This is a genomic window from Halomonas sp. AOP27-A1-41, from assembly GCF_052378605.1.
Classification (GTDB): Bacteria; Pseudomonadota; Gammaproteobacteria; order Pseudomonadales; family Halomonadaceae; genus Vreelandella; species Vreelandella citrativorans.
The window spans coordinates 1-98,606 of record NZ_JBQSXT010000014.1 but is presented as its reverse complement, the minus strand read 5'-3'; the positions used below and the strand labels follow the sequence as shown (position 1 = coordinate 98,606).

The window sequence follows — 98,606 nt, the reverse complement described above, 5'->3', positions numbered from 1 at the left end:
GATGAGTTTCCTAATGTGACTTCCTATTTAACGCGCTGTCACGACCGGCCAGCGTGGCATAAATGCCTTGATGCCTACAATCGGCGCTTGGCAGCGTGAGTGATCAGCATCCCGTACGCTAGCACTTCGGCGAAGTTTATCAGTGTTGGGGCGGATCGACGGAACACACCGGAGAGAAAAACCATGACTACAACTAAACAACCATTGCCGAGTGTCGTATCTTTAGAAGAGTGGAAATTAGCGCTGGATCAGTTTCTCGTAAAAGAGAAAGCGCTAACCCGCGCGCGTGACGCACTGAGTGCTGAGCGTAGGAAATTACCTGTAGTGAAGGTGGCTAAGCATTATACGTTTCAGGGCGAAAACGGCCCGGTGTCTCTGCTCGATCTGTTTGAAGGGCGCCGCCAACTCATTGTGTATCATTTTATGTACGCACCTGACTGGAAAGCGGGCTGTGAAGGGTGCTCGTGGGTCGCTGATGCCATGACTCACCCGGCTCATCTGCATGCTCGCGATACCTCGCTAGTGATGGTGTCACGCGCCCCCTTGGAAAAACTTAATCAGTATAGGTCCCGTATGGGATGGGCTTATCCTATTCCATGGTACTCGTCTTATGAGAGCGACTTTAACCATGATATTGGCGTAACGACTGCGGAAGGTGAGAGACACGGCGTCAGTGTATTTATTCGTGATGGCAACGCCATATATCGCAGCTATTTTACAGGGGCGCGAGGCGTCGAATATCTTGGCAGTCTCTGGACCTATTTAGACTTGACCCCGTTTGGCCGTCAGGAAACCTGGGAAGATTCTCCAGAAGGCTGGCCACAAACTGAGCCGTATGGCTGGAATCGTCGCCACGACGAGTATGACGTATAAGACTCGTCTGAACTGGGGGTGAAAAAAAGGCATACACTCAGGGAGGTCATAGACGTTATTCTTGAAAACTTTCCTGACGTGGGTTGAGTGATGACGCATTTGACGTATCGGCGCTAAAAAGCCACCTCACGGCAATCCTTTGCCACTCCTGCTTCCTTGCCTGTTTGCATTGCCACTATTCAGCGATTAATTACTACGTTACACCAGTCCCCGCTTATCACGCCGCGCCGCAAGAATGTCTTTTAGTGTGGCCAGGCCGATGACGCCCAGTACGGAGAGTGAGATTAGCGGCCAGATCAATACATATAACGCCAATATAAAAGTTTGCATGTGCTTTCCTAATGTTTGGCTGGTGCGCTATGGCGCACCAGCGGATGAAGTGATTTCAACGTCTTACACAGGGCTTATTGCCCAGCCCTTATCAGCCAGCCCTTATCACAGAGCGCTTAGGCCCGAGTAGCAGGCTTAGCCGGGTCATAGTTGATGACGTCCTGATTAATCTGCGCGAAGTCGAACTTGCTGGTGCTCATCAGGCTGACACTGATGCACACAATCGTGCTGACGCCGTAGGCCATTAATGAGGCCATTAGCACCGTGTAGTCCCGCAGGAAGCCAACACAGAAGTAGGCCAAAACAAGAGTGCTGAGTGCGCCGACAATCAAACCGGCACGGCGACCGCAGAATCCAAAGGCCATCAGGCCAAGCACTACACCTCCGCCTACGGAGGCCAGCAACTCAAATAGCCCTGCGGTTAGGCCGACCATAGGCAGCAGTTCAAATCGTGCGATGCAGAACATCACCAGGCCTGCGATTACCGCCGAGGTAAACGCCGTGTTGGTGACCCGGCTCCAGAAACAGCTGGCGATCACCGGGAAGACAATTGCGCCCCAGAGTGCGCCAACGAAAATCAGCATGATAAGAATGTCCATGGAGAAGCTGGCGAGAATCACCCCAATCAGCGTCGCCACAATCATGGTCAACCTGCCAATAAACAGCATCCTGGTCGGGTCGGGCTTGTTTTTCGCAATGTTCTTGCCATAGATATCGGCCATGACAATCGCCGACATGGCAGAAAGGTCTGAGTCAGCGGTTGAGGAGAGCGAGCCGATCACCAGAATAAAGAACAGTCCAATAAATACCGGCGAGAGGTACATCGAGACCATCTGCGGGATCAGGTTGTTCATGTCGCCATTCATGGGCTCCATGCCGGTCATCAGCGCCATCAAGCCAATCATGCCCAAGCCGATAACAATCGCACCGTAGCCAATGGTCGCGGTGATAAAGGTCGGTTTGATATGGTCTTCACGTACGGCGAACAGGCGTTGGGAGATAGTCTGGTTACCAATCGCGTAGGCCAGCACCGCTACAAAGAAAGGGGCGCCCTGATTGAGGATGGCATCCACCGAGAACAGACTTGCCTGTTCTGGTGTGAGCAGACTCATGCCGTTCGATAGCGTTTCCGGCCCGCCGATTGCGAACATCACTGCGGGGATGATTAGAATGGCGATGGCCATCATCGCCATCAGTTGGGCAAAGTCAGTAAGGACCGAAGCGCGGAACCCCGACCATAGCGTGTAAGACAGCACCCCAACGCCTGCGATCACCACCCCGGCTTGAAAGGAGAGGGGTGAGAGCACTGAGACCAGTGCGCCGGACGCCGTAAAGTTGACCATCAGGCTGATGATACTGCCGAGTATGTTGGAAGAGGCAAGAATCAACTGGCTGGAGGCGCCATGCCGGGCGTGGATCAGCTCACCCAGAGTGTGCGCATTGGGCGCCAGCTTGCGAAAGCGACGGCCAAAGGGGTAGATGAACAGGATCATCAACGCGCCCCACAACCCGTAATGCAGGGGGCCTGAGATGCCATAGGTATAACCCGAGGTTGCAGCGGCGTAAAAGGAGGCAGCCCAGATCCAAGTGGCGGTCATGCTGGCGGCGCCGAGGCCAAAGCCGATCTGATGGTTAGACACCATGAAGGCGTCGGTATTTTCCTTTTTCTCCTTGATCAGTAGGGTCAGCAGATAAGTGCCGCCGTAAAAGAACACCAGTAAAGCGAGGACCGTCAGGGTCGAGAATTGATAGAAATTTTCGTTGTACATGGAATACCCATAGGTTTTGCAGCCCAGCATCCTAAATAGCAACCAGCGTTCCGTTGTCGGAAAGGTCGCCACAGGACGTGAGCAAAAAAACAGAACATCTTTCCAGGTATGTCTGTAGCGAGATAAGACTGCGATTGGCAGTCTGGCCGTGCAAGCGTCAGGTGCTGAAAACACCTTAAGCCCTAAATAGGGGGGCCAGGTCAACGCTTGCCATGATGCGTAATAGCGAACGCAATAAAGCGGTGGCAAGGTCGAACCGAAGAGGTACCTTACGCCTTTACGCTCGAACAGTACAGGTTGACGCCCGCGCCGCCATGTGCTAGATGAAGTGAGGCGCGAACATATCCGCCCCAGGTTGGCTCACTAAAAACAGAAGGCTTGGGACGGGCCGCTAATTAACGCGAGGTGTCGAGAAAACACCGGAGGAAGATGCTAAATCCCGTTATTCAGGAAGAACCGACCGGCTGCGGGATTGCTTCTGTAGCGACTATTCTGGGTAAAACCTACCCAGAGATGAAGGCCATTGCGAATGCGGTGGGCATTGCCGCAGATGATGAATCGCTGTGGTCTGATACCCAGTATGTGCGCCAGATGCTGGCCCAAGCGGGTGTGGCTACCTCGCCGGATGAAACGCCGTTTACCACATGGCAGGCGCTACCGGCGCTGGCGCTGCTGGCGATTACACCCCATCAAAAAGAGGGCAAACACTTTTGGCACTGGGTGGTATTTCAGCGCATCAATGGTCAGCCTGTGGTGCTGGATTCCGCCAGCTATCTGCCCACTAATATCCGCACAGATTTTGATGCTATGCATCCTGCCTGGTGGATTGAGGTCCTTAACCCATGACTCAAGTGACGATAAATAACGCCACTCGCGCTGACTATTCTGCGCTTCTAGAGGTTTGGGAGGCTTTGGTTCGTGCCACCCACCCTTTTCTGGAAGAGAGCGATTTGCTATTACTAGCTTGTGAGCGCATATAAAAAACGGCCCGTGGGCCGTTTTTTATGCCGTGGCTAGCTGCTTGGCTAACCCTTATGCGCTATAGCTTATCCTGGGTTTTATGCTCAAAGTCGCTGGCATCGTGGCGTTCATGCAGCTGTTCGCTGGGCTCGCCAAATGTGCGGTTAACCATACGGCCACGCTGTACGGCGGGGCGTGCATCAAGTTCTTCTGCCCAGCGGAGCACATGTGTATACGTGTGCGCTTCCAAAAACTCAGCCGCTTCGTAAACGCGGTTTTTCACCAGGGCGCCATACCAGGGGTAAATCGCCATATCCGCAATAGTGTACTCATCACCGGCCATGTAGCGGTTATTGGCCAAATGGCGGTCAAGTACATCGAGCTGGCGCTTTATTTCCATCGTGTAACGGTCGATAGGGTACTGGTACTTTTCAGGCGCGTAAGCGTAGAAGTGACCAAAGCCACCGCCGAGTATCGGGCCGCTGCCCATCTGCCAGAATAACCAGGAAAGGCACTCGGTACGCTTGGCTGGGTCGGTTGGTAGGAAGGCGGAGAATTTTTCAGCCAAGTAGAGAAGAATAGCGCCTGACTCAAAAACGCGCTGAGGCGGGTTAGTGCTGTGGTCCATCAACGCCGGGATTTTGGAGTTGGGATTAACGTCTACAAATCCGCTGCCGAACTGGTCGCCTTCACCGATTTGGATCAAGTAAGCGTCATACTCAGCGGCTTCGATGCCTTTTGCTAATAGCTCCTCAAGCATGATGGTCACTTTAACGCCATTGGGGGTGGCCAATGAGTAGAGCTGAAGCGGGTGTTTACCAACGGGCAGCGCTTTATCGTGAGTAGGCCCCGCGATAGGGCGGTTAATGTTGGCGAATTTACCGCCATTGCCCGGTTCCCATTTCCAAACGCGCGGTGGGGTGTAAGACGTATCGCTCATCATGGCCTCGCTGTGTCGTGTCGCGGGCAGCGCCCGGTGGTAAAAATAATCAATTCAAACGCAATAGGTACTCTATGAGGGTAGTAAAACGCAGGTACAAGGGGCGAGAATAATTAGCCGTATAATAAAATGACGGATAAGTCACCAGGGAGGCAATCATGCAAACCATTGGGGTGTTGGGCGGAATGAGCTGGGAGTCCACGCAAAGCTATTATCGCGCCTTGAACGAGGGCGTAAAGCGCGCGCTGGGCGGTCTCCACTCGGCCAAAATTGCCATGGTGAGTGTCGATTTTGCTGAGATAGAGGCGCTGCAAAAACAGGGCGATTGGGAAACCGCTGGAAAAATCCTTGCTGAGGCGGCGCACAATATTGAGCGGGCCGGCGCTGACTTTTTACTGCTGGCCACCAATACCATGCATAAAGTGGCACCCGCGATTGAGCACGCTATCAGCATCCCGCTGTTACACATCGCTGATGCGACCGCTGAGCAGCTGCGAAAGGACGGTATAACGCGTGTTGGCTTGTTGGGTACGCGCTTTACGATGGAACAGGATTTCTACAAGGCGCGTTTGCGGGACGCATTTGGCATTGAGGTCGTGGTGCCAGAGGAGGAGCAACGCGAGACGGTTCATCGCATTATTTTCGATGAGCTATGCCAAGGGAAGATCAACGATGACTCCCGTGAGCACTATCTGAAGGTGATCGCCAGCCTGCATCAACAGGGCGCTCAGGCGGTCATTCTAGGCTGTACAGAAATTGCCTTACTGGTAGAGCAAGCACATACCGCTGTGCCGCTTTACGATACCACTGCCCTGCATGCAAGCGGAGCAGTGGAGCGTGCGCTTAATAACTAACGGGTGATTAACGCTAAAACGTTAAGCAAGCGTTAGGGTAACGTCGATATTGCCACGGGTAGCGTTGGAGTAAGGGCATACGATATGGGCCTTGTCGACCAGATCCTGAGCGATGCTCTTGTCAATGCCGGGAAGGCTGATTGTTAGCTCGACTTCGATACCAAAACCGGTAGGAATGGCACCAATCCCTACACTGCCTTCAATGGCGGTATCCTGGGGAAGCGTTACTTTTTCCTGGCTGGCAACATGTTTTAGAGCGCCTAAAAAGCAAGCAGAGTAACCCGCCGCAAACAGCTGTTCCGGGTTGGTACCCTCACCGCCTGCTCCGCCCAGCTCCTTGGGGGTGCTGAGTTTGACGTCCAGCGCGCCGTCAGACGACTTGGCGCTGCCTTCACGACCACCGGTCGCGTGGGCATGGGCGCGGTAAGCAATTTTTTCGATAGACATAGCAGTTTCCTTTTTGGGACGAGTAATAGGGACGTCTTTTAATGATGATCAAGTTCCAGCTCACTGCACGGCTCTAGCCTACAAGGTTCTAACGCGGGCATGTCGGCTCCCTACTTGATGCAATGGGTTAATGTAGCGTGCCATACGTTCGCTTGCTAGCGCTAGACGTTGGTTGTAGAAGGGCGGTTTTGCTTTGACACGTCTGTGTTGGGTCTTTTAATCTTCAAGCGATTGTTACCGGTAACAGCTGGTATTCAAGCTGTAGATATCCAGTCAATCCGCTACCTGCCAGGCACCCTGACAGCGATGGTTTTGTGCCCTCGTAAATCAGCCCTTTTCGGAGAAATTATCTAATGAGCCCTACTTCTTATCGTATTTTGGTGATGGGTGCCTCCGGCTGCGGAAAATCCCACATTGGCCAGCAGCTGGCAGCCGCCATGAATGCCACGTTTATCGACGGTGACGATTATCACCCGCCTGCTAACGTAGCCAAAATGGCGGGCGGGACGCCGCTTAATGATGATGATCGTCAGGAGTGGCTTGAGAAGCTGTCGTCACTGTTTGCCCACTACCAGGCTCGAGATGAAACCGCTGTGATTGCGTGTTCGGGCTTAAAGCGGCGTTATCGGGACTGTTTGCGCAAGGGCGATTCAGCACTGCAAATTCTGTACCTGGAAGGGAGCGCGGAGCTATTACGCGAGCGCCTAGCCACCAGGGAAGGGCACTTCTTTAAAGGAGATAACATGCTGGCCAGCCAGCTTGCTGATTTACAACCGCCGGGTGATGATGAGGCCGTTAGCCTGTCCATTGCGCTCTCTCCAGAGGAGATTGTGAGCCGATTTACTGGCACACTCGATGCGCGGCTACCTTCGCCATCCAGCTAATTGTTGTTATAGAGGCAGTATCCCGTTTGAAGAAAAAACGCCCAACGCTACAAACTATTGCTGACCAGGTCGGGGCAACCAAAATGACGGTGAGTCGTTGCCTAAGAGACCCGGAAACTGTTTCAGAAGGCTTGCGCGAGCGTATTCTTAGCGTGGCCGAGCAGGTCGGCTATATTCCCAACCGAGCGCCGGATCTACTTTCGCGTGCTACCAGCCACTCTATTGGTGTACTGGTTCCTTCGCTGACGAACCAGGTCTTTGCTGATGTCATCGTGGGGATTGAGAAACGTACCGAGCCTGCCGGTTATCATCTTATGCTGTCTCACTATGGGTATAGCCCGGCCGTTGAAGAGCGAAGCTTGGCATCGGTGCTGTCTTACAACGTGGATGGGGTGATTCTTTCGGACCATCATCACACTCCCCGCACGCTGCGAATGCTGGAAACCGCCGGTATTCCTGTGGTGGAAATCATGGACACCCATCATAAGCCGCTGCAGCAGGCGGTAGGCTACGATAACGTCGCCGCAGCGTTTGATATGGTGAGTGAAATGATTCGCCATGGTCGGCAGCAGATTATTTATCTGGCTGTGCGGCTGGATGAGCGCACGCTGCAACGTGAGCAGGGCTACCGTCAGGCAATGGAACAGCACGGTCTAACACCAGTAACGCTGCATAGCAGTCAACGCTCCTCTTACAGCGTAGGCGCAGCGCTTCTAGAGCAAATTTTAAACGACTACCCTCATACGGATGGCGTATTCTGCACTAACGATGACGTGGCCGTGGGGGCGTATTTTGAGTGTCAGCGCCGCGGTATTAACGTGCCTGGGCAGATGGCGATTGCGGGTTTCCACGGCCACGACGTGGGGCAGGCAATGACGCCAAAGCTTGCGAGTGTCATCACACCACGCCAAGCCATTGGCGAGGCTGCCGCGCAAGCACTGCTGGCCAGGATTCAGGGCGAAGCGGTGGCTGATCATACGGTCGACTTGGGCTATCGCATCGAAACAGGCGCCACGCTATAGCCGGTTTTCGGGCTATTACCAAGAGCAGCCGCACTGGTGATAAGCGCGCTGGCTGGTTAGAGTAACCATTTTCGTTTGTATCGAGGCTACCGTGCATATCTCCGAGCTCAATATTTATCCGGTCAAATCCTTAAAGGGTATCAGTCTTACCCACAGTGAACTGCTGCCCACCGGCCTTGCGTGGGACCGCCGCTGGATGCTGGTTGATACACAGCAGCGCTTTGTGACTCAACGCCAGCGGCCTGCGCTAGCCACGGTAGAAGTAGCCTTAACCACTGATGCCTTGGTACTTTCACACCCCCATGTTGAGCCACTTTCGATACCGCTTGCAGAACCGAATGGCAACCTGCGTATCGTTCAGGTCTGGAATGATCACTGTAAGGCGTGGCCTGAAAGCAGCGACGTTTCAAGCTGGCTGGAAGCTGCTTTAGGTGAACAGGGCAGTGGCCTAAGCCTGGTCCGCTTCGCCACGCAGTTTAAACGTCCGGTAGAAACGGCGTTTTTAAACGGGGATGACGCCGACACGCTTTTTGCGGATGGCTACCCTTTTTTGATTGCTTCAACCGGCTCTCTCAACGCGCTCAACCGTGCCCTTGAGGAGAGTGGTTGTCAGGCTATTCCCATGAACCGTTTTCGGCCCAGTATTGTGGTCGAAACCGACAAGCCATGGGCTGAAGATGGTTGGCAAGCGCTACAGGCTAGTAATGGCGCATTTGAACTTATTCTGCGAAAACCGTGCAAACGCTGCAAAATTACCACGGTAGACCAGCAAACGGCCCAGATACCTGAGCCTGCCGAGCCGCTTAAAACGTTAATAGGCCTGAATACTCAGCCTGAATTAAAAGGCGCTTATTTTGGGCAGAACGCGACACTGCATACTGGTGCAGGAAGCATTATTCGCGTGGGGGATACGCTGGTGGCTGAGGCGCGTGGCGCTTGAGACGCAGCAGCCGGGTGGCCACCGCCGTGCCAAGTAGAGTGATTATCATGCCTATAGCGACCTGCAGGCTAAGTGTCTCACCCAGTAGTAAATAACCCCACAACAGGGCGCTCACGGGTACCAGGAACGTAACGGTGGAGGCGGCCGTGGCGCCTGCGCTGGCTAACAAACCAAAATAGAGTAAAAAAGCCAGCGTAGTGCTGAATACAGCAAGTGCTATGGCATTGCCCCAGGCAAGTGGGCTAATCGGCTCGCTGGGCCAAAGTAAAATGCCGGGGATAAGAAGCACCAGGGCTGACATTGCGCAGCTGCCTGCCGCAAGTACCCGAGGCGGCAAATGGCCCAAGCGTGTTTTGGAGTAATTGCCCGCCATGCCGTAGCAAAAGGTTGCCCCTAATACGGCAATGATAAACCAGCCATCACCGCCCAAGGCAAAGTCCAGCCTATTGGCAGAAAGCACATAGACTCCCGCCAAGGCAAGCGCCAGCCCTAAATACTGCTGGCGCTGTATAGGCGTGGCAAAGAACAACGCGCCTAATAGAGCCGTAAAAATGGGCGTGGTGGCGTTAATCAACGAGGTAAAACCGGCCTCCAGTCGTGTTGTTGCCAGCGCCAGCAGCGAAAATGGCAGCACATGGTTCATGATGCCCAGTAATAGCAACGGCCCTTTATGCTGCCAAATAAGCCGCAAATAGCGAACGCTGAGCAGCAGCGGGATAAGCAACAGCGCCCCAACGCCCATGCGCACTAAAACAAGCGGGATAGCGCCAAACTCCGGCGATGCAACGCGCATGAAAATAAACGACAGGCCCCAAAGTGAGGAAAGTATTACCAGGCGCAGCGCATCCGCTGATGACATGACGTGTCCTTGACGTTGGCGTACAGAGTGCTTTCCGTTTGCTGATTTCACCCTGCTGGATAGCATAAAAGGGTTAGCGCGGCCTGGGAAGCGCCCATCATCTGAGTTCGGCACTGTGCTAAAAATCAGCTACGCTGAACGGGGTGGTCAGTTGCTCTATACGAGTGGCCATTCAACCTTTTTTGACCATATCAGTATCCACTGATCAATCAGGTCTTTCGCTATCACTGATAAGGAGTTTTTCATGGATCGTAAAGCTAGCGCACGTTGGGAAGGTGGACTGAAGGATGGAAAAGGCACCGTTTCAACCGAAAGTGGCGTTCTCAGTGCTAATTACTCCTTCAAACAGCGTTTTGAAGACGAAAAGGGCACCAATCCGGAAGAGCTGATTGGCGCTGCGCATGCCAGCTGCTTTTCAATGGCGCTTTCCAATATTTTAGGCGAGGCCGGTTATACCGCTGATGCTATTGATACCACTGCCAGCGTTACGCTGAAGCAGGATTCAGCAGGCTTTAGCATTTCCAACATTCACCTGGATGTCACCGCTGAAGTAAGTGGTGCCGATGAAGAGAGCTTCAAAGAGGCCGCCCAAAAAGCAAAGGAAAATTGTCCCGTATCAAAAGTGCTCAATGCAGAGATAAGCATGACGGCCCAGTTAAAAGGCTAGTGCTTTAGTGATAGGCGCTACGTTTAAAACACGTAGCGCTTTTTTAATGGCCAATGTTTTATGATGAGGGGTAAGGCGCAACAACTATAAGTCACTACAGTTTTAGGCTTGCCGTTTAGTGTGTAGGTTGCTATAGCGAATAGATAAAGAGAGTGCGATTTTTAAGGTGTCTGAAAAATAAAGAAAGCTTGATGTTGTTGGTTTGAGTCTAGTGCTTGGTATGCATGTGTAAAGGGGAAGAGTTGTAGGAAGTGCGGGTGTTAAATGCATACTATGCTTTAATTTGTATATAAAAAGCCTTAGCAGAAGCTAAGGCTTTTAGAGCTAGTGTGTTTAGAGCTAGTATACGAAGGCTGCTTTACGCTTCTGCTTCGTCACGCTCAAATTCAGCGGCTTCTTTAAGCGCTTCTTTTGAAGCGTTAACGCGAACATCATACTTATTACCTTCCGCATCCCAGATCAGTTCGAGTGAATCCCACTCAATGGCGACATCTTTTTCACCCATGCCAAGGAAGCCGCCAACACCGATGATCACAGCGGTCACTTGACCACTCTCATCAATAATCAGGTCGTGGATAGTACCGATGTTCTCGTCATCTTCGACGGTGCTTTTAACATGATGGCCCTTAAGGGAGTCTGAGTAGAAAACGTTTTCTGGCACACTGGTCAGGTAGGTTGCTTCAACTTCAACGGTCGTTGATGTTGTTTCTTCGGCGCTTACATTACCTGCTGCTAGCATGAAAGCAGGAACCATTAGTGTACCAATGACGGCTGATTTGATCATTTTCATTCCTCTTGCTCCTTGATAAGGCTCAGTATCTTACGTTGGTGTCTAAATCAAACAGTTGAAGCTAACGATTCAGGACGATCCAGTTTATGAACCAGGCAGTGATACTTGAATCGCTGCCTTTCCTTAAAATGTAGAATATACATTAGGTGCCAAAGGCTTGTAGATTAGTTGCAAAGTAGGATTTAAGCGTTGTTTGCAATTAAAAAGCCTTGTTACGGTTGTGTGAAGCTCCGTATTTGACACAATATCAATGTAGTCGTTGTACTCTGTTTTTCAATAGTATTCTTAATATATTTTTTAAATAGCGGATTTTTAAGGACAGTTGGCAAGACTTTACAATCAATGGCAGGTTCGTTGTGCTAGTTAACGGAAGCTGTGTCAGGGGGCATGGAAGCCTGCCTCTTTCGAGAAGACTTCTCTGGGGTATGTATGCCGCTTTGATAGTAGGGGTTAAGTAGCAGTTTTCGTACAAAGCAAAGCCTAGCGGGCAGGGTCCAGTACGCCGCCTAGCGAAGCATTACGCCTAAACCAGCCAGCAATGCTGGAGCGAGGTTGGTGGGTGGGAAGCACCTCGTGAGGAACGGTTTCTGACAAAAAGCAGGCAAACGTTCCGGCTTCCGGTACAACACGGGCGACTTCCTGGCTGGCATCATCAGGATGATAGATCACCATTTCGCCGCCGCCATCACTTGGCCATTGAGGATTTAAATAACCGACGGTAGAAATTACCCGGTTGGCGCGGCCGCGAAAGCTGTCCAAATGGCGCTGGTAAAAAGCGCCCGCCGGATAATGGGCAAAATGCGCTTCATACTCAAAAAGGCCTAAAAACAGCGCCTGGTTAAGCGACTGCTGTAGCTCGCCCATTGCATCAAGGTAGTGGCGTTGGGCTTCACTTTGACGATCCAGCCAGTGAATAGCATCGCCGCGAATATCCTTGCGCAAATGATGCTGCTGACCTCGGCCAATCCCGGCTTCTTCAAGCGCATCATGCTCGGCCATGTGCGAAAGCTCACGGTGTAAGGCGTGGCAAAGATCAAGATTGATCGCCGCGCGCCCCACATACCAGCCTTGCTCCACCAGCGCATCAACAATCGCTACTTGTGCAGCGGGCGTTAACACGGGCGACGTGGTGAAGTTTGAAAGCATCATTTGCGTATACTCTTGGGCATCGCCGGATGGTGGTCAGCGGACAGTTGGCTGGTACGTTCAGGGCTAGTACGTTCAGGATAGTGCCGTAGTATACCCGGGGGTTGTTGATATAAGTCGATGGGCATGCCAAATCCTTCGGCTAACAACTCGACCAGCATCATCGCTGAAAGCCCCCAAATCACATGGCCATCCACGTGGTAACTAGGTACGTAGTGAGGCACGCCATCGACAGGAATGACATCCGTATGGGTACGCTGGTCCTCTAAAAAGTGGCTAAGAGGGACTTCAAAGATGGCGTCTAATTCACCGAGGTCTGCGACCAAAGGCAGGTCCGGTGGAATAATGCCCACCCACGGTGTTACCCGGAGGCCATGCAGCGAAATCACATCTGAAAGTCGGCCTAGCGGCTCGACCACCGCTGGATCAAGAGCGATCTCTTCCTGAGCTTCGCGCAGCGCCGTGGCGTAAAGATCTGTATCTTCCGGCTCGCGTTTGCCGCCGGGAAACGCAACCTGACCGCTATGGGTAGTTAAGTGGCTTGCCCTGCGTGTAAACAGCAAGGTGGGCGATGCGCGATCCACCACAGGAATCAGCACAGCGGCTTCGCGCATCTGGCATTGATCTAGCCTTTGTGGGTTGAGCTGTTGCAGCCGTTTGCGTAGATTCTCTAACATGGGGTATCCCGTCCTTTGTCCCTTTTTACCCAGCAGTGGTTATGTGCGTCAAGCATCGATAACGTGTGCCATTTAGCCGTAGGAATATGCCATGAATTTTTGCAGCCAGTGCGGCGATAACGTACGTTTCGCGGTCCCCGAAGGTGATGATCGGCCGCGCTACCTATGCGATGCCTGCGGTACTATTCACTACCAGAACCCGCGCATTGTCGCTGGAACGCTACCCGTCAGTGGCTCCAAAGTCTTGTTATGCAAACGTGCCATTTCACCTCGTAAAGGCTACTGGACGCTGCCTGCCGGGTATATGGAAAACGCGGAAACGACGCAACAGGCTGCCGCCCGTGAAACGCGTGAGGAGGCGCATGCCGAGGTGCTCCTGGGCGACCTTTATACCCTGATTGACTTGCCGCATATTAATCAGGTGTACATGATTTTTCGGGCAGAGCTTGTCGGTGGCTTTAGCGCCGGTGTTGAAAGCCTTGAGGTCGCCTTGTTTGATGAGCATGAGATCCCTTGGGATGAGATCGCCTTTCCGACCATTGAGCGGACGCTGCATCATTTCTACCGGGACCGGCTGAACCATCACTTTCCGCTACATACGGGCACGATCACATCTGAGGATCGTGAACGTTACTTTGGTAGCGCCTGATTGAGCAAGCGTTAAAGCTCGGCAAGCTGCCAAACATCATAAGCGACTTCTTCATAAGGGTGGGCAAGCTTAAGCGCGGCGATAGCCGCGTGGATGCAGGTGTCTTGGCAAACGAGCTCCACCTTAAGCTCTTCAACGTGCTCAAGTGTTCCGACTGCGCCGATATGCGGGGCAGCACCTGAAAGCGGGCGAAACTGACCGGTGCCACGGGTTTGAAAGCAGCAGGCTTCATAGTTGCCGATTCGCCCGGCGCCTGTCTCGAAAACGGCTTCTTTAACGCTTTCGGCATCGTCAATGGGCACAAAAAACGCAAGCTTATACATGCCATGCTCCTGTTAAAAACGTGTCTGTAAAAAAGTGGCGCTTAAAGCACAGCCTAGTGACATATTAGCGAACAGACGGCTTCTGGTCGCATGATTAGCTTTGTATGATGACGCTTTTGTGAATATGGTTATCGTCACGTTATCAATGAAAGGCAGGACGCCAACCGATGGATAAATTTGAGGTGAAGTTGGACCAAGCGGCCAGAGCCGCCTGGATGTCGTATGTGGGCGGCCTAACGCAGGATGAAATCGCAAGCCAGTTGGGTGTTTCCCGGCCAGGCGTACAGCGTCTGTTGGCGTTTGCGCGTCAGGAGGGGTTGGTGAAGGTGCATATTGACCATCCTATTTCGAGCTGCATGACGCTGGGTCACACGCTGCGTGAACATTTTGGGCTGACCTTTTGCGATGTAGTGCCCGCTGAGACGGCATCTGCGGAAAGCGCCACGTACTACCTGGGCGTTGCCGGGGCAGAGCGCATCGGCAAGTTGGTTGAGCGTAGCGAGCCGTTGACGCTATCACTGGGTAGCGGACGCTCTGTGCGGGCGGCGGTAGAAGCGCTTGATCGAACGGAGCGGCCCCAGCACCGGTTTGTGTCGCTGGTGGGGAATGTCGCCCGGGATGGCTCGGCCAACCGCTACGACGCGGTGATGCTCTTGGCGGATAAAACCGGTGGCGAACGATTTCTACTCCCCGCGCCGGTGGTGGCCGAATCGATTGACGAGAAAAACGCAATGCTTTCCCAGCGCCTGTTTCAGGCTATCGCCAATGTGGCTCGGACGTCGGAAGCCGCGTTTATTGGGGTAGGGCGAATCGACCGCCAGGCGACGTTGTTCCAGGACCACTTTATCAGTGAGCGCGAGCTTGATGAATTGTTGGGTTTGGAAGCCGTGGGGGAGCTGCTCGGCTGGCCGTTAAATAGCCAAGGCGAAGTCATTGACTGCTCCATTACTCGGCGTGTGACAAGCTTGCCGCTTGAGCATTTTGGCAAGCATCTTATGGTCGCGATTGCCGGTGGCTACGATAAAGCGTTAGGCATTCATGCGGCGTTACAAGGCGGCTGGTTAAAAGGCTTAATCACCGACGAAGTGGCGGCACGGCGCATTGTTGAGCGGCTACCTTCCCGCCAAGCGTAATGCGTTAAAAAGAGGCGTAACCATAAAGTCTAAGCCGCAGGGCTTTGATTTTTTTTCCTCTACGTACGATCATTTGTTCGAAACATGATCAAAATGATCAGGCGATAATAATGCCAACATTAGCCAAAGGAGAGTTATATGCGACTCGCGCGTCACTTGCCCGTCACCACCTTAGCAGCGGCCATTGCCGTGGCAGGCCATGCTCAGGCACAAACTGAAATCACGGTCGCCACCGTTAATAATAACGATATGGTGATCATGCAGAGCTTGACCGATGCGTTTGAAGAGGCGCATCCCGATATCACCCTGGACTGGGTCGTGCTGGAGGAGAACGTTCTTCGCCAGCGCATGACCACCGATATTGCCACGGGCGGCGGCCAGTTTGATGTTATGACGATTGGCGCTTATGAAGCACCGATCTGGGCGGAGCGCGAGTGGCTTGAACCCTTGAATGACCTGCCTGATGAGTACGCCGTAGATGATTTGTTGACCTCCGTACGCGACGGGCTAAGCCTTGACGGCACGCCCTACGCGCTGCCGTTTTATGCGGAAAGCTCGATGATGTACTACCGCAAAGACCTCTTCGAGGAGGCCGGGATTGAAATGCCCGAACAGCCGACCTGGAGCGAGGTACGCGATTGGGCTGAACAGCTCCACGGTGCGCAGGAAGGAGTGGCGGGTATCTGCCTACGTGGCAAACCCGGCTGGGGGGAAAACATGGCCTTCGTCACTACGCTGGTCAATACCTACGGTGGCCGCTGGTTTGATGAAGAGTGGAACCCCGAAATCAATTCTGAGCCCTGGATGAATGCCATTGAGTTCTATGTGGACTTGCTGGGCAACTACGGCCCTCCCGGCGCCAGCTCCAACGGCTTTAATGAAAACCTGGCGCTGTTCTCACGCGGTAACTGTGCGATGTGGGTCGACGCTACCTCCGCCGCGGGCACGCTTTATGATGGTGACGAGTCCAGCGTAGCCGACAACCTCGGTTTTGCCCCGGCGCCCGTGGCTGAAACGCCAAAAGGCTCGCACTGGTTATGGACCTGGGCGCTGGCGATTCCTGCCTCCTCCGAGCATAAAGACGCCGCTAAGCAGTTTATCACTTGGGCGACATCACAAGAGTACATTGAGCTGGTCGGCGAAACCCATGGCTGGACCAACGTACCGCCGGGCACTCGCGAGTCTACCTACGCCAATGAGCAGTACACGGAAGCTGCGCCTTTCGCTGATTTTGTGCTGAGCGCGATTCAAAATGCCGACCCGACCGACTCCACGCTAGAGCCGAACCCGTATACCGGCGTGCAAATTGTCAATATTCCTGAGTTCCAAGCGATTGGCACCCAGGTAGGGCAGAGCATTGCCGCTGCGTTAACCGGTGACACCACGGTAGAACAAGCGCTAAACAGCGCCCAGCGCGCCACTGAGCGCACTATGCAGCGAGCGGGTTACAACGACTAATAAGTAAAAGCGCCTACCCGTTACGCGGGTAGGCGTGTTGTAACGGTTTCTCGTTGGTTTTTTCGCGCAGGTATTCCCATGACTAAAACACGTGCTTCTGGCCGTACGGTTGGCGGGCTAAGAACGTTATCGCTTCAAGCTCCCGCTGTGACGCTGCTGTTGTTATGGATGATCATACCGTTAGGCATGACGATATGGTTCTCCTTCCAGTACTACAACCTGCTGATGCCGGGCATGAGTGGCTTTGCCGGGGTTGAAAACTACGAGTATTTGCTAACCGACCCCGCACTTTGGAAGGCAATGGGCAATACCTTGCTGCTGGTAGGCTGGGTATTGGCGATTACCGTAGTGGGCGGCACGCTGCTGGCCGTTCTTTTTCAACAAGACTTTGCCGGGCGCGGTATTGCCCGAGTGCTGGCAATTTCACCCTTTTTTGTGATGCCCACCGTGAGTGCGCTGGTGTGGAAGAACATGATGATGCACCCCTCCAACGGGGTGTTGGCATGGTTGGCAAACTCACTTGGTTTGCCTGCCGTGGATTGGTTTTCAACGCTCCCGTTAACCTCCATCGTGATTATTGTGGCGTGGCAGTGGCTACCCTTTGCGCTGTTGATTCTGCTCACCGCCATGCAGTCCTTGGATGAAGACCAGGTGGAAGCCGCACGAATGGATGGTGCTGGGCCTATCGCGATCTTCTTCTTTATAACGCTTCCTCATCTTAAGCGAGCCATCAGCGTGGTGATCATGATTGAGATGATCTTCCTGCTGACTATTTTTGCTGAAATTTTTGTGACCACCTCGGGCGGGCCTGGGCTTGCGACCACCAATTTGGCTTATCTGATCTACATGCGGGCGCTGCTTGATTTTGATGTGGGTGTTGCCTCTGCAGGCGGGGTAATCGCGATTATTCTTGCCAACATCGTGGCGATTTTCCTGGTGCGGATGGTTGCGAAAAACCTTGAAGATTAGCGCTTTGGGCACTTGGAGAATATAAATGTCATTATTACGTTCCACTACGCCAGCGCAAAATGTGTCGGGGGCGGGCACTGCCCGCGGGTCAGCCGGCATGAAAACGCTCGTGATTACGCTGGTGGGCTGGTCGGTAGCGCTGGTGATTTTCTTCCCGATTTTATGGATGATACTCACCGGGTTTAAAACCGAAGCGGCCGCAATTGCCGACCCAAGCTTTATCTTTACGCCCACGCTTGAAAGCTACGAAGCCGTGCAGGCGCGCTCAGGCTATGCACGCTTTGCGCTGAACAGTGTCGCTGTCGCCTTTGGCTCGACGTTTCTGGCGCTGTTAATTGCTATTCCTTCTGCCTATGCCATGGCCTTTCTGCCCACTAAACGCACCAAGGGCACGTTGCTCTGGATGCTTTCTACCAAGATGCTGCCGCCTGTTGGCGTGTTGGTACCGATCTATCTTATTTTCCGCGATGTAGGGCTGCTGGACACCCGCACGGGGCTGATCATTATTTACACGCTAATGAACCTGCCGATTGTGGTGTGGATGCTTTACACCTTCTTTAAGGACATGCCCAAGGACATCCTTGAAGCTGGGCGAATGGACGGTGCCTCGACGCTGCAAGAAGTGTTCTTCTTGCTCTTGCCGCTCACTCTGCCAGGCATTGCCTCTACCGGTTTGCTCTCGGTCATCTTGAGCTGGAACGAAGCGTTCTGGAGTCTCAATCTCACCTCTTCCAAGGCAGCACCGTTAACCGCTTATATCGCCTCGTTCTCAAGTCCTGAAGGGCTGTTCTGGGCCAAGCTCTCGGCGGCTTCTACCATGGCCATCGCCCCTATCCTCATTCTTGGCTGGATGACCCAAAAACAAATGGTGCGTGGCCTGACCTTTGGCGCCGTCAAGTAAAGGAGTTTTGCATGGCAACCTTACAACTTAACAATATTACCAAGCGCTTTGGCGACACCGCGGTCATCAAAGGGATCAACCTTGAAGTCAACGACCGCGAGTTTGTGGTGTTTGTGGGGCCTTCCGGCTGCGGCAAATCAACGCTGATGCGCATTATCGCGGGGCTTGAGAGCGCCACCGATGGCGACATTGTGATTGATGGCCAGCGAATGAACGATGTGGGGCCTGCCGACCGTGGCCTGGCGATGGTGTTTCAAAGCTATGCCCTGTACCCGCACATGACGGTAGAAGGCAATATGGGCTTTAGCATGCGCTTGGCCGGTGTGTCCAAAGAGGAGCGCCGCGCCAAGGTGCTGGAAACCGCTAAAATACTTCAGCTTGAGCCGCTGCTTGACCGCAAGCCCAAGGCGCTTTCCGGTGGTCAGCGTCAGCGCGTGGCGATTGGTCGAGCTATCGTGCGTAACCCGAGTATTTTCCTGTTTGATGAGCCGCTTTCCAACCTGGATGCCGCGCTGCGCGTACAGATGCGTATTGAGCTTGCCCGCCTGCACGAAAAACTCAACGCCACCATGATTTACGTGACCCACGACCAGATTGAAGCCATGACCATGGCCGACAAAATTGTCGTCTTGCATGACGGCGTGGTCGAACAGGTCGGTTCACCTATGGCGCTCTACCATCATCCGGCCAACCGCTTTGTGGCAGGGTTTATTGGCTCGCCAAAAATGAATTTCTTTGATGTTGAGTTAATCAGTACCTCGCCGGAAGGTGTTCAGGTTCGCTTGCCAGGTGGTGGCGAGTGCACGGTGCCCGTAGACGCCCAGCCGCTTGAAAATGCGTCCTCTGAAAACACGCCTGTCGAAAGCCAGCCAGCCCTTGAGCTGGGCATTCGCCCCGAGCACCTGGTGCTTGATGAGGCGGGTGCGCTCAGTGGACAAATTGAAGTGCTTGAGCGCTTGGGTGGGCAAACCTCGCTGTATGTACGTATGGGTGACCTGCTGGTAACGCTGATGACGGATGGGGATGTGGCCTATCGTGTTCACGAGACCATACGCTTTGGCTTCGCCCCTGAGCGGGCACACTTGTTTGCGGCCGATGGCCGCGCGCTGCCCAGCCTTGCTCAGCATCCGCTGGCCGGGCTTACGCGACACGATAACCGCACATCAGGTGACGCTGAGGCGCTGGCATGAAGGCGGTTATATTTGATTGCGATGGCGTGTTGGTCGATAGCGAAGCACTGGCGGAAGGTGTGCTGGAGGAGTATCTCGGTAGGTGGTTACCCGATTTGAACATTGCCGAGCGGCTTAGCCAGGCGTTGGGAATGACCACCGGCGACATTCTTAAGCACCTGGAGCAGCACAGCGTGTATACGCTACCTGATAACGCCACTGAGCAGGTGGATTCGGCCATTGAGGCGCGCCTGGCGCGTGAGCTTGCCCCTGTCGCGGGCGCGCACGATGCCGTGTTGGCGATTCCCTTGGCCAAGGCAGTGGTATCCAACAGCCGCCGTCAGCGGGTTGTAGCGTCACTTGCGTGCACTCAGCTGGCTGATGCCTTTGGCAAGGACACGCCTATTTTTACGGCGGACCAGGTAGCCAACCCCAAGCCAGACCCCGCGCTTTATCTGCTGGCCGCCACGCAGCTGGGCTATCTCCCCGGTAATTGCCTGGTCATCGAAGACAGCGTGGCGGGTGTCACCGCCGCTCACGCTGCCGGTATGTGTGTCATTGGTTTTGTAGGTGCCAGCCACGTGGATGCCGAACAGCCAGCACGGCTTTTGCACGCAGGCGCCTGGCGTATTTTGGAGCACATGCAGGGGCTGAACGCGCTGGTGAATGAGTGGCAAGTACGCATTGCTAGCTAAGCAGGCGGCTGTTAGCACTCAACAACACTCAAATAAGACGGGGCGATAATGAAACTGACCGATAAAGTGGCGGTGATTACCGGGGGCGCACGGGGCATCGGCTTGGCAATTGCGCAACGCTATTTGGAGGAGGGGGCCAAGGTGGTGGTGGCGGATATTGATGCCGCGGCCATTGAGGAAGCCCTTGCCGTGCTGCACCAGCAGGCCCGTGGCCAAGAGGCGTTAGGGGTCGTGCTTAATGTCTGCCAGCGCGCCTCTATTGATGCCATGGTGGAAAAGGTCGTGGCGCATTTTGGCGGTATCGATATTTTGGTCAATAACGCCGCAGTTTTTGATTTGGCACCGGTGCTTGAAATGACCGAGGAGAGTTTTGATAAGCAGTTTGCGGTGAACACCAAGGGGCTTTTCTTTACGCTACAGGCGGTTGCTCAAAGGATGGTGGAGCAGGGGCGGGGCGGCAAAATTATCAATATGGCCTCCCAAGCGGGCCGACGCGGCGAGGCATTGGTGAGCGTTTACTGCGCCAGCAAAGCCGCCGTGATTAGCCTGACGCAATCCTCTGGGCTGGACTTGATCAAACACGCGATCAACGTTAACGGTATTGCCCCGGGCGTCGTCGATACTCCGATGTGGGAAGCGGTGGATGCGCTGTTTGCTCGCTATGAAAACCGCCCCTTGGGTGAGAAAAAGCGCCTGGTCAGTGAAGCCGTGCCCTTTGGCCGCATGGGCTTGCCGGAGGATCACACCGGTGCTGCGGTCTTTTTGGCCAGTGCCGACAGCGATTACGTTGTTGCTCAGACGCTCAATGTGGATGGCGGTAACTGGATGAGCTGAGATGGTTATGACACCCGAACTTGATAGCCTGGCCCGCCAAATTATTGGTTCAGCCGAAGGCGCTTCGCGCTATCTGGTTGCGCTCGCAGGGCCGCCCGGCGCAGGCAAGTCCTATCGTAGCGCTCTGCTTTGCGAGGCCATTAATCAGTTGCTTCCAAGCCAGGCGGGGCTCGTGCCCATGGACGGCTACCATTTCGACAATGCCGTGCTGGGCAAGCAGCAACTGCCGATAAAAGGCGCGCCTCATACCTTCGATGTGGACGGGTTGCGCAGCGCCCTTGAGCGTATTCGCCAGGCGCAGCATCCGGTCGCGGTGCCCGTCTTTGATCGGCCATTGGATTTAGCACGGGCGGGAGGGCGGCTCATCACCCTTGATCAGCGCATTGTGATTGTCGAGGGCAACTACTTGCTGCTCGACCGCTCCCCCTGGCGTGAGCTACGTCCGCTGTTTGACTGGACGCTGTTTCTGGACGTCGACGATGAGATATTGGTGGACCGGCTAATCCTGCGGTGGCTTGAAATGGGCCAGGACCATGCGGGGGCGCTGGAGCGTACCCACCGAAAAGATATGCTCAACGCGCAACTCGTCAAACGCTGCTCCTTACCTCCCGATCAACACTGGCACTAATGCCAATGCGCTGCTTCATCCTCTTTTTAACCGTTTTCAAACCTACCCATCGCGCCAAGCAGGTTTTGGCTGGAGAGTACCCATGACCCGACTTAATAATCACAATCTGGGCAATTTAAACGGCGATGTTGCCATACCATGCTATGAGCGTGCGAAGCTTACTCCTGGCATTGTGCATGTCGGCGTGGGCGGTTTTCATCGGGCTCATCAGGCCATGTACCTTGATGAGCTGATGCAGCAAGGGCTGGCGCTTGATTGGGGTATCGTGGGCGTTGGCGTTATGCAGGGTGATAAACGCATGCAGCAGGCGCTTGCCGCGCAGGATTACCTTTACACTCTGGTGGTGAAGCATCCTAACGGGCAGTACGCGCCTCGGGTTATCGGCAGCATGGTCAATTACCTGTTTGCCCCGGAAGACGCAGAGGCGGTCATTGAGCAGATGGCCGACCCGGCCATTCGGGTTGTGTCACTCACCGTGACGGAAGGAGGCTATAACTTTCATTCGGTGACGGGCGAATTTAACCTGGAAAATCCCCAAGTGCGTGAGGATCTTGCGCACCCTGAAAAGCCCTCCACCAGTTTTGGCCTGATTGTCGAGGCGCTGGTACGCCGCCGTGAGCGCGGCATTGCTCCGTTTACCGTCATGTCGTGTGACAACATTCAGGGCAATGGCGACGTGGCCAAGCGCATGTTCACCGCCTATGCCCGTGCCCGCGATAGCCAACTGGGCGAGTGGCTTGCGTCAGAGGTTGCGTTTCCCAACGCCATGGTCGACCGCATCACTCCCGTTACCGCACAGGCGGATATTGACGAACTGTCTCAGCGCTTTGGGGTAGAAGACGCTTGGCCGGTCGTATGCGAGCCGTTTACGCAGTGGGTGCTGGAAGATCACTTCCCGCTGGGCCGTCCGCCGTTTGAGCAGGTAGGCGTGCAGGTGGTCGAGGATGTTGAGCCCTACGAGTTAATGAAGCTGCGGCTTTTAAATGCCAGCCATCAGGCGCTCACCTACTTTGGCTATTTAGCGGGCTATCGCTATGCCCACGAAGTTTGCCAGGACCCCTTGTTTGTGGATTTTCTGCTCGGCTATATGCGTGAAGAGGGCTCGCCCACGTTGGCGCCTGTGCCCGGTGTCGACCTGGAAGCTTACCGCTTAACGCTGATTGAACGGTTTGCCAACCCCGAAATTAAGGATACGCTAGCGCGGCTGTGTGCCGAAAGTTCAGACCGTATTCCCAAGTGGCTGGTGCCGGTGATCCATCATCAGTTGGCTCACGGAGGCGAGATCAAGCGCAGCGCAGCGGTAGTGGCCAGCTGGGCACGCTACGCTGAAGGAGTCGATGAGCAGGGCGAGCCCATCGAGATTGTAGATCGCTTAAAGGAAACGCTGACCGCAATCGCCGCTGAAAACCGTACCCGGCCCAGTGCGTTTATCGACAATCGTGAGCTGTTCGGCGATCTGGTCGACCATCCGCGCTTTTATGAGGCTTATGTCCAAACGCTTAATTCGCTGCATAAGCACGGCGCACGGGCTACGCTTGAGGCGCTTGTGGCATCCAAAGGAACGCTGTGATGTATATTGGTGTGGATTGCGGTACCCAGAGTACCAAGGTCGTAGTGGTTGATGTGGAGCGCGGCGTTATCCTGGGCGAGGCAAGCCGCCCGCATCGGCTGGATGAAGGTGAAAATGGCCGCCGTGAACAGGCGCCCTCTGAATGGTTAGCGGCTTTAAAAGGTGCCTTTTTTAGTGCCCTGGAGCGCGCTGGGGTCAATGCCTCACAGATTCGCGGTATCGGTGTGTCAGGTCAGCAGCATGGCATGGTGGCATTGGATGCTGATGGTGTGCCGGTTTACCCCGCCAAACTATGGTGCGATACCGAAACCAGCGCCCAAAACAGTGATCTTGTCGCCCGCTTGGGCGGTGAAACAGGGTGCCTGGAAAAATTGGGGCTGGTGCTACAGACCGGCTATACCGCCTCTAAAATCGCCTGGCTGCGCGAGCATCAGCCGGACGCCTACCGGCGCATCGATAGTCTGTTATTGCCCCACGATTACCTGAATTTTTGGCTGACTGGCGAGCGTGTGACCGAAGCGGGCGATGCCTCGGGCACCGGCTATTTTGATACCCGCACGCGGTGCTGGCAGTTGGAGGTGTTTGCTGAAATAGCCCCTGAGCTTGACCCGCAACGCGTACTGCCACGCTTGTTGGAAGCTCATGAACCGGCAGGGATGGTGCGCCCACTGATTGCCCGCGAGCTGGGGCTTGGCGATAACGTGGTGGTCTCTTCAGGCGGCGGCGACAACATGCTGGGGGCGATTGGTACCGGCAATATCACCCCAGGCCTGATAACTCTTAGCCTGGGTACCTCGGGCACCGTTTGCGCTTATTCGCCTGAGCCTATTCTCTGCGATAACGCCATGGTGGCTAATTTCTGCTCAAGTACCGGCGGGTGGCTGCCGCTTATCTGCACCATGAACGTGACTTCGGCCACCACGCGGATACGTGAACTGTTTGGTTTGGATTTAACAACGTTTAGCGACCTGGTGGCTAGCGCCCCGGTAGGTGCTGAGGGCGTTACCGTGCTGCCGTTTTTCAACGGCGAGCGCGTACCCATGCTGCCGGAGGCGTCGGCTGATTTTCTAGGTTTGAACAGTATCAATACCCACCAGGCAAACCTGTGCCGTGCGGTGGTTGAAGGGGCTACCTTCGGGCTGCGCTATGGGCTTGAATTACTGGGCGATTTAACCGCAGGCGCCAGCCAAATCCGGCTGATCGGCGGCGGGGCCAATAGCCCGGTATGGCGGCAGATGGTGGCCGATATTACGGGCACGGAAGTAATATGCCCTGAGATTACCGATGCCGCTGCGCTAGGTGCGGCCATTCAAGCTGCATGGTGTGATCAACGTGCACAGGGCGTAACGCTTGACGCGTTATGTAACCGCCTCGTTCATCTTGATGCGCAATCGCTTGCAGAGCCCAATCTTGCGCGTGTTGAAGCGTACCAAGAGGTCTATGCGCGCTATACACAAGCGCTAAAGCAGCGCCATCAAAACGTATAGCGGCTTATAACATTTTCAAAAAATCGACGTGCACAGGGGTTAGCAGGCACACTGGGGGAATACTATCCAGCGGAGACGGCGATGGATGCTACCCTGCGAAGGCTACTCGACGCCCAGACCATACGGCCAACCGGTGAATTAACGCCGCTTGGCGGTGGAGACAGCGCGGCGGTATATGCACTTGAAACCTGCCAGGGGCAGGTGGTCGTCAAGCATGACAAGGCCGAGCGCTTGCGCGGGGAAGCGGAAGGGCTACGTGCCCTTAGAGGAGCCTGCAAAACGCTTATTGTGCCGGACGTGCTAGGCTTGGATGAAGAGTGGTTGCTGCTTGAGTCGTTAAACACCCAGCCCAGCGGGCCTACCAGTGACACCCTCTTGGGTGAAGGGCTGCGTGAGCTGCATAGCGCTATTGGTGAAGCCCACGGCTGGCATGAGGATAATGCCTGTGGGCAAACGCCACAATCCAACACGTTGCATAAGGACGGGCGCGTTTTTCAGCGCGAGCGACGCCTATTCCCGCTTAGTGATGCCTGCTTTCAACACGGCTTGATTGATCATGCACTACGCGCCCGCATCGAACACATTGCTTATCAGCTTGAAGAGTGGCTGCCAGAGGCGCCCGCAAGCCTTTTGCATGGTGACTTATGGTCGGGCAACGTATTGATCACTACCCGTGGCCCTGCCTTGATCGACCCTGCTGTTTATCGTCATTATCCCGATGTGGATATTGCCATGCTGACGCTGTTTGGTTCGCCGGGCAGCGGCTTTTTTGATGCCTACTGGGAGGGCAATGCCCCGGCTGATTGGTTGAGGCGTGAGGCGCTGTTTCAGCTGTACCCGCTGCTTAATCATTTACTGCTTTTTGGAGCGACCTATCGCACCGGTATTGAGCAGCGCGTAGCTCTACTTGAAACCTGCGCTCACTAAGCTGAAAGCGAAGTGGCGGTAGATAGCAGTAATAGATGTAGCAAAAGAAGTAGTAATAGAAGAATTACCCACTAAAGTACAAACAATAAAATATAAACAAAGGGGCGGGGCGATAGCGTGAAGAATAGCAGAGAAGCAGTGCTGAAAATCCTGGCGTCATGCTTTGGTCTAGGCTAACCGGATGAGGCTTGATAAGCTCTTTGTTCATACAATTTGCTAGACTTCAAGTCTAGCATACATACATGAATGTAACTATAATGCCATCTTCCATAAATAGTTTACTAATAGCATTCCCATCGTTGACACCTAGAGGCACCACCATGCGACTGGCAAACTGGGCAGTCAATGCCCCTTTACGACCCTTATTACTAGCCGTTTTCACTGCGTCTATTGCGCTGCCTGCTCAGGCGGCAGACCTGATAACGGTCGCGCGTGAAGCGCTGAGCAATAACGCCACGCTAAATTCAGCTCGTGCTCAGTACTCTGGGGTCGAAGCCGGTCGGGATGTTGCGAGAGGCGCGCTGCTGCCGCAGGTGAATGCATCAGGCAATGTGGCGCACCATGAACAATTTGAAAGTCAGTCAACGCGCACCACACCGGGCGCCGGAGGGGGAGCTGGTGTTGGAGGGGGAGATGATCGCTATAACAGCGTATCGCTGACCCTGGAAGCCACTCAAATGCTGTTTGATGAAGTGGCGCGCCAGCAATTCAATCAGGCTGATCGCGAAATCGACCAGCAGTTCTACCTGTTGGCTGCGACCGAACAACAGCTGCTTTTTGATGTTGTTAACGCCTATTTCGATATCCTTCGTGCGCATGATGTACTGACCACCCGACAGGCCCAGGAGCGTGCTATTGAACGCCAGCTGGAGCAGGCCAGTGAGCAGTTTGAAGTGGGTTTGATTGCCATTACTGACGTCGAAGAAGCACGCTCAAGCTATGATCAGTCGCGTGCTAATCGGCTCGCCGCTGAGAGCAACCTGCAGGTGGCTTTTGAGGTGCTTGAGCAGTTAACCGGTCAGCGTTACCCGAACATCAACGCGCTAGGCGATGCGATGCCGGTGGTGAAGCCTTCAAGCAATCGTGACTACTGGGTTGAACAAGCGATTGAGCTTAATCCTCAAGTCCTTGCTCAGCAGGCGGGCATCGAAATTTCACGCGTGGGTGTTGATATTGCCCGTGCCGGTCGCCTGCCCACGTTCCAGGCATTCGCCAACTATCAACATGCCGATAATGATCGCGATGCGGTTAGCGGTTATGACGCCTCCGGTCAGGTCGGGATATCGGCCAATCTGCCTATTTATACCGGTGGCAGTACCAGTGCGAGTATCCGCCAAGGCACTTACCAGTTGGAAAGTACGCAGTACGAGTTTGAGTCTCAGCGCCGCACTACGATCCAGCAAGTACGCTCGCTCTACACCCAGGTCAGCAATAACGTTGAAACGGTAGAAGCGCGTCAGCAAACTATCGTATCAGCGCGCAGTGCGCTGGAAGCCACGCAGGTAGGGTATGAAGTCGGCACACGTAATATCGTCGATGTGCTGAATGCCGAGCAGAATTATTACGACGCCATTGCTGATTATGCTGAGTCACGTTACGACTATGTCGTTAACTTCCTTGGGTTGCGCCAGCAGGCAGGGTTGTTGGATGTACCGGCGATCGAAGAAGTGAATGCCTGGCTAACGGATGATCAGGTGACCTTTGCAATACCTGATACCGATGGTGACAGCTATGAGCGTGCCATGAATATTGGTGCGCCACCGACGCTGGATCGTTGATCACAACGAACCGTCGGCGTTTTTAAAACACGGCTTTATGAGTCGTCTGCATTTGAATAAAGCGCCATTGGACACCAGGGCAGCCGCCAGCGCCGTCAATCAACGTTTTGAAAAGATCAAGGGAACCCACGCATGAGAAAAATGATTCACTCACGCCGAGCGAGTCTAGTAACGCTGATTGCCGCGCTAGTGTTGACGGCCTGTGGCCAGGACCAATCGCAAGAGCAGCAGGCCGAGCAGCCAGAGGCTCCGCCTCATAAGGTGGAAGTGACGGAAGCCGTACGTCAGGATATTCCGTTAAATAAATCGTACCCTTCGTTACTGCGTAGCGATAGTGAAGTGACGCTGGTGGCACGTGTTAACGGTTATCTTGAAGAGCGCCACTTCCAGCCTGGCCAATTGGTGGAAGAGGGTGATTCGCTGTATACCATTGAGCCTGACCTTTACCAGTCAACGGTTAACCAGCGTGAAGCTGACCTGCAAAGTGCCCGTGCCGAGTTATCCCGCGCTCAGCGTGATGCCCAGCGCTTTGAGCAGTTGCTCAGCCAAAATTCTGTAAGCCGCCAGCAGTATGACCAGGCGCAGGCAGACCAGCGTGTGGCACAAGCCAATGTTGCCCAAGCTGAGGCTGCACTACGCAGTGCTAACCTGGACCTTGGCTATTCAAATGTAACGGCCCCTGTGTCAGGCATGATCAGCTTGAGCCAGGTTAACGTTGGCAACCTGGTTACGCCAGGAACTGAGCTTGCCACTATCACCCCGCTGGACCCGCTTGAAGTGCGTTTTCAACTGCCTCAGCGTGATGCCTTTGAGCTACGCCGCCAGTTGCGTGAAGAGGGCGACTCGTCCATTACCGCGCTGTTAAGCGTGCCCGGCGTAAGCGGTGCCAGCGGGTCTGAACTTGAAGGTCAGCTCGACTTCCTGGGCTCCCGCGTGGATGCCGGTACCAGTACCGTTCAGGCGTCTGCCAGCTTTGCTAATCCGGATGGCGCTATCTTGCCCGGCCAATTTGTGCGCGTACGCCTTGATGGTCTGCGCCGTTTTAACGTAATGGCTGTACCTGAAATTGCGGTCACCCAAGGCTTAATGGGCCCTCGCGTGTTTGTCCTGGATGAAAATGACCAGGCGCGCGAGCGTACGGTGCAATTAGGCGAAGTCGCTGGCCCTTGGCAGATCATTGTTGACGGCCTTGAAGAGGGCGACCGTGTGATTGTGGGCGACCCAGCAGGTATTGAGCCTGGTATGGCCATTGACCCGCAGCCGTTTGATGGCGACGCCGATGAAGTAGTTGAGCGTGTTGAAGAGGCTGACGCTCAGGAGCAACAAGAGCAAGCCGCTGCCGCTTCCCAAATGACAGAGGGTGCTGGTGATGTGCCTGCAGGGGAAGAGGAAGAGGGTACTCAATAATGAATTTCTCCAACTTCTTTATCAGCCGGCCGATTTTCGCCACGGTACTTGCGATTATCCTCACGCTGATAGGTGCCATGGCCATGCGGATACTGCCCATTGAGCAGTATCCAAGTGTGGTGCCGCCCACCGTATCTGTACAGGCTCAATTCCCAGGCGCTGACGCTGAGACGGTCGCCCAGACGGTCGCTGCACCGCTGGCTGAGGCGATTAACGGCGTAGAGAACATGCTTTACATGACCTCTAACAGCGCTGATAACGGCATTATGAGCTTGAGTGTGGCGTTTGATATCGGCACTGATGGTGATATCAACACTATTAACGTGAATAACCGTGTTCAGGGGGCGCTTTCTCAGCTGCCCGAGCAGGTTCAGGCTCAGGGCGTTAACGTTTCACTGCGCTCTGACTCGATCCTTATGTTGATCGCCCTAACGTCCCCGAACGGCGATTACAACAACGTGTATATGCAGAACTACGCCACGCTTAATATCCTCGATGACCTACGCCAGGTGCCTGGCGTAGGTAATGCCGAGGTGCTGGGGGGTGGTGAGTTTGCCATGCGTATCTGGATGGACCCTGACAAGCTGGCGCAATACGACCTCACGCCGAGTGAGGTAGCTAATGCTATCCGTTCACAAAATACCGAAATCCCTGCCGGTAATTTAGCCGCCACGCCGCAAGGTAGCCCGCGCGCTTATACGTATACCATCACTGCCGGTGGCCGTTTATCGGATACGGATGATTTCCGTAATATCTATTTGCGCACTAACCCTGATGGCTCATCGCTACGCCTGGAAGATGTGGCACGCATTGAGTTGGGCGCATCATTCTACGGCATTGATGCACAGCTTAATGGTTCAACGATGACGCCGATCATCATCAACCAGCAGCCGGGCGCCAACGCGCTGGCCACGGCTGATGCCGTGCGTGAAACCATGGCAGATCTGTCCAACCGTTTCCCACCAGGGCTTGAGTATGTTACGCCGTACGACACCACGCAGTTTATCGATGCGTCGGTAGAAACGGTATTGCATACCTTTATTGAAGCCTTCCTGATCGTTATCGTGATCCTGTTTATCTTCCTGCAGAACTGGCGCTTTACCGTGATTGCCATGTCGGTGGTGCCGGTGTCGGTGATTGGTACCTTTGCAGGCTTTTACCTGTTTGATTTTTCTATCAACCTGCTAACGCTATTCGCCCTGGTGCTCTCAATCGGGATAGTGGTGGATGATGCGATACTGGTGGTGGAGAACGTTGAGCGTGTATTAGGCGAAGATGACGAGGTTACCGTTAGAGAAGCAACGATTCGTGCCATGCGCGAGGTTGGCGGGCCAGTTATTGCCACTTCACTGATCATGGCCGCTGTTTTCGTACCGGTTGCGTTTATGGGCGGCTTTACTGGGCAGATCTATCAGCAGTTCGCGATTACTGTCGCGATCTCGGTAGCGCTGTCAGCGCTAATGGCGTTGACGTTTACACCGGCGCTGTCTGCCATCTTCATCAAGCATAATTTGCACCATTCGCGCCAGTCAGCTTTCAAGCGGGCGATTACTACACCTCTGCGTCTATTTGATCGCTTGTTTGCAGGTATCACCGCGGTTTATATGTGGTTTGTGGTGCGCCTGGTACGCTTTTGGGTGCTCGCCTTGGCGCTAACGATCGCAACCGGTGCCGGCTCCTACTGGTTGTACGCCAATACGCCCTCAACATTGGTGCCGGAAACCGACCAGGGCATCGTGCTGGTCAGCGTGTCGCTACCCGATGCCGCCTCGCTTGACCGTACCGAGAATTACATGGCAAAGCTTAGCTCCGCTATTGAGGATATTCCCGGGGTGCAATACTCCTCGGCAATAGCGGGCTACGATATTCTTGCAGGCTCGGTCAATACGGCGCGCGGGATTATCTTTGTCAATATGGTGCCCTGGGGAGACCGTGATCTAACGGCAGCGAGCCTGGTGGGGCAAATTATGCAACTGGGGGCCAGTATTGATGGCGGTACTGCCATGGCCTTTAACGTACCGCCGATTATGGGGCTTTCTACCACCGGCGGGTTCACCGGCTATCTGCAGTCGTTTGACGGCGCCTCACCTCGCGAGCTTTACGAAGCCTCACTACAGATTATGGGCGCGGCGAATCAGCACCCAGCGTTAAATCAGGTCTTTACCACCTTTAACGTGAACGTGCCTTCCTACCGAGCTGAAATCGACCAGCAGAAAGCGCTTAGCTATGGCGTGGCACTGGAGAATATCAACTCGGCGTTATCCAACACCTTTGGTAATGGCTTTGTGAACTTCTTTAGTTACCAAAACCGTAACTTCCAGGTGTATCTACAAAACGAGGATCAATTCCGTAAAACGCCTGACGACTTAAATAGTGTCTTCGTGCGGGGTGGCAATGGCGAGCGTATCCCGCTCTCTGAGTTTGTCACGCTGGAGCGTCAGGTAGGTCCATCGGTCGTATCACGCTTTGGCGTGTACACCGGCGCGCAGTTCCAGGGCGGCGCCGCGCCTGGCTATAGCTCTACCCAAGCCATTGAAGCCATGAATGAAGTCGTCATGGATACGCTCGGGCCTAACTGGGGCATGGGCTGGACCGGTACGGCTTACCAGGAAGCAAACATGGGTAATACAGCGATGCTTGCCATTGTGTTTGGTATCTTGATGGTCTTCCTGATCCTGGCGGCCCAGTATGAAAGCTGGTCGTTGCCCTTGGCGGTACTTACCGCAACGCCGTTTGCCTTCCTGGGCGGGATTGGAGGCATCGCGTTGCGAGGCCTGGATACCAGTGTGTATGTGCAGATTGGTATGTTGGTGGTCGTGGGGCTTGCGGCGAAGAACGCTATCTTGATCGTGGAATTTGCCGAACTGCAGCGTAAAGAGCAGGGCAAAACGATTCGCGAAGCCGCGATTACGGCCGCTGAGCTGCGTTTCCGTCCTATCGTCATGACATCGCTTGCGTTTATTTTTGGTACCTTGCCACTGGCCTTGGCGACCGGCGCCAGCGATGTAAGTAGCCACCATATCGGGACAACCGTTGCGGTGGGCATGGCCTCTGTGGCCGTTTTGGGAAGCGTGTTTATTCCCAGCTTCTACGCCATGATCGCCACTGTGTCCGACTGGCTCTATCGTAAACGTCATCCGGATTACGATAACCAGAAACCGGCACTGGAGCACGACCAGCCGTAACCGCGTTTCACCACTAATAAGCGGGCACTACCGAAAGGGAGTGCCCGTTTTTTTATGCTGTAATGATTCGCATCAAGGCAGCCAAGGGCAAAAAAGAATAGTTTGGACTATGCTAAAAGAGACCACACGTTTTTAGCCTGGACCCATCATATACGCCCAGGCGGAAACAGCACCGGACGAAATGTCTGGAGGAGGACACGCCATGCAACCTGTTATTTCTGCTGCGCTACAGTTTCCAACCATTGTGTTTACGTTTCTAATGGGGCTGTTAGCGCTGTATTGGATGTTGGTGCTGCTTCGAATAGCCCCTCTTGAGTTATTTGAGCGCGACAGCCTGCGCGATGATCACATGGCCAGTACGCTGGTGTCGTTAGGGTTTGCAGGTGTGCCGGCGACGCTTGCGCTGACGTTTCTTGTCGTGATTGCGGGGAGTTTGGCATTAGCGGTAGAGCTTTTAGTGTTGCGTTGGCTATCGCTGGGCATGTTGCGCGTGCCGGTAGGCGTGCTGATCCTGTGGGTATCCTTTGCTGTTGCTTCACCCATTGCCGCCGTCTTATGCCATCGCTTACACCGGGGCTTGCATCGCTATCAGCCCTTTACGCGGCGCTGCCTGTTGGGTTCGACGGTTATCGTGTCCGGGCGTCAGGGCGATGGATTTGCCATGGCAGTGATTGAAGATGAGCCTAATAGCCATGTCAGGCTGCACTGTAAAGAAGGAGATTGCCCACAAGAGGGCGAGCGTCGCGTTCTGGTGAAATACCTCGCTGGTGAGAGCGCTTATCGCAGCGTAATGGAACAAACCTATCTGGATACTCGGGTACGTTTAAATAAGTTGCGTCTTCGCTATCACCACCAAGGTGAAGGCTACTCAACCTAACGTTATTAGCGATTAACGTTCACTACTCGCATCCGCGCCGCCACTGCCTTGTTAGCCATTGCCTTATGGATGACATGTCTGTGGCGGTGCAGCTTTACCCAACGGTGCTGAATGCTTGCCACTAATCACCACAATGGTGGGTCATCCCAGTAGAGGCAGGTTGCTGCATTGCAGCGGATGGCATGGATTAGCGTTGCATAATGCGTATCAATGTATCAATCAGTTCGCCGCCGCGTTGGTGTATGGAGAACGCATCCGGTGTGCGTAGCCAGTCGTGGAAAAGGCCTCCCAGTGCCGACTGCAACATGCGCGTCGCGACCTCTGGCGTTACATCTTCACGCAGCAACTGCTGATGCTCCGCTTCTTTAAACACGATCAGCATTTCTGAATAACACTCTTCACCAATATCATCCTGCATGGCAAGTGGGTTGATATCGCTAAAAAACTCGCAGCGGTGGAGCAAAATGGAAAGAATCCGCTGGTGAGAAGGTTGCTCAAGACGCGCCAGACCTGCATGGCAGGCAAGCCGGATGGCTTCCATTGGAGAGATAGTTTCATCGGCCTTGCTGACAGCTTCCATTAGCGACTGGAACGGCATATGTACGCGCTCCACCAGTGCCATAAATAGGTCGCCCTTGTTTTTAAAATGCCAGTAGACCGCGCCACGGGTTAATCCCGCGTGGCGGGCAACCTGCTCAAGAGATGTACGTGCAACACCCTTTGCAAAAAATACCTCTTCGGCGGCATCCAGCAATGCTTCTCGGGTAGCAGCGGCTTCCGCTTTGGTCTTTCTCGCCATGGAAACGCAACCTCATTAATGACACAAGATGAACATATTTTATCCGATATGGTGTAATTTTTACATTCAAAACTGTATGGATAGATGATTAAACGCATGGCTTGTGTTATCAAAACCTCATGTCTCGAAACCGCTGGGGCTCACTGCGTGCGGTAGGCGCATCGCCATGCCCTCATTAATGCCATTTGCTTAGTGGTTAATCACGCTGAAAAAAAGGAGACTCAGGATGGCGCGAGCACCTTTTCAACTTGCCGGGCACACCATACCGCCTGGCCAACGTTCCCAAATTGATGTGCCGGTGGCGCGTCTTTATACCCATACACCCCTGCATATTACGGTCGAAGTGGTACACGGACGTAAAGAGGGGCCCGTTATACTGGTGTGTGGTGGCATTCACGGGGATGAGATCAATGGCGTTGAAATTGTACGTCGCTTATTACGCTCAAAGGCCATCAAAAGCCTAAGAGGTACCTTGATTGCCGTGCCGGTGGTTAACGTTTTTGGTTTCCTGCAGCAAACGCGCTACCTGCCTGACCGGCGCGATCTCAACCGCTGTTTCCCGGGCAGTGAAAATGGCTCCCTCGGGGGGCGAATCGCGGCGCTATTTTGCGAGCAGATTGTCGATCAGGCGACGCATATTATTGATCTTCACACCGGCGCAATTCATCGCACGAACCTTCCCCAAATACGCGCGCAGTTAAGCCCAGGCAGCGAAACCGAGCGCATGGCCGATGCCTTCGGCGCGCCGGTGATTCTGAATGCAGAGCTGCGCGAAGGTAGCCTGCGTCACTATGCACAAACGCGTGGCATTCCGGTACTGACTTATGAGGCGGGGGAAGCGCTGCGCTTTGATGAGTGGGCCATTGCCCCCGGTGTGCGCGGCGTACTGCGTGTAATGCGCCGCCTGGATATGCTGACCGGCGAACAGCGGCGCCGCTCGCCAGCGCCTGCCGAGCTTGCCAATGGGTCCAGTTGGGCGCGTGCACCTATCGACGGTATTTTAAGGCCCGAAGTGCGCCTGGGCGCGCGTGTCGCCAAGGGGGAAGTGCTCGGTATAGTGGCCGACCCATTTGGCAATCAAGAAAGCGAGGTCAAGTCGATGGCCGATGGCATTGTGATTGGCATGAGCCGTCTGCCGTTAGCCAATGAAGGTGAGGCGCTTTATCACATTGCTCGTTTTGATGAGATAGAAGAAGCCGAAACGGCGATTGAGAGCTTTCAATCAAGCCTGACACCGCCCCCGGACGCGCTCTATTAATGTTTGATAAGCGCCATAAAAAAGCTTATTAGCGCAATAGCCAAGCAGTACATGAGATAGCTGGCGGGAAGCAGTTCCTTTGACTATACCTATGAGGGAGTAGTTATCCTAAATTAAAAATAATAAGCACAAAGGTATGATTTGTTTTTATAAAGCGGTGCCTTGAGTGCCGTGCGAGCCGTGACATGGAGGAAAAGCGATGACGAGCGATAAACCCAAGTATACGACGACAGGGGCTGGCATTCCGGTATCCAGCGATGAACACTCTCTTTCGGTAGCCCGGATGGCCCGATTGTACTGCACGATCATTTTCTGATGGAGCAAATGGCGGCTTTCAACCGCGAGATGATCCCCGACCGCCAACCACATGCCAAGGGTAGCGGCGCTTTTGGCCACTTTGAAGTCACCCATGATGTCAGCAAGTACACCAAAGCCAAGTTTCTGAAAAAAGGCACAAAAACAGACGTACTCATTCGCTTCTCAACGGTCGCAGGGGAAAGCGGCAGCCCGGATACTTGGCGTGATCCACGCGGGTTTGCGGTGAAGTTCTATACCGAAGAGGGCAACTTCGACATGGTGGGTAACAATACCCCTGTGTTCTTTGTCCGCGATCCGATGAAGTTCCAGCACTTTATCCACTCGCAAAAGCGCCGCGCCGATAACGGCCTGCGTGACCACGATATGCAGTGGGATTTCTGGACGCTGGTGCCGGAGTCCGCCCACCAGGTGGCCTGGCTAATGGGCGACCGCGGCGTGCCCGCTACGTGGCGGCACATGAACGGTTACTCCAGCCATACCTATATGTGGGTGAACGAGGAAGGTGAGCGGTTCTGGGTAAAGTACCACTTCAAAACCGACCAGGGCATCAAGTGCATGACCCAGGAGCAGGCCGACCAGATGGCCGGTAGCGATGCGGATTACCACCGCCGTGACCTGTTTGAAGCCATCAAACGCGGCGAGTATCCCACCTGGACACTGCAGATGCAGATCATGCCCTTCGAGGACGCCAAAACGTATCGCTATAACCCCTTTGACCTTACCAAGGTGTGGCCCCACGCCGACTATCCGCTGATGGAAGTGGGCAAGCTAACCCTTAATGAAAACCCCTCTGACTTCCATAGCCAAATCAATCAGGCTGCCTTCGAGCCTAACAACATGGTGCCGGGCACTGGGCTTTCACCCGACAAGATGCTGCTGGCGCGCTCAATCTCCTATGCCGATGCGCACCGGGCTCGCTTGGGTGTGAACTACAAGCATATCCCGGTGAATACGCCCAAGTGCCCGGTCAATAGCTATACCCAGGGCGGGGCGATGCGGGTGCATAACGCAACGGACCCAGTATATGCGCCGAACAGCAAGGGCGGCCCCAAAGCCGATGGCGAGCGCTTCCCGGAAGATGCCGTATGGGCGACCAGCGGTGAGCTTGTACGTACTGCCTACACGCCGCGTAAAGACGATGACGACTGGAGCCAACCGCATACGTTGGTGCGTGAAGTAATGGATGACGCCGCACGTGACCGGCTGGTATCCAACGTGGTGGGGCACTTGTCGGGTGGCGTAACAGAGCCAGTACTGGGGCGTGCCTTCGAGTACTGGCGTAATATCGACCAGGAAGTTGGTGAGCGTATCGAAAAAGGCGTACGCGGCAACTAAACCCGCAAACGTGGATTAATCGCCGTCCACCACAGCCCGCTACGTTAAGACGTGGCGGGCTGTTCTTGTTCTGGCATCGGCGCTTGTGATGGCTCGTTAACCAACCCGATAGCATCATCAAACAAGCGTAACCCGGCACCTTCTTTATGTGCGTGCTCCGATAGAAGACGCCGAAAACGCCGCCCGCCTGGGCAACCCTGAAAAAGCCCCAGCAGATGGCGGGTAATATGGTTAAGCTTCGCGCCTTCATCCAACCGCTGCTGAATATACGGGCGAAATGCCCGGGCCGCCTCAACCCGGCTAGCGGCTGGGCTGGGCACGCCATAAAGCAATGTATCTACCTCAGCCAGTAACCAGGGGTTTTGGTACGCTTCACGGCCAATCATCACGCTATCCACACGCTCAAGCTGTGCCTGACACTCTTCAAGCGTTTTAATCCCACCGTTGATGCCGATATGCAGCTTAGGGCGGTCCTGCTTTAAACGATGCACACGCGGGTAATTGAGCGGCGGCACGTCGCGGTTCTCTTTGGGCGATAGACCTTTCAGCCACGCCTTGCGCGCATGCACAGTAAAAATCTCACAACCGGCATCTGCGACTATGTCGATAAAGCGCGCCAGGTCGGCGTCTTCATCCTGCTCATCAATCCCGATACGGCACTTCACCGTAACCGGAATCGAGACTGCCGCCTGCATAGCGCGCACGGCATCGGCGACTTTTTCCGGGTAGCCCATCAGGCAAGCGCCAATCATGTTGTTCTGCACCCGGTCGCTTGGGCAACCTACATTCAGGTTAACCTCGTCATACCCCCACGCCTCAGCAATCGCCGCGCACTCGGCAAGCTCCCCGGCATCGCTACCACCAAGCTGTAAGGCAATGGGATGCTCCACATCGCTATAGCCCAAAAACCGCTCACGCGGCGAGCCATGCAAAATAGCGCCCGTCGTCACCATCTCGGTATACAGCAGCGCCCGCTTGGTTAACGTACGTGCGAACGCCCGATAATCGCGGGTTGTCCAGTCCATCATAGGGGCCACAGAAAAGCGGCGGGCCGCATCTGCTGGGCTTAACTTGTTCATATCAACCATTTGCATCTTTTTGATGTCGTATATAAATACACATATTCAATACCCTTTGATACGGCACATAGGTGTACTTGGTGTACCTGATTCGTACCTTGGTTACGTAATCAGATAATTATCTAAAAAGGGAGTACACCAAAGCGACGTATCAAAAGCGGAAGATTCGTTGGCGGGCAATTGTACGCAAGAAAGGGTAGCCAGTACAAAGCAAGACGTTTTTACCAAGCTGCATGTGGTTGGGCATAGGCATTCGAGAGTGGATTGCTCACATCGCTTCGTCATCGCGTCATTGAATTTTAAAAATAAATGCATCAAAAAAAGCCACCTGTAACAGATGGCCTTTACGGGGTTCTTTGTACAATGCAGGAGCCGTTAAGGTTGCAGGCGTATAAACTACTCGCTTCCTTTCGGGTCGGCTTTATCAGACTGCTGATCGATATTGTCTTTATGAGCGCGCTTTTCTTTAACGACTTGAGCGCCTGGAATGGGCGCTGCTTTGCCTGACGTGTTGTGGCCAGGCTCTGAGCGAGCGTCTGGGCTCTTCTGGTTATCAACGTTTTCATCTGGCCGATAAGGGGGCGGCTCATCATGGTGAGACGCTTTTTGGGCGGCATCATCGCCACGAGGAGTATCTTTATTGACGACCTCTTTGGCTTTTTGAGTTTCTTCACTCTTGTTGCGCTGTTTATCCTGTCCATGGTTCATGACGTACTCCTTTGCGTTCCGAGCCTTCGCTTTGAAAAAGCCAACGTGGCTCTTTCTGCTTACAGCGTAGAACAGCCCTCTGAAACCTGCAGGCCCAAAAAAGTACGGTTAGATGCTTTTGTATAATGTACCCCCGCCCATATCGCCGCCCCACCACGCATCAGTTACCTTCCATAGAAAACGGATACCATAAACACTTGGCCAATGGATGGCCGAGTGTTTATTTAAAGAACTCATGTGCTCTTACGGGCTCTAGTCAGTTCTGCCATAGCGACGCGCGCAAGAAAACCGCTTCGCGTTTTATCCCCGGGGTGGCTGGCCACAAAGTCATCAATTTGCTTGAGCAGGAGGTCGGGCAGAGTGACGTTGATTTTGTGACTTTTGCCGAGGTAGGGGGTTAGATATCCGCCACAGCCCAGATCCAACCCTCGAAATCCGGGTTATCCATATGATGCTCTATGGACGTAGCTTCGGGAATGGGATCGCCATATTCCACGGCCACTTCCAGCCAACCCTCGATCGACTCCTTGGCGTTAATCATCGCCTCTTCAAACGTATCGCCTGCTGAGTGGCAGCCGGGCAGATCGGGCACTGCCACGCCATAGGCATGATCTTTGTCGCCGCGTTCAATGGCAATGGGAAACAACATGCATTGACCTCCGTTAGTAGGGGCAGTAGTGGCCAGTCTCATTCAAGGCCAGCACTTTTTCTGATTCCTTTAACCAGCCCGATTTTTAAATCCTTTTAGGGTGTGGCACGGTCACTGTGCCGGGCTTGGTCGGATGTCTGAAGTGGTGGTGGCTGCCTTTTATTCTGACAAGCTCCCAGCCATCCGCCTCCTGCCCCTTTATTTTGAGCTCGGGGTTATTGTAACCCTGAGAGGCCATTAGGTCGCATTTATAACCTGATAACTACAAGGTCTTGAAGTTGTGCGTGATCTTTGATCGCCGTACCAGCCCATGGTCTGTAGTCGCTAATAGTCGGTGGTTCTGGCTGAATGCTTACCCGTCCCGTTGTGAGCGTCAATCCAGGCTCTGCAAGGTACTATTCAAGGTACTATTAAAGTAGGTGTAACGATTACGCCACTACTTACGCAGATACTAAAGTCACCCAAACATGCTCATAAGCGATAGATAGCGCGACGCCCATCAACAGCACCGCCATTATCTGATTAAAGCGTTTAAAGAAGGCGGGGTTGTCAATTCGGTTACCGACCAGGCTGCCTATCCACATGTAGCTTCCAGGGGCGCCTGCGGCCAGTAGCGCTAATCCCATCGACCAAACTACCAAGCCAGGCCCTTGAATGCCCGCCGCGGGAAACTGCAGTGTGGCGATGGGGAGTGTCGCCACGATCCCTTTGGGGTTGAGTAGTTGCAGAATGAGCCCGTCACGATAGCGAAGAGTGAGTGGCGAGCTGGATACGGCATTAACGTCAATGCGCGCCCTCGCAATGTGTATGGCAAGGTAAATAATATAACCGCAGCCGAAAACGCTAACCGCGATGAGTAGGCGTCCATCAATCCACGCAGCACCCGCCCAGCCGAAGAGTAAAAACAGTAATAGCATCGCCGTGCCCACGCCCAGGCAGAAACCCAGCGACGTTTTTGTCTGCCCATTAACGCCTGTATTTAACCCCATCAGGTTCACAGGCCCAGGCGAATACATGATGCCCACGGCATAAGCGATAATAGCTAACATAAAAGCTCTCTGGTTAGTCGTTAAGGTGGTGCTGGTATTGGTGGGGAGTAAGGCCATAAATACGTTTAAAGCGACGGTTGAAATGGCTAAGGTCGGTAAAGCCATAGCGAAACGTCACCTCACTAAGCGATGCGCCTTTTTCAAGTGCGCTGCACGCCGCATTAACCCGGCAGTTGATGACGTACTGGTAGGGAGTGATGCCCAACTGCTGACGAAACAGTCGCAAGAAATGAAACTTCGAAAGGTGTGCCGCTTGGCTAATCGCTTCAAGCGAGAGGTCAGTGTCCAGGTGCGCATGGATATACTCTTTGGCCAATCCGAGAAGTGCATCGGGCCTGCTAGAGGTATGCCCAGGCTGGTAAGCACCGCCTAGTTGGGTGATTCGTTCAACAACGTGATAGAGCGCGTTTTCCTGGTCGATCTGGCTGCCGGTTGATGTGGTAATCAATCGGGCAACGTTGGTTATCCGCTCGCGTAGCGCCATGTCTTGTACCAGCGTACTGTCGAATCGAAAGTGGGATGCTGTTTCCTGCCCCAGGGCGTCGTCAAATAGGGCCTTAACTTGAGTGGGGTGAACGTACAGCATGACGTAGTCGAGCGTGCGGTCGCCGCCTGGTTGGCCGTCGTGAACGTCATCCGGGTTAAAGATAATTACATTACCCGGTGGGCTACGGTGATATTGCCCACCGCTGAAAAAGTCCTGGCGACCTGACAGCGTCACCCCAAAGGCGTACTCCTCATGCGCATGAGGGTCATAGCGAAAATCGAACATCGCTGCCTGTAGCGTTTTCAGCGTGGGGATGTGCTGGCTTTTAGTGAACTGAAAGCGGCTTGCCGATTTTCCCATTGCTAAGCCTCCGTCTATCCAAATGTCATTGCGCTAGTTTAACGCTCACGTGTTAGCGCAGCTTGTACAAAATTGCGCTTTATCAGTGTCGGTTACTCCTTTCGTGCCTGCCCATTCTCGTCCCGCTACCCTCATGCCGTGTTGTCTGGTAATTTCAGACGTATCTACTAAGCCTTCGTTAAAAGGATAGCTCCCCATGTTTACCGGCCTGAGTGCATTTCCATTAACGCCCATGCACGAGCAGGGGATTCGTGAAAACGAGTTTTCCCGTTTAGTGGAACGTTTGGCCGAGGCGCGGGTGGATTCTATCGGCGTGCTGGGTTCAACCGGAAGCTATGCATATCTCAGCCGGGAGGAGAGGGGGTGCGTGACTCAACTGGCGGTAGAAAGCGCAGGCGATGTACCGGTGATTATCGGTATTGGCGCATTGCGCACACGAGACGTGTTGACGCTTGCCGAAGACGCCCAGAAAGCGGGCGCTAGCGGCGTATTGCTGGCGCCGGTTTCCTATCAAACGCTGACCGATGACGAAGTGTTTAGCCACTATGAAGCGGTCTGCCGTTCATTAAGCGTACCGCTGTGTGTTTACGATAATCCGGGCACAACGCACTTTACGTTCAGCGATGAGCTGCATGGACGTATTGCCCAGTTGCCTCAGGTCCGCTCGATCAAGATTCCACCGGTCAGCATGAATCTCAACGCTGCTCGCGAGCGGGTTGATCGGTTGCGTGCTTTGATTCCGGAGGATGTCACCTTGGGGATAAGCGGTGACGTCGTCGCGGCCACCGGCCTAACGGCGGGGTGCGATAGTTGGTATTCCGTGCTGGGCGGGTTATTTCCTGAAACGGCGCTGGCGATAACGCGAGCAGCCCAGGCGGGTGACTTTAAAATAGCGCAGCGCCTTTCTGATCAGCTAGAACCTTTCTGGGCGCTGTACCGTGAATACGGAGGAAGCTTACGGGTTATCGCCACCGCCGCCGAGATCCTTGGCAAGGTCAGCACGCCTTGCTTGCCGCTGCCGCTAAACACGTTCCAAGGCAGTCGGCGCGCAAGAGTCGAACAGGTGATTGAAGAGCTCGATCTACGTTAGGCGAAAGCATCAAAACGCCCAGTAAACGCTGGGCAAATGCGTATTTAACGTGTTACTCGACAAGCTCAATCAACCGATCCGGATAGTCGGTAAACAAGCCGTTCACGCCCCAGTCGATGAGCTGCTGCATGTGATCGGTATCGTTCACTGTGTAGATGTGTACCGCCAAGCCGTTATCCTGAGCCTGGCGAATGAACGCTTCGTCGACCACCTGCTCGCCTTCATAACGGTAGTTCGACCCTAAGCCTACTGCGTAATCGGCCACGGCTTGAAAGTGCTCGTCGGTGATGTCCGGTGCTCCCGGCGTGGTGCCTCTCCACTCAACCAAACGTTCACTGTCCTCTGTGCTGGGGGAGTACCACACCAACTGAATCAGTGGGATATCGTCGTTCAGTTCGTGAATCTTGAGCAGGCTCTCCTGCTCAAACGACTGAACCAGAACGCGTCCGGTGTTGATCATATCAAACGCTTCCAGGCGCTTAACAAGCGCCGCTTCAACGCCAGGGTTCAACTGGGGCGACTTGGTTTCCAAGTAGTAGCGGGCGTTCTGACCAAAACGGTTGAAAACCTCTTCAAGCGTTAATATCTCGGCACCCATAAACGCCTCATCCGCCAGGTCAGGATAAGCGTCGTTAAACCAGGCGCCCGCATCCAGGTTGTTGAGCTCGGCAAGCGTATGATCGTTGATGCGGCCTTCGCCGTTGCTGGTGCGCTCAAGGGTATTATCGTGAAAGGCCACCAATTCGCCATCGGCGGTCATCTGAATATCCAATTCCAGATAGTCCGCTTCCCATTCATGGGCCAACGCCAGTGCTGCCATGCTGCTTTCCGGGGCATAGCCGCTTGCACCGCGATGGGCAATCACCTGAAACGACGCTAGATCTTTTAGCTGTTGCTCCAGCGGAGACGTTTCTGCTAATGCAGTCGGGGCGGTAATGAAAGCGAAAAGGCCTAGAGAAAGGGATGTTTTTAGTGAATAGCGTGGCATTAGGCTTCCTTTTTTAAGGATGGGTTATGCCCCTACCCGTTTTAATAAGCGATGCCAAACGGGGGTGACTACTTATCGAGTAACAGAATAAAAGGAGCTGTAGCATGAAAAATAATCTAAATATCTTAATGTTGTAGAGCGTCAGGCTTTTGATAAAAGAACGGTAAAGCGCCTAAATTAACTCGAAGAAACCTGCCAAAACCGAGGGCTTAACTCAATGATGTTTCAAGAAGTTCAGGAAGGTTGAGTACCGCACGTAAAATGGCTTCTTCGCTCTGTGCTAAATGTTCAAGCATAAGCTTTGCTGCTTGCTCACCTTGCCCAGTATTAAGTGCCTCTAAAATATGTGTGTGATCATCGCTCCAATCCTTTTTACCTTGGCCGTACACCATGCTGACGTAAGCAATTCGCATATGATCATCTGATAGTTCTTCAAGCAGTCGCGTTAAACGTTGGTTGCCTGCCACTTGAGCAATCAAGCAGTGAAACTGGTGATTAGCATATGAATAAGCGATCATTTGAGCAGGGTTTTCATGATCATAAGTAGCTTTGCAGCAATGGCGCAGCTGTTCGAGAGTTTTGCTATCCAGGTGACCAGCAGCCATGCGACAAAGCTCAGGCTCTACAAGTCGACGTATATGATAGCTGTCGCGAATGCTCTTGATGGTAATGGAAGCAACTGTATAGCCAAGACGCCCCTGATTAATAATTAACCCCTGTTGGGCTAGGCGTGCCAAGGCATGGCGAATAGCTGCTTTACCAATTGGGTAATGTTCTGTTAGCCAAGCCTCGGTAATTGAGGCACCTGGCTTCAAATGACAAGAAATAATATCGTGTTTTAACGTTTCGAAAGCTTGAGTATTGAGACTGATTTTATGAGTAGTTGCCATGAAACTGTTCCGTGTTAACCGCAAGGCGGTGCTCTTGAGCACCGCCTCATTCTAGCATCTACCTAAGGAGGCTTGTTGGTTGCTTAAAGTATTGATAGCAGAACAAACGTGGTCATAATGGCAGCGCCACAGATAAGCGTCCACATCACACAATAGCCCATGATGTCACGCGCCGACAGGCCTGCTACACCAAGCAAAGGTAGCGCCCAGAAAGGCTGCATCTGATTGGTCCAGGCATCTCCCCAGGTAAAAGCCATAATCGTTTGCGGGATGTCAGCACCCAGTCGTTGGGCGGCCTCCAGCATAATGGGCCCCTGAATAGCCCATTGCCCCCCGCCAGACGGAATGAAAATATTGACGATACCGGCCGAGATAAAGGTAATAATCGGAAAGGTATGTACATTGGCAATATCGACGAACCAGGTTGCCATGCTATCAGCCAGACCTGAGACTTTGACCATTCCCGCGATACCTGCGTAAAGAGGGAATTGAAGAATAATACCACGGCACGCTAGAATACCTTCCTTGACCGCTGCCCCGAGACTTGCCGGGCTGGGTTGCAATATGAGGCCGATGGAAAGAAAGATCAGAATCACTAAGTTGAGATTGAGTGTAAAACCTAATTGATGAAAATTGACCGCCAAATAACCAATCGGTAATAGGGCGAGAATCAGATTGGGCAGCCGGTTGTGTTCAAGTTTCTCGACCCAAGGCATTCCTCGTGTATCGACTTTTTCGACGGTGTTGTTGAGCGGCTCTCCCTTATATTGCTTGATTTCGCTAGCTTCTGGTTTAACGCGGGAGAACACAAAGTACAGAAGGCCCAGAAGTACTAGGGAAAGGGCGATGTTCCACCAGGCATAGAGGGTTTCGGTGATAGGAATAATACCCACCACATCCTGCATAAAGTTGCCTTCTGAGGCCATCAATAACGGGATCGATGCCGTTGTGCCGCGAATAATCTCCCCCGAATAGGCGGCGGCTACCGCCAGAGGAAAGTGCAGTCCAGGCACTCTGCGAGCCATCTCGCGGGCCAAAAAGGCCCCAACGATCATGCCGAAACCCCAGTTGATGTAGAACGTTACCATTGAAACAACGGCGACAAGACCAGCAGCCTGGCCCGCTGTTTTAGGCACAGAGGCAAGCCGGTCGATCATGCGAGCGATGATCGGTGTTTTTGCCATGACGAAGCCCGTCAGTAATATCAACGACATTTGCATGGCAAATTGGTAAAGGTTCGAAAACCCATCGCCCCAGCCATTTAACATGGTATGAGCGCTTTGTCCTTCGAGCAGCATACCCATTAAAAAAACTGCAACGCTAAGGGCAATGGCCAAGAGCAGTGCATTAGGTAGGCAGGTTTGAACAAACTTCAGACAAAGCCGTGTCAACGTTTGCATATAAAGACCCTATTCGTTTGTTTTATGAAGTGTTATGGCTGAGCGCTCTAAACAACGATTATTTTTAGGGTGCCCTCAACCTAGTGAGAGCACGTCTTTAGTGTTTTATGAGCGGGGCATGATCGGAAGCTCGATAGCCGACGCATGCAAAGCATTTCGGTGGATATCAATCGTGGGTATGACACCGTCCGGAATACGTGAAAAATGATCGCTGTCGGCTAACGCAATAGCGATACGCAACCGATGGCCTGCTTTGAAAAGCCAGGATGTAGGCAACAAATCAAACGCAATTTCGCTGCATTCGCCAGGAATCAGATAACGAGCATCACGTTCGTTGAAACTATGATTTGGCCCAATGGCTGGCAGGTTAGGATGGCTTTCCGCAATGCGCCGATGTAGCGCTCGGAATACCCCTTCAGTGACATAAGCGGCGCGACCATTCTCATCGATATCCTCGATATAGACGAACAGAGCGCAATCTTGTGTATCGCTTTGCAGGTTCAGCCGGATAACCGGGTGGCCGGTTAGCTCCATATCGGCTGTCAGCGTGTCGGTGGTATAGCACAGCATTCGCTCATCACGACCATGCCAATCCGCATAGTAGTGTTCAACGTTCTGAGCATAGAGCCGGTTATAGCGAGACTGATTGCCCGTTCCGCAGCGATAATCGCCTACGTAACGATCACTACCGTGCAGGGCGTTAGGGGTTGCCTCGCTAAGCTTATGTCCTTCCTGAAAATAGAGCGTCCGCCATTGGGTACTTGCAGGCGGCCACTCGGAAGCTGATTTCCAGCGTTCTTCGCCAACGGTGTAGTAATGCACTGGAAGTTCGTTGCGTAAACCGGTGTCCAAATCCATCAAGTGTTCGTCGAAGAAACGCAGTGTTTCCGACAAGGCTTTGGACTGCGGTTGCGGCTCGTGTCGGTAAGGGCTGGATCCTGAACGGCCACCATGATCCCAAGCCCCCAGCATTAGGCGCTTTTGCGGATTTTGCTGCCACTCATAGCGAAGCGCGGCACCGCGAGCATAGTGGCCATCCATCCAACCCGAGATGGTATACACCGCTGTTTGATGGTCCGCTTTGCGATTGGCATAGTAATAGGGGCTGATAATGGCAGAGCTAAAGTCCGGGTCGGTATGCAGGGGGCGGTCACGAAATGGGAACTGATGAACAAAGTCCGCCATATCAAAGTTAGCCGTATGGTCTTCAAGCGCAGCCTTTAACTGGCGGCCATTGGTATCACCATCGACAGGGGCAGGGCCGTCATAGTGCTCCCCTTTGAAATACGGGAATTTGTCTCGATCCTCGGCCGCATTGTCATCTAGCGCATCCATCAGGTTGCCGTACTCTTTCACTAAGCGGCGGCACATTACCCCGCCTGGGTAGAGCTGGTTCGACCAAGTATCCCATACCGATGAGTGAGGCACGATTGCCTTGACCGCTGGGTGTGCCCAAGAGGCTGTAAAGTCGGCAGCAGCTCCCAGATACGAGATGCCGGTTATACCAATAGCGCCGTTACACCAATCCTGCTGGCTAACCCAATCAATAATTTCCAGGTAATCCCCACGTTCCTTGGGCGAACGAAGCCCCGTACGAACCCCAAACGATGCGCCGCTACCACGCACATCTACCGCGGCAAGGGCGTAGCCCCGAGAAAGAAGCAAGGACCTAAAAACGGCGATATTGGGGCAATCTTCAACACCTTCTGGCGCGCCCGGTTTTAGCTTCATGCGTCGATAATAGGGCGTGAAAAAAGCGATCACTGGGAAGCGATTATCATCTTCCTGAATGCCTGGCAAGTGGATATCAATAGCGATATCGATGCCGTCACGCATTGTGAGATAGCGCGATATCAGGCGCTGCCCCTCATAGCTTGGAGATCGCTTTTCCAGCCAGGATTCAGGCTTAAATAGAGGTGTATTCGCCATGCTAAGGCTCCGTTTTTATGTTTAGTATTTTTGAGATGTTGTATTTATTATTTTGACATGTCAAATAAATGATTTTGAAATTTTTATCAGCTGCTACTGATGAATTAACGCAATTGTACGAGCGCTAGTGGAAAGGGGAGAGACGGTCTATTAAGCAGGAAAATATAGGCTGAAGGTTTTTTATTAAGCTTTAACAATCTGTTAGAAGGAGGGCGAGTATTGGCGGCGGGCAATACTCATTTAAGCGAAAGAGTGCTACGTCTGATAAGGAGGTGGTGAAAAAGGGTGGCGAGATTAAATATTATTAACGCTGACATGCTATGTATCTTGGCGAAAGAGCATGCTTTATAGAATCTCAGCTTCAGCGTTATTTAGGGGGGCTGGGCGCTAAGGCGGTTAATTAACATCTGTGCTTCTTTGCGGAAGGTCAGTCTCACAAACTGAATATGCTGATAGTGTAGGTTCACCATAAAATTCATCATCTGGCGTGCCTTGCCAGTCAGCGCGCCAGAAAAGCGGATCAAGCTGAATATGGGGAATGCCCAGAGCATGGGATAATTGATGGGAGAGCGTGCTTTTACCGCTGCCGCTGCTGCCCACAACGTTGATTTTCATGATGAAGCCCTGTTTAAGCGGCGCGCCAGTTTACGTAGGTAGAGAGCGCTGGACAAACCTGCATCGCTTTTGGTATCCCGCTCGTTGTAAGGTATACGTTATTGGTCGTTTGACGAATATGGCGACGCGAATGAGGTAAATAAGAGCGAAAACGTAAGGCGATGCGCTATTACCTTACATTATTACCTTTCTTCAATTAACAAGGAGCGCAGCGTGGATACGTTGACTTGGCTGACCTACGTGGGCGTCATCTTTGCCTTGATCATTTTTCCGGGGCCGGTGGCGCTGCTTTGTACAAGCCATGGGCTTAAGTTTGGCCGAAAGTACACGACCGCGACCGTGCTGGGCGGCGCCTTGTCTTCATTGGTCCTGATGATGGTTTCTTCACTGGGGTTGGGCGCCATTCTGGCCGCTTCGGAGAGTGCCTTTTATATTCTGAAACTGTTCGGTGGGGCTTATCTGATCTACTTGGGTATCGCGGCCTGGCGGGATTCCTCGGGGATCGATATTCAGAGCCCTTCAGCCGCTGGCAAGCAGCGTATACCGATGAAAACCCTCTTTCGACGTGGTTTTATGGTAGGCATCAGCAATCCCAAGGATCTGTTGTTCTTCGCTGCGCTCTTTCCCAACTTTATCGATGTCAGCCAGCCGCAGCTGATTCAGTTCGTGATACTGGCCGTGACCTGGCTGGTGATCGATTTTACCCTGATGTCGACCTACGCAGGACTTGGCTCCAGCATTAGCCGCTGGTTTCAAAGCCCGCGCCGCTACAAGCGCTTCAATCGCGCCACCGGCGGCCTGTTTATCGCCGCCGGGGGAACGTTAATGGTGTCCAACCAGTAAAGAGGTGTTATTAATCCTGCTGCTTATACATTGACGCCCTTCATACCTTCTGCGGTATAGCGATCACCGACGACCGGCAGGCGCTCGGTGGCCGCTTCCAGCTGCTGCTGTTCCTCGGTGGTCAGCGTTATCTGCGTGGCGGCTGTATTCTCCTCAAGGTAGCGCAGCTGTTTGGTTCCGGGAATTGGAACTATGTTGGAGCCTTTAGATAGCAGCCAAGCTAGTGACAGCTGGGCGGGCGTGCAGCCTTTTTGCGTGGCCAACTCAGCGACCACATCCGCCAATCGACGGTTAGCGTCTAAGGCTATTTCACTAAAACGCGGCAGGTTAGGGCGAAAATCCCCTTCGCTGAAATCCGCTGACGCCTGAAACCTGCCGGTTAAAAATCCTCGGCCAAGCGGCGAATAGGGCACAAAGCCAACCCCCAATTCATTACACGCAGGCAGTACTGTTTGTTCAACGTCGCGGGTCCAGAGTGAATATTCGGTTTGTACGGCGGTAATCGGATGAACCGAATGTGCCCGGCGTAGCGTATCCGCACTAACCTCACACAGCCCAATACGCGCAATCTTGCCTGCCTTAACCAGCTGTACTAAGCCTTCCATTGTCTCTTCAACGGGTTCATCGGGATTAAGGCGATGGACATAATAAAGGTCAATTTTCTCAACACCCAGCCGCCGTAGTGATGCCTCGCAGGCGGTACGGGCGTAGTCGGCACTGTTGTTCAAGCTGCGCTTATACTCACCGGGGTTGCGCACAATGCCAAACTTGGTCGCGATCTGAATATTGGATGACCGGCTCGCTAGAAAGCGGCCCAGCAACTCCTCATTATGGTGCGGCCCGTACATATCCGCGGTATCGAAGAAGTCGATACCCAGCTCTACGGCGCGCGCAAGCACCCGCAGCGACTTACTGTCATCGCGGGGGCCGTAAAATTCGCTCATGCCCATGCAGCCCAGACCAATGGCAGAAACAGACAGGTCAGTACCCAGCATGCGTTTTTCCATGGTGTCTCTCCTTAAGTCGCCAATAGGTAGTTATTGAGTTATTGAGTAATGGAAAGACAGCGTGGCATTATCCATTAATGAAAAAAATGAACGATATAGGTAAAGAGATTTCCGATTTTGAAAAACACATGCCACGTGGCTGGGTGTGGGACGATACGCGTACCTTTTTAGCGGTAGCCCGCCACGGCACGCTAAGCGGCGCAGCAGCGGAGCTGCATTTAGGCATCGCCACGCTTTCCCGACGTATCGAACGGCTTGAGCAAGCGTTGCATTTGCCGCTTTTTGTACGCCAGCAGTCGGGCTATCAGCTAACCGAAGAGGGGGCTGGGCTAATCGAAAAGGCTGAAGCGCTGGAAGCTGCCGCAGCTGCATTTACCACTGGCGTTTCCATGCAGGCGCAGATGACCGGCCGAGTGCGTTTGGCCACCGCAGAAAACCTGGCAACCGAGCTTATTTTGCCCGCTTTACCCGAATTCCGCAGGCAGTACCCCGGTATTACGCTGGAGCTTGTCACGGACATTAGTACCGTTAACCTGCACCGTCGCGATGCGGATCTAGCCATCAGAATGGTCAAACCCGAGCGAGGGCACGTTACGCTTCGCCGGATTGGTACATTGGGCTACGGACTTTACGGTAGCGTTGATTACGTCGCGCAGCGTAAGTCCAGCCCCGATGCTGGCGACTATGATTCTGATGCTTTTATCACTTGGGGCGAAATGCAGTCACACCTGCCTGCCGCGCAGTGGAGCGAGCGAATTTTGCAGGGGCGGGAGCCTGCTTTAACTACCACCTCGGTATCGACCCAAGTAGCAGCCGCCAAAGCCGGGCTTGGATTGGCTGTACTGCCTCATTTTGTAGCGCTGAATGCTGGGCTTGTTTGTGTGACTTCAGCGCTTGGTGCTGATCAGCCTATTTACCTTGTTATCCAAGCTGACGTGACTCAATCAGGCCGAATTCGTGCCGTAGCAGATTTTATGGCTGATCTGGTTACCAGGAATCGCACATGCTTGAGTGGATCATAGCCATGGAGAATGCTTATGGTTAGCACATGGTCATGGAACACATCCACAACGTCTGGAGCCAGGTCATCCCTCTCTGGAAAAGCGAGAATGTTAGTCTCGAAAGCGTTATGGCGGCCTGGAATGACACCGGCCCATTTGATGCAACTGGCTCCTGTTTCAGGCAATGGCGTTGCTTTTTTGCATGCACGGTTATAGCCGTTAAAAACTCATATTTAAAATAAGAATATAAAATAGTTTTTTTATGCTTTTTTGTGGATTTTGAATGCTCTAATATAGCCACCTTTTTTACGCTGGACCATAGGCAGGGCCTGCGTTGGCCCGTTAGCGATTGATAGGGAAGCCACCATGGGTGAGCAAATGAGCGAGCAACAAGGCGCGCACTTCAAGCGCAGTATGCAGACGCGCCACTTGGTAATGCTCTCGTTAGGGGGCGTGATTGGCACCGGGCTGTTTTTAAGTTCCGGCTATACCGTGCAGCAGGCAGGGCCGACTGGGGCCGTGCTGGCCTATCTGGTAGGTGGCATTGTTGCCTGGTTGGTGATGATGTGTCTGGGAGAGCTGGCGGTGCATATGCCGGATTCCGGTGCCTTCAGTGCCCACGCCAGCCGCTATATTGGCCCTGGTACCGGCTATATGGTGGCTTGGATGTACTGGCTCACCTGGACGGTGGCGCTGGGGTCGGAGTTTACCGCGGCAGCGGTGTTTATGGGACGCTGGTTTCCTGATATCCCCGGCTGGTACTGGAGCGGGCTGTTCGCAGCTATTGTGTTTGGAGTGAATGCGTTTACCTCACGCTTCTTTGCCGAGTCCGAGTTCTGGCTGTCGTTGATCAAGGTAATTGCGGTGGTGGTGTTTGTGATCGTCGGGGCAGGCGCGATTATTGGCTGGGTGCCGCTGCAGGACTCAAGCGGCGCTGCGGTAGCATCGCCGGGGCTTTCGGCCTTTTGGGGCGAGGGCGCCATGTCGCCGAGTCTGTTGGCGATCGGCACTACGTTACTGGCGGTGATGTTCGCGTTTTCCGGCACGGAGCTTATTGGTATTGCCGCCGGGGAAACCGTGGACCCGGCGCGCAATGTGCCCAAGGCGATCCGCGCCACGCTGTGGCGGCTGATTCTATTTTTTGTGGGTACCATCATCGTGATTGCGGCATTGCTGCCCCAAAGCCAGGCCGGGCTTAGCCAAAGTCCCTTCGTCGCGGTATTCCAGCGCCTGGGCGTGCCCGGGGCGGCGGACATCATGAACTTTGTGATCATCACCGCGCTGCTCTCGGCGGCCAACTCCGGGCTTTATGCCTCATCACGCATGCTTTGGACGCTGTCGGATCAAGGCACTTTGCCCAAGTCGCTGGGTCGGCTCAACAAGCGCGGCATCCCGATGAATGCGCTGCTGCTCAGCATGATCGGCGGCTTCGGTGCACTGTTTTCAAGCGTCTACGCACCGGAAACCGTCTACCTGGTGCTGGTCTCGATTTCTGGCTTGGCCGTGGTAGTGGTGTGGATGGCGATTGCGCTCAGCCAGCTCAACTTCCGCCGCCACTATCTGCGCGAAGGCGGGCGGCTTGAAGACCTGGTCTACCGCACGCCGTTCTACCCCTGGGTGCCGCTGATCGCGTTTGCGGCTTGTCTGGCGGCGTGCATCGGTATTGCGTTTGATCCGCAGCAGCGCGTGGCGCTCTACTTCGGGGTGCCGTTCATCGGCCTGTGTTACCTGGCGTATTTTCTGCACCATCGTAAGGTCGTTCAATCCCCTGTCCACCTGAATACCGCGGCTGAGGAGAAAAGAGTATGAGTGAATCAAATCCGATCAAGGCTCTGTTGGCGGACGCACCCTTTATGGTCATCGACGGGGCGCTTGCCACTGAGCTGGAAGCGCTGGGCTGTGATCTCAATGATAGCCTGTGGTCGGCGCGCCTGCTGGCTCAGGCGCCGGAGAAGATTCGCCAGGTGCATCAGGCGTATTTCGAAGCCGGTGCCGACTGTGCCATTACCGCCAGCTACCAGGCCACGGTGCCCGGTTTTATGCAAGCGGGAATGACCGCCCAGCAGGCGCGGGAGCTGATTCAGCGGTCGGTCACGTTGGCGCAGCAGGCGCGCGATGCGGTGTGGCAGCCGGGGCAAACCGACCGCCCCAAGCCGCTGGTGGCCGCGTCCGTTGGCCCGTATGGCGCTTATCTAGCAGATGGCAGCGAGTACCGCGGCGGCTATGATCTGGATCGTGCCGGGCTGGTTGAGTTTCATCGCGAGCGTTTCGAGCTGCTGCTGGCCTCGGGCGCTGATCTGCTTGCGGTAGAAACTCTGCCCTCACTAGAGGAGGCGTTGGCAATCACTGATCTGTTGGCTGAACACCACGGCGCCCAAGCCTGGGTGACCTTCTCGGCCAAGGATGGTGAACATATCAGCGATGGAACGCCGATTGAGGCGTGTGCCGCAGCACTGGCCAACTGCCCGGGCGTGGCAGCGATTGGCATAAACTGCACCGCGCTTGCGCATATCGAATCATTGGTCGCGGCGATCAAACGCCAGTGTGACCTGCCTGTGCTGGTGTACCCCAACTCGGGCGAGCTGTATAACGCGGCGACCAAAACCTGGCACCCGGCACCGTGTGATCACACCGCCACGGGGCCTTCTGGCTTGGCCCAAGGGGTGGAGCAGTGGTTGGCAGCAGGGGCTGCGGGTATCGGTGGCTGCTGCCGTACAACACCTGATGATATTCGGGCACTGGCCCAGTGGCGGCAGTCGCTTTAGTTGGCCAGGGGGGTGGGCTTTTCCCGCGTTAAAAGTGTGAAGCGCCCAACTCCCGCTTAAGCCATTCGGCCAACTGCTCACTACGCTGGCTGTTGTGGTGGCGGGGTAGCCACAGGCAGAGCTTGGCGGGGGTTTCGATAAATCCCCAGGGCGCGGTGAGCCGTCCATTTTTCAGGTCATCTTCTACCAATAGCCTTGGCGCAATCGCCACGCCTAAGCCTGCCACGGCGGCTTCGATTAAATAGTAGAGATGACCAAACCCTTGGCCTTTACCCAAAGCCTCTTCAAGAGTCGCCAGCTCAAGCCCTTGAGCGCGGCCCCATTGTGGCCAAGCCTGGGGGCGAGAAGCGGTGTGTAAAAGCTTGCTGGAAAAGAGCGTCTCGGGTTGTTCGGAATCAAGCTTTGCTTCCAAGTGAGGGCTTGCCACCGCGCAAATCTGCTCGGCCATTAGCTCGACGACGTCTACCTCCGCAGGCCAGGGCGGCTCGGAAAAGGCCAGGGTAGCACTGATATTTTCCTGCTTGGCGGGCAGTTCACTTTCGCTCACTACGACCTGCAGTTTGAGCTGGGGCAGGTCGCGCTGCAGACGGTCCAGCCTGGGAATCAACCAGCGCGCCAGCAGGCTGCCGGGGCAGGCGAGGGTAAAGGGCGCTTCTTCTACATCACGCTTGAGATCCGCGCAACTATCGCGCAAGCGGGTAAACGCCTCGCCAATGCCATGATAAAGCCGTTCACCGTGGTGAGTTAGCTCAATGCCACGGCCCGCTTTGGCAAACAGCGCCACGCCGAAATGTTCATCCAGGCTACGCAGCTGGCGACTAACGGCACCGTGGGTCACGCTTAGCTCATCGGCCGCGGCTGTCACGCTGCCTAGCCGGGCGGTGGCCTCAAAGGCGCGCAGGGCGCTTAAGGGGGGCATGCTCTGTTGCATTGAATGTTGACTCCAGCTCACATATTGATGACATCTTATCGATTTTTATCCCCGCCTGCTTGCGCTACTTTCAATGCAACTGTTACTCCGCTTTGAGAGGTCATCATGAACCAACCTGCGATCCAGCCTGATATTAACGGCCTGTTTGGCCAATTCGGCGGCCGTTTTGTTGCCGAAACGCTGATGCCGCTGATTCTTGAGCTGCAAGCCGAATACGACGCTGCTAAAGACGACCCCGAATTCCAGCGCCAGCTCGCCTACTTTCAAAGCGACTACGTAGGGCGCCCCAACCCGCTCTATTTTGCCGAGCGGCTGACCGAGCACTTTGGCGGCGCAAAGATTTATCTCAAGCGTGAAGAGCTAAACCATACCGGCGCGCACAAGATTAATAACTGCATCGGCCAGGTGCTGCTGGCCAAGCGCATGGGCAAAAAGCGCATCATCGCTGAAACCGGCGCCGGTATGCACGGCGTGGCTACGGCCACGGTGGCGGCGCGGTTTGGTTTGTCCTGCGTGATTTACATGGGCTCAACGGATATCGAGCGCCAGCAGCCCAACGTGTTTCGCATGAAGCTGCTGGGCGCTGAAGTGATCCCGGTCACTTCCGGCACTGGTACGCTGAAAGATGCCATGAACGAAGCGCTGCGCGATTGGGTCACCAACGTGGATGACACCTTCTATATTATCGGCACTGTGGCCGGGCCGCACCCGTATCCCGCCATGGTACGTGACTTCCAGGCGGTGATTGGTCACGAAACCCGCGCGCAAATGCAGGAAAAAGAGGGCCGCCTGCCGGATTCGCTAGTGGCTTGTATTGGTGGCGGCTCCAACGCCATGGGACTGTTCCACCCATTCCTGAACGATGCCTCAGTCGAGATGATTGGCGTTGAAGCAGGCGGCAAGGGCGTTGAAAGCGGCCAGCATGCGGCAAGCCTCAACGGCGGTGCGCCGGGCGTGCTTCACGGTAACCGTACCTATCTGTTGCAGGATGAGGACGGCCAGATTATTGATGCCCATTCGATTTCGGCGGGCCTGGATTACCCCGGCATCGGCCCGGAACACGCGTGGTTGCACGAGCAGGGGCGCGTTGAATATGTATCGGCCACCGACGATGAAGCGCTTGAAGCCTTTCAGACGTGCTGCCGTCTGGAGGGGATCATCCCCGCCCTTGAAACGGCCCACGCGTTGGCCGAAGTCGCCAAGCGGGCACCGAAACTCCCCAGCGACCACCTGATGGTGGTTAACCTGAGCGGGCGCGGTGACAAAGATATGATGAGCGTAGCCCACTACCTGGGAGAAAAATTCAAATGAGCGCATCTGTTCAAAAGAGCGAATCTATTCACCAGAGCGCACATAAGGAGACTTCCATGAATCCCAACTCGCGTCTTGCAGCACGCTTTGCCGCGCTCAAAACCGAAAACCGCCCGGCGCTGGTGAGTTATCTCACCGCAGGCGACCCAGATATGGCGACATCGCAACGCATTCTTGAGGGCCTGCCCGCTGCCGGTGTGGACGTGATTGAGCTGGGTATGCCGTTCAGCGACCCCATGGCCGATGGCCCCGCGATCCAAAAAGCCGCGCTGCGCGCCCTAAAAGAAGGCCAGACCCAAGCTAAAACGCTGGAGATGGTGCGTACCTTTCGCGAAAAAGATACCACTACGCCCATCGTGCTAATGGGCTACTACAACCCCATTTACCGCTATGGCGTAGAGCGCTTCTTAACTGATGCCGCTAGCGCCGGCGTAGATGGCCTGATTGTGGTCGACCTGCCCCCAGAGCACGACGACGAGCTTTGCCAGCCCGCCGCCCAGCACGGCATCGACTTTATCCGCCTGGCCACGCCCACCACGGACACCAAACGCCTACCCAAAGTGCTGGGTAACGCCTCCGGGTTTATCTACTACGTTTCGGTGGCAGGCGTTACCGGCGGCAGCGCACCCACGCCCGAAAAACTTGAGCGCTCAGTCAGCCAGCTACGCGAACACACCCAGCTTCCCATCGCCGTTGGCTTTGGTATTCGCACCCCGGAACAAGCCGCCATTATTGGCCGGTTCAGCGATGCGGTAGTGGTTGGCTCCGCGTTGGTAGATTGCATCGAGCACGCCGCAACGCCTGATGAAGCCGTTAAAGCAGTGCATGATCTTGCCCGCGCACTGGCTGAAAGCGTTAGGGAGTGCCGCGAGCTGGGCGAGCCGCAAGTCAGTTAAAACAAGCTAATTAAAACCAGGTTGTTTAAACCAGGTCATTAAGAAACGGTTAAACGATGCCGCCATTGGCACGCAGGGTTTGGCCGTTAATCCAGCCGCCTTCAGGCGAGGCGAGAAAAGCCACGACGCTTGCGATATCGTCCGGTTGGCCAAGTCGCTCCAATGGCGGCATCTTGGCCATCCGCTCGACCAGTTCGTCAGATTTACCCTCAAGAAACAGATCTGTCGCGGTAGGGCCGGGCGCCACGGCATTGACGGTGATCGAGCGGCCACGCAGCTCTTTGGCAAGAATCGCGGTTAAGGTCTCAACGGCGGCTTTGGTGGCGGCGTAGACCGCGTAGGTTTCAAGTTTCAACCCGACAACGCTGGTCGATAGGTTAATAATCCGGCCACCGTCTCTCAGGCGGTTGGCCGCTTCGCGCATGGTATTGATCGAGCCTTTCAGATTGGTATCAATCTGAGCATCCACCGCGTTCTCCTCCACCTGAGCAAGCGGTGCAAGCTTCATGATGCCTGCGTTATTGACCAGCACATCAATACGGCCCCACTGCGTTTCAAGGGTGTCAAAAAGCTGACGCACCGCTTGGGCATCGGCTATATCAGCTTGAATAGCCTGCGCTTTACCACCCGCCGACTCAATCTCTTGAACCACGTGGTCAGCGGCTTCTGCATTGCCTGCGTAGTTGACGATCACCGTAAAGCCATCGCGCGCCAGCTGTTTGGAAATAGCTGCCCCAATCCCCCGGGAACCACCCGTTACAAGCGCAATTTTCTGTTCTGCCATCGTGTTTCTCCTTCTGCGTAGGGAGTCGGTGAATACCTGACGTATGCAGCATAAAAGACAAAGCGTGCTCTATAATCAGGCTTAACCTGTCATCACTATTCGGAAACCGTGAACAATGGACCGACTTGATACGATGCACGCGTTTACGCGTATCGTCGAAAGGCGAAGCTTTACTCACGCCGCGCAAGACCTGAGTATTTCCCGCTCAACGCTGACCGAGGCCATCAAAACACTGGAGGCACGCCTTGGCGTAAGGCTGTTGCAACGTACCACGCGCTCGGTGCACCCAACGCGGGATGGCGACGCTTACTATCACCGCTGTTTGAGTATTTTGGCCCAGGTTGAGGAGGCGGAAGGCGCGCTAGTGAATGCCAAACCCAAAGGCGTACTGCGGGTAGACGTTCACGGCACGCTAGCCCGCCATTTTATATTGCCGAAGCTACCCGCGTTTCTTAACACCTACCCAGCTTTGGAGCTTCACATGAGCGAGGGTGATCGTCTGGTCGATCTAGTAGGTGAGGGCATCGACTGCGCATTGCGCGTCGGTATGCCCCAGGACAGCGATATGCACTCCCGGCGAATCACTACACTTGATGAAGTCACGGTCGCCTCGCCCGGATACCTGGCCAAGTACGGAACGCCGCATTCCGTGGCCGAGCTTGGCGGGCACACGATGGTGGGCTTTCACTCCAGCCGTGCAGGCCAGACGCTGCCTCTTGAGTTCACTAATGGCGGAAAAGTTGAATATGTAACGTTGCCTGCCAACGTGACCACGAGTGCGGCAGAAAGCTATTACGCGGCCGCGCGACTAGGGCTCGGCATCATTCAGGTGCCCCGTTACCACGCAGAAGATGATCTACGAACGGGCCAGTTGATCGAAGTCCTGCCCGCCAATCCACCCACAGGATCACCCGTTTCCATTCTGTACCCAAGCAACCGTCAGTTATCCTCCCGCGTCAGAGTATTTATCGACTGGGTGGTCAGCGTGTTTGATGAAGGTGATGAGCTTGCCAAACTTGTGGAAGAGCGCCGAGGCGAAAAAGATAAAGCGGTGACGGTGTCGCTGGATAATCTATAAACTATGGGGCTGCCTGAATCTATGGTTGTACCTGTTGGGATAAGCGTTTGCCTAATTGTTTCTGCTTCTTATATCAGGTCGTTTGATAATCCCCGAGTACACGAGCTATCACACCATGCGGATGGAAGATGATGGCATTGCCATGGTGGCAACTACCCAATTCTTTAATCACGAGGCCATAATGCGAAAACTCTTTACACTGATAGTAGTGCTGGCGCTGGGCTATACCGGGGTGTACTTCTATTACGGCCATGCCGTTAAACAGGCAGTCCAGCAACAGCTGGATAACCGTGGCCTTTCTGCGGTCAGCGTCGATAACGTTGAGTACGGTGTGCTGGCGCCCATTAGCAGCTCTGCAAATCTTACGGTAAGCGTTACTTATCGTGGCGCCCAAGCGGAGCTGGACCTAACCGTAGAAGGCCACCCCGTGTTTTCCGATGAGGTAAGCGTCCAGTTTGATGGTCTGCAAGCGCTGCGGTTGGGCATTGGTTTGGGGATGTAGTAACGCTTCAACGTGACAAGGCGGGAGGGCACCCGTCTAAGCACTTTCGTTACGATCCAGCCTTTCAAAGCGGACCGGCACAGGCGGTGTAACGGTCTGGCTTCAACTCTGGCGCGCGGTATGTAGGCGGATTGGCATATCCTGTTTGAATAGCACGTTGTAAACGCATTGGGACGCGTAGCGACATATGCTCTTGGCTATTCACTTGTGAAAGATAAGGGAAACCATGTATCCGGTATCTATAAAAGGGGTATTACTCTTGCCCGCCAACAAGGTCGTACTGGCGCTCAACGACCGCGATGAGTGGGAGCTGCCTGGTGGGCGTATCGAGATAGGTGAAGTATCGTCAGAGTGCCTGGAGCGAGAGTTCGAGGAAGAGCTGGACGTAAAGGTCGTGGGTCAGGAAATTATCGATAGTTACCTGTTTGAGGTCATTCCCCAAAAGCATGTATTCATCGTCACCTACGGCTGTCGTCTTGTGAGCGACTTCAACCCAAAGGTGAGTCACGAACATTCCCGAATTGATACCTTTCCGGTTGATGACTTGCCCCACAACCTGCCAGCCGGTTATGTGCAGTCGATTCATACATGGTGCGCTACCCATGCTGCGCTGCTTAGCGCACTTTCATCGTCACGTTGAGGCGATAACGTTACCGTGAGTTGCAACTGAATACCTTTACGCCGTACTGAGAGATCAACATGCACTACCGCCCCATGACGATTGAAGATTACGACGCCGCCGTGGCGCTATGGTTGAGTACCGAAGGCGTGCGGTTGCGCGATGCGGATTCCCGCGAAGGCGTTGCCCGTTATTTGCAGCGTAACCCCGGTTTAAGCTTTGTGGCGGAAGCAGAGGGAGGCGTAGTGGGCACGATTATGAGCGGCCATGATAGCCACCGGGGCTTTATTCAACACCTGGCAGTCGCGGCTTCACACCGCAACATGGGTGTCGGCTCACAGCTGGTGGCGCTTTGCCTGGAAGCGCTTAAAAATGAAGGCATCCAAAAATCCCACTTGATGATTCTGGTAGAAAACGAAGCCGGTAAACGCTTCTGGAGCAACCTGGGCTGGGAGTTTCGTACCGATATCGCGCTCTACTCGTTTATCAACGGCGCCGGGCCGAACGCCTAGAACTCTGAGTGCCTTGGTTTGGCCGAGTATGGATAGCCGAATTTGCTGCAACCATTCAGAGATGGCGCTACCTGCTTTTTAGTCTCCCAGTTTAGGGTGGGTGAAGCCGCCCGCGCAGCACTCTTTCAGGCTGGGTTAATTCACGTCGGTTTACGAAGCGGGAATAGGTGCGTTCAGCCCGCTAATAACAAAAATATTTTTAGTATTGCACTGAAATATGCTTTCTATAGAAGGCGTCGCACTATATAGACGCAGCTTTTTACAACGATCTTCAACGTCTACAGGAACATATTTATGTCTGATGCACAGAGCGCTGTAAACATTGTCAGTAACTTCCTGGAAGCCTCTATGGCACCTGACCCAGAGCTTGCGGCCACCTATATGGCCCCCGATGTCGTTATTGTTTTCACCGGTGGCCGCGCCATGGAAACCCCGCACGCCATTACCCACTTTAATGCTGGACGTTATGCGTGGGTTAAAAAAGCGCTCGGGCAGTTTGATTGGACGGTTCACGAGGATCACATCGTTGTCTACTCCAACGGTACGTTATACGGAGAATGGCCAGATGGACGTCCTTTTGCAGGCAACCGCTATTTGGACCGGTATGAAGTGCGTGAGGGCAAAATCACACGCATGGATGTATGGAACGACAGTGCAGAGTGGATATTAACGCCTGAGCTTAACCAGTAGTCTTAATCAGCGTGTGTAGAGTTAGGCACATCATAATGCGGGTGGCATGGAGCGATAGGGTGTGCCTTGTTTTAAAGCAACTACTCATTTAATTATCAGATAGACAAGTAAGGCTATACCGACGGGTTGTTAGTGCATGACTGCAAAAATATCCGGATAGGAAAATGCCAGTCAGACTTAACGGACTGGCATTACCGCCTTGGCGGGATGATGCGTGAAAGCGAGACGCTGAAAGTGGGGAGGAACCCACCGAATTACACAAATAAATTACTCGGCACCGATCTCATCGAGCCCGGCACGGGCGCAAGACGCGTCGATATCGCCCGATGGTGCACCACCTACACCAATACCGCCGACCAGCTCACCATTGATTCGTATCGGCAGACCGCCTGCCTGAACCACCATCCTGGTATCCATGTTGTGCATCCCATCATTCCCCGGATTGCCACCGATAAATCCGGCCAGGCCAGCGGTGTCACGCCCCATGCTGGCCGAAGTGAAGGCCTTGCCTATGCTACTGTTGATGGTATGCGGCCCAGCATTGTCGGCGCGTAACAGCACTTTCGTTTCACCGCTACGAGCAGCGATAGCAACGCTGACATTGTGGCCTTCGGCAGAGCAGGCATCCAACGCAGTCTGCGCAGCAGCCAGGCTCATGTCGAGCGGCAAATAAGGCGCTGTTGGAAGATCTTGCGCCATAACGGAAACAGGAGCCATCAACACGGCAGCCAAAGTAAGATTACGAATCATTTTACGTCCTCGGTAAAATTAATATTCATATTGATGCTCTTAACCTATAGCAATGTTTAATAAATATTCAAAGTTTAAATTACTTTGTGTGCTCTCAAGAGCACCTATGCAGGCCGAACGCGTTAGGGGGCGTGCTGACGCTGAGGGCTTTCGTCGCATGCTATAAGCCCAGCAGCTATTCAGTGACGCTGCCTTTTCAGCCATTACTTTTAAAGGTGCCCCATGGCGTTGAACCCCCACTTCTGGGCAGAAGAACTACCGCTACTGCATGACCACCTTTGGGCGCGCCTGACCCAAGGTGTCAGCGACCGCCACGCACCGGCGCGTTACCTCACCTTGGCCACCGTTAGCGAAAGCGGCTTGCCGCAAGCCCGCACGGTAGTACACCGCAGCGCTGATAAGCAGGTGGCAACGCTTGCTGTCTACACCGATATTCACTCAGGAAAGATCAGCGCTCTTCGCGCTAACCCTATGGTCGCGCTGCACGTATGGGATGCTGCTGAGCAGCTGCAAATACGCATAGAAGTCAGCGTCAGCATTCTGACCGGCGAAGCCGTAAGCGAGCAGTGGCAAAGCCTGCCGGAACACGCCCGTAGCGCCTATAGCAGCGGGCTGGCGCCGGGCGAACCGATTGCGGCTTCACTGGATTACACCAAAACGCCGGACGAAAACGCTTTTGCAGTGTTGAGGATGGACGTTCAAGCGATAGAAGCGCTGCACTTGGGGCAGCGCCACCGCCGTGCCGTATTCTCGCGTGGTGATGGTTGGGCAGGGCAGTGGCTGGTGCCGTAATGGCCGCACATCCGCTGCTTTTAAATGCGGGGTTGGTACCCTCGGGCACCGAAGAATGAATCCAATCGGAGCGAAAATGACGACCTTACCCACCTTTGATACCGCTCGTCTTAAAGTGCGACCACGGACGCACGAAGACCTTTCAGCCTGCTTGGAAATGGATCGCGACCCCGAGGTGACGAAGTTCGTTAAAGGCCCATGGTCTAACCCTAAACGGCACGAGAACTTCGTACGTGAGCGAATAGAAACTGATTTCGGAGAGGGGCTCGGCTACTGGTCCGTGTTCTTACGCGAGCGTCCTGATCAATTTCTCGGCTGGATTCTTTTAATTCCCTACGATGGCGTCGGGCCTGAAGTTGAAATCGGTTGGCGGTTCAATCGAAAAGCGTGGGGAAAAGGCTTTGCGACCGAGGCGGCCACGCCGGTGCTAAAGCATGCGCTTGAAACACTCGCACTTCGCCGTGTTGTTGCTGATATCGATGCTGACAACGTGGGGTCCATCCAAGTCGCTATTAAAATTGGCATGTTGGATGAGGGCATGAAGGAGCTTGATGGCGTTACCTATCAATCATTTGTGGTGCGTCAATAAATGCGCGCAAAGGGTATGACGGCAGCTCTTACGTGTTTGGCACTGGCGATCTCTCGGTGTTTGACGCGCGCCCGCTAGCGTTTGAGCAGGATATGATTGTGGTGGCCGTGGATTACCGGCTTGGCCTGCCATCGGCACAAGCGTTGGTCTCCCATGGTGATGCGTTTCTGGAAAACCTTGCCCTGACAGACAACCTGCAGGCAGCCGAACAAGGATGGCATTTGGAGCCTCAATCCAGCTGAGCTTCTATCGCGGTCTTGTCGATCACCGACCAGACTTCCTGAATCTTATTATCACGGAAGAGGTAGAACGCGTTCTCGCAAAAAGCCACCTTTTTGCCATCCACCGCAAGGCCGAGGAAGCTACCTTTCGGAGTTACATCGAATCGCAGTCTGCACGCAACATGGGGTGAATCAACGGCCAAAAGCTCAATATTGAAGTGAAGATCGGGTATTTGCTCATAATCGTCTTCTAGCATGGCACGATAACCATCAAGCCCTAGGCGCCTGCCGTTGTGGTGGGCGTCGTCATGCACGAACTGGCCAAGGCTCGCCCAGTCCTGATGATTGAGGCAGGTGATGTAATCACGGTACGCCGCTTCCAAGTCACGTTTGTTCATCCTGGCTCTCTTTTCCTGGGCTGGCGTGAAGATATTCGCCAAGGGTACACAGGCTCAGTATCATAAGTAGCCTAAACCAAGCCACAGAAGTCATCATTCATGTCGTGCCCACCTTGCCCCCATTGCCAATCTGAATTCGTCTATCAGGATCAAAGCCTGTTCATCTGCCCCGAGTGCGCCCACGAATGGAGCCCTTCTGAGGCTGAGGCAGAAGACACCGTGACGGTAAAAGATGCCCACGGCACGCTGTTAGCGGAAGGCGACAAGGTAACGATGGTCAAAGACCTCAAGGTCAAAGGTAGCTCACTGGTACTCAAGGTAGGCACCAAAGCCGTTATCAAGCGGCTCGTGGATAGCAAGGACCACCAACTGGACTGCAAGGTCGATGGTGCAGGCGACATGATGGTAACCGCTCATTTTGTGAAAAAGGCCTGAATAAGAGCCGGAATTCCTCTATCCACATCACGACGCCGTAAGCTGAGGCTCATCCACCACCACTGCGTCACACAATGTTTCAGCAAAGCTTGCCAGGGCAGGCGTCCAGGTTTCCGGTTCGGGGGCGACAAAATAGGTATCGATATGGGCAATAGAAGTGGGCAGAGCCAGTGTGTGAATCCCGAACCGGTGCTGGTGAGCGTCAACCGTTCCACGCGGTAATACCGTATAGCCCATCCCGGCAGCGACGCAGCCCAGCATCGCATCCAGCGAGCCAAACTCGAATATCCGGCCCGCATTGACGCCATAGGACGCCAGCAATAGCTCGATACGCTGGCGGTAGCTGCACCCTTGGCGAAACGCCATGAAGGCAGACGCCAGCAGCGCTTGTGAAGAGGGCATCGTCGTCATGGGCGTTGCGCCCACCAGAACAAGCTCCTCGCTGAATGCTTTAAGCATGTGGTAGCGGCTATGCTCAAGCCGCCCAGCCACGAAGGCACAGTCCACCTGGCCATTTAGCAGCAACTCGACCAGCTCAGCCGTTGGCCCGGTCTTGAGCTGGATATCAACATCAGGCTGCGCTGCGTGATACGCCGCAAGTATCGGGGGAAGGCGCAATGCCGTCGTGGTTTCCATGGCGCCTATCCGTAGCCGCCCACACGCCTTCTCCTGGCCCTTAAACAGCGATACCGCTTCATCATGGGCCGTCAACATGCGCTCAGCGTACTCCACTAGCGCCAACCCAGCGCTTGTCGGGCGAACACGTCCCGCACGATGAAACAGCTGTACGCCTAACTCCTCCTCAAGTTTCTTGATGTGAGTCGTCACGTTGGATTGCACCGTGTGCAAGCGTTTTGCCGCTGCCACGAAGCTGCCTGTCTCGGCCACCGCCATAAATAGTCGCAATGATTTAAGCTGCATACTCACCTTTCTGCCAAGCCAGCGTTATCTCAAAAAAAGATAGTAACTATCAAAACAAATCGTTTCTAGAAATAGTTCCTCGCGCGTAGTCTGACTGTGCAGTACCGCGCTGCCCACTTGCCCGAAAGGCGGCACAACAAGGACACAACCTGATGAGCCGAACATTTACTTCCCACAATTTGCCCGCCCTGATGACCGGCATAATGGCGACCCTGGCGGGGATCGGCATTGCTCGCTTTGCCTACACGCCATTATTACCGGTGATTATTCAGGAGGGTTGGTTTACCGCAAGCCAGGGCGCCTACCTGGGGGCCGCCAACCTGCTGGGCTACTTTATCGGCGCGCTTGTCGCCCACTCCCTGAGTGAGCGCTTTTCTACGCGCCACGTAATGGCGGCAAGCTTTGCAGGTATCGCTTTAAGCTTTGTGCTTTGCGCTGGGGAGGGCGGTTTCACCTGGTTCTTCTTCTGGCGCTTGGTGTCGGGCATTGCGGGCGCCATCTTAATGGTGGTTGGCCCTTCGCTGGCGTTGGCGGCCACGCCCACAGAAAGGCGAACCCGTGTCGGTGCCATGGTGTTTACGGGGATTGGCCTGGGCGCTCTGCTTTCAGCCTTCATCGTGCCGTTGCTGCTTGAATTAAGTCTCGCGTTTACGTGGGGCGCGTTGGGGCTGCTCTGCATTATGGCGGGGCTTTTATGCGATCACGGCATCACTCGGCTGGCGTTACCTGCCACGGCCAGCCCAACGGCCAATAAATCCAGGGAGTATTCGGGGGTAAAGGTCGTCGTGTGGCTGGTCATTAGTGCGTATGCCCTGGATGCGGTTGGGTTTGTGCCCCATACGGTATTCTGGGTGGATTATCTCGCCAGGGAAAACGCGCTAGGTAACCAGGCCGCTTCATTTCAGTGGGGGATCTTCGGTTTAGGTGCCGTGTGCGGGCCGCTCATGGTCGGCGCCCTGGCGCAGCGAGCAGGTTGGCATTATGGTTTGGCGATTGCTTTTGTAGCGAAGGCTGCCGCTGTCCTGTTGCCGGTGTTCTCGCTAGCACTGATCAGCCAATCCGTTTCCTCTTTTATGGTAGGGGCGATGATCCCCGGCATTGTCGCACTCACCTCGGGCCGCCTTGCTGAGCTGGTAGGGCCAACCGCCCACAAGAAAATCTGGGGGCAAGCCACCGCCGCTTTTGCTGCTGCCCAAGCAGTGGCTGGCTATGCCATGTCGGCACTCTATGGCGTTTGGGGCACTTACTCGCCACTGTTCGCCATCAGCGGCCTCATGCTCGTCGCTGGCTTTTTTCTGGTACTGCTTAGCCGTGGTTGGCAGCAGCGCAACGCGGCGCTTACTGCTCAAAACAGGAGATAATAATGGAACTCTACTTGAACGCCACATCGCCCTATGCGCGCCTGGTGCGCATCGTGCTACTGGAAAAAGGCCTGAGCGACGCCGTTACGCTGAAATGGTGTGACCCTTGGGCAGACGACCCCGCACTGCTCAAGGCCAACCCTGCCGGGCGTATTCCTGCGCTAGTCACCGAGGAAGGCACCACGCTCAGCGAATCAATGCTGATAGCTGTTTACCTGGATAGCGCTTACCCGGAGAAACCCATGTTGCCAACGTCTCACTTAGCGGAGGTGATGCACCTAGCGGGGTTGGGCCAAAACCTCATGGAAGCGGCGTTTACGACGGTGATTGCCAGAAAGCACAACGGCAATGAGATCGACAACAGCGTGTTGGGAGCACGGCGCTTGCGGGCCATTCAACGGCTGCTCGAACAATTGAACCGGGAGCTTGGCGAAGCGCCAATGGCTTCGACCCTTAGCCTCGGTGATATCGCCGCTGTTGTCGCGTTGGATTACCTCGCTTTCAGATTACCGGAGGTGGCGTGGCAGGAAACCTATCGACCGCTTGCTTCGTGGCACCAGGGTGTGATCACACGTTCGAGCTTTCAGGCGACTGCGTTTACCACATCTTAACGATGATCCAGCGACGAAGGGAAAAGGCCACTGCAACGCCAACGCTACCGACTAAAAACTAATCCGCCGCGATGGGATTAATCTAAGTTAACTGCTAGTCTCGGAATATTAGAGCGAAAAACGCCGCAGGGAACACACGATGCAGAATGCTTGCCAACGGTTCACCTTACCAAGCAGCTCATACAAGGTCAGGCCAACGGCATTCTGCTGGCCGGCTCTACGGACGGCTGCCCCCCCCCCCGCGAACGCGACTATCTGCCACGCCACTACTTTTCATGCAAAAACATGCCGGTAGACGACTTTTTCAGCGTTTCAGAAACCATGACTTATCGCCCTTTTAAAGGGCATACAGTATGTTTTTCGCTGGGTAAGATTCAGGGTGTTGCTTGGAGTTATGAGCAGTCGGCTGAGTTTATGGCGGGCGGGATCGGATCTTATGAGTCAATTGATAAGTGACGTCTTTCGATCCTGAGCGGACATGCCGGTAAGCGCGTTCAAGTCGATATATGAGCGCAGTCCAAGACCTGTTCGGCGGCAAATAAAAATTTGAGGAGAACTGTAAGCTAAATGGATGCAACGTCAAAAGACTCTCTGGCTCAGCTCGACAATCTGTTGGCAGCAGGCAATCAATCCTGGCTATTCGGGGCAGGCATTAGCCTGAATGCAGGAATTCCACTAATGTGGCCGTTAACTGAACGGATATTCGCAAGGGCAGACGACGACGGAGAAAAGGATGACTTTAAGATTCTTGAACATGTTAAGGACCAGCTAGATGACTCTGCTCATATCGAGCACATCCTGAGTCAGCTAGGAGACCTTCGGGCAATTGCTGATAGATCCAAAGACAAGTCGATTGATTTTGAAGACATCAAACTCTCCGTAGGGGAGCTTGATCAGCTCCACCAGAGAATTCTCTCTTGGATTGCTGAAACAATAAGATGGGGCTTCAAGCCTTCTAAGCCAGATGGCACGCCGGAAGAAATCGGAACAAGTGACAACAGGATAGTTGTCGTGGACGATCACGCAGCTTTTGTTTCGGCTCTGTTCGACAGAAGCCAAGCTGGAATCGCAGAACGTCGACGTGCGGTGAAATTGTTCACAACCAACTACGACACTCTGATCGAAGATGCACTGGCTCTTGGTTGTTTTTCCTATTGGGATGGTTTTTCGGGCGGGGCGGTTGCTTATCGTTGCCACCGATATGGTGATGACGAGCCGAACTTCGGGGACCGCGCCCATGTGATCAAACTTCATGGCTCAATAGATTGGCACCTAGCCAGCGATGACCGAGTTTGGAGAGTCCGCGATGGAGATGTATACCCAGAGAAGTCGTCAAGGGTCCTGATTTACCCTCAATCGACCAAGTACCTTGCCACTCAAAGAGATCCTTTTGCAGCCCAGTTCGATCTATTGCGTAGAGCTCTGAGCGCCCGAGATGAAAATGTGTTTTTCACTTGTGGGTACAGCTTCGGGGATGAACATATCAACCAGGAAATGGAGCTTGCGTTACAGCGTTCTGAGAACAAGACTACGCTCGTGGCATTTTCGGAAAAATTAAATCCAACTCTTGATGCGTGGCGAAATAGCGGCTGGGGTAAAAGGGTCTATGTTGTAACCGCAGATGGTATTTACGTGGGCGCTGAAGGTCCTTATGCACCTCCTACCGCTCCAAAAAAACGCGACTGGTGGACATTTTCTGGAGTCACGAAAATTCTAAACTCCGGAGCGGAGGCGTGCGCCCTATGAGCACATTTGATCTTGTTACGGATTTGAGAATTGGTCACATAGTTGAGGTGTCAGGAACATCAATCCGAATAGAGCTTTCGGGAGATGTCACTGAACTGACAAGAACCTACGAAGGACGGGTCTATCCGATTGGACAAATCGGCAGCATTGTGAAGGTCCATTTCGGGCGGCGGCTCGTGTTTGGATTCGTAACCCTATTACGAATGAGATCTGAGGAGCTGCTAGAGAGCAATAGGCCCATAACCCCTGACGCTGATCAGCGCTTAATGGAGGTAGAGTTATTTGCGGAGGGTGTGTGGAAACCTGCTGACCAATCGTTACATTTCGTTCGAGGCATCACGACTTATCCGCTGCCACGCCAGGGCGTTCATCTACTCACGCGCGAAGAAACGACTCATATATACTCGGCAGCAGAAGGCCAGAAGAATGAAGCAACTAGTTCCCTTGTTCCTTTTGGGCATTACGTAGGGGCCGACAATACTTCATGCCGAGCCAATGTCGATAGCATGTTCGGAATGCACTGTGCGGTGCTTGGCTCAACTGGTTCTGGGAAGTCCGGTGCTGTTGCTGCATTACTGCACAGCATGCTGGATCATGTTCCTGAGCCGGATACGACTAGCCATCCGAGGATATTGGTAATCGACCCCCATGGCGAATACGGAACGGCCTTTAGGAACCGTGCAATGGTGTACCGAGCATATGACCCTCTTGGGAACGAGGAAACGACTGGCTCCCCAATTAGCCTTCCGTTCTGGCTTATGAGCGCAGATGAGTTTCGACTTCTTGCGATAGGCAAGACGGAACATGAAGCAACTTCTCAAAATAATATCATATATAAGGCATTAACCCATGCGCGGATGGTGGCTGCAGGATTAGTTGACGCCGCTCCGTCTGAGTATGGTGCCGACGTCCCCGACGATGGATTAGAGATCGATGCTCCTCGGCCTAAGAAAGGTATCACTCAGGACGAAATCGTCGAATTCGACAGCGACAAGCCTCGACCATTTTCAATGGATGAGCTCATTAAACACATTAAATATGCCCAGGCCGTCAATGCAACTGGTGGCAAAACGAAATCAAAGTCAGCTACTGACCTTTCCAAAGAGGGGTTTCGATCAATTTTAGACAAACTTTCAGTTCTAAGACGTGACCCCCGCATTCATTTCATGATGAAGGACTGGGACGACCAGAGCCCATCTCTTGAACACGTTATTGCACAGCTTGTCGGGCAGATTCAGGGCGAAGATGGTGCGAATAAGGACATTCGGATTTTAGATATATCGGGCTTGCCAAATGAAGTTGCTGGCCCTTTGGCAGCCATGCTTGCACGCCTACTCTTCCAATATAAGGTGTACCAAACAACTGAAGAAAGGCGAAGGGACCCCGTCGTTCTTGTCTGTGAGGAAGCGCACAGATATGTCCCAGACAGGGGTGACGCTGAGTATGCGGAAGCACAGACGGCCATTCGACGGATTGCCCGCGAAGGTCGGAAATATGGCATCGGATTGATGCTAGTAAGTCAACGGCCGGCGGATGTTGAGAGCACAGTAATTTCTCAGTGTGGGACGTGGCTTGTTCTCAGGCTCACCAACGCTGCTGATCAACAGCACGTCTCCCGTTTCCTTCCTGACGGTTTGTCGGGCATGACTAAAGCGCTACCCAATCTAGCTCAGCAAGAGGCCATATTTGTTGGAGAAGGAGCAGCGATGCCTGCGAGGGTTCGGATACGAGATCTATCGCAGGAGCAGTTGCCAAAATCAGAAACGGCAAAATTTGCCAAAGGATGGGCTCTTGACCGCCTTTCCGAAGATGAAATTGCGGCTGTTGCCAGGCGAATGGCGGGCTAGGCTTCTATCTATTATACTCGAGCGTCAGCGCGTTCCTAAGCAATGATCCGGTGTTCGCAAGTGTCAGCCTCATCATGTTGCCCCGAACAAATCTCTGCAGGTGACATGCTACAATCGAGAGTTGACACATCTAGGAAGATGTTTGAAAATTCTTGTAGACCTATCGTCTAATTTGGAAAGGCACCACTCATTGAGTGGGATCCCGGTTCGATTCCGGGTGGGTAAAAAGCATTTTCAACGAGTGTTTTTTACCCACCTTGGATTGGACGAATGCTAGAACAAAATAGACTTGATGTTTTTGCCGCCCAGACAGAGAACGTTAGGGTTCTAGAGCAGGCATGGAAACACATCAACAAAACCATCAACGCTGCTTATTCTAACGGCGATGACGCTACTGCTGAAATACACACCAAGCTTCTCGCTCAAGTTTATTGCGCGTTCTCGGAAGCTGTATTCTCGAAAGTAATTCACACACCTGATGGCTTAACCCTCAATGAGATTTTGCAGGTAAAATCTCGGGGGAAGAGAAATATTGTCGAGGCATGGAAAAAGTGTGTTGAGCTCTCTCTCCAGCAAGTTCAAGGTAAAAGCAGTGGTCATATTGCTAACGCACGTAGAAAAATTGAGTCGTTAATCGACCAATATGTTTACGATCCTAGCCTCCTCAGAAATAAGATCGCACATGGTCAGTGGAAGGTGGCGCTAAACTCCAATAACTCTAATGTAAACCAAATCTTAACTAGCAAGGTGCAGGCCATTAATGTTGTCGACCTGTACCGATATAAAGAAGCCTTTCAAAGCTTATTTCGCATTGTTGAAGACATTATCGAATCACCTAATAAAGCACACCATCGGGATTACTGGTCCCATATAACTCAATTTGAAGAGTCTCAGAGAAAGATGGCTCACTGGACTGTCGCCAACAAAGTTACTGCATTAAAAGCGAAAAAAGAGCATTTCAAGCAAGCCAGAGAGGCATAACAAATCAAAGCAGTCGGACGCAGCGAGGCTGCGCCGCTGTTTGAGGCGTTATATGAGCTATCACTGAACGTCCGGTTCTGGCCGATAACTGACAATGCTAGAGCAGGTGGTGTTAATTTTAATTAACCTCCATCCCACTAACCCGCATCACCTCCCTAACCACCGCATCATTCAAAATCCCCCGTTTGGCTTCCACCAACGTAAGCCATTCGCGGGCGCGGGTGATGCCGGTGTAGACAAGCTCCCGCGTTAGAATCGGGTTGGGCGTTTGCGGTAGCAGTAGCGCCGTGTGCAAAAACTCCGAGCCTTGGGATTTGTGTACCGTCATCGCGAATACGGTTTCTACCGCGTGCAGGCGGGAGGGCAGTACCCAGCGGATGGGCTTTTCCGAGTCGCTGGTGGGAAAGGCGACTCGATGTAATAACCGCCCCGGAGTGCGCGGGTCGGGCACCGTTAGCGTAATGCCAATATCGCCGTTCATTAGCCCCAGGCTGTAGTCGTTTTGCGTGACCAGCACCGGGCGGCCTTCATACCAGCCTTTCTCTAGCTCGATATCGCTTGCGCTTAATAGCGTGTGGCTGCGCAGTACCTTGGCGATACGTAAATTCAAGCCTTCCACGCCCCACGGCCCTTTGCGTAGCGCGCAGAGCAGTTGGAAGTAGCCGTAGGCGTTTAGTACGTTGCTGGCCCAGGTGTCGTAGGCCTTTTGGTTTTCCTCAAAGGCTAGCGTTACCTTGGGGCGTTGTTGGTCCAAAACCGTAAGGTAGTGCCGATAGCCCGTGGGTGGCGCTATCTCCTTATTGGTTTTCTTATCAAGGCGGCCTTTACCGGCATTGGGGAAGCGCTCCGGGGAGCCGGTCACCACCAGGCGCTCCAGGGCGCTGTCATTTTCCCCGCCCAGCACCAAATGATGCAAGTCGGCGTAGCCGTGGCGCAGGACGCTGTGTACGGCGTTCTGTTTATCGCGCTCGTTAAGCGTGGCGCTTAACGGCTGGTTAATCGCCTCGGCCAACTGGCCAATGCCGCTGGCGGCGTCAAAGCGGTGGCTTACCCGCAGCATGGTAATCGCCTGGTCGAGGGGCTGGCCGTTGGGGCAGGTTAGCGCTTTGGGCAGCGGGTGGCCGGTGAGATTGGCAAGCCACTCGGCGGTTTCTGGCGTGTAGTGGGCGGCCTCGGCGCGGCGGCATAAGTCGCCGAGTACGGCACCGGCTTCTACAGAGGCCAACTGGTCTTTATCACCCAGCAGCACCAGCTTGGCGTGGGCGGGCAGGGCGCTTAGTACGGCAGTCATCATTTCGATATCCACCATGGAGGCTTCGTCGATCACCAGTACGTCCAACGCCAACGGATTGTTGGGGTTGTGGCGGAAGTGGCGGGTATCGGGCCTGGCGCCTAGCAGGCGGTGTAGGGTGGTGACTTCGGTGGGGATTGAGGCACTTAGTTGTTCAGTGCATGAATCTTCGCCGAATGAATTCGGCTCCCACAATTCACTCTGCGCCCATAGCGCCGCAAGGTCTTCGATAGGCAACTGACTTACTTGCCCGGCGATGGATTCATTGAGGCGGGCGGCGGCTTTGCCGGTGGGGGCGGCTAAGCGAATGCGTAGCGCTTGCTCGGGCGAATGGGCCAGTTGCAGGGTTTGCAGCAGGGCGAGCAGGCGCACGACGGTGGTGGTTTTGCCGGTGCCGGGGCCGCCGGTAATAATCGCAAAGTGGCTGCGCGCCGCCAGCGCGCAGGCGACCTTTTGCCAGTCCAGTGTGCCGTTGTCGGGGAACAGGGTGTTCAGGGCTTGTTGGAGCAGGCCTGAATCAAGCACATCACTACCAATCACCGAAAGCGGCTCATGCCCAATTGCCGTTTTAGCGCCTTCTTCAAGCGCCAAGCGAGCGGCGATTTCCTGGTGCAGGGTTTGTTCGTACTGCCAGTAGCGGCGCAGGTAAAGCCGGGTGGTGTGCGGGGTGTCAGCGCGTACCAGCGGCGTGTTGCCGTGGCCGTTGCTGATCAGCGTGGGGTGCTCAAGCGCGGCCTGCCACTCGGCAAGCGTTAGCGTGGCTAATACCTCGCTGGGTAGCGGCGGCGGGTCGCTTAGGTCATCGCCTTCTGGTGGTAGCGAAAGAGCGAAATCCGGTGCGTTCAGCGTGGCGTTTAAGTCCAGGCACACATGGCCTCGGCCCAGCTGGTGGCTGGCAAGCGCGGTGGCCAGCAGAAGCAGCGGCGGCACCTGGCCTCCCTCGCGGGCGAAGAAGCTGACCAGCGCGCGGTCCAGGTCGCGTAGCCAGCCTCTGGCGACCCAGCGCTCGCAAAGCGCCATTAAAGTGCCCGTATCGTTCAGCGCAGGGTGCCGTTGGTGGCCAAGCGCTGGGGTGCTGTTACGCGTTGTGGCAGGCGCAGGCTCGTTTTCGCCGAACAGGTCCAGGGTTTGTGAATCTTTCATGCCGTTTCCTTAAGGCCAGTGCCGTTGGCCGTGCCTGCAAATAACGCATCCAGCGCTTCAATCAGCGCCACCGGGGCGGGTTCGGGGTGTACGCCGCGTGCAGGCGTCCGGCTGCCACGCAAAAATACGGTCAATGAACCGCCCAAATGGACATGCGGGTCGTAGTTGGGCAGGCGGGCTTTTAACAGCCGGTGCAGCGCCAGCAGGTACAGCGCGGCCTGTAGGTCGTAGCGTTTTTCAAGCAGCGCGGCACTCAGTGCCTCGGCACTATAAGCGCTGTCGTCTGCGCCCAAGTAGTTGGATTTCCAGTCCAGCACGTAAAAGCGCCCATCAAACTCAAACGCCAAGTCGATAAAGCCTTTGAGCATACCGTTGAGCGTATCGGCATCCAGCGCGGGCCGGGCAAGGCCGGGAAGTAAGTGCTGGCTAACCAGCGCATCCAGCGCCTGCGTATCGACCTGGTGGGCAGCAAACCAGAACTCTAGCTCTACCTGATAACCGCTTAGCTGTTGAAGCGCCACGGCACTTTGCTGGCCGGGAAGCGGCAGTTGAGTGCCGAGCAAATCCTCAAACCAGCCTGCCAGCGGTTCATACCATGCTTGCCAACCGCGCAGTTGCAGGCGGCGGCGCAGAGTGTCTTCACGGGCGGCGGTGTCTTCAAGCGCCTTGGCAAAGCCCAGCTGGCCTGCCCATTCCAACAAGCCGTGTAGAAAGGTGCCAGGGCCGGGGCCGCGAGGGAAACGGTGCAGGTGGCTTGCGTTTGCTCTCGGATGGTCGCTGTCAGTTGGCAATGGGGAGTGAGTGGTTACACTCGCCATGGGCTGCCCGGTTAGAGGGGAACCTTGCAGCAGGTCTTGCGGTTCATCCAGCACTTCAAACGTGGTGGCTTCCTGGGGCGTGGTGGGTTCCGGCGTGGGGGCAGCGGTTGATAGCAGCCCTGAGATGCCGCCCGTGGTGCGCAGCGCCGAGTAGCTGGCGATCCACCATTGCTCGCGGGCCGGGCGCGTGGGCGTGCGGGCTTGCCCCAAGGCTTCTTGCTGCTGGGCGGGCGTAAAGCACAGTGCGGTAGGGGCTGGCGCTGGCTCCAGGGCTATGTCGCTTTTATTGACCAGCGCGGCAAGCGCTTCGCTGAACTCGTTGGGCGCAATGTAGTTACCGCCATTAAGCAGGTAACCCAGGGCGCTGCCTTCGCCATCCTTTAACGGCGCAAGCCCCAGCCAGGTGGCGTGGCGGGCGCGGGTAAGCGCCACGTAAAGCTTGCGTAAGTCTTCGCCTAACCGTTCGCGGTCGGCGGTGGCGAGTGTTTCTGCATCAGCGCTTAGGCTTAGCTGTAAATTGCCTTCGCCATCGTGCCAACGCAGCGGCACATCGCCTTTTTTAGTAGGGCGATGGTTGGCAATAAACGGTAGAAATACCAGCGGGTACTCAAGCCCCTTGGATTTATGGATGGTCACGACCTTGACCAGGTCCGCATCGCTTTCCAGGCGCAGCTTGTGGCTGTCGCCGTGGCTTTCTGGGTCGGCAATCGCTTCCGCCAGAAAGCGTATCAGCGCGTGTTCGCCATCCAGTTCCTGGCTTGCCTGCTGAAGCAGTTCGCCCAGGTGAAGCAAGTCGGTTAGCAAGCGCTCACCGTCGGTCAACGCAAGCAGCCGGGCAGGAATATCGAAGTCCACCATCAGCTTGCGCACCAGCGGCAGCACGCCCTGGCGCTGCCACAGGCGGTGGTAACGGCTGAACTGCTCTACTCGGGCCTCCCAGGCCAGCTCGCTCTCGTTAAGGTGATCAAGCTCGCTAAGGCTCACGCCTAGCAGCGGCGTGGCAAGCGCTGCGCGCAGCTTGGCTTCCGCCTGGCGTGAATTGGCCTGGGATTCCGCACAGGCGCGCAGGCAGGTTTCCACCTGCTGGGCGATAGATGAGCTAAATACCTTGTCGTGATCCGATAGATAAACGCTTTTAACCCCGCGGCTGGCAAGCGCCAGGCGAATGGCGCGAGCTTCCTGCAGGCCGTTCACCAGCACCGCCATATCAGAGGGTTTTAATGGCGTAAGTTCGCCCTCGGTTTTAAAACCCGCTTGCCGCTTGCGGCCCGCTTCCAGCAGGGCAGTCATGTGGGAAGCGCAGCCTTCGGCCATTTCAAGCTGGTAGGCGGTTTTGGAAAGCGGCTCGTCAGCCGCCATTTGCCATAGCGTCATGGCGGGCAGCGGCGCGCCGTTCAACACCCATTGGTCGGCGCGGCCTTTGGCATCTACCGGTAAAAACGGCAAGGGGTTCTCGCCGCCTTGTTCACGAAATAAAAACGCGCCCGCTTCGTGCTTGTCGGCGTAGTTAAAGCAGTGGTTAACCGCGTTGACCATCGCAGCACTTGAGCGAAAGTTAGTGCCCAGCGTAACGTGGCGACCATCGGTGTCGTGGCGGGCTTTCAGGTAGGTGAAAATATCCGCGCCACGGAAGGCGTAAATGGCCTGCTTGGGGTCGCCAATCAGCATCACGGCACTGTCTCGGCGCGGTGATGCGACATTATATACCGCGTTAAAAATGCGGTACTGAATCGGGTCGGTGTCCTGAAATTCGTCAATCAGCGCGACCGGGAACTGGCGCTGGATTTGGGCGGCCAGCGCTTCTTTATTGGGGCCTTGCAGGGCGCGGTCCAGGTGCGTGAGCAGGTCGTTGGGGCCCATTTCAGCGCGGCGCTCCTGCTCGCGCTCCAAACGCTTGCGGCACCACTGCACTGCGTGAATCAGCAGGTCGTTGCGCGGCTCGGGCAGGGCATTAAGCTCGCCGGGCAGCTGGGCGAGCGCTTCCCACACCGCTGGGCAGGGCGGCGTGCCCACTTTCCAGATATCGGCCATGCCCTCAGGCGTCATGCGCCGCCAAGCGGCATCGGTAAGCTGGGGGCGGTCGGCATCGCTGGTGCACCAATCGCGCAGCGCGCCCAGCCAGTTGGCGCGGCTTTTGGCGTTGAAACTTTGGCCCTTAAAGGCTTTTTGCTGGGCGGCTTCTTCCAGCGCGGGCACCACATCGTTCAGCCATGCAGCCCAGGGGGCTTTTAACGCGCTGAGTTTGGCGGCCCGGGCGGCCTGACAGTTCGTTAGTGTTTGCAGAGGTTCGGGGCGTTGTTCGCCCAGCGCGTCGCACTCAGGCAGTAGGCGTTGCAAGCTGGCGTGCAGGTCGTCGGGGGATTGCCAGTAGCTAACAATGCTTTCCAGCGCATCGCTCTCAAGGGCGTAGTAAAAGCTGCGCCAGTAGTCGCGCACGACGTCTTGTTCTAGCTCGCGCTGGTCGTTCTCCAGGTTCAGCGAAAATAGGCTGCCGCTATCGAAAGCGTGCTCGCGCAGCATCCGGTAGCACCAGCTGTGAATAGTGGAAACGGCGGCTTCGTCCATCCACTCGGCAGCCAGTGCCAGGCGCCGTGCGCAGGCGGGCCAGGCTGAGGGTGGGTACTCACTGCGCAGCTCAAGCAGCAGTTTGTCGCCTGCGTCTTCATCACTGCGAAAAATCTCAGCGGCTTCCACCAGCCGGTTACGAATCCGCTCGCGCAGCTCCTGGGTCGCGGCATTGGTAAACGTGACCACGAGAATTTCCGGCGGCGTGAGCGGGCGGATAAAGGCGTCGTCATCCTCTTTGCTGCGCCCACCCAATACCAGGCGCACGTATAAAAGCGCGATGGTGAAGGTTTTGCCGGTACCGGCGCTGGCTTCGATCAGGCGGCTGCCGTGCAAGGGCAAGCTCAAGGGGTTGAGTGGGGCGGGGTGGCTCATCACTGGTCTCCAGGAGCAGGCGCTAGCAGGCACAAAACAACACGCCCCGGATGGGGCAAATAGAGGCGGCTGGAGAACTATATCGCGATGACCCTTAGGGAGCAAAAAGCAGCGAGCAAAAGGCACAAGCGAGCGGGTTGGGCTGGGAGCCAGCGCTATCACCTGATAATCTTGTCGGCTAGCCACTTTGCGGGCGACCGGTTTACGCTACCGCGGCTTCTGTTCACGTTGATGATGAGACTTCATGCTGACCTCGCTTCTGGATAACGACTTTTACAAAATCACGATGCAGAACGCCGTGATTAAACGCTTCCCGTATGCCCATGCGCGCTACGCTTTTATTAACCGTGGCGCGCATGCCTTTCCAGAAGGGTTCGGCGCTGCATTACGCCATGAAGTCGATAATATGGCGGCGCTTCGCTTAAACGACGAAGAGAAGTGCTATCTCGAAACAACCTGTCCTTATTTGGACCCCACGTATCTCGATTTTTTGGCCGGGTTTCGTTATGACCCCAGCGAGGTCATTATCGAGCAGCAGGGGGCGGACCTTTCGGTGGTGATTGAAGGCCCGTGGTATCGCACTATCCTTTGGGAAGTGCCGTTGATGGCGCTGATCAGCGAGCTTTGGTATCGGTTGCGTGGTATTACGATTACCCCTGAAGCGGATGCGATGATCGAGCAGAACGCCCAGGAAAAAATCGAGCTTTACCACCGCATGGGGCTCAAAATCGCTGAGTTTGGTACGCGTCGGCGTTTCTCCTTTAATGTTCACGACCGTGTGGTGGGCGCGCTTCGCCATCACGGCGGCGAGTCGTTTACCGGTACCAGTAATGTGCTGCTGGCGATGCGCCATGACGTGAAGCCGATTGGTACGCACGCCCACGAGTGGTTTATGTTCCACGGTGCCCGGTTTGGTTTCAAAATGGCCAACAGCCTGGCCCTGGAGCATTGGGTGGATGTGTACCGGGGCGACTTGGGCATTGCGTTAACCGATACGTTTACTTCCCAGGCCTTTTTCGACAGCTTCGATAAGAAGTTTGCCAAGCTGTTTGATGGCGTGCGCCACGATAGCGGCGACCCGATCGACTTTGCCTCACAAACCATCGCGCACTATGAGCGCCTGGGCATTGACCCGCTGAGCAAGACGATTATCTTTTCCGATGCGCTCACGCCGGAAAAAATCGAGCGTATTCATGCGTTCTGCAAAGACCGTATCGGCATGGCATTTGGTATTGGCACCAACTTCACCAACGATGTGGGCGAGGAGCCCATGAACATGGTGATCAAGATGGTCGAGGCGCGCCCAGAAGGCCAGGGCTGGCTGCCGGTCATCAAGCTTTCCGATGTGGCCGAAAAGAACACCGGCGACCCCGAAATGATCTCGCTGGCCAATCGAATACTCCTGGTTAACCACCCGCATTAAGCGAAGCGCGTCGTCTTTTACCGAGCAGCGCTACTCTTTCACCGCACGGTAGAGCGGCAGATAAAGAGCGTCTGCCAGGGCGGCGAAGCGGAGGGCGGGGGTAGCCCCTTCCTGATGACCCTCGTTAAACAGCGCTTCAAAGCTGGGCCATTGGCGGGCGAGGTAGGCGCTTTGCGCGACCTCGCCGGTTTGAAAGCGCCCGCCTTCATAGGTGCTTGCCGCTGCGCTAAAGGCGTCGCTGTCGGCGGTGCTGTCCACCGTTCCCTCTTTACTCAGCCAGGCAAACGCTGCTTGCGGGGCCAGTGGCAGCGGCAGGGTCATTCCCGCTTTCCAACACTGCACAATAGTCGCTAGATGGCCCTGGGCGGTATCCGCTGCTAGCGGTTCAAAGCGCGCATGCCCCGCTTTGGAAAGCAGCTGTGTGGTCATCGGCGACACCGCATTGGCAGCCAGGTGGGCCACCCAAGGGTGGAGTAGATGCTGCCAACGGTACTGCCCTCGACCACGCGCATTACTAATCAAGCTGTTACTCACCAGCAGCAGGCGGCAACGCTTGCCGCTCTCATCCATGCGCAGTTCGTTAATCCAGTCGTTGACCGAAAGTTCGTGGGCGTTAAATGCGACCGCTTGAGGGGCTTCCACGGCGACGGGCCACTCTTCGAGCGCTTCCCGATAGGCGTCAAACAGCGCCTGCATGGGCTCGGCCAGCGATTCGCTCATGCGCTCGCCAAAAGCGCCTACCGCTAGCACGCCCTGGCCCTTGATGCGCTCAAGCGCGGCAAACATGGCTTCTTCACGCGGCTCGCCGTTGTCTACCGCGTGGCGCTGGGCGGCAATCAGTTGGTCCTGCAACTGCCAGTGCTGCAGGCCGTTAAGCACAAATGGTTCCACGTCTAACTGGGTCAGCACTTCCTGCTCAAAATACACGCCAAGGCGGGTGTTGAAGAACGCCTTGGCCGGTTCACGCAGGAAGCTGCCTAGCTGGGTAAGCGTCAGTGGAACGTCCTGGTTAAATTCGAGCAGGGCGCTTTGCTGTTTATTTGGGTTTTCCTGTGAGGCGAGCAGCGCGTGCTGTTCGTGGGCATCGCGCCATTCATGTACATAGGTAAAGAGCCGGGCCTGGGAGGCTGAACTACCGGGCTGGGCAAAATAGCGATGGCTAAACGGTTGCAGCGGATGCTCGGTGGTCAGCGCCTCAATCAGTGGCTCGTCAGCCTGGCATTGGCTTACCCAGCCTGCCGCCAAGTGATCGCGCAGTTGGCCGACCAGCACGGAAGGCGGCATGGGGTTGTTGTCGATCTGGCTGCGGCCCACCCAACTGATATAGAGCTGCTGGCGCGCTGACAGCAGCGCCTCCAGAAACAGGTAGCGGTCATCCTCCCGGCGGGAGCGGTCGCCGGGGCGGTAGTCGCTGCCCATCAGGTCAAAATCCAGCGGCGACTGGGAGCGTGGGTATTCGCCGTCGTTCATGCCCAGCAAACACACCCGCTTGAAGGGAATGGCGCGCATCGGCATTAACGTGGCGAAGTTGACCGCCCCGGCTAAAAAGCGCTGAGAAAGGCTGTGCTCATCAATTTGCGAGAGCCAGTGTTCGCGCACCATGGAAAGCGGCAAATCGTCATTCAATTTGGCCTCTTCGGTGCTGTCGAACAACTGCTGAAGCGCGCCTTCCAGCTTGGTCAGCATCACGCTCTCTGCAGCGTCATCGGTAAGAAAGTAGGTTTCCAGCAGTTCACGCAGCCGAACAACCCAGTTGGCGGCGGTGGTTGGCTGGCAAAAAATTTCCCACGTGGTTTCCAGCTTTTCAAGCAGCGTTGCCAGCGGCCCGGCAAGCGAGGCTTCAAGCCCGCCAATGTCATCAAACGGCTCGATACCCTGCCAGGCATCCGCCACGCCCACGGTGTAGCCCAACAGTAAACGGCGCAGGCCAAACGCCCAGGTGTTCTGGCTTAAGCCCTGGGGCAAATCAAGCCGGGTGCGCTGCTGGGCGTTTAAGCCCCAGCGGATGCCCGCACCCTCAATCCAGCGGTTTAGTGTGGGCAAATCGCGCTCTTCAATGCCAAAGCGAGCGCGCAGGGCGGGCACGTCTAACAGGTCGAGCAGGTCGCTCACTGAGAGGCGCAGCTCCGGCAGGCGCAAGAGCTTTTCCAGCGCAATCATCAGCGGCAGGCGGTGGCGGCTGGCCTGGTCTGAAAGGGTGTAGGGAATATAGCGCGGGTCGTCGCGGCCAAGCGTGCGGTAGCTTGAGCGGTATTGGCCAAACACCGCTTCGATATGCGGTGCGTAGCGGTCAATGTCCGGCACCATAACGATGATATCTCGCGGGCGCAGCTCGGGGGCGGCGCTGAAGGCGGCCAGCAGCTGGTCGTGAAGGATCTCCACTTCGCGCTGGGGGCCGTGGGCGATATGAAACACAATCGAGTCGTCGTGGGTTGCATCAACCGCAGGCCAGGTCGTCTGGGTTTCGGCCACTGGGCGCAGCTCGCGGATATCATCCTGTAGCTGGCTGAGCAGGCAGGAGTGTTCGGGCGTGCTGAACGGTTCGAACATATCAATACGCAGCGCCTGTTGCTCAAACAGGGTTTGGTAGTTGCCCGCATCGTCATGCTCATCCAGCAGGCGAAGATAGTCGCGGCCCTGCTTGCCCCAGGCCGCCAACAGCGGTTGGGCATGCAGATGCAGTGCGCTATCTACATCGCCGTCACCGAGTACGTCCAGCGCTTCGGGCATGCCCGTTTTACGCTGCTGGCGGTAGCGGTTGGCGCGCAATAAATCCTTGTGTTCGATGATGTCCGCCCAGTAAAACTGGCAGGGGTTATGCACGCACAGCACGATCTGGCAGCAGCGCGAAAGTGCCGCCAGGGCTTCCAGCGTTTGCTGGGGCAGCGAGGAAATCCCGAAAATAATCAGCCGACGCGGCAAACCCGGCGGGCAAGCCTGGCCTTCCAGTTGTTCGGCAACCTCTAAAAAGCGGCTATGCACTTGGGCGCGGCTGCTGTTAAGCCCGGCCTCGCCCTGGGAGGCCACAACATCATCGCGCAGGGCGCGCCATAGCTCGGGCTGCCAGCGCTGGTGCTCATCCAGCGGGCGCGCTTCGCCGCGTGCGGTAATGAGTACGTCCTCGCCCCGTGCCCAGGCATCAAGCCAGTCGGCGCGGTACACTTGGTATTGGTCGAACAAGTCCGCCAGACGCTCGGCCAGTTGATAGTGCTTACGCTGGTCGCGGTCGGTTTCCAAAAAGCGCGCCAATGGGGCAAAGGCGGGCTTCTCAGCGAGGCTGGGCAGTAAACGCAGCAAGCGCCAAACCAGGCGCGATTTATCAAACGGTGAGGTTTCAGGCACCGCCTGGGCATCACCGGTAATATGCGTTAACACCGTGCGGTAGGCCTGCCATAAAAAGCGCGCAGGCAGGGTAACGTTCAGCGCCGCCGCAATGCCCGCACCGCCCTGTGCCGGGTCTTCCGCCAGTGCCAGCTTCAACCACTGCCCGATGCCATTGCTCTGCACCAGAATCGTCTCGTTCTCAAGCGGCCCTAACGGATGAAGGCGCATCCACTCAACCGCTAGCCCGCGCAGGTCTTCCAGGCGGTTGGCATGCACCACCATAAAACCCGGCGTAAGAGGCGATGTATTGGCAAGCAATGAGGGTGACGACATGCGGCGATATTTCCTTCAAGGCAGTAGCGATAAGGCACAGTGCTTAAGACACAGTACTTAAGACTACTATGGTGCCATAAGTTAAACGTCTTTAGTGGGTGCTATCGATAGGAACTTTTGCAGCTTATGGGTTATCATAAGTGATAACTTTAGGGGCTGTTTAATGCAATGGCAGATTGATTTCTATCCTGGTGTTGAAAGCGACATCCTTGGTATGCCGCCAAAAATTCAGGCCAGGATGCTTCGGTTGTTAGAAATGGTTGAGCAGCATGGGGCGAACTTGGGTCCGCCGCATACGGAAGCGATGGGAGACGGTCTCTTTGAGATAAGGGCAAAAGCCAAAGAGGGTATAGGGCGCTCCTTATTTTGTTACGTACAGGGCCAGCGGATAGTTGTTCTCCATGTCTTTGTTAAAAAGAGCCAAAAAACGCCTCGCCAAGCGTTAGCACTAGCCCGGTCCAGACAGCGTGAGGTACAGCCGTGATGAATTTAAAAGCATTGAAAGAACAGGCGCTCCAGAATTCTGAGGTTAACGCTGAGTACGAGCGGTTGGCGCCTGAATTTGAATTAGCCAACACGCTTATTTCCATGCGTCAGCGTGCGGGCCTTACTCAGGAAGAGCTGGCGCAGCGATTACATACTCAGAAAAGCAATATCAGTCGGTTAGAACGTGGTGACAGTAATCCTGGCTGGAAAACACTGCAGCGTTATGCTCAAGCGTGTGGGTTTGATCTGTCTGTCCTGCCTCGACCCCATAAAGCAGCTGTTTAGCTTAAATAGATAACCATGTGTTTTTCATCTTCTCTTGCGCGCAAGCCAGGGTATCCCCAAGCTATGCAGATACTTTGAGTAAAGCCAAGAGGACTTCCCCATGACCGATACACCAAACCATACTCGCCGCCATTCCGCCCCGGTGGTCGATGGCGTGGGTAAAGCCGCCAGCCGTGCCATGCTGCGCGCAGTAGGATTTAACGACGCTGATTTCAAAAAGCCCCAAGTGGGCGTGGCCTCTACCTGGAGCATGGTGACGCCGTGCAACAGCCATATTGGTGAGCTTGCCGAGCAGGCCCGCGAGGGTGCCGATGCTGCAGGCGGTAAAGGTGTGGTCTTCAACACCATCACCATTTCCGACGGTATTGCCAATGGCACCGAGGGCATGAAGTACTCGATGGTCTCGCGGGAGGTGATCGCGGATTCCATTGAGACCGTTGCGGGCTGCGAAGGCTTTGATGGCCTGGTGGCAATTGGCGGTTGCGACAAAAACATGCCGGGCTGTGTGATGGGCCTTGCGCGTTTGAATCGCCCCAGCGTGTTTGTATACGGCGGTACGATTATGCCAGGCAAAGGGCACACTGATATTGTGTCGGTGTTCGAGGCCATGGGCGCCCACTCGCGGGGCGATATGGATTTGATTGAGCTCAAGCAGATCGAGGAAACCGCGATTCCTGGCCCCGGTTCGTGTGGCGGTATGTACACGGCTAACACCATGGCATCGGCCATTGAAGCGCTGGGCATGAGCCTGCCGGGCAGCTCGGCACAAAACGCCATTTCCCAGGAAAAACGCGACGACTGTAAAGCGGCAGGCGAGGCGGTGCTTGAGCTGCTGGCGCGGGATATCAAACCTTCCGATATCATGACCCGTAAGGCGTTTGAGAACGCGATTACCGTGGTGATTGCGTTAGGCGGCTCTACCAACGCGGTACTGCACCTGATCGGCATGGCGCGCACTATCGATGTTGAGCTGACGCTTTCCGACTTTACCGAGATCGGTAAACGCGTGCCGGTCGTGGCAGATCTTCGCCCCAGCGGCCACTACATGATGAGCGAACTTGTGGCGCTTGGCGGTATTCAACCGCTGATGAAAAACCTGCTGGAAGCTGGCCTTCTACACGGCGACTGCCTGACGGTCACCGGGCAAACACTGGCGGAAAACCTGGCAGGCGTTGAAGCCTATCCGGATGACCAGAAAATTATCGCGCCGCTGGATAAGCCGATTAAAACCGAAAGCCATCTGCGGATTCTTTACGGCAACCTAGCGCCGGAAGGGGCGGTCGCTAAAATTTCTGGCAAAGAAGGCACGCTCTTCTCCGGCACGGCCCGGGTGTTTGGTTCTGAAGAAGAAGCCCAAGCGCGCATCAATGATGGCACCGTGGTGGCAGGCGATGTCGTGGTTATTCGCTACGAAGGCCCCAAAGGCGGCCCAGGTATGCGCGAAATGCTCACCCCAACGTCGGCCATTATGGGTCGCGGCTTGGGCAACGACGTCGCGTTGATTACCGATGGCCGCTTTTCAGGCGGTAGCCACGGTTTTGTGGTCGGCCACGTGGCACCGGAAGCCTTTGATGGCGGCCCGCTGGCGCTGGTGGAAAATGGCGATCTCATCACCATCGATGCCGAAGCGGACACTATCGAAGTGCAACTAAGCGATGAAGAATTGGCAACCCGCCGTGCTGTGTGGCAACAGCCCGCACCGCGCTATACCCGCGGTGTATTGGCCAAATATGCACGGCTGGTAAGCTCCGCAAGCACCGGCGCCGTCACCGACCAAAGCGAGTAAGTGGCGCTAGCGGCCCGGCCATTCGCGCCGGGCCGTCGTTGCGGCATATGCCGGTATTCAATTTGGAGGCGTGCGACGATACGTTTATCGAATTTCGTAGCGCGTGGTAAGCGCCAGCGCACCCGCGGATGCAGCGCGAAGCGGTGCCGTAGTCAGGTGACACGGCCCGGGCGGCTGGCGCCGCCATTCGCGGGTGCCTTGCCGTTCGTTCCTCACGGCGCGTTACCGCGCGCTACGCCTTGTGCGGCCATTTGGGGTGGTTCTCGTAGCGCGTGGTAAGCGCAGCGCACCCGCGGATGCAGCGCGAAGCGGTGCTGGGGTTAAGGATAGGTGGCACATCCGGGGCGGCTGGCGCCGCCATTCGCGGGTGCCTTACCGTTCGTTCCTCACGGCGCGTTACCGCGCGCTACGCCTTGTGCGGCCATTTCGGGTGGTTCTCGTAGCGCGTGGTAAGCGCAGCGCACCCGCGGATGCAGCGCGAAGCGGTGCCGGGGTTAGGTGACACGGCCCGGGCGGCTGGCGCCGCCATTCGCGGGTGCCTTGCCGTTCGTTCCTCACGGCGCGTTACCGCGCGCTACGATGTGTGCAGCCATTTGGGGTGGTTCTCGTAGCGCGTGGTAAGCGCAGCGCACCCGCGGATGCAGCGCGAAGCGGTGCCGGGGTTAAGGATAGGTGGCACATCCGGGGCGGCTGGCGCCGCCATTCGCGGGTGCCTTGCCGTTCGTTCCTCACGGCGCGTTACCGCGCGCTACGCCTTGTGCGGCCATTTGGGGGGGCTTGTAGCGCGTGGTAAGCGCAGCGCACCCGCGGATGCAGCGCGAAGCGGTGCCGAAGTTAGGTGGCATGGCCCGGGTGGCTTGTCATCACTGCGTAAAATGCAGCGGGTAGCCTAGGCACTTTCTATTACGCAAAAGAGCCTTCCGCTATGGCTGAAGAGAACAATTTACGCACGCGCGTCAGTGAAGTCTTTAAGGTTTTTCTATGGCTTGGCCTGACCTCTTTTGGTGGGCCGGTGGCGCATCTGGGCTATTTTCGGGCTGAGTTTGTGGAGCGCCGCCGTTGGCTTTCGGAGGCTGCCTATGCGGACCTGGTCGCGCTTTGCCAGTTTTTGCCAGGACCCGCCAGCAGCCAGGTGGGTTTTGCGCTTGGGCTAATGCGCGCGGGCCCCTGGGGAGCCGCGATGGCGTGGCTGGCCTTTACGCTGCCTTCTGCCATTGTGCTGGTGCTATTTGCGTTCGGGGCGACGGTGCTGGATGGCCCGATTGTCAGCCGTATTATTCATGGCTTGAAGATAGTGGCTGTGGCCATTGTGGCCCATGCGGTATGGGGGATGGCGCGTAACCTGTGCCCGGATAAAACCCGCACGGGCATCGCGCTACTGGCCGTGTTCACGGTGTTGTTGGTCAGCGGGCCGCTAGGGCAGGTGGGCGCCATTGTGTTCGGTGGCTTGGCGGGGTTCCTGCTATGCCGCGAAGCTGTGACTGCCACGCCAAGCGAAACACTCCACTTTGCTGTGTCGCGCTCAGTTGGTGTTATCGCACTGGGGCTGTTCGCTGGGCTACTGATTGGGTTGCCGTTGCTTGCGGGAAGCGCCGTTTGGCTTGATATTGCCGATGCCTTTTATCGTTCAGGCGCGCTGGTATTTGGCGGTGGGCATGTGGTGCTACCGCTCTTACAAGCGGAAGTGGTGGAGTCAGGCTGGATAACGCCGGATGCGTTTTTAACCGGTTACGGAGCGGCACAGGCCGTGCCGGGGCCGCTGTTTACCTTTGCCGCGTACCTTGGGGCGCTACTGCCCGGCGTTAATGGCCTTGTTGGGGCGCTAGTGGCCTTGCTGGCTATCTTCATACCGGGATTTTTACTGCTGGTGGGCGTGCTGCCCTTCTGGAATCGCTTTCGCCAATGGGGCAGTGCCCAGGCATTGATGCGCGGTGCCAATGCCGCAGTGGTAGGGATTCTGGGCGCCGCGCTTTACCAGCCGGTGTGGACCAGCGCGATTATCGGGCCGTATGAATTTGCCTTGGCGCTTAGCGGCTTATTACTGCTTTCCGTGTGGAAGCTGCCTGCCTGGGCGGTTGTGGTTGTGATGGCACTGGGCGGTCTTTTGATACCGGTTCAGTAGATAATGAGCCAAAACCTTACAAAAACGCCTCGCTTAAGCGAGGCGTTCGTGGTTTAAAGGGCTAATGGCTGCTCCTATGGCGCCTCCAGCTCTAACGTGCGGCGCAGAACATTGAGCTCGTCAATGTTCAGGTGCTCAAGCCTGCCGGCGAGCAAGTCGCTAATCTTCTGTACTGGAAGCCCTGCCTGGCGGGCAATTTCCCGGCTTCCTAGATCTGATACTGCAATTAAACGCGTGATAATGCGCATTAGGCGCGTGCGTTTTTCTAATTCCCTGACATCGAGGTCAGGGCTGCTTCGCGGAGGATCCAGCGTTTCTGCGTGAGCAGTTGAGTATGCCGTACTCATGAGACTCCATCAGTCTGAAATGACAAGGACACAATGCCGCCAACGCAGGTGCATTTCAATATTTAATTTGATGAAAATTTCGCGACACTTGCGAACACCCGCTTGCGGCTTGGCTCTGGTAAACTATGTGCCTTATTTTAGCGTGCACGGCTGCTTCTGGCGTGCGGTACTTTATCGTTTTTTTATATGGCCACTGGCCGGGGAGAAATGGCATGTCGTCGAATAGCGCACCCAAAGTGGGCGTCATTATGGGGTCCAAATCGGATTGGCCGGTGATGGAGCATGCGGTGACGATGCTGGAGCGCTTAGGCGTTGCCTATGAAACGCGTGTGGTCTCTGCCCACCGAACGCCTGACCTGTTGTTCGACTATGCGAAAAGTGCCGCTGAGCGCGGTTTACAGGTAATTGTGGCCGGTGCAGGCGGTGCCGCCCACCTGCCCGGTATGGTGGCCTCACAAACGCCGCTGCCGGTGCTGGGTGTGCCGGTTGAATCCAAAGCGCTTAAAGGCCTTGATTCACTGCTCTCGATTGCGCAGATGCCTGGTGGCATCGCCGTTGGTACGCTGGCGATTGGTAAGGCTGGTGCGACCAACGCGGGCCTGCTGGCCGCGCAGATTGTTGGCCTTCAGGACAGCGCCGTGCGTAACGCGGTTGAGGCCTTCCGTGCAGAGCAGACTCAACTGGTACTGGATAACCCGGACCCGCGCCCCGCGCCGGATGCTGAGTAAAAGGAGCCCCCATGAACTCTGGTACGACAAACATCGGCGTTTTAGGCGCAGGCCAACTGGGACGTATGCTGGCGCTGGCGGGCTACCCGCTAGGCAATCGGTTTACGTTCCTGGATACCACAGGTAACCCAAGTGCGGGCATCGGCGAGGTCATTGTCGACCCGGATAATCAGCACTTGGCTGAGTTTCTCGCCAAGGTGGATGTCGTGACTTACGAGTTCGAGCATCTGCCGGTGACGCTTGTGCAGGAGATCGAAAAGCACAAGCCGGTGTATCCGAGTAGCCGAGCGATCGAGGTCTGCCAAAACCGGGTTGAAGAGAAAACCCTGTTTGATCGCTTGAACATCCCGACGCCTGCTTACCGTGTGGTCGAGAGCGCAGAGCAACTGGAAGCCGCCGCTCGCGAGCTTGGCTGCCCGGTGGTGGCAAAGTCCGTCACGGAAGGTTATGACGGCAAAGGTCAGGCGGTTTTAAAAGCCCCAGAAGAGGCGGCTAACGCTTGGCAGAGCATTGGTCATACACAGCTGATCGTTGAAGCGTTTGTGGATTTTGTGCGCGAAGTTTCGATGATTGCTGTACGCGGTCGCGATGGCGAGGTGGTTTTCTACCCCATGGCAGAGAACCAGCATGTAGGCGGCATTCTGCGTTATTCGGTGGCGCCGCTGCCCGACCTGGACGCCCAGGTGCAGCAAACGGCTGATACGTATATTCGTGCGCTGCTGGATGAGCTGGATTACGTGGGCGTGCTGGCGCTTGAGCTATTCCAAACCCGCGACGGCAGCCTGCTGGCTAACGAGATGGCACCACGCGTGCATAACTCCGGTCATTGGACGATGGATGGAGCGGTTACCAGCCAGTTCGAGAACCATCTACGCGCGGTTCAAGGATTACCGCTTGGCAGCACGGCGGCCATTGCGCCTACCTGTATGGTCAATGTGATTGGCCAGGAAGGCGACAACGTGGCCATGCTCAAGCTTGCCAATACCCATGTGCACCGCTACGACAAAGCCGAGCGGGCAGGGCGCAAGCTGGCCCACGTTAATGTGGTGGCGGCTACCCACGCTGAACTGCTGGAAAAGGTGCGCGTCTGCCGGGCACTGATACCTGATGCGCCGGCGGTTGAGTGGAGTTTTGAGCGCTCATTATAGATAAGCGTTATTAAGTCACTGAAAAGGCGCCCCACGATGTGAGGCGCCTTTTTTTATCCCGGTGTTAAGCTCTTTTTTAAGACCGTTTTAAGCTCTGTTTAAAGTCTCTCGAACCAGCTTGAACGTTTACCAACCCAGCACAATACGCCCGCTCAGCAATAGCCACAGCGCGATTAACGCAAAGTGCCCAGGGTACCAGGCCAACCAAAGCCTGCGAGGCATGGCAAACGTTACCACAGGCACTCGCTGAGCCAGGCCAGCAGCCAGTATCAGGACCACGACACAGGTGCCCACGGTAAACGATTTTGCCATATCCGAGGCGTTCATTTGCCCGGCAACCCAGAGTACGGGAAAGGCGGCTAAGCCTGCCCAAAGTCGCGCCTGAAAATGGGTGCCCGCTTGGCTAAGTGAATGCATGGCAAACATGAATAGCGGAATCAACAGTAGACCGTTGTGGCCGTACTCCACCCAGAAACCGAGCAGGTACCACACCGTGACGCCCACCGCTGTGCCCAACAGCAGCCAGCCAAACCCCAGCGTTTGCTGTTGGTAGTGCTGCCAGCCCTGGCGCGCCAGTGTGCCCAAGACCAAACCACTGGCCAGCGTAAAGCAGACGTTAAAAATCAGCGCATCCGATGCGCGTGGCATCATCATATAGGGGAGTTGCGCTACCAGCCCGATCACCAGAATACGCCGTGAATAGCGCATTGGGTTACGGGTATTAAATAGCCCGTGCCAGGCGACCATGGCGGCAAACAGCGGAAAGGCAATCCGGCCAATAGAGGAGCCTGCCCAGCTAAAATCCCCAGGCAGTACATAGCGGGTAAGGTGGTCTACCGTCATGGTAATGAGCGCGAGCCACTGGCCCCAGCCTGTCCAGTAGGAAGACGGGCGTCGGTCGATGTCTGGTGTGGCGCTAAGGGTTGCTGCCATAAAACCTCCCTGTTTTTATGACTAAATTACGGTGATAGCGAAATGATGTTTCATCACTATATGGGTTATATCGGCTATATGAACCATATCGGCTATATGCACATGGAGAATGATACAGAGACTCTTTCACGCTGACCTGGTTCATTCCAAGGGGCAGCGTACTTGTTAATGGGCCTGCGTACCTGGTTTTTAAGCCGCTGATGAAAGGAGAAAAAAGGCAAGGGCATAAATAAATCACCCCGGCAAAGGCCGGGGTGATGGGGCAGTCACTACGCTATGTGATTACTCTTCGCCAAAGTAGCGAGCGTGAATCTCATCGTAGGTGCCGTTTTCCTGAAGCGTTGCGAGGGCTTCGTTGAATTTTTCAGCAAGCGCTTCATCACGCTGGCGGAAGGCGATACCAAAGCCGTCACCAAAGTACTCTTTAGGCTCAGTGATTTTTTCGCCCACAATGGTGTAGTCAGCGTCTTCGTTCTCAACCAGCGTTGACTGGCCGATCGGGAAGTCGAGGAAGACGATATCCAGACGCTGCGCGTCCATATCCAGCACCATATCATCGGCGGTGGAGTAGCGGCTGATATCGGCCACGCTGCCGTAGTTATCGGTGACGTAGTTGTCCTGAAGTGTGCCGCGTTGAACGCCGATGGTCAGGCCTTCAAGGGTTTCTTCATTGGCTTCGTCGATATCCAGGTCGCTTGCGGCAAACCAGGCAGACGGCATGGTGATGTAGGGGTCAGAGAACAGCACCTGCTGGCGACGCTCATCGTTGATGGTCATGGAGGACATGACAGCGTCGTAGTTGCGTGACAGAAGGCCCGGAATAATGCCGTCCCACTCCTGCTCGATCCACTCGCAGGTCACTCCGATCTCTTCACACATGGCGTTGCCCAGCTCGATATCAAAACCGGTCAGGTCGCCTTCAGGGGTGCGGAATTCCATCGGGACATAAGGTACATCAACGCCAATACGCACCTCATCATAATCACGTGCCTGGGCGGAAGAGGCCGCAGCAACAGCCAAACCAATTAAAGAAACTGATAGCAACTTTTTCATTATTTAACTCCGTTGTAAAACAGGTTCACCCGAGGTGATCCTCTTTAACGTAACCCAGGTTGAGGCCGGCGGAAAGAGGAAAACGCCTTGTGAACCAACGTTTGTTTGACGTTCGCTCGTCATCGAACCGTTTACGGGGTTTGTGGCTTTAAGTGCGCAAGTAATTTCTTCTCTAAAAAGCGGAAGAAAAACAGAATGGCAAACGTTAAGCACAGGTAAATAGCCGCGACAAACAGGAAGGGCTCAAACGGGGTATAGAACCGCGAATAGACATAGCGAGCCGCTCCGGTCAGATCCATTAAGGTGACCACGCTGGCTATCGCGCTGGCATGAAGCATGAAAATCACTTCATTGCCGTAGGCGGGTAGAGCGCGACGAAATGCGCTGGGGATAATGATCCGGCGCATCATCAGGCTTTGGGACATGCCGTAAGCGCGTGCTGCTTCAATTTCACCTTTGGACGTCGCCTTGATAGCACCCCGGAAAATCTCTGTGGTATAAGCCGCCGTGTTGAGAGTGAAAGCGATCAGTGCGGGGTAGAAGGCCTCACGGAAGATCGGCCACAAAAAGCTTTCCTGGATGCCATCAAAAAACACCACGCCGTAGTAAATAATATACAGCTGGACCAGCAGCGGCGTGCCACGAAACACGTAGGTATAGGCATACACGGGCAGGCTGATCCATTTACGCCGTGAGCTGCGCATAATGGCAAGCGGCACCGCTAGCACCAGCCCGATTACCAGCGACAGAAACACCAGCTGTGTGGTGGTGACAAGCCCTGTCCAGTAGTAGCCCATTGTAGTGGGGGTGAAGATCAGATTGCCGGACAAAAGGTCATTAAACCATGCGGAAATATCTAGCATGTCATTGCTCCCCAAAGCCGATGTCGTAGCGCTTTTGTAGCCGGGCAAAAATCCACTCGGAGACGCTGGCAATCAACAGATAGGCAACGGCTACAGGGATTAAAAACACAAACGGCTCGTGAGTCGCTCGGGAGGCTTCAGCGGCCACACGGACCATATCGGTCAGGCCGATTACCGAGACGAGCGCGGTGGTTTTCAGCAGCACCATCCAGTTATTGGAGAGCCCGGGCAGCGCATGACGCATCATTTGTGGGAAACGAATGCGGCGAAAGACCAGTGTGCTGCTCATCCCGTAGGCTTTGCCTGCCTCAATTTGGCCGTTATCGACGGCCATAAAGGCGCCCCGGAAGGTCTCGCCCATATAGGCACCAAAAATAAACCCAATGGTCAGTACGCCCGCGGCAAAGGCATTGAAATTAATGTAAATATCAATGTCGTAGCTGTAGTACAGAATATCACTAATCGCGTTAACACCGATTTGGCCGCCGTAAAACAGCAGCATCATCAAGACAAGGTCTGGCACGCCGCGAATCAGCGTCGTGTAAACGGTTGCCGTGCCGTGCAATAGCCAGTGGCGCGACATCTTGGCTGTGGCGGTGAGAAGGCCTAGCGCGATGGCTAACAGTAGCGATAAAACCGCTAGTTGAACGGTGACCCCGGCACCTTCGATCAAACGGGGGCCGTACCCTTGCAAATCCAGCATGGTCGCCTCGCAGATCAGTAGTTAGGAGTAAGAAACTGTTTCAGTCGGGACGATTGGGGGTTGCCTAATACATCATCTGGCGCCCCGGCTTCTTCCACCAAGCCCTGATGAAGATAGATCACCTTGCTTGAGACATCGCGGGCAAAGCTCATCTCATGGGTAACCACCACCATGGTACGCCCTTCATTGGCCAGGTCGCGCATGACTTTCAGTACGTCGCCAACAAGCTCCGGGTCCAGCGCCGAGGTCGGCTCATCAAACAGCATAACCTCTGGGTTCATGGCCAGTGCCCGAGCAATCGCGCCGCGCTGCTGCTGGCCACCTGACATTTGCGCCGGGTAGGCGTTGGCGCGGGCGGTTAGCCCCACACGCTCAAGCAGCGCATGGGCTTGTTCAATCGCTTCTTTTTTAGGAAGGCCGAGCACATGGATAGGCGCTTCAATTATATTTTCAAGCAGCGTCATGTGTGCCCAGAGATTGAAATTCTGAAACACCATGGAAAGCTTGGCACGCATTTGGACAACCTGTTTCCAATCGGCTGGCTCGCGTCCGTGCCGGTTCACCTTAAAGCGTATCGGGTCGCCGTGAAGGATAATCTCGCCCTCATCCGGCTGCTCTAACAGGTTCATACAGCGCAGAAAGGTACTTTTACCCGACCCTGAAGCGCCAATTAGCGTGATGACATCACCTTTTTGGGCTTCTAGTGAAAGGCCTTTCAGAACTTCCGTATCGCCGAAGCGCTTTTTAATATTACGCACTTCCAGGGGAGTAGCGGCCATAAACATAGGCTCCAGTACAAAGTTGCCGCGGTAGCAACGTGTTGAGTTAACGTAGGCTAAATGCGGCTGGCGCGAAAAAAGTGGCGATTCTATCAGGCTCAGCGAAAAATGCGTGCTTTCCTTATACGATAAATGTAGGAAGGCGGCCGTAAGTGATACGCGTGTACCTCGATATTATCTCCATGTTGTTGTTATTAAATAACTATTAAGCTTATTTTGCGGTTTGACTTGGAGGGTGAATCGGGGCCACCAAAAGCGCCGTCCGCGCCCCCAACGCCACGTTGGCATTAGGAAATACGACATGTAGCGGCGTCTCGCCCACCACGAAATCGCCTGCCACGCGATCCCGGGCCAAACGCGTGCCGGGCTCAAAACGGCTGAAGTTGGGCATGTCAGCATCAACGTAGAGCGTAAAGTCCTCCGCTTGGCGCTTAAGCTCATGCTCTACCTGAAAGAATACCATGCTCGCGGGGTCTTGCTGAGCAGGTGTTTCGCCTTTGCTGAGCGACGTAAGCAGCGCGCCCATTGGGATTAGCGATGCTCTGTCATTTTGCCCGAAAGGGGCGACGCGGCCTAGCTCAAAAGTGAACGCTTGAGCGCCGTGGTAGTGCTTGCTGTAGTGCGAGAAGGTCCAGCTTGTCTGGTGTTGATGAAGCACGGCCTGCATGCCCGCTGCAGCAAGCCACTGCCACTGCTCCGGCAGGGTTGCAGTGTTAGCAAACGGCTCGACAACAAAAATCGGGTAGAGGCTTTCACGAATGGCGGTGTGCAAGTCGTAGTGCAACCTGGGCCGCGCGGCATGAGTTTCATAAAATCGGTCTACCGCAGCCATTAGTTCACGTGCGCGTTCTGGCTCCTCACCGCTGCCCGTTAAATTACGCTTAAAGAGGCGGTTAAGGTTGGTTGCTATAAACCGTTGCTGAGCGCGTAGCGCGGGGATATTACCAAGGATGACCAGTACGGGAGCACCCAGTGGGGTAGTGCCTGCTTCCAGGGCGCTTAGCCACTCACCGAGTAGTTCAACCGGAGCCGTTTCGTTGCCATGAATCGCCGCTGAAAAAACGCAGGCATAGGCCTCTGGCTGCGGCGTATGGGGGATAAGCTCCATAATGCCGGGGGCATGAAGCCGATAAGTACCGCTTGGAAATTGGCCGCTACGCTGTACGGGAAGGTGCCCATCAAGGGTCCAGTCAAGCCAGTGATTCAGCATTATCGGCCTCTTGTTATAGGTTGGAAATCCACACGCTATCTTTAACATGCTCAAAAACGTGAGCAAGCATTAGCGTCGTGGTTATGAAAATGGCGGGCGCTCGAGTGTAAGACGGTACCTAAACGCCCACGGTGAGTGGGCGTTTTAATAGGAAGGGCGCTTTGCCGCGCACTTTTTGGATTAACTGCGAGAAACCAGCCGCTGCTTTGTATCTGCGTAAGGTGAAAATCGAAGAGAGCAGGGGAAAACATTCGCTTTTCGCTGCTGCAGGCTAGGCTATGTTGTAGTCATTCCCTAATCGGAATGCCATTAACGTAGCTAAAACGCAGTCCAAAGGAGTAAGCAATGACAAAGGTATTGGTACTTTACTATTCCATGTATGGGCATGTTGATACCTTGGCCAAGGCCGTTGCAGAAGGGGCAAGGAAAGTTGAAGGCGTAGAGGTAACCGTTAAGCGAGTACCTGAAACCATGCCCGCAGATGCCTTCAAAAATGCCGGCGGTAAGCAGGATTACGATACGCCCGAAGCGACTCCCCAGGAACTGGCCGATTACGATGCGATTATTGTTGGTACCCCAACCCGCTTTGGCAATATGACCGGCCAAATGCGCACCTTTTTTGACCAAACCGGCGGTTTATGGGCTAACGGCACCTTGCGTGGCAAAGTGGCGAGTGTGTTTACCTCAACAGGTACCGGCGGTGGCGATGAGATGACGATTACCTCCACCTGGACGACGCTTGCCCACCACGGCATGGTGATTGTGCCCGTCGGTTATGGTATTGAAGAGCAGTTTGATATTTCCGAAGTCAGCGGTGGTAATCCTTACGGAGCGGCGACTTTGGCAGGTAGTGACGGCTCCCGCCAGCCAAGCGAGCGTGAACTGAAGCTTGCGCGCTTTCAGGGCGAGCACGTTGCGAAAATCGCTGCGAAGTTAGCGGAGTAACCAACCGCCAATAAAAAGCCACCCCGTCGATAATTATCTGCGGGGTGGCTTTCCTATGGCGAAGGGATTACTGGCTTAAACGTTTGGCAATCGCGCGGCCCAGGCTTTCCGTGGTGCCTTGGCCGCCAACATCACGGGTGACCACTTGGCTGTCACCTTCGCGAAGCACGTCTTCAATCGCCGTCACCATCGCATCAGCGGCTTCTTTATAGCCCAGATGCTCAAGCATCATGGCGCCAGACCAAATTTGCCCAATTGGGTTGGCGATACCTTTGCCTGCAATATCCGGTGCGCTGCCGTGTACCGGTTCAAACAGGCTGGGGAATTTACCTTCAGGGTTAATGTTGGCCGAAGGGGCAATGCCGATCGTGCCGGTACACGCCGGCCCCAGGTCGGAAAGAATATCGCCAAACAGGTTGCTGCCGACGACTACGTCAAACCAGTCCGGATGCAGTACAAAGTTGGCGGTCAGAATATCAATATGGAATTTATCAACATCAATCTCTGGGTACTGCTTGGCCATTTCCAGCACGCGCTCGTCCCAGTAGGGCATGGTGATAGAGATGCCGTTGGATTTGGTGGCCGAGGTGAGCTTTTTACGCGGGCGGGTTTGCGCCAGATCAAACGCATATTTAAGCACGCGGTCAACGCCTGTGCGCGACATCACAGTTTCCTGGATGACGATTTCGCGCTCGGTGCCTTCAAACATCTTGCCGCCGATGCTTGAGTATTCGCCCTCGGTGTTTTCGCGCACCACGTAAAAGTCGATATCGCCCGGTTCACGCCCAGCAAGCGGGCTTTTAATACCGGGCATTAGCTTGCAAGGGCGCAGGTTGATGTACTGGTCGAACTGGCGGCGAAACTGCAGCAGCGAGCCCCAAAGGGAAATATGGTCGGGCACTTTGTCGGGCCAGCCTACCGCGCCGTAAAACAGCGCATCGAACCCCTTGAGCTGTTCAAACCAGTCGTCCGGCATCATTTGGCCGTGCTCCAGGTAGTAGTCGCAGCTGCCAAATTCAAAGGTCGTGAATTCAAGGTCGATATTAAAGCGCTGGGCTGCGGCCTCAAGGGCGCGAATACCTTCGGGCATGACTTCGGTACCAATGCCGTCGCCAGCGATCACTGCAATACGGTGGGCCATTTGGATTCCTTGTTATTGAAGAGGTGAGCGATGAACGCAGTGTAGCCGCTATCTGGCTGATAATAATCAGGCTATTATTCAAGCTATTGTTGCCTGAAAGTGGAGAATCCATGTCGGCGCTAGATGATCTGGCCTTTTTTCAGCAGTTAGCCCGTGCAGGAAGTTTGACGGGAACGGCGCGTGAGCTGGGGCTTTCGCTGTCGGCAGTGAGCAAGCGCTTAAAGCAGCTAGAGGCGCGGTTGGGCGTGGAGCTTGCCGCACGCACTACTCGGCGGCTGACGCTCACGGCAGAAGGCGAGCGTTATCTCTCCCGCGGGGCGCTGATTCTGGATGAACTGGGGGAGCTTGAGAACTCTCTTAACGATACACATAAGCATGGGCTTAGCGGACGGCTACGGGTTAATGCCACCTTTGGTTTTGGTCGGCAGCACATTGCGCCGCTGCTCTCCACCTTTTGTGCAACGCACCCAGCGGTTGAGGGATGGCTGGAGCTCACCAATTTTCCACTTAACCTGAGCGATCACGGTTTTGATGTCGGTATACGGATTGGCGAGCCGCCGGATTCACGTTTGATTGCTCGGCCAATTTTGCCCAATCGCCGAGTGCTGTGTGCAGCGCCTGGTTATATCGCCCGTATGGCACCGCTGAACGCGCCTGGCGACCTTGTGCGCCAGGCGTGCCTGGTGATTCGTGAAAACGATACGGACTTTCCCCTTTGGCGTTTTGAGCGCTGTAATGACCCAGGGTGTGTTCAGTCAGTGAAGGTGAGTGGGCGGCTGGCCAGTAACGATGGAGAAGTCATAACTCGGTTGGCCCTGGACGGGCACGGGATAATGATGCGCTCCTGGTGGGATGTAAACGAGCACTTGGCCAGCGGGGCGCTGGTGCCGCTGCTGCCTGAGTGGCAGGGCGTGCGGGCCGACTTTTATGCGGTATTTGAGCAGCGCCGCCATGTGCCCACGCGGTTACGCGCATTTATTGATCATGTGCAGCGTGACATAAGCGGGCGAGTACCGCCGCTGCCAGGCCTCGGCCTCGATGAACGACGGTGACCAGCTCATCACGCACTGACACGTTCGGTCAGAAACCAGTGAATAAAATAAGTATCTTGT

General features: G+C 55.0%; 95 protein-coding genes and 1 pseudogene. 57 read left to right on the top strand and 39 right to left on the bottom strand.

Going from position 1 to position 98,606, the window contains the following annotated elements:
- Positions 1-183: 183 nt before the first annotated feature.
- Positions 184-873 carry a DUF899 domain-containing protein gene (locus ACT3TC_RS11045; RefSeq protein ID WP_444640109.1) on the top strand — a complete coding sequence of 230 codons (690 nt, stop codon included), beginning with the start codon at positions 184-186 and terminating at the stop codon, positions 871-873.
- Positions 874-1,071: 198 nt separating this feature from the next.
- Here ACT3TC_RS11045 and ACT3TC_RS11040 read toward each other — a convergent pair whose 3' ends face one another.
- Positions 1,072-1,203, bottom strand: coding sequence for a putative transporter small subunit (locus tag ACT3TC_RS11040; protein WP_216657919.1), 132 nt, complete (start codon positions 1,201-1,203; stop codon positions 1,072-1,074).
- Between the two features lie 116 nt (positions 1,204-1,319).
- Positions 1,320-2,972, bottom strand: a complete 1,653-nt coding sequence (locus ACT3TC_RS11035; RefSeq protein WP_444640108.1) for a sodium:solute symporter family protein — start codon at positions 2,970-2,972, stop codon at positions 1,320-1,322.
- A 429-nt stretch (positions 2,973-3,401) separates the two neighbouring features.
- Here ACT3TC_RS11035 and ACT3TC_RS11030 point away from each other — a divergent pair, with 429 nt between their 5' ends.
- On the top strand, positions 3,402-3,818 hold the full coding sequence (locus tag ACT3TC_RS11030; protein ID WP_444640107.1) for a hypothetical protein: 417 nt from the start codon (positions 3,402-3,404) through the stop codon (positions 3,816-3,818).
- A 193-nt stretch (positions 3,819-4,011) separates the two neighbouring features.
- Here the strand turns inward: ACT3TC_RS11030 and yghU are convergent, their stop codons facing one another.
- A complete protein-coding gene (yghU, locus tag ACT3TC_RS11025; protein WP_442353002.1) occupies positions 4,012-4,872 on the bottom strand; it encodes a glutathione-dependent disulfide-bond oxidoreductase in 861 nt (286 codons plus the stop codon).
- A 158-nt stretch (positions 4,873-5,030) separates the two neighbouring features.
- Here yghU and ACT3TC_RS11020 point away from each other — a divergent pair, with 158 nt between their 5' ends.
- Complete coding sequence (locus ACT3TC_RS11020; protein WP_444640106.1) at positions 5,031-5,726, top strand: aspartate/glutamate racemase family protein; 696 nt, start codon at positions 5,031-5,033, stop codon at positions 5,724-5,726.
- 21 nt (positions 5,727-5,747) lie between these two features.
- Here ACT3TC_RS11020 and ACT3TC_RS11015 read toward each other — a convergent pair whose 3' ends face one another.
- Positions 5,748-6,173, bottom strand: a complete 426-nt coding sequence (locus ACT3TC_RS11015; protein WP_444622710.1) for an organic hydroperoxide resistance protein — start codon at positions 6,171-6,173, stop codon at positions 5,748-5,750.
- A 353-nt stretch (positions 6,174-6,526) separates the two neighbouring features.
- On the opposite strand from ACT3TC_RS11015, the gene ACT3TC_RS11010 reads away from it, so the two are divergent.
- The 3 genes from ACT3TC_RS11010 to ACT3TC_RS11000 all read left to right on the top strand — a co-directional run bounded on the left by ACT3TC_RS11010 (position 6,527) and on the right by ACT3TC_RS11000 (position 9,019).
- Positions 6,527-7,057: a gluconokinase gene (locus ACT3TC_RS11010; RefSeq protein ID WP_444640105.1), complete on the top strand. Its 531-nt coding sequence runs from the start codon at positions 6,527-6,529 to the stop codon at positions 7,055-7,057.
- A 26-nt stretch (positions 7,058-7,083) separates the two neighbouring features.
- Positions 7,084-8,079 carry a gluconate operon transcriptional repressor GntR gene (gene gntR / locus ACT3TC_RS11005; protein WP_172115997.1) on the top strand — a complete coding sequence of 332 codons (996 nt, stop codon included), beginning with the start codon at positions 7,084-7,086 and terminating at the stop codon, positions 8,077-8,079.
- Between the two features lie 91 nt (positions 8,080-8,170).
- Positions 8,171-9,019: an MOSC domain-containing protein gene (locus tag ACT3TC_RS11000; protein ID WP_444640104.1), complete on the top strand. Its 849-nt coding sequence runs from the start codon at positions 8,171-8,173 to the stop codon at positions 9,017-9,019.
- Here the strand turns inward: ACT3TC_RS11000 and ACT3TC_RS10995 are convergent.
- Positions 8,973-9,878: a DMT family transporter gene (locus ACT3TC_RS10995; RefSeq protein WP_444640103.1), complete on the bottom strand. Its 906-nt coding sequence runs from the start codon at positions 9,876-9,878 to the stop codon at positions 8,973-8,975. The genes ACT3TC_RS11000 and ACT3TC_RS10995 overlap by 47 nt on opposite strands.
- A gap of 244 nt (positions 9,879-10,122) precedes the next feature.
- Between ACT3TC_RS10995 and ACT3TC_RS10990 the strand changes: the two genes are divergently transcribed.
- Positions 10,123-10,545: an OsmC family protein gene (locus ACT3TC_RS10990; protein WP_172115999.1), complete on the top strand. Its 423-nt coding sequence runs from the start codon at positions 10,123-10,125 to the stop codon at positions 10,543-10,545.
- 358 nt (positions 10,546-10,903) lie between these two features.
- Here the strand turns inward: ACT3TC_RS10990 and ACT3TC_RS10985 are convergent, their stop codons facing one another.
- The 3 genes from ACT3TC_RS10985 to ACT3TC_RS10975 form a co-directional block, all read right to left on the bottom strand.
- A complete protein-coding gene (locus tag ACT3TC_RS10985; protein ID WP_444640102.1) occupies positions 10,904-11,335 on the bottom strand; it encodes a PRC-barrel domain-containing protein in 432 nt (143 codons plus the stop codon).
- Positions 11,336-11,815: 480 nt separating this feature from the next.
- Entirely contained in the window at positions 11,816-12,484 is a 669-nt protein-coding gene (locus tag ACT3TC_RS10980; RefSeq protein ID WP_444640101.1) for a 2OG-Fe(II) oxygenase, read from the bottom strand.
- Positions 12,481-13,158: a CoA pyrophosphatase gene (locus ACT3TC_RS10975; protein WP_172116002.1), complete on the bottom strand. Its 678-nt coding sequence runs from the start codon at positions 13,156-13,158 to the stop codon at positions 12,481-12,483. Before ACT3TC_RS10975 ends, ACT3TC_RS10980 begins: the two co-directional genes overlap by 4 nt.
- A 91-nt stretch (positions 13,159-13,249) precedes the next feature.
- On the opposite strand from ACT3TC_RS10975, the gene ACT3TC_RS10970 reads away from it, so the two are divergent.
- Positions 13,250-13,807 carry an NUDIX hydrolase gene (locus tag ACT3TC_RS10970; protein ID WP_444640100.1) on the top strand — a complete coding sequence of 186 codons (558 nt, stop codon included), beginning with the start codon at positions 13,250-13,252 and terminating at the stop codon, positions 13,805-13,807.
- Between the two features lie 11 nt (positions 13,808-13,818).
- On the opposite strand, the gene ACT3TC_RS10965 is transcribed toward ACT3TC_RS10970, so the two are convergent.
- Positions 13,819-14,130, bottom strand: coding sequence for an NGG1p interacting factor NIF3 (locus ACT3TC_RS10965; RefSeq protein ID WP_444640099.1), 312 nt, complete (start codon positions 14,128-14,130; stop codon positions 13,819-13,821).
- Between the two features lie 167 nt (positions 14,131-14,297).
- Here ACT3TC_RS10965 and ACT3TC_RS10960 point away from each other — a divergent pair, with 167 nt between their 5' ends.
- The 15 genes from ACT3TC_RS10960 (at position 14,298) to ACT3TC_RS10890 (ending at position 33,148) form a co-directional block, all read left to right on the top strand.
- On the top strand, positions 14,298-15,263 hold the full coding sequence (locus tag ACT3TC_RS10960; RefSeq protein ID WP_193053970.1) for a sugar-binding transcriptional regulator: 966 nt from the start codon (positions 14,298-14,300) through the stop codon (positions 15,261-15,263).
- Between the two features lie 138 nt (positions 15,264-15,401).
- Positions 15,402-16,721 carry an ABC transporter substrate-binding protein gene (locus ACT3TC_RS10955; RefSeq protein WP_444640098.1) on the top strand — a complete coding sequence of 440 codons (1,320 nt, stop codon included), beginning with the start codon at positions 15,402-15,404 and terminating at the stop codon, positions 16,719-16,721.
- Positions 16,722-16,799: 78 nt separating this feature from the next.
- The gene (locus ACT3TC_RS10950; RefSeq protein ID WP_441679405.1) at positions 16,800-17,690 is read left to right on the top strand and encodes a carbohydrate ABC transporter permease; all 891 of its coding nucleotides are present in this window, start codon (positions 16,800-16,802) and stop codon (positions 17,688-17,690) included.
- A 25-nt stretch (positions 17,691-17,715) separates the two neighbouring features.
- Positions 17,716-18,591, top strand: a complete 876-nt coding sequence (locus ACT3TC_RS10945; protein WP_193053967.1) for a carbohydrate ABC transporter permease — start codon at positions 17,716-17,718, stop codon at positions 18,589-18,591.
- 11 nt (positions 18,592-18,602) lie between these two features.
- Positions 18,603-19,781, top strand: coding sequence for an ABC transporter ATP-binding protein (locus tag ACT3TC_RS10940; protein WP_444640097.1), 1,179 nt, complete (start codon positions 18,603-18,605; stop codon positions 19,779-19,781).
- Positions 19,778-20,455 (top strand): HAD family hydrolase, encoded by a 678-nt coding sequence (locus tag ACT3TC_RS10935; protein ID WP_444640096.1) that lies wholly within the window; start codon positions 19,778-19,780, stop codon positions 20,453-20,455. The genes ACT3TC_RS10940 and ACT3TC_RS10935 overlap by 4 nt, the downstream gene beginning before the upstream one ends.
- A gap of 48 nt (positions 20,456-20,503) precedes the next feature.
- Positions 20,504-21,289: an L-iditol 2-dehydrogenase gene (locus ACT3TC_RS10930; protein ID WP_444640095.1), complete on the top strand. Its 786-nt coding sequence runs from the start codon at positions 20,504-20,506 to the stop codon at positions 21,287-21,289.
- Between the two features lie 7 nt (positions 21,290-21,296).
- Entirely contained in the window at positions 21,297-21,917 is a 621-nt protein-coding gene (locus ACT3TC_RS10925) for a nucleoside/nucleotide kinase family protein (RefSeq protein ID WP_444640094.1), read from the top strand.
- Between the two features lie 82 nt (positions 21,918-21,999).
- A complete protein-coding gene (locus ACT3TC_RS10920; RefSeq protein ID WP_444640093.1) occupies positions 22,000-23,487 on the top strand; it encodes a mannitol dehydrogenase family protein in 1,488 nt (495 codons plus the stop codon).
- Positions 23,487-24,974: a xylulokinase gene (gene xylB / locus ACT3TC_RS10915; RefSeq protein ID WP_444640092.1), complete on the top strand. Its 1,488-nt coding sequence runs from the start codon at positions 23,487-23,489 to the stop codon at positions 24,972-24,974. Before ACT3TC_RS10920 ends, xylB begins: the two co-directional genes overlap by 1 nt.
- Before the next feature lie 81 nt (positions 24,975-25,055).
- Positions 25,056-25,901 (top strand): fructosamine kinase family protein, encoded by an 846-nt coding sequence (locus ACT3TC_RS10910; protein ID WP_444640091.1) that lies wholly within the window; start codon positions 25,056-25,058, stop codon positions 25,899-25,901.
- 320 nt (positions 25,902-26,221) lie between these two features.
- On the top strand, positions 26,222-27,679 hold the full coding sequence (locus tag ACT3TC_RS10905) for a TolC family outer membrane protein (protein ID WP_444640090.1): 1,458 nt from the start codon (positions 26,222-26,224) through the stop codon (positions 27,677-27,679).
- A 132-nt stretch (positions 27,680-27,811) separates the two neighbouring features.
- Positions 27,812-29,086 carry an efflux RND transporter periplasmic adaptor subunit gene (locus ACT3TC_RS10900; protein WP_444640088.1) on the top strand — a complete coding sequence of 425 codons (1,275 nt, stop codon included), beginning with the start codon at positions 27,812-27,814 and terminating at the stop codon, positions 29,084-29,086.
- Positions 29,086-32,271 carry an efflux RND transporter permease subunit gene (locus ACT3TC_RS10895; RefSeq protein WP_444640086.1) on the top strand — a complete coding sequence of 1,062 codons (3,186 nt, stop codon included), beginning with the start codon at positions 29,086-29,088 and terminating at the stop codon, positions 32,269-32,271. The genes ACT3TC_RS10900 and ACT3TC_RS10895 overlap by 1 nt, the downstream gene beginning before the upstream one ends.
- Positions 32,272-32,473: 202 nt before the next feature.
- Entirely contained in the window at positions 32,474-33,148 is a 675-nt protein-coding gene (locus ACT3TC_RS10890) for a hypothetical protein (protein WP_444640084.1), read from the top strand.
- Positions 33,149-33,335: 187 nt separating this feature from the next.
- Here ACT3TC_RS10890 and ACT3TC_RS10885 read toward each other — a convergent pair whose 3' ends face one another.
- Positions 33,336-33,947 (bottom strand): TetR family transcriptional regulator, encoded by a 612-nt coding sequence (locus tag ACT3TC_RS10885; protein ID WP_441679396.1) that lies wholly within the window; start codon positions 33,945-33,947, stop codon positions 33,336-33,338.
- A gap of 226 nt (positions 33,948-34,173) precedes the next feature.
- On the opposite strand from ACT3TC_RS10885, the gene ACT3TC_RS10880 reads away from it, so the two are divergent.
- Complete coding sequence (locus ACT3TC_RS10880; RefSeq protein ID WP_444640082.1) at positions 34,174-35,205, top strand: succinylglutamate desuccinylase/aspartoacylase family protein; 1,032 nt, start codon at positions 34,174-34,176, stop codon at positions 35,203-35,205.
- Positions 35,206-35,404: 199 nt separating this feature from the next.
- Positions 35,405-36,858, top strand: a pseudogene (locus ACT3TC_RS10875) (catalase).
- A gap of 44 nt (positions 36,859-36,902) precedes the next feature.
- Here ACT3TC_RS10875 and dusA read toward each other — a convergent pair.
- The 7 genes from dusA to ACT3TC_RS10840 all read right to left on the bottom strand — a co-directional run bounded on the left by dusA (position 36,903) and on the right by ACT3TC_RS10840 (position 41,190).
- Entirely contained in the window at positions 36,903-37,952 is a 1,050-nt protein-coding gene (gene dusA / locus ACT3TC_RS10870; protein WP_444640081.1) for a tRNA dihydrouridine(20/20a) synthase DusA, read from the bottom strand.
- Between the two features lie 381 nt (positions 37,953-38,333).
- Positions 38,334-38,645: a hypothetical protein gene (locus tag ACT3TC_RS10865; RefSeq protein ID WP_444640080.1), complete on the bottom strand. Its 312-nt coding sequence runs from the start codon at positions 38,643-38,645 to the stop codon at positions 38,334-38,336.
- 233 nt (positions 38,646-38,878) lie between these two features.
- Positions 38,879-39,070, bottom strand: coding sequence for a type II toxin-antitoxin system HicB family antitoxin (locus ACT3TC_RS10860; protein ID WP_444640079.1), 192 nt, complete (start codon positions 39,068-39,070; stop codon positions 38,879-38,881).
- Positions 39,043-39,294, bottom strand: a complete 252-nt coding sequence (locus ACT3TC_RS10855) for a type II toxin-antitoxin system HicB family antitoxin (RefSeq protein WP_444640077.1) — start codon at positions 39,292-39,294, stop codon at positions 39,043-39,045. The genes ACT3TC_RS10860 and ACT3TC_RS10855 overlap by 28 nt, the downstream gene beginning before the upstream one ends.
- 85 nt (positions 39,295-39,379) lie before the next feature.
- Entirely contained in the window at positions 39,380-39,532 is a 153-nt protein-coding gene (locus ACT3TC_RS10850) for a type II toxin-antitoxin system HicA family toxin (RefSeq protein ID WP_444640075.1), read from the bottom strand.
- Positions 39,533-39,734: 202 nt separating this feature from the next.
- Entirely contained in the window at positions 39,735-40,343 is a 609-nt protein-coding gene (locus ACT3TC_RS10845) for a LysE family translocator (RefSeq protein WP_444640073.1), read from the bottom strand.
- 13 nt (positions 40,344-40,356) lie between these two features.
- On the bottom strand, positions 40,357-41,190 hold the full coding sequence (locus tag ACT3TC_RS10840) for a helix-turn-helix domain-containing protein (RefSeq protein WP_444640071.1): 834 nt from the start codon (positions 41,188-41,190) through the stop codon (positions 40,357-40,359).
- Positions 41,191-41,386: 196 nt separating this feature from the next.
- Here ACT3TC_RS10840 and ACT3TC_RS10835 point away from each other — a divergent pair, with 196 nt between their 5' ends.
- Entirely contained in the window at positions 41,387-42,280 is an 894-nt protein-coding gene (locus ACT3TC_RS10835) for a dihydrodipicolinate synthase family protein (protein ID WP_444640070.1), read from the top strand.
- A gap of 52 nt (positions 42,281-42,332) precedes the next feature.
- Here ACT3TC_RS10835 and ACT3TC_RS10830 read toward each other — a convergent pair whose 3' ends face one another.
- The 5 genes from ACT3TC_RS10830 to ACT3TC_RS10810 all read right to left on the bottom strand — a co-directional run bounded on the left by ACT3TC_RS10830 (position 42,333) and on the right by ACT3TC_RS10810 (position 48,102).
- Positions 42,333-43,268: a glycerophosphodiester phosphodiesterase gene (locus ACT3TC_RS10830; RefSeq protein ID WP_444640068.1), complete on the bottom strand. Its 936-nt coding sequence runs from the start codon at positions 43,266-43,268 to the stop codon at positions 42,333-42,335.
- A 209-nt stretch (positions 43,269-43,477) separates the two neighbouring features.
- Positions 43,478-44,158, bottom strand: coding sequence for a GntR family transcriptional regulator (locus ACT3TC_RS10825; protein ID WP_193053946.1), 681 nt, complete (start codon positions 44,156-44,158; stop codon positions 43,478-43,480).
- An 83-nt stretch (positions 44,159-44,241) separates the two neighbouring features.
- The gene (locus ACT3TC_RS10820; protein ID WP_444640066.1) at positions 44,242-45,558 is read right to left on the bottom strand and encodes a short-chain fatty acid transporter; all 1,317 of its coding nucleotides are present in this window, start codon (positions 45,556-45,558) and stop codon (positions 44,242-44,244) included.
- A gap of 105 nt (positions 45,559-45,663) precedes the next feature.
- Entirely contained in the window at positions 45,664-47,487 is a 1,824-nt protein-coding gene (locus ACT3TC_RS10815) for a CocE/NonD family hydrolase (RefSeq protein WP_444640064.1), read from the bottom strand.
- A 396-nt stretch (positions 47,488-47,883) separates the two neighbouring features.
- Positions 47,884-48,102, bottom strand: a complete 219-nt coding sequence (locus ACT3TC_RS10810; RefSeq protein WP_444640063.1) for a hypothetical protein — start codon at positions 48,100-48,102, stop codon at positions 47,884-47,886.
- Positions 48,103-48,315: 213 nt separating this feature from the next.
- Here ACT3TC_RS10810 and ACT3TC_RS10805 point away from each other — a divergent pair, with 213 nt between their 5' ends.
- Entirely contained in the window at positions 48,316-48,945 is a 630-nt protein-coding gene (locus ACT3TC_RS10805) for a LysE family translocator (RefSeq protein WP_444640062.1), read from the top strand.
- A gap of 23 nt (positions 48,946-48,968) precedes the next feature.
- Here ACT3TC_RS10805 and ACT3TC_RS10800 read toward each other — a convergent pair whose 3' ends face one another.
- Entirely contained in the window at positions 48,969-49,952 is a 984-nt protein-coding gene (locus ACT3TC_RS10800) for an aldo/keto reductase (protein ID WP_444640061.1), read from the bottom strand.
- A gap of 86 nt (positions 49,953-50,038) precedes the next feature.
- Here ACT3TC_RS10800 and ACT3TC_RS10795 point away from each other — a divergent pair, with 86 nt between their 5' ends.
- The 3 genes from ACT3TC_RS10795 (at position 50,039) to mmuM (ending at position 53,718) form a co-directional block, all read left to right on the top strand.
- Positions 50,039-50,974, top strand: coding sequence for a LysR family transcriptional regulator (locus ACT3TC_RS10795; RefSeq protein WP_444640060.1), 936 nt, complete (start codon positions 50,039-50,041; stop codon positions 50,972-50,974).
- A 345-nt stretch (positions 50,975-51,319) separates the two neighbouring features.
- Positions 51,320-52,762, top strand: a complete 1,443-nt coding sequence (locus ACT3TC_RS10790; protein WP_444640058.1) for an amino acid permease — start codon at positions 51,320-51,322, stop codon at positions 52,760-52,762.
- Positions 52,759-53,718, top strand: a complete 960-nt coding sequence (gene mmuM / locus ACT3TC_RS10785; RefSeq protein WP_444640057.1) for a homocysteine S-methyltransferase — start codon at positions 52,759-52,761, stop codon at positions 53,716-53,718. The genes ACT3TC_RS10790 and mmuM overlap by 4 nt, the downstream gene beginning before the upstream one ends.
- A gap of 28 nt (positions 53,719-53,746) precedes the next feature.
- Here mmuM and ACT3TC_RS10780 read toward each other — a convergent pair whose 3' ends face one another.
- Positions 53,747-54,649: a LysR family transcriptional regulator gene (locus tag ACT3TC_RS10780; RefSeq protein WP_444640055.1), complete on the bottom strand. Its 903-nt coding sequence runs from the start codon at positions 54,647-54,649 to the stop codon at positions 53,747-53,749.
- Between the two features lie 105 nt (positions 54,650-54,754).
- Between ACT3TC_RS10780 and trpB the strand changes: the two genes are divergently transcribed.
- Together trpB and trpA are read left to right on the top strand one after the other, a co-directional pair.
- Positions 54,755-55,960: a tryptophan synthase subunit beta gene (gene trpB / locus ACT3TC_RS10775; RefSeq protein ID WP_444640054.1), complete on the top strand. Its 1,206-nt coding sequence runs from the start codon at positions 54,755-54,757 to the stop codon at positions 55,958-55,960.
- A gap of 56 nt (positions 55,961-56,016) precedes the next feature.
- Complete coding sequence (gene trpA / locus ACT3TC_RS10770; protein WP_444640052.1) at positions 56,017-56,856, top strand: tryptophan synthase subunit alpha; 840 nt, start codon at positions 56,017-56,019, stop codon at positions 56,854-56,856.
- Positions 56,857-56,905: 49 nt separating this feature from the next.
- Here the strand turns inward: trpA and ACT3TC_RS10765 are convergent, their stop codons facing one another.
- Positions 56,906-57,640 carry an SDR family oxidoreductase gene (locus ACT3TC_RS10765; protein WP_444640051.1) on the bottom strand — a complete coding sequence of 245 codons (735 nt, stop codon included), beginning with the start codon at positions 57,638-57,640 and terminating at the stop codon, positions 56,906-56,908.
- Between the two features lie 115 nt (positions 57,641-57,755).
- Between ACT3TC_RS10765 and ACT3TC_RS10760 the strand changes: the two genes are divergently transcribed.
- From ACT3TC_RS10760 to ACT3TC_RS10740, 5 genes are all read left to right on the top strand, one after another.
- The gene (locus tag ACT3TC_RS10760; RefSeq protein WP_444640050.1) at positions 57,756-58,718 is read left to right on the top strand and encodes a LysR family transcriptional regulator; all 963 of its coding nucleotides are present in this window, start codon (positions 57,756-57,758) and stop codon (positions 58,716-58,718) included.
- Between the two features lie 181 nt (positions 58,719-58,899).
- Complete coding sequence (locus ACT3TC_RS10755; RefSeq protein ID WP_444640049.1) at positions 58,900-59,220, top strand: hypothetical protein; 321 nt, start codon at positions 58,900-58,902, stop codon at positions 59,218-59,220.
- A 226-nt stretch (positions 59,221-59,446) separates the two neighbouring features.
- Positions 59,447-59,860, top strand: coding sequence for an NUDIX domain-containing protein (locus tag ACT3TC_RS10750; RefSeq protein WP_444640047.1), 414 nt, complete (start codon positions 59,447-59,449; stop codon positions 59,858-59,860).
- A 59-nt stretch (positions 59,861-59,919) separates the two neighbouring features.
- Positions 59,920-60,351: a GNAT family N-acetyltransferase gene (locus ACT3TC_RS10745; RefSeq protein ID WP_444640045.1), complete on the top strand. Its 432-nt coding sequence runs from the start codon at positions 59,920-59,922 to the stop codon at positions 60,349-60,351.
- 294 nt (positions 60,352-60,645) lie between these two features.
- Positions 60,646-61,041, top strand: coding sequence for a nuclear transport factor 2 family protein (locus ACT3TC_RS10740; protein ID WP_444640044.1), 396 nt, complete (start codon positions 60,646-60,648; stop codon positions 61,039-61,041).
- Between the two features lie 267 nt (positions 61,042-61,308).
- On the opposite strand, the gene ACT3TC_RS10735 is transcribed toward ACT3TC_RS10740, so the two are convergent.
- Positions 61,309-61,791 carry a GlcG/HbpS family heme-binding protein gene (locus ACT3TC_RS10735; protein ID WP_444640042.1) on the bottom strand — a complete coding sequence of 161 codons (483 nt, stop codon included), beginning with the start codon at positions 61,789-61,791 and terminating at the stop codon, positions 61,309-61,311.
- Positions 61,792-62,013: 222 nt separating this feature from the next.
- Between ACT3TC_RS10735 and ACT3TC_RS10730 the strand changes: the two genes are divergently transcribed.
- The 3 genes from ACT3TC_RS10730 to ACT3TC_RS10720 all read left to right on the top strand — a co-directional run bounded on the left by ACT3TC_RS10730 (position 62,014) and on the right by ACT3TC_RS10720 (position 63,414).
- Positions 62,014-62,583 carry a pyridoxamine 5'-phosphate oxidase family protein gene (locus ACT3TC_RS10730; RefSeq protein WP_444640040.1) on the top strand — a complete coding sequence of 190 codons (570 nt, stop codon included), beginning with the start codon at positions 62,014-62,016 and terminating at the stop codon, positions 62,581-62,583.
- Between the two features lie 76 nt (positions 62,584-62,659).
- Entirely contained in the window at positions 62,660-63,172 is a 513-nt protein-coding gene (locus tag ACT3TC_RS10725; protein ID WP_444640039.1) for a GNAT family N-acetyltransferase, read from the top strand.
- A 32-nt stretch (positions 63,173-63,204) separates the two neighbouring features.
- Positions 63,205-63,414, top strand: coding sequence for a hypothetical protein (locus ACT3TC_RS10720; protein WP_444640037.1), 210 nt, complete (start codon positions 63,205-63,207; stop codon positions 63,412-63,414).
- Here the strand turns inward: ACT3TC_RS10720 and ACT3TC_RS10715 are convergent.
- A complete protein-coding gene (locus ACT3TC_RS10715) occupies positions 63,402-63,791 on the bottom strand; it encodes an ester cyclase (protein WP_444640036.1) in 390 nt (129 codons plus the stop codon). The genes ACT3TC_RS10720 and ACT3TC_RS10715 overlap by 13 nt on opposite strands.
- A gap of 99 nt (positions 63,792-63,890) precedes the next feature.
- On the opposite strand from ACT3TC_RS10715, the gene ACT3TC_RS10710 reads away from it, so the two are divergent.
- Positions 63,891-64,226, top strand: a complete 336-nt coding sequence (locus tag ACT3TC_RS10710) for a zinc ribbon domain-containing protein YjdM (protein ID WP_444640034.1) — start codon at positions 63,891-63,893, stop codon at positions 64,224-64,226.
- A 27-nt stretch (positions 64,227-64,253) separates the two neighbouring features.
- On the opposite strand, the gene ACT3TC_RS10705 is transcribed toward ACT3TC_RS10710, so the two are convergent.
- A complete protein-coding gene (locus tag ACT3TC_RS10705) occupies positions 64,254-65,147 on the bottom strand; it encodes a LysR substrate-binding domain-containing protein (protein WP_444640032.1) in 894 nt (297 codons plus the stop codon).
- Positions 65,148-65,299: 152 nt separating this feature from the next.
- Between ACT3TC_RS10705 and ACT3TC_RS10700 the strand changes: the two genes are divergently transcribed.
- The 6 genes from ACT3TC_RS10700 to ACT3TC_RS10675 all read left to right on the top strand — a co-directional run bounded on the left by ACT3TC_RS10700 (position 65,300) and on the right by ACT3TC_RS10675 (position 71,693).
- On the top strand, positions 65,300-66,508 hold the full coding sequence (locus tag ACT3TC_RS10700; protein WP_444640031.1) for a YbfB/YjiJ family MFS transporter: 1,209 nt from the start codon (positions 65,300-65,302) through the stop codon (positions 66,506-66,508).
- Between the two features lie 2 nt (positions 66,509-66,510).
- Positions 66,511-67,119 carry a glutathione S-transferase family protein gene (locus tag ACT3TC_RS10695; protein WP_444640029.1) on the top strand — a complete coding sequence of 203 codons (609 nt, stop codon included), beginning with the start codon at positions 66,511-66,513 and terminating at the stop codon, positions 67,117-67,119.
- Between the two features lie 150 nt (positions 67,120-67,269).
- Positions 67,270-67,575 carry a DUF427 domain-containing protein gene (locus ACT3TC_RS10690; RefSeq protein WP_444640028.1) on the top strand — a complete coding sequence of 102 codons (306 nt, stop codon included), beginning with the start codon at positions 67,270-67,272 and terminating at the stop codon, positions 67,573-67,575.
- Between the two features lie 111 nt (positions 67,576-67,686).
- Positions 67,687-68,865: an SIR2 family protein gene (locus ACT3TC_RS10685; RefSeq protein ID WP_444640027.1), complete on the top strand. Its 1,179-nt coding sequence runs from the start codon at positions 67,687-67,689 to the stop codon at positions 68,863-68,865.
- Positions 68,862-70,712, top strand: a complete 1,851-nt coding sequence (locus ACT3TC_RS10680; protein WP_444640025.1) for a helicase HerA domain-containing protein — start codon at positions 68,862-68,864, stop codon at positions 70,710-70,712. The genes ACT3TC_RS10685 and ACT3TC_RS10680 overlap by 4 nt, the downstream gene beginning before the upstream one ends.
- Before the next feature lie 270 nt (positions 70,713-70,982).
- Complete coding sequence (locus ACT3TC_RS10675) at positions 70,983-71,693, top strand: hypothetical protein (protein WP_444640024.1); 711 nt, start codon at positions 70,983-70,985, stop codon at positions 71,691-71,693.
- Between the two features lie 118 nt (positions 71,694-71,811).
- Here ACT3TC_RS10675 and recD read toward each other — a convergent pair whose 3' ends face one another.
- Both recD and recB read right to left on the bottom strand, forming a co-directional pair.
- Positions 71,812-74,127: an exodeoxyribonuclease V subunit alpha gene (recD, locus tag ACT3TC_RS10670; RefSeq protein WP_444640022.1), complete on the bottom strand. Its 2,316-nt coding sequence runs from the start codon at positions 74,125-74,127 to the stop codon at positions 71,812-71,814.
- On the bottom strand, positions 74,124-77,885 hold the full coding sequence (gene recB, locus ACT3TC_RS10665; protein ID WP_444640020.1) for an exodeoxyribonuclease V subunit beta: 3,762 nt from the start codon (positions 77,883-77,885) through the stop codon (positions 74,124-74,126). Before recB ends, recD begins: the two co-directional genes overlap by 4 nt.
- Before the next feature lie 244 nt (positions 77,886-78,129).
- Between recB and pncB the strand changes: the two genes are divergently transcribed.
- A complete protein-coding gene (gene pncB, locus ACT3TC_RS10660; RefSeq protein ID WP_444640019.1) occupies positions 78,130-79,308 on the top strand; it encodes a nicotinate phosphoribosyltransferase in 1,179 nt (392 codons plus the stop codon).
- 30 nt (positions 79,309-79,338) lie between these two features.
- Here the strand turns inward: pncB and recC are convergent, their stop codons facing one another.
- Positions 79,339-82,965 carry an exodeoxyribonuclease V subunit gamma gene (recC, locus tag ACT3TC_RS10655; RefSeq protein ID WP_444640018.1) on the bottom strand — a complete coding sequence of 1,209 codons (3,627 nt, stop codon included), beginning with the start codon at positions 82,963-82,965 and terminating at the stop codon, positions 79,339-79,341.
- Positions 82,966-83,128: 163 nt separating this feature from the next.
- On the opposite strand from recC, the gene ACT3TC_RS10650 reads away from it, so the two are divergent.
- The 5 genes from ACT3TC_RS10650 (at position 83,129) to chrA (ending at position 87,644) form a co-directional block, all read left to right on the top strand.
- Entirely contained in the window at positions 83,129-83,449 is a 321-nt protein-coding gene (locus ACT3TC_RS10650) for a type II toxin-antitoxin system RelE/ParE family toxin (protein WP_172116059.1), read from the top strand.
- A complete protein-coding gene (locus ACT3TC_RS10645; RefSeq protein ID WP_172116060.1) occupies positions 83,449-83,736 on the top strand; it encodes a helix-turn-helix domain-containing protein in 288 nt (95 codons plus the stop codon). Before ACT3TC_RS10650 ends, ACT3TC_RS10645 begins: the two co-directional genes overlap by 1 nt.
- Before the next feature lie 100 nt (positions 83,737-83,836).
- A complete protein-coding gene (ilvD, locus tag ACT3TC_RS10640) occupies positions 83,837-85,522 on the top strand; it encodes a dihydroxy-acid dehydratase (protein ID WP_444640017.1) in 1,686 nt (561 codons plus the stop codon).
- Between the two features lie 638 nt (positions 85,523-86,160).
- Positions 86,161-86,415 carry a hypothetical protein gene (locus tag ACT3TC_RS10635; protein WP_444640016.1) on the top strand — a complete coding sequence of 85 codons (255 nt, stop codon included), beginning with the start codon at positions 86,161-86,163 and terminating at the stop codon, positions 86,413-86,415.
- 32 nt (positions 86,416-86,447) lie between these two features.
- A complete protein-coding gene (chrA, locus tag ACT3TC_RS10630) occupies positions 86,448-87,644 on the top strand; it encodes a chromate efflux transporter (RefSeq protein ID WP_444640014.1) in 1,197 nt (398 codons plus the stop codon).
- Positions 87,645-87,718: 74 nt separating this feature from the next.
- Here chrA and ACT3TC_RS10625 read toward each other — a convergent pair whose 3' ends face one another.
- Positions 87,719-87,991 carry an XRE family transcriptional regulator gene (locus ACT3TC_RS10625; protein WP_018918645.1) on the bottom strand — a complete coding sequence of 91 codons (273 nt, stop codon included), beginning with the start codon at positions 87,989-87,991 and terminating at the stop codon, positions 87,719-87,721.
- A gap of 212 nt (positions 87,992-88,203) precedes the next feature.
- Here ACT3TC_RS10625 and purE point away from each other — a divergent pair, with 212 nt between their 5' ends.
- Positions 88,204-88,719 (top strand): 5-(carboxyamino)imidazole ribonucleotide mutase, encoded by a 516-nt coding sequence (gene purE / locus ACT3TC_RS10620; protein WP_087108461.1) that lies wholly within the window; start codon positions 88,204-88,206, stop codon positions 88,717-88,719.
- Positions 88,720-88,730: 11 nt separating this feature from the next.
- The gene (locus ACT3TC_RS10615; RefSeq protein WP_444640013.1) at positions 88,731-89,867 is read left to right on the top strand and encodes a 5-(carboxyamino)imidazole ribonucleotide synthase; all 1,137 of its coding nucleotides are present in this window, start codon (positions 88,731-88,733) and stop codon (positions 89,865-89,867) included.
- Between the two features lie 126 nt (positions 89,868-89,993).
- Here ACT3TC_RS10615 and ACT3TC_RS10610 read toward each other — a convergent pair whose 3' ends face one another.
- The 6 genes from ACT3TC_RS10610 to ACT3TC_RS10585 all read right to left on the bottom strand — a co-directional run bounded on the left by ACT3TC_RS10610 (position 89,994) and on the right by ACT3TC_RS10585 (position 95,408).
- The gene (locus ACT3TC_RS10610) at positions 89,994-90,800 is read right to left on the bottom strand and encodes a TraX family protein (RefSeq protein ID WP_444640012.1); all 807 of its coding nucleotides are present in this window, start codon (positions 90,798-90,800) and stop codon (positions 89,994-89,996) included.
- A gap of 282 nt (positions 90,801-91,082) precedes the next feature.
- On the bottom strand, positions 91,083-91,853 hold the full coding sequence (locus ACT3TC_RS10605) for a transporter substrate-binding domain-containing protein (RefSeq protein ID WP_193053915.1): 771 nt from the start codon (positions 91,851-91,853) through the stop codon (positions 91,083-91,085).
- A gap of 131 nt (positions 91,854-91,984) precedes the next feature.
- On the bottom strand, positions 91,985-92,716 hold the full coding sequence (locus ACT3TC_RS10600; RefSeq protein ID WP_193057385.1) for an ABC transporter permease: 732 nt from the start codon (positions 92,714-92,716) through the stop codon (positions 91,985-91,987).
- A gap of 1 nt (position 92,717) precedes the next feature.
- Positions 92,718-93,419: an ABC transporter permease gene (locus ACT3TC_RS10595; RefSeq protein ID WP_172116068.1), complete on the bottom strand. Its 702-nt coding sequence runs from the start codon at positions 93,417-93,419 to the stop codon at positions 92,718-92,720.
- Between the two features lie 14 nt (positions 93,420-93,433).
- Entirely contained in the window at positions 93,434-94,204 is a 771-nt protein-coding gene (locus ACT3TC_RS10590) for an ABC transporter ATP-binding protein (protein ID WP_406565410.1), read from the bottom strand.
- A 205-nt stretch (positions 94,205-94,409) separates the two neighbouring features.
- The gene (locus ACT3TC_RS10585) at positions 94,410-95,408 is read right to left on the bottom strand and encodes a succinylglutamate desuccinylase (protein WP_444640010.1); all 999 of its coding nucleotides are present in this window, start codon (positions 95,406-95,408) and stop codon (positions 94,410-94,412) included.
- Positions 95,409-95,753: 345 nt separating this feature from the next.
- On the opposite strand from ACT3TC_RS10585, the gene wrbA reads away from it, so the two are divergent.
- On the top strand, positions 95,754-96,353 hold the full coding sequence (gene wrbA, locus ACT3TC_RS10580; protein ID WP_087108478.1) for an NAD(P)H:quinone oxidoreductase: 600 nt from the start codon (positions 95,754-95,756) through the stop codon (positions 96,351-96,353).
- Between the two features lie 67 nt (positions 96,354-96,420).
- On the opposite strand, the gene ACT3TC_RS10575 is transcribed toward wrbA, so the two are convergent.
- A complete protein-coding gene (locus ACT3TC_RS10575) occupies positions 96,421-97,494 on the bottom strand; it encodes a tartrate dehydrogenase (protein WP_444640009.1) in 1,074 nt (357 codons plus the stop codon).
- Positions 97,495-97,604: 110 nt separating this feature from the next.
- Here ACT3TC_RS10575 and ACT3TC_RS10570 point away from each other — a divergent pair, with 110 nt between their 5' ends.
- Positions 97,605-98,546 (top strand): LysR family transcriptional regulator, encoded by a 942-nt coding sequence (locus tag ACT3TC_RS10570; RefSeq protein WP_444640007.1) that lies wholly within the window; start codon positions 97,605-97,607, stop codon positions 98,544-98,546.
- Positions 98,547-98,606: the final 60 nt, after the last annotated feature.

Bases quoted from the DNA above. Each gene is read 5' to 3' on its own strand.
- ACT3TC_RS11045 (WP_444640109.1), top strand. From the start codon at position 184: ATGACTACAACTAAACAACCATTGCCGAGTGTCGTATCTTTAGAAGAG.
- ACT3TC_RS11040 (WP_216657919.1), bottom strand. From the start codon at position 1,203: ATGCAAACTTTTATATTGGCGTTATATGTATTGATCTGGCCGCTAATC.
- ACT3TC_RS11035 (WP_444640108.1), bottom strand. From the start codon at position 2,972: ATGTACAACGAAAATTTCTATCAATTCTCGACCCTGACGGTCCTCGCT.
- ACT3TC_RS11030 (WP_444640107.1), top strand. From the start codon at position 3,402: ATGCTAAATCCCGTTATTCAGGAAGAACCGACCGGCTGCGGGATTGCT.
- yghU (WP_442353002.1), bottom strand. From the start codon at position 4,872: ATGAGCGATACGTCTTACACCCCACCGCGCGTTTGGAAATGGGAACCG.
- ACT3TC_RS11020 (WP_444640106.1), top strand. From the start codon at position 5,031: ATGCAAACCATTGGGGTGTTGGGCGGAATGAGCTGGGAGTCCACGCAA.
- ACT3TC_RS11015 (WP_444622710.1), bottom strand. From the start codon at position 6,173: ATGTCTATCGAAAAAATTGCTTACCGCGCCCATGCCCACGCGACCGGT.
- ACT3TC_RS11010 (WP_444640105.1), top strand. From the start codon at position 6,527: ATGAGCCCTACTTCTTATCGTATTTTGGTGATGGGTGCCTCCGGCTGC.
- ACT3TC_RS10995 (WP_444640103.1), bottom strand. From the start codon at position 9,878: ATGTCATCAGCGGATGCGCTGCGCCTGGTAATACTTTCCTCACTTTGG.
- ACT3TC_RS10990 (WP_172115999.1), top strand. From the start codon at position 10,123: ATGGATCGTAAAGCTAGCGCACGTTGGGAAGGTGGACTGAAGGATGGA.
- ACT3TC_RS10985 (WP_444640102.1), bottom strand. From the start codon at position 11,335: ATGAAAATGATCAAATCAGCCGTCATTGGTACACTAATGGTTCCTGCT.
- ACT3TC_RS10980 (WP_444640101.1), bottom strand. From the start codon at position 12,484: ATGATGCTTTCAAACTTCACCACGTCGCCCGTGTTAACGCCCGCTGCA.
- ACT3TC_RS10975 (WP_172116002.1), bottom strand. From the start codon at position 13,158: ATGTTAGAGAATCTACGCAAACGGCTGCAACAGCTCAACCCACAAAGG.
- ACT3TC_RS10970 (WP_444640100.1), top strand. From the start codon at position 13,250: ATGAATTTTTGCAGCCAGTGCGGCGATAACGTACGTTTCGCGGTCCCC.
- ACT3TC_RS10965 (WP_444640099.1), bottom strand. From the start codon at position 14,130: ATGTATAAGCTTGCGTTTTTTGTGCCCATTGACGATGCCGAAAGCGTT.
- ACT3TC_RS10960 (WP_193053970.1), top strand. From the start codon at position 14,298: ATGGATAAATTTGAGGTGAAGTTGGACCAAGCGGCCAGAGCCGCCTGG.
- ACT3TC_RS10955 (WP_444640098.1), top strand. From the start codon at position 15,402: ATGCGACTCGCGCGTCACTTGCCCGTCACCACCTTAGCAGCGGCCATT.
- ACT3TC_RS10950 (WP_441679405.1), top strand. From the start codon at position 16,800: ATGACTAAAACACGTGCTTCTGGCCGTACGGTTGGCGGGCTAAGAACG.
- ACT3TC_RS10945 (WP_193053967.1), top strand. From the start codon at position 17,716: ATGTCATTATTACGTTCCACTACGCCAGCGCAAAATGTGTCGGGGGCG.
- ACT3TC_RS10940 (WP_444640097.1), top strand. From the start codon at position 18,603: ATGGCAACCTTACAACTTAACAATATTACCAAGCGCTTTGGCGACACC.
- ACT3TC_RS10935 (WP_444640096.1), top strand. From the start codon at position 19,778: ATGAAGGCGGTTATATTTGATTGCGATGGCGTGTTGGTCGATAGCGAA.
- ACT3TC_RS10930 (WP_444640095.1), top strand. From the start codon at position 20,504: ATGAAACTGACCGATAAAGTGGCGGTGATTACCGGGGGCGCACGGGGC.
- ACT3TC_RS10925 (WP_444640094.1), top strand. From the start codon at position 21,297: ATGACACCCGAACTTGATAGCCTGGCCCGCCAAATTATTGGTTCAGCC.
- ACT3TC_RS10920 (WP_444640093.1), top strand. From the start codon at position 22,000: ATGACCCGACTTAATAATCACAATCTGGGCAATTTAAACGGCGATGTT.
- xylB (WP_444640092.1), top strand. From the start codon at position 23,487: ATGTATATTGGTGTGGATTGCGGTACCCAGAGTACCAAGGTCGTAGTG.
- ACT3TC_RS10910 (WP_444640091.1), top strand. From the start codon at position 25,056: ATGGATGCTACCCTGCGAAGGCTACTCGACGCCCAGACCATACGGCCA.
- ACT3TC_RS10905 (WP_444640090.1), top strand. From the start codon at position 26,222: ATGCGACTGGCAAACTGGGCAGTCAATGCCCCTTTACGACCCTTATTA.
- ACT3TC_RS10900 (WP_444640088.1), top strand. From the start codon at position 27,812: ATGAGAAAAATGATTCACTCACGCCGAGCGAGTCTAGTAACGCTGATT.
- ACT3TC_RS10895 (WP_444640086.1), top strand. From the start codon at position 29,086: ATGAATTTCTCCAACTTCTTTATCAGCCGGCCGATTTTCGCCACGGTA.
- ACT3TC_RS10890 (WP_444640084.1), top strand. From the start codon at position 32,474: ATGCAACCTGTTATTTCTGCTGCGCTACAGTTTCCAACCATTGTGTTT.
- ACT3TC_RS10885 (WP_441679396.1), bottom strand. From the start codon at position 33,947: ATGGCGAGAAAGACCAAAGCGGAAGCCGCTGCTACCCGAGAAGCATTG.
- ACT3TC_RS10880 (WP_444640082.1), top strand. From the start codon at position 34,174: ATGGCGCGAGCACCTTTTCAACTTGCCGGGCACACCATACCGCCTGGC.
- dusA (WP_444640081.1), bottom strand. From the start codon at position 37,952: ATGCAAATGGTTGATATGAACAAGTTAAGCCCAGCAGATGCGGCCCGC.
- ACT3TC_RS10865 (WP_444640080.1), bottom strand. From the start codon at position 38,645: ATGAACCATGGACAGGATAAACAGCGCAACAAGAGTGAAGAAACTCAA.
- ACT3TC_RS10855 (WP_444640077.1), bottom strand. From the start codon at position 39,294: ATGTTGTTTCCCATTGCCATTGAACGCGGCGACAAAGATCATGCCTAT.
- ACT3TC_RS10850 (WP_444640075.1), bottom strand. From the start codon at position 39,532: ATGGCCTCTCAGGGTTACAATAACCCCGAGCTCAAAATAAAGGGGCAG.
- ACT3TC_RS10845 (WP_444640073.1), bottom strand. From the start codon at position 40,343: ATGTTAGCTATTATCGCTTATGCCGTGGGCATCATGTATTCGCCTGGG.
- ACT3TC_RS10840 (WP_444640071.1), bottom strand. From the start codon at position 41,190: ATGGGAAAATCGGCAAGCCGCTTTCAGTTCACTAAAAGCCAGCACATC.
- ACT3TC_RS10835 (WP_444640070.1), top strand. From the start codon at position 41,387: ATGTTTACCGGCCTGAGTGCATTTCCATTAACGCCCATGCACGAGCAG.
- ACT3TC_RS10830 (WP_444640068.1), bottom strand. From the start codon at position 43,268: ATGCCACGCTATTCACTAAAAACATCCCTTTCTCTAGGCCTTTTCGCT.
- ACT3TC_RS10825 (WP_193053946.1), bottom strand. From the start codon at position 44,158: ATGGCAACTACTCATAAAATCAGTCTCAATACTCAAGCTTTCGAAACG.
- ACT3TC_RS10820 (WP_444640066.1), bottom strand. From the start codon at position 45,558: ATGCAAACGTTGACACGGCTTTGTCTGAAGTTTGTTCAAACCTGCCTA.
- ACT3TC_RS10815 (WP_444640064.1), bottom strand. From the start codon at position 47,487: ATGGCGAATACACCTCTATTTAAGCCTGAATCCTGGCTGGAAAAGCGA.
- ACT3TC_RS10810 (WP_444640063.1), bottom strand. From the start codon at position 48,102: ATGAAAATCAACGTTGTGGGCAGCAGCGGCAGCGGTAAAAGCACGCTC.
- ACT3TC_RS10800 (WP_444640061.1), bottom strand. From the start codon at position 49,952: ATGGAAAAACGCATGCTGGGTACTGACCTGTCTGTTTCTGCCATTGGT.
- ACT3TC_RS10795 (WP_444640060.1), top strand. From the start codon at position 50,039: ATGAACGATATAGGTAAAGAGATTTCCGATTTTGAAAAACACATGCCA.
- ACT3TC_RS10790 (WP_444640058.1), top strand. From the start codon at position 51,320: ATGGGTGAGCAAATGAGCGAGCAACAAGGCGCGCACTTCAAGCGCAGT.
- mmuM (WP_444640057.1), top strand. From the start codon at position 52,759: ATGAGTGAATCAAATCCGATCAAGGCTCTGTTGGCGGACGCACCCTTT.
- ACT3TC_RS10780 (WP_444640055.1), bottom strand. From the start codon at position 54,649: ATGCAACAGAGCATGCCCCCCTTAAGCGCCCTGCGCGCCTTTGAGGCC.
- trpB (WP_444640054.1), top strand. From the start codon at position 54,755: ATGAACCAACCTGCGATCCAGCCTGATATTAACGGCCTGTTTGGCCAA.
- trpA (WP_444640052.1), top strand. From the start codon at position 56,017: ATGAATCCCAACTCGCGTCTTGCAGCACGCTTTGCCGCGCTCAAAACC.
- ACT3TC_RS10765 (WP_444640051.1), bottom strand. From the start codon at position 57,640: ATGGCAGAACAGAAAATTGCGCTTGTAACGGGTGGTTCCCGGGGGATT.
- ACT3TC_RS10760 (WP_444640050.1), top strand. From the start codon at position 57,756: ATGGACCGACTTGATACGATGCACGCGTTTACGCGTATCGTCGAAAGG.
- ACT3TC_RS10755 (WP_444640049.1), top strand. From the start codon at position 58,900: ATGCGAAAACTCTTTACACTGATAGTAGTGCTGGCGCTGGGCTATACC.
- ACT3TC_RS10750 (WP_444640047.1), top strand. From the start codon at position 59,447: ATGTATCCGGTATCTATAAAAGGGGTATTACTCTTGCCCGCCAACAAG.
- ACT3TC_RS10745 (WP_444640045.1), top strand. From the start codon at position 59,920: ATGCACTACCGCCCCATGACGATTGAAGATTACGACGCCGCCGTGGCG.
- ACT3TC_RS10740 (WP_444640044.1), top strand. From the start codon at position 60,646: ATGTCTGATGCACAGAGCGCTGTAAACATTGTCAGTAACTTCCTGGAA.
- ACT3TC_RS10735 (WP_444640042.1), bottom strand. From the start codon at position 61,791: ATGATTCGTAATCTTACTTTGGCTGCCGTGTTGATGGCTCCTGTTTCC.
- ACT3TC_RS10730 (WP_444640040.1), top strand. From the start codon at position 62,014: ATGGCGTTGAACCCCCACTTCTGGGCAGAAGAACTACCGCTACTGCAT.
- ACT3TC_RS10725 (WP_444640039.1), top strand. From the start codon at position 62,660: ATGACGACCTTACCCACCTTTGATACCGCTCGTCTTAAAGTGCGACCA.
- ACT3TC_RS10715 (WP_444640036.1), bottom strand. From the start codon at position 63,791: ATGAACAAACGTGACTTGGAAGCGGCGTACCGTGATTACATCACCTGC.
- ACT3TC_RS10710 (WP_444640034.1), top strand. From the start codon at position 63,891: ATGTCGTGCCCACCTTGCCCCCATTGCCAATCTGAATTCGTCTATCAG.
- ACT3TC_RS10705 (WP_444640032.1), bottom strand. From the start codon at position 65,147: ATGCAGCTTAAATCATTGCGACTATTTATGGCGGTGGCCGAGACAGGC.
- ACT3TC_RS10700 (WP_444640031.1), top strand. From the start codon at position 65,300: ATGAGCCGAACATTTACTTCCCACAATTTGCCCGCCCTGATGACCGGC.
- ACT3TC_RS10695 (WP_444640029.1), top strand. From the start codon at position 66,511: ATGGAACTCTACTTGAACGCCACATCGCCCTATGCGCGCCTGGTGCGC.
- ACT3TC_RS10685 (WP_444640027.1), top strand. From the start codon at position 67,687: ATGGATGCAACGTCAAAAGACTCTCTGGCTCAGCTCGACAATCTGTTG.
- ACT3TC_RS10680 (WP_444640025.1), top strand. From the start codon at position 68,862: ATGAGCACATTTGATCTTGTTACGGATTTGAGAATTGGTCACATAGTT.
- ACT3TC_RS10675 (WP_444640024.1), top strand. From the start codon at position 70,983: ATGCTAGAACAAAATAGACTTGATGTTTTTGCCGCCCAGACAGAGAAC.
- recD (WP_444640022.1), bottom strand. From the start codon at position 74,127: ATGAAAGATTCACAAACCCTGGACCTGTTCGGCGAAAACGAGCCTGCG.
- recB (WP_444640020.1), bottom strand. From the start codon at position 77,885: ATGAGCCACCCCGCCCCACTCAACCCCTTGAGCTTGCCCTTGCACGGC.
- pncB (WP_444640019.1), top strand. From the start codon at position 78,130: ATGCTGACCTCGCTTCTGGATAACGACTTTTACAAAATCACGATGCAG.
- recC (WP_444640018.1), bottom strand. From the start codon at position 82,965: ATGTCGTCACCCTCATTGCTTGCCAATACATCGCCTCTTACGCCGGGT.
- ACT3TC_RS10650 (WP_172116059.1), top strand. From the start codon at position 83,129: ATGCAATGGCAGATTGATTTCTATCCTGGTGTTGAAAGCGACATCCTT.
- ACT3TC_RS10645 (WP_172116060.1), top strand. From the start codon at position 83,449: ATGAATTTAAAAGCATTGAAAGAACAGGCGCTCCAGAATTCTGAGGTT.
- ilvD (WP_444640017.1), top strand. From the start codon at position 83,837: ATGACCGATACACCAAACCATACTCGCCGCCATTCCGCCCCGGTGGTC.
- ACT3TC_RS10635 (WP_444640016.1), top strand. From the start codon at position 86,161: ATGCAGCGCGAAGCGGTGCCGGGGTTAAGGATAGGTGGCACATCCGGG.
- chrA (WP_444640014.1), top strand. From the start codon at position 86,448: ATGGCTGAAGAGAACAATTTACGCACGCGCGTCAGTGAAGTCTTTAAG.
- ACT3TC_RS10625 (WP_018918645.1), bottom strand. From the start codon at position 87,991: ATGAGTACGGCATACTCAACTGCTCACGCAGAAACGCTGGATCCTCCG.
- purE (WP_087108461.1), top strand. From the start codon at position 88,204: ATGTCGTCGAATAGCGCACCCAAAGTGGGCGTCATTATGGGGTCCAAA.
- ACT3TC_RS10615 (WP_444640013.1), top strand. From the start codon at position 88,731: ATGAACTCTGGTACGACAAACATCGGCGTTTTAGGCGCAGGCCAACTG.
- ACT3TC_RS10610 (WP_444640012.1), bottom strand. From the start codon at position 90,800: ATGGCAGCAACCCTTAGCGCCACACCAGACATCGACCGACGCCCGTCT.
- ACT3TC_RS10605 (WP_193053915.1), bottom strand. From the start codon at position 91,853: ATGAAAAAGTTGCTATCAGTTTCTTTAATTGGTTTGGCTGTTGCTGCG.
- ACT3TC_RS10600 (WP_193057385.1), bottom strand. From the start codon at position 92,716: ATGCTAGATATTTCCGCATGGTTTAATGACCTTTTGTCCGGCAATCTG.
- ACT3TC_RS10595 (WP_172116068.1), bottom strand. From the start codon at position 93,419: ATGCTGGATTTGCAAGGGTACGGCCCCCGTTTGATCGAAGGTGCCGGG.
- ACT3TC_RS10590 (WP_406565410.1), bottom strand. From the start codon at position 94,204: ATGTTTATGGCCGCTACTCCCCTGGAAGTGCGTAATATTAAAAAGCGC.
- ACT3TC_RS10585 (WP_444640010.1), bottom strand. From the start codon at position 95,408: ATGCTGAATCACTGGCTTGACTGGACCCTTGATGGGCACCTTCCCGTA.
- wrbA (WP_087108478.1), top strand. From the start codon at position 95,754: ATGACAAAGGTATTGGTACTTTACTATTCCATGTATGGGCATGTTGAT.
- ACT3TC_RS10575 (WP_444640009.1), bottom strand. From the start codon at position 97,494: ATGGCCCACCGTATTGCAGTGATCGCTGGCGACGGCATTGGTACCGAA.
- ACT3TC_RS10570 (WP_444640007.1), top strand. From the start codon at position 97,605: ATGTCGGCGCTAGATGATCTGGCCTTTTTTCAGCAGTTAGCCCGTGCA.